This window comes from Chryseobacterium sp. CFS2 (assembly GCF_036543225.1).
Lineage (GTDB): Bacteria > Bacteroidota > Bacteroidia > Flavobacteriales > Weeksellaceae > Chryseobacterium > Chryseobacterium culicis_A.
The window spans coordinates 230,687-346,029 of sequence record NZ_JAZHQU010000003.1 but is presented as its reverse complement, the minus strand read 5'-3'; the positions used below and the strand labels follow the sequence as shown (position 1 = coordinate 346,029).

Below are 115,343 nucleotides of genomic sequence, written 5' to 3'. Positions count from 1 at the left end.
AAAATAATGAAAGCGCCTTCTTCCACATGAAGATTGATGTTGCTTTTTAATTCAATAGGTCCCGTGAGCCACATTCCTCTGGGAACTACCAGTTTTCCGCCTCCTTTTTTACTAAGGTCTTCAATGGCTTTTTTGAAAGCGGCCGTATTTTTTACATTTCCACCTGAGATTCCTCCAAATTGTGTGATGGAAACTGTTTGGGCAGGAAAAGAGGTTTCTGCAACCTGAGGCATTGTAAACTCAATGTTTTTGTAAATATCCAGGTTCTGGGCAAAAGCCTGCCCCGAAAACATCATTGCTGTGGCTAAACCTATAATTGTAAGTGACTTCTTCATGTTATTTTTTTTGAGTTTTAATTATTTTTTTAAATTCCTGATAGACCAAAGAGGCGACTGCTTTTGCTCCTTCAGGCTGAAAGTGGGTATTGTCTTTCTGTCCTTTTGGATAAGCTTCATATGTATTTTCCGGAAGATTCATAAAATAATGATTCGTTGTAAAATCCTGTCCTTTTTTAGTAAAATACTCCATGGATAGCTTGTTTAAATCAATATAAGGAACGTTCATTTCTTTAGCTATATCCATAGGAGCCTGCCAGTATTCACCGTGTACATTTTCAAGTTTTCCGTCTTTCCAGGGGTAATTTCTGGCTACAGGAGTTACAATAACTGGATTTCCTCCTTTCTGTATCGTCTGAGAAACGAATAACCGTAAAAATTCCTTATATCCCTGAATATTCACATAACGTTCAGGATGCTTTTCAGAACTATCGTTATGTCCGAACTGCATGATCACATAATCATTAGGCTGAAGATGCTCATACACATAACGCCATCTTCCTTCCTGGAAAAAAGTTCGTGTGCTTCTTCCGCCATGAGCCCTGTCAATAACCGCCACAGAATCAGTTTTAATAATGGGCTTCAGAGATTGTATACTGTCTTTCACAAAAAATGGCTGAAAGACCTGTCCCCAGCCTGTAATGGGATACCGCACTTTCATATAGTCTTTTCCTGGATCATAATTTCCTGTATAATCAGCCATTGTGGAATCTCCGATGAGGTAAATATGGGTTACTTTTCTATCTGTTTTTATTGCCGTTTTTTGTGCTTTATCCTGTGACTGACAGGCTGACAGAACCAGGGCACTTGCTAAAAATAAAACGGGTTTATATATTCTTTTCTTCATGACTCTTTTTGTTGGATAATCGGAAAGGCATCATTTTTTATTCTCTACTTTATTTCTTAGTAACTCTGAACCAGTCAAAATCCGCATATCCTCCTCTTGGTGCTTTTGCCGTACTGATGCTATAAAGCCCTACTTTTGCTCCAATCCATTTTCCCGGTTTTGCCTGGAAAACTTCACCTGCTTTGATGAAATTTTTACCATTTTCACTGTAACTGAACTGGCATAGACCATTAGGCTCATTTACATTGACTTTCAAATAAACTTCATTACTTTTTAATAGAGTTTCAAATAGTATTTTTTCTTCTCCGCCTTTTTCTGCCTTTCTTAGTTGTACATAATAACCGTCAGGTTTGTTGGTGATGACCAATGACGCATGGTCTAGTCCCATGATCAATAATCCTGCAGTCTTGCCATCCTTAGCTTCTTCGGGAACTAATTTTACCTTTGTTGTGGCAGTAAAATTCGGAGCCGGGAATTTTTGGGTTAACAGATTCGGTACATTCCACATATTTTTTTCACCTTCCGGAACTTTTATAGAGAAGAGTCTTAAAAATTGTTGTCCGGGAAGTTTGGAAGACCATACAATATTTTCATTCGCGCTCCATTGCCACTGTAATCCTAATTTTTCACCGTCAAATTCATCAGTTTCCGGAGGAGTTGAAACAGGGTAGAGTTGTCCAACATCCGGTTTTTTATGGGTTGAAACAGGTTCGCCTATTCCATTTTTATTATAATCTACTCCCATTACAGGCCAATCTTTTTCCCATTTCATAGGCTGTAGATGAACAATTCTTCCGCCGGTATCCACATCCTGAAAATGATAAAACCAGTCTTCACCGGAAGGAGTATTTACCCACGCTCCCTGATGAGGTCCGTTAATGGTTGTTGAGCCCTGTTCCAATACTATTTTTTCTTCATAAGGGCCATAGATATTTTTTGATCTCAGCGCAAGCTGCCAACCTGTTGCTACACCGCCTGCCGGAGCAAAAATATAATAATAGCCGTTTCTTTTATATAGTTTAGGCCCTTCCACGGTAGGATGAGCATCATGACCGTCAAATACATGAATACCTTTATCCAGAACTTTTGTCCCTTCAGGATTCATTCTGTTAAGAGTTAGAATACTTTTTACTCCTGCACGGCTTCCCGCCCAGCCATGAATCAGGTAGGCATTGCCGTCTTCATCCCAGAACGGACAGGAATCTATTAATCCTTTTCCATCCATTACCAAAACCGGTTTTTCCCAGGTTCCTAATGGATCTTTGGTTTTCACCATATAAATTCCAAAATCCGGATCTCCCCAATAAATATAAAATTCTCCTTTATGAAATCTGATACTGGGTGCCCAAACTCCGTCACCTCTTTTCGGGGTTGAGAAATGTTCCTGAGGAAGGATGTCCTGAATGGCATAATTAACCAATTTCCAGTTGATCATATCTTTGGAATGAAGGACAGGAAGTCCCGGAGTTTCATTAAAGCTGGATGCAGTCATATAATAATCGCTGCCCACACGGATCACATCTGGATCGGAGTAGTCTGCATATAAAACAGGATTTCTGTAGTTTTTTCCCTGATCAGCAGTCCATACTTCGGAAACATAGTTTTTCTCCTGTGCCTGAAGGTATGCTGATGCTACTGAACATGCTGTGACGGCAATGATATTTACAATACTTTTTGTCTTCATAGAATCAATTAAACATTAAAGTTATCTTGACTTTTTTTGAGAATTTCTCAATTTTTTACTTTTCAAATTCTAAACTGGCAAGAATAAACGGACCAGTTCCTTTCGGATCATTGGAACGGACTTCTTCATTCACGTAATATTCGTAAGAACCACTTCTGTAAGGTGTTCCGCCCAATCCTGCCACAGCGCAGCATTTATTTAAGCTGACAACGCCGTTTTCATCTACTGTTATCAGGTTTTTGATAATGCCATCGTATCCTTTTTTCGCATATGTTTTATACGATTTGGGTAAATATCCTTTGTTGACGGACTTTATCATGGTGTATACAAACATAGATGAGCCAGTAGCTTCCAGATAATTTCCTTTTTCTCCGCCTTTATCCAATACCTGATACCAAAGTCCTGTTTTGGAATCCTGTACTTTGATGACCGCATCACAATATGATTTTAAATAGGAAAGTAGTTTTGCTCTTCCGGGATGATTCTGAGGCAAATAGTCTAAAACATCTACGATAGCCATTCCGTACCAGCCCATTGCTCTTGACCAGAAATTGGGTGAAAGACCTGTTTCTTTGTTGGCCCATTGCTGTTGACGGCTTTCGTCCCAGGCGTGATAGAGCAGGCCTGTTTTTTTGTCTAAAAGATGCTTCTGAATCAGTTCAAACTGATTGATGATATCACTGTATGCCTTTTCAGCTTCTTCTCCTTTTGAAAAATAATGAGTGTAGTGTGCATAAAATGGTTCACCCATATATAATCCATCCAGCCACATCTGGTTGGGATAAATTTTCTTATGCCAGAATCCACCCTCTGAAGTTCTTGGCTGGCCGTCTATCTGAGAACGCAGGGTTTGTAAAGCTTTTAAATATTTATCTTTTTTTTCCTGCTGGTAAAGGTAGAGAAGAACATTTCCGCAATTCAGCATATCAATATTGTACTTGGAAAGATCGTAAGAAACGATGCTTCCATCTTCTTTCACCATCGTATCACCGAAGGTTGTTATATACCTGTAATATTCTTTGTTTCCGGTTTTTTCGTATAATCTTTCGGCACCTTCCAGAACGATGGCTGTGGGATAGCTCCATTTCGGAGCTTTGTTGTAATCCAGCATCCATGCCTGAGGAAAGCGTTGTATTTCAGAAAGAAGCATTCTTTCCGACCATGGAAGTTTGGCTGAAACTTTTCCGTTTACTTGTGATTGTATTTCAGATGAAGAATTTTGCAACGGTTGTTGTGCGCAGGAAAAAAAGAGTCCTGAACATACTGCTGCCAATGCATAGATTGTTATAGAATTATTAATAAAGTTCATAAGTTTAAACTTTAAAGTTGTTGAGTTTTATCCAGAATATCCAGTTTTTGATCCAGATCCTTGTAGAAAGCATCTTCGGTGATTAAGCCGTTAGCTTCCTGAGACCATGCTCCCATAAAATAATAGGATACATTTTTAGTTTTTTTGAAAACGATGGTATGGGTAGATTTTGTCTTTAGATATTGATCAAAGCTTTCAAGAGGGTAGAAGACTGCCATTCCCAGATTGTCTTCTTTTTTGGCTAAAGTTTGCGGTCCATAAGTCGCAATATAACCCCATTTTTTATTTTTACTGATTCCTTGTTTTAAGGGAATGTTTTTAAAAGCAACGATTCCTGTACATAAACCTGAAAGGCTGTTGCTTAGGGTAAGGTCTACTTTTACGAAACGGTCTTTGGGGAAAATCGTCAGTTTTGACTGTAGATCTACCGGATTTCCCCATGTTTTCCAACCTTTGTAATCGATCGTAGCATAAGACTGGTCTTTTTCATTAACCACTTTTGCGGTAGTCTTTTTTACGATTTTAAAAGTTTCCACATAATCATTCTGTTCATCATATCTTCCGTAAGATCCGATTCCGATGGTGCGGCCGGATTTCAGAATATCCTGTCCCCAGGGAGCATCATGATGATAAGATTCAAAACCGTCCTGGCCAACTTCAGGTAATACGAGTCCTGTTACCTTTTTACCGAAAATATCAGTAGCATTTCTCCAGTCCAGATAGAGTCTGTAGCCAACCTGATTGTTTTCCAGACCAATTCCTTCATATCTGATATACGAGGAGTGATCCGTATGGGCTTCCGGCAGGGTAAGTTCCTGGACATTTTTGAAAGTTCCTCCAATGTATTGATTGCCTTCCCATTTTCCGCCTTCTTTTACAGACAGTTCAGCGTAAGAAAAAGGTGCTTTTGGGTTTTTCTTAATGGTTTCAATCACAGAAGTCTGTGCTGAAAGGTTTGTGCTGATAAAAGCGCCTGCTATGACTATTTTAAATAAACTGAGTTTCATACTTTTTCCTGTTGAGTTACCGATTTCTGTTGATGAGCTTTCATGGTTATTAGTTTTGCCCATCGGTTATTTTGCGGACAATATCATTCATATACACTTCTATATTGTCATAGTTATGATCCAGATCTCTGCCGTTGGCATTGGCAGATTTTGGGTTTAAATGATGTTTAATTTCCCATTCATCCGGGATTCCGTCATTGTCGGAATCTGGGAGAGGATTTGCCTGTTTTAACAGAGGAAATCCACCTGTGTCATTTTGGGAATCAATGATTCCTTTTTTACTTCCTTTTGAACCTTTGTAAGTAAAACTTCCGGTTTCAATGTCTTTTAAAACATGAAGATCTACAGCATCTCTTACCAGGCTTGCTCCGCTGAATTTAATCACTTTCTTGTAAGCTTGCTCCGCAGAATGGGTTTTGATGTTATTTTCAATATCATGAGGCTGATTGATTTTAATAGAATTTCTATCCTTTTCTACTAAGTTGTAGCCTGGCTTCATCTGACTGAAAACACCTTCTGTCCAGTTATCTTTGGTAACTTCCGGATTTCCTTCCATCACATTTCCGTGGATGTAGTATTTTCCCCAGATATTATAGACTTCGGTTTTTGGGTTTTCATTTTTATCGATGGCGGCAATCCGTTGTCTGGTTAACGTTGAAGGGCCCGGTTTGTAATAATTATTAACGAGATTCACGTTCATTCCTTCACCTCCATAGATACTGTTGTGGCCCCAGTTGTAGATCAGATTATTCCTGAAATCAGTAAGGTCTGTCAGTGCAAATTTACTTCCTGCATATTCACCCAGTCTTGGATTTCTGCTGTCGTGATGAGCATAGATATTATGATGGAATGATGCCCGTTTACCTCCGGCAATTCCGCCATAACCATGAGCACCTTTCTGATGGAAGCTGTTTCTGAGGCTTTCCGCAATGATACACCACTGAAGGGTTGTATTTTCGTTGGCATAGATGGAAACGGTTTCGTCTGTAGACCAGCTCATTGAGCAATGATCCACCATCAGATTTTTGATAAATCTGGCTCCCAAAGCATCGCCTTCAAATTTTTTCTGATCTCCCATTCTGAATCTCAGATAACGGATAATAACGTTGTCAGCCGCTACAAATGTTTCGTAGTTGGCAACGGTAATTCCGTCTCCGGGAGCGGTTTGTCCGGCAATGGTGACATCACCTTCTTTTATTTTTAAAGGAGCCTGTAAGTAAATTGTTCCACTGGTTTTAAATACAATATATCTCTGACCTTTTTGATCTAAAGCGTATCTTAAACTTCCTTCAGAGCTATCGTCTCTCAGATGGGTTACGAAATATACTTTTCCGCTACGTCCGCCTGTTGTGAATCTTCCAAAACCTTCAGCACCGGGAAAACTCAATGTTTCCTGCGCATTGATCAGCGGAGAAATACTGCATACAATTCCGGTAACGAATAGTTTGATTAAACTCTTTGCCATGATTTTAAAATTCTCTTTAGGAGTAGGTTAAATTATTGCAGGCTCTTTTTTATATTCCATTGATCATTTCCTTTAAGAATATTCTCCGGAGTGTATTTTTTTCTTTCTTCTTTATTTAATTGATGCGACCACGAAACTCTTTGAGCAATAGTAGCTCCGGCTCCTTTTGAGTTGCTTTCTGCATACAATGTGGTCTTTTCGGCTTCCGTTTTGTTCCAGTTATGCCATCCTTCAGGCTTTATAGTTATGTTAAGCTCACAGTCAATATAAACCGTTCTGGCAAAAGGTCTCCATGGTCTTCCCAGATAGACGGAATGGTCTTTTGCATTTCCAATAATCTTTGAATTGATAAAAACGAACCCAAATTCATTTCCCTGTGGAGTAGAAGCGGCTGTAATATAACTTGCTGTTTCTTTGGAGTAGATCATACAATTTTCAAAAACGGCTGTTCCTGCTCCAAAAATATAATCCGTTGTTCCTTCTATATAACAGTTTTTAAAATAATTTCTTGACGGTTTTGTCTTGTCTTCAAGATCCTGTGCTCCTTTTAAATATAGAGTATCCTGATTTCCCAGGAATCTGCAGTTTTCAAACGCAATCCTGTCGCCGGAGGTTAATACGGCAACGGCTTGTCCTACTTTGCCGGAACTGTTTTCAAATGAAATATTCTTTGCCGTAAAATCATTTGAATAAATAAATATTGTAGACGAACCTGTAGTTCCGATCTCTTTTCCTTCAGGATTCTTTTTGGAGGCATAATCATCGTGAGTAATGATCGTTTTTTCTGGATTTTCACCTTCCAGCAGTATGGCTCCTTTTGTTTCCGGGATGGTAATCTTTTCTTTATAAATTCCGTTTTTAATAAAAACTTTTGTTCTTACTAAAGAACTGTTTTCAATAGCATTAATCGCTTGCTGGATGGTTGTGAAATCACCTTTTCCATCTTTCGAAACCACGATGGTTTTATCCTTTGTTTTGAAAGAAAGAAGGCTAAATAAAGCAATCAAAGCAACAGAAAACAGAGCCGTGTTTTTTAAAAAAATGGAATATTTCATAAAGCAATTTTGGTTTAAAATACAGGCTGTGTCCCCAAAGAGAGCAACCTGTATTTTTGATATGAATGTAAACTTAAACTGTCTAGTATCCGTAATCCTGAGTAAGATTATAATTTGAATTGATTACGTCCAGTGCTATAGGAAGAAGCTCCTTTTTATTAGGCTGGAAATAATAAGCATAACTTTTCACAGGATCTCCGTTGATGTAAGGCTGTGTCATGGCAAGTCTCCAGTTGATTTTCGTATATCCTGAAGGTGTGGCAACACTTTGGTTAGGATTGTAGAAAACATCGGCTTTATTGATTCCATTGACATAAATATCCATATCCAGTACATTTTGCTGAGCCGTTTTTGCCGGCACATAATTAACAACAGTGGAAGCTGGTTTTTTATAAAAAATGTATTCAGGAACGTTGGCATAAGCTCCGGTGCCGTTCATGAAATCTGTAAGCTTTTGTCTGGTTTCATTGATCTTTGTTTCCAGAAGATTCCAGCGGATCAGATCATATTTTCTTAAACCTTCGCCTCCGAATTCCAATAATCTTTCCTGAACAATATATTTGAAAAAGTCGTTTTTAGAAGTTGGAATGGTTCCCACCTGACCAATATTTCCGGCATAAGCTCTTTGTCTGACAGCCATCACGGCATCGATAGCTTCCTGAGAAGGAGCACTGTGAATTTGGTTATCTGCCTCTGCAAACATTAATAAAATATCTGCATATCTCAAAAGCGGCCAGTCGATTCCCAGGTTCTGTGATGTTCCGGTAATACTCGTCCAGGATTTTCTGAATTTCCCGTCATTCCAGTTAATAGAAGTCTGAAGATCTTCCTGTTTGCTTGTACTTACTCTAAAAATAGCAATATTGACATCTCTTCTCAGATCATATTTGCTAAACTCATAGAAATAAGTAGGAATAGCACTGATTCCTCCTGCTGATTTCCAGTCTGAGTCATCATGTCTTAACCCATTATAATATCCGATTTTAGAATCTGTTCGTGAGTTTCCCCCAAATGCTCCGATAGCGAAAATAATTTCATTCGTTGTATCCGGGCTGTTGGTATGCAGTGATCTGAAAAGGCCTTCATAACTAGGATTTAGCTTATGCTGTCCGGAATTGATGATTTCTTTACACTCATCATAAGCGATCTGATAATACTTCTGAGGATTGGTGCCTTGTACCATTAATTGGGGGCTTCTTCTCAGAGAATATCCTGCTCTTGCCAAGGCGATTCTCGCTCTTAATCCTTTTACAGCAGCTTTTGAAAGTCTTTGTGCAGTAGTTCCTCCTTCAGATTTCCATGGAACTAAAGTTGAAGCTTGAGCAAGATCCTCCAGTATCTGATCATAAATGATGTCACGATCTGTTTTAGGTAAATATACCGAAGGAAGATCAGCTGAAGGTTTGTCCTGAAACGGAACATCTCCCCAGTTTTTAATAAGATCAAAGTAGAACATTGCTCTTAATGTCAACGCTTCTCCAAGATAACGGTCCATCAGCTTTTTATCAGCTGCGGATCCTGTTTGATATACAGGAGAAAGTGGAATGTTTTTAATAACCAGATTGGCTCTTTCAATACCCGTGTAAGTATCCAGGAAAGGTCTTAATAATTCTGTATTGGTAGGAATTGCTCCAAAACAGCTGACTCCTCTTCTGTCATTGGCATTGTAATCTCCTGACGTCCTGAAATCGTCTCCTGACTGGGAAAGAATAAGGTTCATTCTCTGTCCATAGGTATTGTCACCCATAGCACTGTTGTAAACTCCTACAAGAGCAGCAAAAGTATCCGGTGCTGAATCAAACTGCTGCTTTTCTGCGGTGTTGGAAAGGTTTTCTACCTCTAAATAGTCGCTGCATGAGTTCAGGGTTAATATAAATGCAAGAGATAGAAAAAGGCTTGAAAATTTATTTTTGTTCATAGCGTTCGTTTTAGAAAGTGATATCTACTCCTGATAAGATAAATCGGCTTCTTGGATAAGCTGAATAATCAACTCCCGGAGTTAATGGATTTCTTCTTGTATTGGCTTCCGGATCAAATCCTGAATAGCCGGTAATTGTAAATAAATTATTCACAGTAGCATACAGTCTCAGGTTTTTCACTCCAATGGCTTCTAAAGATCTTTTTGGAAGACTATATCCGATGGTCAGGTTATTCAGTCTTAGGAAAGAGCCGTCTTCAATGGCATAGGAATGCAGGAAGTAAGCACCTGCAGGCGGAGTCCACATGGTTGTATTGGCATTAAGGGCAGCAAGAGCTGTTGGGTCTGTCACCTTATTTCCGGCGTTATCAAACCATCTCCAGCGGTCCGCTACTTCTGCCAGCATGTTATTATCCTTATACAGATACTGAGTAGTGTATTCTATTTTGTTGGCATTGTATACTTTATTTCCTATTGAGAAATTGAAAAGTAAGCTCATATCCCAGTTCTTATAACGGAATGTTTGCGTAAAACCACCATAGAATTTAGGTTGTGCGCTTCCAAGATCGGTCATGTCTTTATTATCAATCACTCCGTCACCATTGAGATCCTGAAGTTTAAGATCTCCCGGCTGTACAGCTTTTGCCCCGTTAGCCACAGCGGCAGAGCTTGCAATTCCGTTTTTTAAAGTATAGATCTGAGTGGCTGCATCATAATTAAAATCACTCACTTCATATCTTCCGGCCGTAACATATCCCCAATAAGTTCCTACCGGTTTTCCAACCTGTACAAGGAAATCAAACAGGTTATTCTGCCATCCGGAAGGGTAGTAGTAAGAATTGGAACTTGCAGAAGCATTGTTTCCTAAGCTTTTGATCGTATTTCTGTTGGATGAGATATTGGCATCAATCTTCCATGAAAAATTTTCTTTACTGATGATGGTACTTCCCATTGATAATTCTATCCCTTTATTTTCACTGCTTCCTGAGTTCTGATATTGAAACTCATACCCCGAAGTCTGTGGTATTTTGGCCAGTAATAAAAGGTCCTTTGTATGCGTTTTATAGACATCAATAGTACCATAAAGTCTTCCTTTAAATAAACCAAAATCAAGACCTGCATTATAAGAAGTTGCAGTCTCCCATTTCACGTTAGGGTTTGCCATGATATTTCCTGTTGTGGCACCTGGTGTAACGCTGGTTCCAAAAGCATATCCGTAGTCTGAAGAAGAGGTGAAGAAGGTATCATATAAAAAAGCTCCGATTCTGTTATTTCCTGATTTTCCATATCCTAAACGAAGTTTCAGTTCATTGACAAAATTGCTTTGTTTTAAGAAATTTTCTTCTTTGATTTTCCATGCTAAAGAAGCCGCTGGGAAATATCCCCACTGGTTGGGACCTGGCTTGAAAACGCTTGAGCCGTCAGCTCTCATGGATACCGTTGCGATATATTTATTATGATAGATATAATTTACTCTTCCAAAGAAAGATGCCAGACGGTCTACTTCTCTTGCGGTTTTAGGAGCATCCTGAACCATTCCTGACGGAGGTGAAGCCAGCTGTGAATTGGCAAATGCTTCCTGTGCCGAAGAAGATTTCGGGAACCATTTTATATTAATAGACGTTGATTCTCCGTCTGTTCTTACCGTTTCCTGACCCGCTAGCAAATCCAGCTTGTGATTTCCAAAGGTTCTTCTATAATTCAGGGTATTGGTATTGGTAATCCTTCTGGTTTGAGCGTTGCTTAAAAATACGACAGGCTGATCATTATTCTGTCTTGCAAGGTTGGTTACCGGACCGGAAAACTGGTTGACAATCTGATCTCTCTGCACATATCCGATTACACTTCGAAAAGTGAAATCTTTACTGATTTTATAATCAAGCGTTGCATTAAGCAATAAATCATTTCTTCCGCTTTCTTTTACTTCATCATTGGCCAGGAGAATTGGATTGACAAGATTGGTCTGATCTGCGAATAACGGATCAAATTCATCAACATCTACCGCTGAACCTCCTTCAAAAGGCTGATATCTTATAGCATTTCTCAATCTGTTGGTCGTTTGCGAACCGGAAGCAGAAGTTCCCGCGCCATAAATCATTTGGCGGCTGTAACGGGCATTAAGACCAATGCTCAGTTTTTTTGAAATATCATAATCATACCTGAAGTTGGCCATATTTCTTTTAAATCCCGAACCAATCATAATCCCGTCTTCTTCTACATTATTCAGAGTTAAAGAGAATGCCGAATTTTCATTTCCTCCGGATAGAGATACATTATGGGTAAAGTTGAAGGCTTCTCTTCCGAAGAGTTTATCCTGCCAGTTTACATTCTTGACAGATTTATATTTATCCAGCTGGTCAAATGTTCCGTAACGGGTGTTAAAAGTTTCAATATCTTTCAGGTCTCCGTTCTTATAATATTGTTCATACTGATAGAGTACATACTCATAAGGATCCAGAACATTAAGCTTATTCTGAATGCTTCTTACCCCTACAAAACCATTATAATTGATCGTTGTCTTTCCCTTTTTACGGCCTCCTTTTGTTGTGATCAGAACCACACCGTTGGCTCCTCTTGAACCGAATATAGAGGTTGATGAAGCATCTTTTAAAACCTCAATTGATTCTATTTCCTTTGGTGATAAGATCGTCAGGGCATTATCCATCTGTACACCATCTACAATATAGAGTGGGGCATTGCTTTGGGTAATGGAATTTCCACCGCGGATTACAATATCCACATCAGCGCCGGGAGATCCTTCACTCAGGGAAACCTGTACTCCGGCCAGTCTTCCCTGGATAGCTTCAGCAGCATTGGTAGACGGCATATCTTTAAGCGCTTCGCCTTTCACTGAAGAAACAGCGTTGGTAACATCTTTTTTAGAAACCTTTGTATATCCCACTAAAACCACATCATCCAGTTTGGTTTCTTTATCTTTTTTTGTTTCTTTTTCTTGAGCCATTGCAAGGACAGGAAGCAGAAAAACAGTTAAATATAACCACTTTATTGATTGTACTCTTTTATCCATTGTATATCCTTATAGTTTTAATTCTTGCTTGAAAGTTTTTTCAATCTTTCTTGTTTAGGACTGTTAAGTATTCTGCGGACTTTAGTGGTCATGAAGCTTTTAATATTTTTTACGCTTTTGTGCAATCGATTGCGTAATTTTTTATAAAACATTATTCTGGCTCCTAAACTAATATTATTTTTCAATATGCAAAGAAAAAAATGTTATTTTTTTATTAATTTGATGGTGTAAATAAAAATATTCTAATCGGATGTTGTGAGTTTTGATTATCTAACATGTTGTAAATAAGGCTGGTATTTGTTCGTTCTGAATGTCATGGGAGGGGATAGAAATTTTTCGGTTTTTTAATGTTTAAGATTTAGAAAACTTAAAAATAACTTAAAATTCATATGTTTTTGCATCAAAAAAATCCCTGAATTATTATCTTGAAACAAAATTTTGTGATATTTTCTGATTTTTGTCATCTTTTTTCACAGGATTTTGCATCTGTATTTTGTTGTTTTTAATGATATATCATAATGTATATAGTATATTTTGTAAAAGTGTTTAATTTTTATCAATTTGATATCTTAAAAATATCGTTTTATTTTGGCATGATTTTATATTTTTGAAGGTTCCTGGTTCTGTTTTTGGTTAATTTTTTTCGGATGAAAAGTTTTTATTTTAATTAAAACAAGCATTGTTTTTAATTTTATATATTTGAAAATCAATCACTTTAAAAATTAAATTAATTTTTTGTTAACTAATTAAAGAATAATTCTATATTTATCCCACAAGTATTTCTGTCAATTTTAGTGTAATTTTATGCAATCGATTACATTTAATTTAACGGGTTTGAGAAAACCGCAAAAAAGAAAAGTAAAAATAGGAGTATGATACAGTCAGAATTTCGTTACGCCCATCATCCGGAAGATGTTAAAAAGTATACTACAGAAGATCTTAGGAGTGAGTTTCTGATCAATGATTTATTCAATGAGGATAAAATAAAAGTTGTCTATTCTATGTATGACAGGCTTATTGTAGGAGGGGTAATGCCTTCGTCCAAAGCTTTGAAACTGGAACCTACAGACGACCTGAAAGCAGAAAACTTTCTGGACAGAAGAGAGCTGGGAATCATCAACGTAGGTGGTGCCGGAAAAGTAACGGTAGATGGAACGGTATATAACCTTGGGAATAAAGAAGCTTTATACGTTGGAAAAGGAGCTAAAGAAGTATTTTTTGAAAAAGATGGCGAAGAGCAAACCTATTTCTACATCAATTCAGCACCGGCACACCATTCATATCCCACAAAGAAAATCACGAAAGATGAAGCAGAAATTGTGGAATTGGGTGAAGAAAAGTACGCCAACAAACGTACGATAAATAAACTGATTGTTAATTCTGTTGTAGAAACCTGCCAGCTTCAGATGGGTATGACGGAACTACACCCCGGAAGTGTGTGGAATACAATGCCGGCCCATACTCATGCCAGAAGAATGGAAGCGTACTTCTATTTTGACCTCGAAGAAGGGCAGACGGTAAGTCATTTTATGGGACAGCCTCATGAAACCCGTCACCTGTTCATGAAGAACAGGCAGGCAGTATTGTCTCCCGAATGGTCTATTCACTCTGGAGTAGGAACTTCCCATTATACTTTTATCTGGGGTATGGCTGGAGAAAATATGGACTACGGTGATATGGACGGTATTAAAACAAACGAACTAAAGTAATTTTCCCAATGAATTTATTTGATTTATCCGGTAAGGTAGCAGTCGTTACCGGCGGTACTCACGGATTAGGAATGGCAATGGCAGAAGGCCTTGCTGCTGCTGGTGCCGAACTGGCAATCACCAGTACAACGCCATCAAAACTGGAAGAAGCATTGAATTACTACCACGAAAAAGGGTATAAAGCAACAGGCTATATTTTTGATGTGACGGATGAACTGGAAGCTGCCCAAAAAGTAGCGTTAATGGAAGCCACCCATGGAAAAATAGATATCCTTGTCAACAATGCAGGAATTATCAAACGTATTCCGGCTATTGATATGGAAGTGGAAGACTTTAGAAAAGTAATTGATGTAGACCTTACCGGACCTTTTATCATGTCGAAATTAATCGGGAAATATATGATTAAAAGAAAATCCGGGAAAATTATCAATATCTGCTCGATGATGAGTGAGCTGGGACGCGATAATGTAGTGGCGTATGCTTCTGCAAAAGGCGGCCTTAAAATGCTTACTAAAAATCTGGCAACAGAATGGGCAAAACATAATATTCAGGTGAACGGAATCGGTCCCGGATATTTTGCTACTTCCCAGACAGAACCCATCCGTGTGGATGGAAATCCTTTCAATGATTTTATCATCAGCAGAACTCCGGAAGGAAGATGGGGAAATCCGGAAGACCTTGCAGGAACAGCTATTTTCCTTGCTTCTGATGCAAGCAGATTCATCAACGGACAGATTATTTACGTTGACGGAGGAATTCTCGCCACCATTGGAAAACCTGCTAATGAATAACTACAGATTAGACTAGAATGAAACCTTTTATAACAGATCAATTTTTATTACAAAATAAATACGCTGAAGAACTTTACTTCAGATTCGCAGAAAAACAACCTATCATTGATTATCATAATCATCTGATCCCTAAAGATATTGCAGAAGACACTGTTTTTGAAAATATCTCTAAAGTATGGATTGCCGGTGATCATTACAAATGGAGAGCCATGCGTACCATGGGAGTGAATGAAAAATTCATCACGGGAGATTCTACTGACAAAGAGAAATTTGAAGCATGGGCAAAAACGGTTCCTTATACATTGAGAAATCCTCTGTATCACTGGACTCATCTGGAATTAAAGAGATATTTCGGAATTGATGAATTATTAAGTGAAGATAACGCATCAGAGATCTATGAGAATATCACCGCTCAGCTTCAGACACCGGAAAAATCTACCAGAGGTCTTTTGAAAATGATGAATGTGGAATCTCTATGTACCACAGAAGATCCTACAGATATTTTGAATTACCATCAGGATCTGGCGAAAAGCGATTTCAGTATAAAAGTAAGCACGGCGTTCCGTCCGGATAAAGCCATTTTGATTGAAAATCACAATTTTGCAGATTATATCGCAAAACTGGGGGCTTCAGCAGGTATTGAAATCAATTCTTACCAGACTTTATGTGATGCTTTGCTTAAAAGAATTGAGTATTTCCACGAAAACGGATGCAGACTCTGTGACCATGGTTTAAACAATATTTCTTTTGAAGAAGCTTCAGAAGTCGAAGTGAATACTATTTTCAATGATAAATTAGCCGGAAAAGTGATTGCCGAAAAGCAGGTGAACCAATTTAAAACAGCCATTTTATTATTCTTAGGGGAGGCTTATCACCAATACGGATGGGTGCAGCAATTCCATTTGGGAGCTTTGAGAAATAATAATGAAAGAATGCATAGAGTTCTGGGACCTGATACCGGCTGGGATTCCATTGGCGACTTTGTGCAGGCGGAAACGTTGTCCCGATTTTTGAACACTTTAGACGGAAAAGATAAACTTACAAAAACCATTTTATACAATTTAAACCCAGCTGATAACGAAATTTTCGCGACAATGATCGGAAATTTCAATGATGGAAGCATCAAAGGAAAAGTACAGTTTGGTTCAGGATGGTGGTTTCTCGACCAGAAAGATGGGATGATCAAACAAATGAATGCCCTTTCCAATATGGGATTGATTAGCTGCTTTGTAGGAATGCTCACAGATTCCAGAAGTTTCCTTTCTTATCCAAGACATGAATATTTCAGAAGAGTATTGTGTAATCTTTTCGGAGAAGAAATGAAGAATGGCGAACTGCCGGATGACATTGAACTGATTGGGAAAACTATTTCAGATATCTGTTATCATAACGCAAAAAACTATTTTGATTTTTAATTGAATATCATGAGCAAAATAGTCACATTCGGTGAAGTCATTATGAGGCTTTCTCCACCCGGAAACAGAACCATGAAACAAAGTCATGAAATGGAGTTCTTTTTTGGAGGAACAGAGTTGAATGTCGCTGCTTCATTGGCAACAATGGGTTGTGAAGTACAGCATATCAGCTGTGTATCCGATGATTTTGTTGGAGAATCTGCGGTTTCTTTCATTCAGAGTTTTGGTATTGATACCACTTTTATCAACAAAAATGAACATCCTCTGGGCCTGTATTTTCTTGAGGTAGGATCATCAGTTCGTGCCAGCAGAATTGCTTATAACAGGCTGAACGGTTCCTTTGCAAATATTCAACCTGAAAAAATAGACTGGAAAAATGTGCTTGAAGGATGTGGATACTTCCACTGGACAGGAATCAGTCCCGGTATTTCGGAATCAGCCTATGAAGCTTTAAAAGAGGGGTTGAAAATCGCTCAGCAGATGGGGATTGAAGTGACAACCGATCCTGCTTACCGTTCAAATCTCTGGAAATATGGCAAAAAAGGAAATGAAGTACTGAAAGAACTGGTTTCTTATTCCACCATTTTTATCGGAGGAGTAAACGAAATCAATGAAATTTTCGAAACTCAGTTTTCCTCAGACAAAGAAGGTTTTATTGAAGCCTGTAAAGAATTAAAACAACAGATTCCTTCCGTTCAAAGGATTTTTGATAAAGTAAGAATTGGGGTCACAGCCAGCACTCAGCAAACCCAGGGAAGAGCATGGGTAGATGAAACCTATTTTGAAACCAATCTCCTTGAAATCAATCCTGTCGTTGACAGAATCGGGACGGGAGACGCTTTTGCCGCAGGGTTAATCTATGGTTTAAAGAATTTTGATGACGAAAAAGCATTGAATTTTGCAAACGCAGCCTGTGCTTTAAAACATACTATTCCGGGGGATATTAACTATTCAAGTGCAGAAGACATCCTGGAAGTGATGAACGGAAATTCAGGAGGAAGAATAAAAAGATAATTATGGCAAGATTTAATAGAATAGAAGTTGCCTTGATGGCAAAGCAGACAGGGATTGTACCAGTATTTTATCATACAGATCTTGATGTTTGCAAAAAAATTGTGAAAGCTTGTTTTGATGGTGGCGCCCGTGTTTTTGAATTTACCAACAGGGGAGATTTTGCCCATGAAGTTTTTGCTGAGCTGGTAAAATATGTTGCCAAAGAAATTCCTGAACTGATCCTGGGGATTGGTTCTATCCTTGATCCGGCAACGGCTTCATTATACATTCAGAATGGTGCGAATTTTATTGTAGCTCCCATTTTAAATCCTGAAGTCGCAAAAGTTTGCAATCGAAGAAAAATTGCCTGGATGCCCGGCTGTGGTTCTGTTTCTGAAATTTCTTACGCCGAAGAACTGGGTGCTGAAATTGTAAAAATATTCCCGGCAACACAGGTAGGAGGTCCGGAATTCATCAAAGCAGTGAAAGGTCCGCTGCCATGGTCAAACATCATGCCTACAGGAGGAGTAATCCCTGTTAAAGAAAATATTACCGAATGGATTTCTGCAGGAGCCTATTGTGTAGGATTAGGTTCCCAGCTGTTTGTAAAAAATGAGGAAGGAGAATATGACTATGAAAAGATTACAGAAGCAGTTGCCCATTCGATTCAGGTTATTAATGAATTAAGATAACGAGATCCTTTCATTTTGTTTTAAGCCAGCAAGAAAAGTAAAAACTAAGTAAATACTTTCAAGAGGGTAACCATTGAAGCTCAACTTAACTGTTTTCAATTCTTTAATTAAATAATAATGGTTTAAAAAATTAATAGATTCTGTGCTTATATAGCATGGAAAGGATAGTTTTTGTCTTATTCTATTGTTAAAATCAATAAAAATCAATACTATTAACGATTGATATGAAAAAAGAAATATCTCCGAAACCGAGTACCTTCAGATGGACAATCTGCCTGCTCCTTTTTATTGCAACGACCATCAATTATATGGATCGGCAGGTGCTGTCTCTCACCTGGAAAGATTTCATCGCTCCGGAATTTCACTGGAACAATAATGATTACGGAAATATCACTGCATTATTTTCTATTTTCTACGCAATAAGTATGCTTTTTGCCGGGAAATTCGTAGACTGGATGGATACCAAAAAAGGATTTCTCTGGGCGATCGGAATCTGGTCGATAGGAGCGGTACTCCATGCTTTCTGCGGAATTGCTACTTCAGGGGTTCTGACCGGACACTGGTGGGTAGGTTTTGAAGAATCTAAAGAGATTATCGGAAGAGTAGATAATGTTGGGGCTATCATCAGTACCAGTGTCACATTGTTCATTTTTGCCCGTTTCGTTCTGGCTGTTGGGGAAGCTGGGAATTTTCCTGCTGCGATAAAAACGACTGCAGAGTATTTCCCAAAGAAAGACAGAGCGTTAGCAACCAGTATCTTTAATGCCGGAGCAACGGTTGGAGCTTTAGCTGCGCCGGTTACCATTCCTTTTATCGCAAAATCGATGGGCTGGGAATGGGCATTTATCATCATCGGAGCATTAGGTTTTGTATGGATGGGCCTTTGGGTATTCTATTACAAAAAACCTCACGAACATCACAAGGTTAATGAGCATGAGCTTATCTATATTCAGCAGGATCAGGATGATTTGCCTGCAGAAGATGCATCGCTGCCGGAAAAGAAATTCTCTTTCAGGGAATGTTTCAGTCACAGACAAACCTGGGCTTTTGCCTTTGGAAAGTTTATGACAGATGGAATCTGGTGGTTTTTCCTGTTCTGGACACCAGCTTATCTGAGTTCTGTTTATAAAATGGATTCTACCCAAAGTGCCTTACCGCTATTTGTTCTTTATATGATCACTTTATTGTCGATTATTGGAGGATGGCTTCCAAAATATTTTGTAGAGAAAAAAGGGATGAATGCTTATTCCGGAAGGATGAAAGCGATGTTAATCTTCGCATTCTTCCCTCTGCTGGCTTTGTTGGCACAACCATTAGGTTCTGTTTCCTATTGGATTCCGGTTCTGATTATCGGAATTGCGGGAGCAGCACATCAGGCATGGTCTGCCAATATTTTCTCTACGGTGGGCGATATGTTTCCTAAAAAAGCCATCGCAACCATTACCGGAATCGGAGGGATGGCAGGTGGAATCGGCTCATTTTTAATTAATAAATCTTCTGGAGTTCTGTTTGATCATGCTCATAAAGCATGGACTACTGTGGACGGAATTCCTTTATTGGAAAAATATCCTCAATACATTAATGAACGTCTTCCTGAAAATTTTGTTCATGATCTGGAAAAATCCGGAGCTATTATTTCCGATGGAATTGATAAAGGCTACATGATCATTTTCTCAGTATGTGCAGTGGCTTACCTGATTGCCTGGAGTGTCATGAAGACTTTGGTTCCTAAATACAAAGTGATTAAATAGAAACAAAAGCTATCAGATCCAAAGATAGTTTCATTCAAATTAGAAAAAATGGAAAATCAGATAAAACAAAAATTAAATCGTGAATTCAATGGTTCTCACGAAAAGCTTCCGATCAAAATCGTACAGTTTGGAGGAGGAAATTTCATGCGGGGATTTACAGATTATATTATAGATCAATTAAATAAAAAAGCAGGTTTCAACGCTGGAATTGTCAATGTTCAGCCTACACAGGGTGGTTCTGTTCATAAACTGGAAGAGCAGGATAATCTATACACCCTTTTTACAAGAGGAATAAAAAAAGGTGAAATTATTGATGAAAAACAGGTGATTTCTTCCATTCAGAAGTCCATCAATCCTTATACACAATATGACGAATTTTTGGCTTTAGCAAAAGAAGAAGAGTTGGAATTTGTTTTCTCCAATACCACAGAAACAGGAATTACGTATGACGAAACTGAAGATCAGTATTCCGGACCGCACAAAAACTTTCCGGCGAAAGTGACAGTTTTATTATATGAAAGATTTAAATATTTCAAAGGAGCACCAGAAAAAGGATTAAGAATTATCCCTTGTGAACTCATTGAAGATAATGCCTTTGTCTTAAAAGATATCATTATTCAATATGCCAGATTATGGAATTTAAAAGAGGATTTTGTGCAATGGATTGAACAGTGTAATTATTTCCACAATACATTGGTAGACAGGATTGTTCCGGGATATCCTAAAGATGATGCAGAATCTTATGAAGAACAGTTGGATTATGAAGACCAGATGATGGTTGTTTCTGAGGTATTTTTACTTTTTGTCATTCAGGATGCTAAAAATCTGAAAGAAAGAATTCCCTTCGATCAGATCAATGAACAGATTCTGGTAGTGGATGATATTCAGCCTTATCGCCTGAGAAAAGTAAGAATTTTGAATGGCGGCCACACTTTAATGCTGGCTCCGGCACTTTTATCAGGAAAAGAAACGGTAAAAGAATCCATTGACAATCCATTTATCGGGAAGTTTTTACGTGATGCGGTTTTCAATGAAGTCAACCCAACCTTAGGATTGGATGAGAACGAGTTGAAAGATTTTGCTGAAGAAGTGTTTGACAGGTTTAGAAATCCTTTTATTAAGCACTATCTGGCAAGTATCGCCTTGTATTTTGTTTCTAAATTTAAAGTAAGAATTCTTCCGAGCCTGTTAGGGTATGTTGAAATTAATCATAAATTACCGCTTAATTTAACCTTCTCTCTGGCAAGTTTAATAAGATTCTACCAGGGAAGTTTTAATGGGGCAGCCCTTCCGTTGAATGATGAAGAGGCAATTATCAACCGATTCAAAGATATCTGGACAACAAACGATTATGAAAAGGTAGCAACACTGGCACTAAGTGAAAATGCTTTCTGGGATACTGATCTTACCCAAGTTAAAGGTTTGAAAGAGGCGGTGGCAAAAGCATTGTGGGAAATTGATAATCATGATGTGGAAACAGCGTATCAAAACTTTATTCAATCTTACTCTTAAATATTATGCAAAAGAAAGTACTGAAGGTAAATCCTGATGATAATGTAGCAGTTGCGCTGGTTGATCTTGCACAGGGTGAAACGGTTACACTGGATGATCTTACTTATGAGATGATAAAAGATACAAAGGCTAAACATAAGTTCGTTACAGAAGATCTCTCTGCTGGAGATTCCATTATCATGTATGGGGTTTTGGTGGGAAAAGCCAGTCAACCCATCCAAAAAGGAGAGGTGATTACCACGGAAAATGTAAAACATCAGAGCGCAAAAGTAGAAGGCAAAACAGAAACTATTTCCTGGACAGCTCCGGATGTGGAGGAATGGAAGGATAAAACTTTCATGGGCTATCATAGGGAAGACGGGCAGGTAGGAACAGAAAATGTATGGCTGTTTTTTCCTTTGGTTTTTTGTGAAAACAGAAATGTAGAGATTTTAAAAGAGGTTTTTGAGAAAGAACTTTTATTTGAAAAAGTAACAAAACATCAGCTGTTGTTGAGATCTCTTATCAATAATTCAGAGGAAGAAGTTATCGCAGAAGAAGATCAGGACTCCAGGGTTTTTAAAAATATTGACGTTAAATTTATAACCCATCAGGGTGGTTGTGGCGGAATTCGTCAGGATGCAGAAGCATTGGGACGTTTGCTGGCAGGCTACGTTAATAATTCAAATGTGGCTGGAGCAACCGTTTTGAGCCTTGGTTGTCAGAATTTGCAGGTTCAGATTTTTAAAGATGCCCTTGAAAAGATCAGTCCCAACAATAAAAAACCGATTATCGTTTATGAACAGCAAAAATCGGGAACCGTGGATGAAATGCTGAGCGGGATCATTAAGGATTCCTATGAAGCCATTAAAAAAGCCAACGAAATCCAAAGAAAACCGGCATCTATTTCAAAGCTTATATTAGGATTGGAATGTGGTGGCTCAGACGGTTTTTCCGGAATTTCTGCCAATCCGGTTTTAGGCCGTCTGTCAGATTTAATGGCCGGAATTGGTGGTGCTACAATTCTTTCCGAATTCCCGGAATTATGCGGCGTAGAGCAGGAACTGGTAAACCGTTGTGTAAACGAGAAAGATGCAGAACGATTTTTACAATTGATGAAAGATTTTGAAGAATCAGTCGTTGCTGCAGGATCTGGCTTTGATATGAATCCGTCACCGGGGAATATTAAAGATGGGTTGATCACTGATGCCATGAAATCTGCAGGAGCGGCTAAAAAAGGAGGCTCATCTCCCATTAATGACGTCCTTGATTTCACCGAATATATTCAGAAACCCGGATTGAACTTACTATGTACTCCCGGAAACGATGTAGAATGCACCACTGCTTTGGTAGGTTCAGGCTCTAATGTCGTGTTGTTTACAACGGGTCTTGGAACTCCTACTGGAAATCCTGTCGTTCCTGTGGTAAAAATATCCTCCAATACTTCACTTTCCGAGAGAATGCCTGATATCATCGACTTCAATACCGGAGACGTGATTACAGGAGAAAAGACAATTGATGAGAAAGCAGAAGAACTGCTGGAGTTTATTATTAAAATAGCCAGTGGAGAAGTAAAAACAAAAGCTGCCATTTTAAATCAAAACGACTTTATTGCCTGGAGAAGAGGCGTTAGTTTATAAAATGTTTTTTGACTATAAATATTAATTAGGGATGAAAATGCTTTCTACTTTGTAGGAGGCATTTTCTTTTTATAATAATGAAATATCAGAGCGAGGAATATTTAGAGAAGTGAAACTTTCTCACGAGTAAAATGATCAAGTAATAGTAAAAATGTGATTCAATTGAAACAGGCTTTAGCCCGTTTAATAAAACAGAGATACGATCATTGGCTTTAGCCAAAACTTATAAATAGAGTGTAATTTAGATTTGTCCTTCTTCAGAATGACAAACAGGCTTTTGATGACTTCTGTCACGTAGTAATCTCAAGAGAAAAACTATTTTTTCTTTGACGACTTCCTGATATAAAGTTGCGGCGTAAGCACCACCTTTTTCTCAATAGAAACCCCGGAACCGTTTTCTTTTACACTTTCTAAAAATACCTGTCCTGCCATTTTCCCCATCAATACAGGAGTCTGATCTACCGAACTAATCGGAAGCTCCATAAACTGAGTGAATGGTTCATTGGAAAAACCGATAATGGCAACTTCCTCAGGAATTTTTATTTTTCTCTTTTTTAATTCCTGGCAGGCACCTAAAGCAGCAAAGTCACTGGATGAAAATATAGCATCCGGAACAGATTTTTTGCTCCAAAGCTTTTTGATGGCTTCTGTTCCTTCTTCAATAGAACTGCCCGTAAAGATAATATTGTCCTCTTTTACAGGAAGGTGATGATCTGCCAAAGCTTGTTTATAGCCATTAAGACGGTTCTGGTAAATTTCAAGATTAAGATCTCCTGCAAAATGGCAGATATTCTTATATCCCTCTTTGATAAGATGTTTCGTAGCCATGTAACCACCACGATAATCATCAATAGTCACCGTGCTGATTCCTGAGATATCTTTTTTACGGTCAAAGAAAATAACCGGTGTATTCGAAGTATCTATAATGCTTTGGATATGACTGATATCCGTTGTTGTTTTGGAAACAGACATAAAAATACCGTCTACCTGAGCATTCAGCAACGTGTTCAGCTGTCTTTTTTCAATATTCACATCTTCGTGGCTCTGGCAGATAATCACATGATAACCCAGTGGGGAAAGCTCTTCCTCAATTCCTCGGATTACTGACGAGAAAAAGTTGGTATTGATATACGGAACAATGATACCTACATTTTTGGTTTCACCGCTTTTTAAAGCTTTGGCAAGGTTATTTTGCTTGTAATTCATTTCCTTGGCCGTTTTACGAACCAGCTCTTTGGTAGCTTCACTTATTCGCGGGTGGTCATTCAATGCTCTCGAAACAGTTGCCACACTTACGTTGAGCTTATTGGAAATGTCATAAATAGTGGCATTTTTTTTATTCATACCTTTTTTTCTGAGCGTTTTTTAAGATGCCTGAATAAACAGACGTTATTGACGTAAATTTAATCAAATTATAGCTATTTAAAAGTAAAATGACTGTGTTTTACATTATTTATGAAGATATTAATTAAATAATTTGTTTTGAATCCCCTTAAATTGTTGTTTTTATATTAATTACCTTTTTTGGAGGTGCGGAAAAACTTTAAATTTATAAGGTAATAAAGGTATCTTATATCATTTTTTATTATAGCTATCTTGCCGTTTCAAACTACATTTGAGACTTAAAAAAGATTTTAAACAGTAATGATTTATTACAATGTCCTCAATAGAACTTTTACACATAGCTGATTAAAGGGATTACTTTTTCGGAAAAAATTAAAAGGCATATTCTTTTTTTCTATTTTAATTACTTAAATTTTCAATTAATTTTTATTAATTCTAATTAAAACTTCATGAGTTTGGACGGTATGCAATGGCATTTGTCAGCTTTTTATTCTTTCTGTATCGATCAGGTTTTCTTTTAAGAATATAGTTTGTAAACCTCCTCTCTTTATTGTAAATTATTCCTATTTCAACAGTAATGAATAAATCTGTCGCAAGTATTCTGATGATTTGCGGAGCTGTTCTCATCAATGGCCAAACTTCATCAGCCGAAAAAAAAGACTCTACAAATGTGCAATCGATTGCGGAAGTTGTTGTGACTTCTTCCTATGGAACCAAAAAGCTTAAAGAAGAAGTTGTGGGATCCATCGTAACACTTATAGAAAAAGATATTAATGTTTCCCAAGCTTATGAAAGTATAGATAAGATGATTGCAGGGATGGCTCCCGGAGTACAGATTGTAAATAATACAGAACTGGGAAAGCCTGTAAATATAAATATTAGAGGACTAGGCTCTCTGGTTCCGCTTTCAGCAGTTTTCGGAACTTCTACACAGCCACTCATCATATAGATGGTGTCATCATGAGAGAAGACAATCCCTTTGCTCAGACTTACTTTAATGGTGCAGAATCCAATTCCGAGATGAACATTAATCCACTGGCAAGGCTCAATACAGATAATATTGAAAGTATTAATATTCTGAAAGATGCAGCAGCAGTAGCACTTTACGGAGCTGAATCTGCCAATGGAGTGATCCTGATTACCACTAAAAAAGGACATAAAGGAAAACCGACTTATTCATTTACTACCCAATATGGAGTTTCTCAGAGTATTAATAAAATTAAATATCTGAGCGGACAGCAGTATGCTCAGCTTTATAATGATTATTCTAAAAACCTTCCCAAGCCTGTAGCTTATCCATGGAATGGCGTAGATGTCAACTGGTTTGATGTAATGAACAGGAATGGTGATTTTTACAGGACCAATTTTACCACCAGTGGTGGTGGACAATATTTCACTTACCGGGTAGGGTTGGATTATTCAAAAAATAATAATACATGGAAATATACAATTAGATTCTCAGAAATCTTCAATGTTGAAACCATTGGATCTTACCAATGAAGAAATAGCTCAACTGGAAGCATTCCTGGGAACACTCAATACTAAAAATCAAAGGATAACTCCGCCTAAATTACCAGAATAATCATTTACATGTTTTTTCAATGTATGGACTTTTAATTGGATGATCTTGCTTAGGTAGTTTTATTCATGTTCCTGACGATATGGTCTTCTGCAAAGGATATTAATATCTTTTATTTTGACTACCCTGTTAATCATAACAATTAAAAAGTAGAAGTCTTTATGGTCATTCTGCCATCAACAAACAATTTATAAAAATCATTTTGGTTTATTAATTTACTATTTAATAGTTTACTTATTACTGTTTATTTAAAGATCATATTGATTTTCTACCTCTTTTAAAGCACTTTTTTATCATTTCGGTTTAATTATCAAATAAAAACAAAATAAAGGTATATTTATATTCTAAAATTAGTACATTTGTGTACTAAATGTTTTATATGAATTTTGATCTTATAAAATCGGTTATAGAACTTGTTCAGCAATTCATGAAACAAAATGAGGGTAAATCCTTCTATAGTAATGACCTTAAAGGATTTATAAAATGGATTAATGTGTCCTGTAAAGATGGTTTTGAATCTCAAGACCCTGATTGGATAGGAAAAGAATTGGGACGAAGTTCTGATAGTGTTATCACTACTTTATTGATAAGAATGAATAGATATGCAAAATCTTACTCACGCTCTGTAATTAGCCATTCTACCTTTTCAAGTCAGGATGATTTCATATATCTTATAAACCTTAAGGTATTGGGAACCATGTCTAAAATGGAACTGATCAAACGCAATCTTCATGAAAAATCTTCGGGTATACTTATCATTAACCGTTTACTTCATAATGGCTGGGCTGAACAGACTGTTGTTCAAAAAGACAAAAGAAGTAAGATGATTCAAATAACAGAGAAAGGACTTGCTGTATTAGCTGATAGCATGGAAGAGATCCGTATGGCTTCAAAGGTGGTGGCAGGAAACCTTACTCATTCTGAACAGATGTTGCTCATTGCTATACTTTCTAAACTGGATGAATTTCATCATTCTTTTTACCGGATGAATCTCGATGCAAGAGATCTTTTGGATGCTGCGTATAAAAAACTGAATTGAATAAATCGTAAAAAGTGTTGAATAAAACGACTCAATAACAATGAATGCCGATAACATAAGAAAGAGAATTGCGGTAATAGGTTCCGGCTTTTCCGGGCTTTCTGCAGCTGCATATGCTGCAAAGTCAGGACATGAAGTACATGTATTTGAAAAGCATGATCAGCCCGGAGGACGTGCAAGACAATTTAAAACAGAGGAAGGATTTGTTTTTGATATGGGACCCAGCTGGTACTGGATGCCTGATATTATCGAAGGCTTTTTCAATGACTTTGGGTATAAAGCATCTGATTTCTTTACACTGATTTCCTTAGACCCACAGTTTGAAATGGTTTTTGCAAAAGAAAAAGTTTCAATACCTGAAAACAATGATGAAATCCGGGAATTATTTGAAAAAATAGAGCCGGGAGCGGGTAATAGGTATGATCAGTTTATGAAATCAGCTCAGTTTAAATATGAGGTAGGAATGAAAGATTTTGTGACAAAGCCTTGTTATAACTGGTTAGAATTTGCTTCTTTAAAAATAGCAGGCAGCGCAATGAAACTTAATCTTTTGAGTGATTTCAGGAAATATGTTTCTGGCTATTTTTCTGATTCAAAACTCAGATCGCTAATGGAATTTCCGGTTATATTTCTTGGTGCTTCTCCTCAAAATATTCCTGCTCTGTATAGTCTCATGAATTATGGAGGTTATGTTTTGGGAACAAAGTACCCAATGGGAGGGTTTTATCAGCTGGTTCTCGCCATGAAAGAAGTTGCAGAGAAACAAGGGGTAACTTTTCATTTTAGCCGTGAAGTACAGAAAATAAATACAGAAAAAGGAAGAGTAGTTTCAATCACAATGGACGGTGAAAATTATGAATTTGATGCCATAATTGCTTCATCAGATTATCATCATACAGAAACATTACTCCCTAAATCACTCAGAAATTACAAGGAAGAATATTGGAAAACAAGAACCTTTGCGCCCTCGTGCCTTATTTATTATCTTGGAATCAAGGGAAGAATTCCGCATTTAAAACATCATACCCTTTTTTTCGAAAATGAACTTGACAATCATATAGATTGTATTTATAAAAATAAGAAATGGCCTTCAAAACCTCTTTTTTATACGTGTTGTCCTTCAAAAACAGATTCGGATGTTGCTCCGGAAGGCTGTGAGAATCTTTTTCTGTTGCTGCCTCTTGCGCCTGGAATACATGATGAAGAAGCTGTAAGGGAAGAATACCTTATAAAAATGCTTCATAGAATTGAAAAGCACACAGGAGAAAGTGATCTTTTTTCAAGAATTGAGTATAAAAAGAGTTATTGTGTAAGTGATTTTATTTCAGACTATAATGCTTATCAGGGTAATGCTTATGGATTGTCTAACACTTTGTCACAAACAGCTGTCCTGAAACCTAAAATCAAAAATAAACAAATCAAAAACCTTTTTTATACGGGACAGCTAACTGTTCCGGGACCGGGTGTTCCTCCTTCAATAATTTCCGGGAAAATAGTAGCAACTGAAGTCAGTAAACTAAAAATAAAATAATATGAAAAAATTGTTTGATGAATTGTCTTACGAAGTCAGTAAGTACACGACACAAAAATACAGCACCAGTTTTTCATTGGGGATACTGGCACTGAAGCCTTCCATCAGACCTGCTGTTTACGCTGTTTATGGTTATGTACGCCTGGCGGATGAAATTGTAGACAGCTTTCATGGTTATGATAAAGAAAAGCTCTTGAATAGATTAAAAACAGAAACCTATGAGGCGCTGGAAGATGGTATATCACTCAATCCCATTTTACAATCATTTCAGGAAACAGTGCGTCAGTATAATATTGATATACAATTGATCAGTCAGTTTTTGTACAGTATGGAGATGGATCTTCATACCATTGATTATAACTCGGAATTATATAAAGAATATATCTATGGGTCTGCTGAAGTGGTAGGTCTTATGTGTCTGCAGATATTTACTGAAGGTAATAAACAGCAATATGAAAAACTGAAACCCTTCGCTATGAAACTGGGATCTGCTTTTCAGAAAGTTAATTTTTTGAGAGATCTCAAAGATGACTTTCAGATTCTGGGCAGAACCTATTTCCCGTCTATGAATATGTCAGTATTTGATAATACATTAAAAGCCTGTATTGAAAAAGAGATTGAAGAAGAGTTTAAAGAAGCATTACTGGGAATTAAAAAATTACCGAATTCATCTATTTTCGGAGTTTATCTGGCATACAGATACTACTTGTCGCTGTTTGAAAAAATAAAAAAAACAAGTTCTCAAAAAATGCTGCAGCAAAGGATAAGAATTGCAAACTCGCAAAAACTGTTGGTAGCATTCAAGAGTTATATACGCTACAAATCTGCTTATTTCTAATGCTTAAATTGTAGTAGTGATTAATTTTTTTAAGGTTGTGAAACTATTCAAAAAAGAATAAATAATGTACAGATTATACAGAGAGCAACAGCTTAATTGCAATATTGAGGCAGCGTGGAAATTTTTTTCATCTCCTCATAACTTATCTGAAATAACCCCTAAAAGTATGAATTTTGTGGTTCTTTCAGAGATTAATGATGAACCCATATTCGAAGGAATGGAGATTGATTACACAGTTTCTCCCGTATTGGGAATCCCGATGAAGTGGAAAACAGTGATCAATCAGGTAGAAAACTATAAAAGCTTCACTGATTTTCAAAAAGAAGGTCCGTATAAATACTGGAATCATTTTCATGAATTTATTCCCAACGGTTTCGGAGTACTTATGAAAGATACTGTAGATTATGAACTTCCAATGGGAGTTTTAGGTAAAATAGCCCATCAGTTATTTGTAAAAGAAAAGCTCAGAAGCATTTTTGATTTCAGATACAGGGTTCTCAATGATCTTTTTAACAATAAACATAATTAAAATGAATATTCTGATCGTTTTGGGAGTATTTATTTCAATGGAAGGAGCAACATGGCTGATCCATCGGTATATTATGCACGGCTTTCTGTGGTTCCTGCACCGGGATCATCATGATCATAGCAATGATGGCAAGCTTGAAAGGAATGATTGGTTCTTTTTCATTTTTGCAAGCCCGGCTATTGCTTTATTATATCTGGGAGTAAAACAGGAATTCAGTTATTGGTTTTTTATCGGTCTGGGAATAAGTCTTTACGGAATGGCTTATTTCTTTGTTCATGATATTTTTATCCATCAAAGAGCAAAAGTTTTTACCAAAACAAATAATCCGTACTTACTTGCAATAAGACGAGCACATAAACAACATCATAAATATTTGGGGAAAGAAGATGGAGAATGTTTTGGATTTTTATGGGTTCCTGTAAAATATTTTAAAATGTATTTCAATAAAAAATGATGCACTATACTTATTTACTGATTAATTTTTTCACTGTCATTATCTGCTTTTTGGCTTCTTTTGACAGAAGGATAGAATTCAATAAGCTTTTCGGAAAATTTTTGTTGTCATCTACTATTGTAGCCATTCCATTTATTCTCTGGGATATATGGTTTACGGCAAAAGGAGTATGGTGGTTTGATCTTCATTATACCCTTGGGATTAAAATTGCAGAACTTCCCATTGAAGAATGGCTGTTTTTTTACTGTATTCCATTTGCCTGTGTTTTTACTTACTACTGTCTGGAAAAGTTTTTTAAGATGGAGTGGGTGAGTGTTTTTAATAATCTTATTGTTTTTACAGCAGTTATTGTTCTTAGTGTGGCAGGGCTTCTTTATTATGAAAAAATATATACTTTATTAACAGTAGTGGTAACGATCCTCACGCTTTGCTATCTGCATTTTATCGCTAAAAAAGACTGGATAGCCAAGGCTAGTTTTGTATATCTGATTCTGATGCCGGGCTTTTTTGCAGTAAATGGAATCCTGACAGGATCTTTAATTCCTTCGCCGGTTGTTAACTACAATCCTGATGAATTTTTAGGAGTAAGAATGGGAACAATTCCTATTGAGGATGCTGTTTATGGATACAGTCAGTTTTTATTAAATATTTATTTCTTTAAAAAAATAACTAAAAATGAAAAATAGAATAACTTTTATCTTGTTAATGAGCTTCGGATTATTAAATAGTCTGTCCTCTTGTACGTCTATGCCTGAAAATACTCAGCCTGTCAATCAGTTTGATGTCAACAGATATTTAGGAACATGGTATGAAATAGCAAGATTTGATTATCGGTTTGAAAAAGATCTTGATAATGCAATGGCTCAGTACAGTCTTAATGAGGACGGTAGCGTGAATGTAATGAACAGCGGATATAATTTTAAAAAGAACAAATGGGTTTCAGTAAATGGTAAAGCTAAATTTAGAGGAGAAAAAAATATCGCAGCTCTGAAAGTGAGTTTTTTCTGGCCTTTTTATGCCGGATATAATGTAGTTGCCCTTGAGGATTATAAATATGCATTGGTTGCCGGAAAAAATTTAGACTATCTGTGGATTCTTTCCCGCGAAAAAAATATTCCTGAAAATATCAAACAACGTTTCATCAGCAAGGCTCAGGAGATCGGTTACGATACCTCAAAGCTCATATGGGTAAAACAGGATAAAAAAAGCCCGTTTGATAAATAGATGATCAATTAATTTTAAATTAAACTTATGCTTAAAATACAGGCGCAATCAAAAATCCCCACAGACTACGGAATCTTCAATGTATATGCATTTTCGGAAAGTGAAGAAGACTGGTCTCCTCATTTGGTTTGGGTGGCAGAGAATACAAATTTTACGAAAGTCGTAAACGTACGTTTTCATTCAGAATGTATTACAGGAGAAATTTTTCACTCCAGAAAATGTGAATGTGGACAACAGCTGGATACTGCCATGAAATATATCTCTAAAAATGGAGGAGTAATTGTCTATCTGCGTCAGGAAGGAAGAAATATCGGAATCATCAACAAACTGAGGGCTTATGAGCTTCAGGAACAGGGCTGGGATACCGTTGAAGCTAATTTAAAACTGGGGTTTCCTGCTGACGGAAGAAACTTTGATATCGCAGTTGAAATGTTGGGTATCTTACATATAAAAGAGATCAATTTATTAACGAATAATCCCGATAAAATCAAATCTGTAGAGAATAGCGATATTATTCTCAACAGCAGAATTCCTTTGGAAATTGATTCTAATGAAGTGAATGAAAGTTATCTCGTTAAGAAAAAGAACTATTTCGGCCATCTCTTTGAAAAAATATAACAGGCTTAATAGCTGTAAAACAGGGATCTATGTATTGAAGTATTTTTTTTAAGATTTTTTTAACAGAATAATTGTTTTTTAGGCATGGTGATTGTTTATTTATATACCAATTACTAAAATATTATATTATGAACAATTCAGATTACAACAAAGCGGAAAATGCAGTAGACCAAACAAAAAATTCTTTAAAAAATGCAGCTGATGAGGCAAAATGGAAGATCAGCGACTTAGCAGATAAAGCTAAAGATTATATCAATGAAAAAAGAGATAACGATCAGGAAGCAACTCAGGAAGACTGGCTGGATCGAGTAAAATCTAATGTTTCCGATGCTTGGGAAGATATTAAAGATAAGGCTGATGAAGCTTGGGAGAAGACGAAAGATGCCGCTGAAGATGTGAAAGCAGAATGGAAAAAGAAAACCAATTAAAGTTAGTTTAAAAAATGACCAGACCTTTTAAAGTTCTGGTCATTTTTTTATGATCACAAATGGATTTTGGTTTACTAATATTCTATATGGTTGATTTTACATAGATAATGTTCATATCAGAATGAATAGAGAATGTTTTCATCGGTATTCATCCGGTATATTGTTTTTTACAGGGTGTTTTTTCTGAAATTTTGAACGTTTTTCCTAAAATATGATCAACAATCCCAATCCCTGTGCAAGGGATTTTTTTTCATGTAAAATGTGGTATGGAATTCTTAAGGATTATCCTTTAAAAATTACTGCTTTTCGAAATATTGTGAGTATTTTTGAAGCTAAAGTATCCGTAACTAATTATTGATTTTAATTCCTATGATTTTAATTGTTGATGACAACCAAAGTAACCTTTATTCACTTCAAAAATTACTCGAATCTAAAGATTTTCAGGTAGAAACAGCCGGCTCTGGTGAAGAGGCTCTTGGTAAAGCACTGAAGAATGACTATGCCTTAATTATTTTAGATGTTCAGATGCCGGATATGGATGGCTTTGAAGTTGCGGAAACACTTGCAGATTACAGCAAAACTAAAGATGTTCCTATTATATTTTTATCCGCTGTCAATACAGATAAAAAATTTATAACCCAGGGTTACGCTTCGGGGGGTAAAGATTATGTAACCAAGCCGGTAGATCCTGAAATTCTTTTGCTTAAAGTAAAAACATTCTATAATCTTCAGGAGAAAAATCTTGAGATGAAAAAAACACAGCAGAATCTTGAACTTGAAGTGAAAGGAAGACGCGAATCTCAGGTTACCATGAAATCTCAGATCGATCATTTTCATCTGATGCTGGAGTCACTTCCTCAGATTGCATTTACACTTAATGAAGACGGAATCGTTGATTTTGTTAATGGTAAATGGTATCAGTATTCTGAAGAGGAAAAGGTTTTTCCTGAAACGCATCCTGATGATCATGATATCATAGAAGAATTGCAGCGATGTAGAAAAAAAGGAAAAGCTCTCGAATTAGAGATCAGAATTAAAAATATATTTTCAGGTAATTACCGTTATCATTTGCTGAGAATAACTCCGGTATATGATGAAAATCGTATCAAAAACTGGGTGGGAACCTTTACTGATATTGATGATCAGAAAAAAGTGGAAAAGGAAAAAGATGAATTTTTAAGCATTGCAAGCCATGAATTAAAAACTCCTTTAACCAGTATTAAAGCATACGTTCAGCTATTGGAAAGAAAGCTGAAATTAGATAAAGAAAGTCCGGAAGCAGGATTTGTTACAAAAGTTCAGGGCCAGATTGAAAAGTTAAATACCCTTATCACTGATCTCCTGGACGTATCGAAAATTGAAAATGGAAAACTGAAGATTAATAAAAAGCCGGTTAATCTTGAAAGTGTAATCAGTAATGCAGTTGAAACAATATTACAGACTCATGATGAACGGGAGGTTAGAATTGATCGTCACGGAACAAAACCAGATATTTTAATTCCGTTGGATGAGATCCGTATCGAGCAGGTACTGATTAACTTTCTCACGAATGCTATTAAATATTCCCCGAAGAATAACCAGGTGATTGTGACCACTTTTGTAGATGATGAAGCCCAGGAAGTAAGAGTAAATGTGACTGATTTTGGGATTGGAATCCCTGATTTTAAACAGGATGCAGTATTCAAAAAATTCTATCGTGTAGAAGAATCTTCATTGCAGTTCCAGGGAATGGGAATCGGCCTGTTTATCTGCGCTGAAATCATTAAGCAGCATCATGGAAATGTTGGCGTTTCAAGTATTGTAGATGAGGGATCTACATTTTATTTTACCCTACCTTTAAATTAATTTTCATGCCGAAAAAAATTATACGAAATCTTCAATTTGGAATAGGTCTTTCACTTCTGATTTTAATAGCCAGCTCAGTGGCCTCATACTGGAGTATTCAGAATCAGATGAGCCATCGTGAAAGCCTTTCCCAAAGCAGACGTTCTGTAACAGCAGTTAAAGATGTCCTGGTAGCCCTGCTGGATGCGGAAACAGGAAACAGAGGGTATCAGCTTACCGGGAGGGAAGACTTTCTGGAGCCATACAAGCGTGGACTAAGAGAATATTCTAAAGCTTTGGTCCTGGCAGAATCACTTGTAGTAAAGGATAAGAACCAACAGGAAAGACTGACAGGATTAAAAATAGCAGTCGGCCAAGTGATTGATAATCTGGAAAATTTGGTGGAAAACAGACGAAGAGGAATTGTGATGACCCAGCAGCAGATTGTTACAGGTAAAGCTTATATGGACGAGTGCCGTAAAATTGTAAGAGATTTTGTACAATATGAAGAGAATCAGGTTGAAATCAAAAATAAAGATTTAGCACGTTCATCAGAAACAACAGTCTTGTTCATTGTTTTTTCTGCACTGGCAGCAGTGGTGGTAACTGCATTCTTCTATTTTAAAATGCGTGCAGATCTCATCCGGAGAGATGAACTTGAGAAAATGCTGAGAGATAAAGATCAGGAAATGACAAGGCGTGTAAGTGCTATTCAAAAAATAGCAAACAGAGTGGCCAATGGTGATTATAGTGAAAAAGCAGTAGATAATGCAGAGGATGATCTCGGAGACCTTGTGGAATCTCTTAATCACATGACCGAATCCCTTAAAATATCTTTTGATAAAATTAATAAAAGCGACTGGCGTCAGAAAGGACTTGCTTTAATGAATGAATCCCTTGTAGGAAATAAATCGGTAAAGGAAGTTTCTGATAAAGCTTTACATCAGTTGATTGAATATGGAAATTGCATCAATGGTTCATTATATCTTTTTGATGAAGGTGTTCTAAGGCTTAATAAAGCATTTGGGTTAGAAGCCAATATGAAAAGAAGCTTTGATCCCGGAGAGGGAATGGTAGGGCAGGCTTTCATGAATGCTAAAACGCAGGTATACAATAATCTTCATGAAGATGATTTTGTAGTAACTTTTGCCAGCAGTACCATTAAGATCTATGGAATAGTTCTGATACCGGTTTTCGCAGATGGACATGCAATAGGAGTTATTGAATTGGGATCTACCTCTAATTTTGATGAAGACCGAATCAGCTATTTTGAAGATTGTTCTGTGAATATAGGAATTGCTCTGAATTCTGCGAAAGGAAGAGAAAAAGAACAACAGCTCCTGGAAGAAACCCAGGCACAGTCTGAAGAATTACAGGTACAGCACTCTGAACTTGAAAATCTCAATACTGAACTGGAAGCTCAGACCCAAAAACTTCAGGCCTCTGAAGAAGAATTAAAAGTACAGCAGGAAGAATTAATGCAGGCCAATGCGGAACTGGAAGAACGTTCACGATTGCTGGAAGAAAAAAATCATTTAATTGCAGAACGGAATAATGAGATTCAGAAAAAAGTAGAGGAGCTGGCACTCAGCACCAAGTACAAGTCTGAATTTCTGGCCAATATGTCCCATGAATTACGTACCCCTCTTAATTCAATCCTTCTTTTATCAAGGTTAATGGCAGAAAATCCGGAGGAAAACCTTAATGAAGATCAGGTAGAATCTGCTAAAGTTATTCAAAGTTCAGGAACAAGTTTATTGACGTTAATAGATGAAATTCTTGACCTCGCAAAAATAGAATCCGGCAAAATGACCCTGGAATATCAGGAGGTGGTTATTGAAGACATCGTAAAAGATCTGAAAAACCTTTTCAGTCCTGTATTTCAGGAGAAAATGCTTCCATTCAATATTCAGATAGATTCAAACGTCCAGAAAGTGATTGAAAGTGACCGTCTCCGAATTGATCAGGTTTTAAGAAATCTATTGTCTAATGCCTTAAAATTTACAACAAAAGGAAGCATTGATCTTCATATCAAAAAGCATTTGGAAAAGCCTGAATTTATTATATTTTCAGTAAAAGATACAGGTATCGGAATTGCAGAAGATAAACAAAAAATTATCTTTGAAGCTTTTCAGCAGGCTGATGGATCTACAAAAAGGAAATTTGGAGGTACCGGACTCGGACTTTCAATAAGTCGTGAAATTGCAAGGCTTTTAGGAGGTGAATTGGCTCTGAAAAGTGAAGTGAATAAAGGCAGTGAATTCAGTTTTACTATTCCTGTACTTCCAGTAACGGAAATTGCTCATTCCGAAACCGATCAGGATCTGGTAGAGATTATCCGTGAAGATGTTGAAGAAATTCAGAACATTCTTGATGAGGGGGAAGTTGTTCCGTTGAACACGCTGAAAATTCCTGATGATGTAGAGGATGACAGAGAGAATATTCAGGATGGGGATAAGGTTATCCTTATTATTGAAGATGATACTAATTTTGCAAAAGCTTTATTAAAATATGCTCATTTACAAGACTATAAAGGTATTGTGGTGGTAAGAGGAGATTATGCTCTTTCAGCAGCTCAGCAATATCACCCTCATGCCATTTTATTGGATGTTCAGCTTCCTGTAAAAGATGGTTGGGCAGTAATGGATGAATTGAAGTCGGATCCTTATGTGAAGCATATTCCGGTCCACATGATGTCTGCCCTGCATGTGAAAAAAGAAAGTCTTATGAAAGGAGCTGTTGATTTTATCAATAAGCCGGTAGCGATTGATAGAATGACAGATGTGTTCAGGAAAATTGAAGAAGCATTACAAAAAGGGCCTCAAAAAGTTTTGATTGTTGAAGAAAATGCCAAACATGCCAATGCATTATCCTATTTTCTGAGTAATTTTAATATTTCTTTATCCGTGGAACATACTGTTGAAGATAGTGTAAAAGCATTGACTTCAAACCTGGTTGATTGTGTAATTCTGGATGTTGGAAGTGCAAAAGGAAATGATTACCATATCATTGAGTCCATTAAAAGTTATGAAGGACTGGAGAATCTTCCGATCATTATCTTTACTGAACACCATTTATCTAAAGAAGAAGAGCTTAAAATAAAACAGTATGCCGATTCCATTGTCGTAAAAACAGCACATTCTTATCAGAGAGTGTTGGATGAAGTAGGGTTATTCTTACATCTGGTAGAAGAGAAAAATGGTTCAGCTGAAAATAACAGAGGCCGAATGCTGGGTTCTTTAACGGAAGTTTTGAGTGGTAAAAAAATATTGATTACTGATGATGATGTACGCAATATTTTTTCTTTAACCAAAGCCCTGGAAAAGTATAAAGTTGAAGTAATTGTGGCGATGGATGGGAAACACGCTCTGGAACAAATAAACCAGAATCCAGATGTAGATGTGGTTTTGATGGATATGATGATGCCGGAAATGGATGGTTATGAAACCATTAAGGAATTAAGAAAAATGCAGGCATTTAAAAAGCTGCCTATTATAGCCATTACTGCCAAATCTATGATTGGAGAACGTGAAAAATGCATTACAGCAGGAGCTTCAGACTATATCTCAAAACCAGTAGATATTGATCAGTTATTATCACTTCTTCGTGTTTGGTTGTATGAAAGTTAAACAGATAAAATTCTGATGAATAAGAAAATCTTAATCGTGGATGATGATCCACGCAACATATTTGCATTGAAATTAACTCTTAAAGCGCGTGGGTATACAGTTGAATCCTGTACAATGGCTCAGGAGGCTTTAGACATCCTGAAATCTGGTCCCCAGTCTTATATTGTTCTGATGGACATGATGATGCCGGGAATAGATGGCTATGAAGCAGTCAGGATGATAAGAAATACTTCAGAAATCAAACATGTCCCTGTAATTGCGGTCACTGCACAGGCAATGCCTGAAGACCGTCAGAAATGCTTGGAAGCAGGAGCAGATGATTATATTTCAAAACCGATTGATGTAGATCTTTTAATAATGGCAATAGAAAAAATTTCATAGATGCTGGAACCAAGTATCGTAAAAGATGAAGAAATAGAATATCTCATCAGAGATGTTTATGATCTGTATGGCTATGATTTTTCTGGCTACAGCAGAGCTTCTTTTAAAAGAAGAGTTAACCGTATATGCCTCTTGGACAGGTTTACAAGCTTTGCAGAGCTCAGATATACCATTATAAATGATGTTGAATATTTAAAACGCTTTGTAGAGGAAGTTACAGTGAATGTTACGGAAATGTTCAGAGATCCCTCTTTTTTTAAAACCTTACGGGAGAAAATATTACCTCAGTTAGGCACTTATCCGTTAATCAGAATCTGGATTGCAGGCTGCTCAACTGGAGAGGAGGCTTATTCTATTGCTATTCTGCTCAAAGAAGCAGGTCTTTATAATAAGTCTTTGATTTATGGTACTGACCTTAATCCCGCAGTTCTTGAAACAGCAAGAGCAGGTATTTTTCCTTTACAGCAAATGAAACTTTATTCGGAAAACTATATGCTTTCCGGAGGTATAAAAGATTTTTCTGATTATTATACAGCCAATTACGATAGCGTAAGGTTTGATAAAAGCCTGCAGGAAAAATTAATTTTATCAACTCACAATCTTGTATCAGACAGTTCTTTTAATAGCTTTCAACTGATTGTATGCAGAAATGTCCTGATTTATTTTGACAGAGATCTTCAGGAAAGAGTATTCAGGCTTTTTGATAATAGCCTGGAGAATTTGGGCTTTCTTGCGCTGGGAGCAAAAGAGACTCTTCGGTTTTCTACTATTGACAAAAATTATCATCAGATGGAAGACCAGAAGATCTGGAAGAAAATTGACCACCATTAATTTACTGCGATGAACTCACAAACCAATATGAAATTAATTGTTATCGGAGGATCTGCGGGAAGTCTGCAGGTTATTATTGAAATGATTAAAAATCTGGATAATAAAATTCATATTCCCATAATATTGGTGATTCACCGTAAGGCACAATCTGGAGATATTCTTAGGACATTACTGCAGCAGTTTACCAGAATAGCTGTTGTGGAGGTTGAAGATAAAACAGAACTGGAAGAAAATAAAGTATATATTGTTCCTGCTGATTATCATTTATTGTTTGAGAATAATAAAAATATGTCATTAGATAGCTCCGAAAAAATGAATTATTCCCGTCCTTCTATAGATGTGACATTCAGATCTGCAGCAGAGATCTATGGCGAAAATGTGATTGGTATCCTTTTATCAGGGGCTAATGCTGATGGAGTGGAAGGGTTAGGATATATCAAAAAGCATAACGGAAAAGTCTGGATTCAGGATCCAAAAACCGCAGAAGTAGACTATATGCCCAGACATGCTATAGAAGAAATTGATTATGATTTAATTATCACGCCTGATACTTTAGCGAGTTATATAAAACAGTTATAATGTAAGAATATAAATAATATGAGTAAAAAGAAAATTTTAATTTTTGATGATGATACAGCTATTTTAGAAGTAATCACCATTATATTTGAAGAAAACGGATATGAAGTCAGAATTTCCGAAACATCACATGATATTCTTGAGAAAGTAGAAGATTATCAGCCGGATGTTATTTTGATGGATAACTGGATTCCAAAAATTGGAGGTGTAGAAGCTACAAAACTTCTTAAAAGTACAGAAGCATTTAAACACATTCCGGTAATTTATGTTACAGCGAATAATGATATTGTGGCTTTGGCATCAGAAGCCCGTGCCGATGATTATGTTTCAAAACCATTTAACCTGGATGATCTTGAAGCAATGGTAGCAAAACATATACAAGAACCTGCATAACAGATACCCAATAGTTCATCAATAAAATCTCTCAAAACAAAACGTTGAGAGATTTTTTATTTTTTTTCTAGTACTGTAATAATCTGTCTTTTCGTTAACGAACAGGTGTTGATTTGCTGAATTAAAGAAGATAATAAAAGATACAATGATGGATTTTCTATGGTGCTGTCCGAAAATGTTTTGACAAGAATTAATTTTTTTGAAACAATATTCTGAACCACTACATATTCAGTGCTGGCATTGACATCAATATTCAATTCCTTTTTAATAACCAAATTGAAATATTTATCAATTATTTTTTTATCGTTTTTTAAATGTAATGGTTGGCTTTCTATTCGGTCCATAACAATTATTATAATTATTTATTCTCAACAAGTTTTATGCCGTATAAAAGATTTTAAGAATTCAGAATAAGGAAATTATCATTCTGAATTCGTTGCAAAATTGTTCTTATTTTATATGATCAGGGAACAATTATAATCTAAAATTAGGTATATTTGTAAACTATTTTAATTAAAATGGATTACAAGCTTATTAAAGATTCTATTGACTTGCTGCAGGAATTTGAAACAGAAATTCGTACCTCTCCCGGTTTGTATCCGGAAACTATTCAGGGGTTTAAGGATTGGATTTCTAACAAGGAGAATGTTCATCGTGAAGAACATTTCGAAGAACCTTATTGGGAAGGTAAAGAGAACGGAAGAACAGCAGAAAGTGCCATAAGTACATTGCTTGTTCATCTTAACCGATATGCAAAAACCTACTCGAAATCAGCTATCTCAGATTCTGAATTTTCTACGCAGGAAGACTTTATTTATCTGATAAATCTTAAGGCTTTTGGAGAGATGACAAAAATGGCTCTTATCAAAAGAAATATCCATGATAAGCCTGTAGGTATGCTTATTATAGCCAGGCTTTTACGGCAGGGACTTGTGGAACAGACAGATTATGAGTTAGACAAACGCAGTAAATTAATCCGTATTACCGGAAGAGGATTGCAGATCTTAGAAAATCAAATGGAAAAAATCCGGCAAGCTACCAATATCGTTGCAGGAAATCTCACTTATTATGAGAAGATGGATCTTATACGTATTCTTAATAAACTGGATCGTTTTCATTATCCCATTTTTTCAAGGAATATTAATTCTGACCAGCTTATCGATACGGTAAATGATGAGTATGTATTTATGGATTCTTAGTATTTAAATTAAGACATTCATGAAAGGTATCTCTATCTTTAAACGACTTAAATTATACCCATTTTTCAATATCTGCTGACAAATTTTTAAATTAATTTGTTAATATTATAAAATGACCTATTTTTAGTATTTTATTACAAAAATACTATTCAATGCCGAAAAAAATTATAAGAAATCTTCAAATAGGGGTAGTGATTTCTTTGATACTTCTGATTGCTAGTTCCATAGCATCTTACATAAGCATACATAAGCAGATGGAGAATAGGGAAGACTTCTTAAAAAGTAAGGAATCTATAAGCTTAGCAAAAGATATTTTAAACATTCTTCTAGATGCTGAAACGGGAAATCGGGGATATCAGCTTACCGGACGGGAAGATTTTCTTGAACCTTTCAATAAAAGTAGGGAGGAATATCCGCTGCTTGTTTCTGATAAAGATCGACTGAATCTTAGAAATAAAGATCAGATTAATGTCCTCAATGAATTGCTACATACTTCAGAAATGGTGATGAAGGAATATGTTTTATTTATTGAGAATCGGAAAAAGGGAATAGTAATGAGTCCGGAAGAACTTGTACAAAACAAGGAGGCTATGGACAGATGCCGTATGCTCGTTCAGAAATTTGTAAAACATGAGGAAGTTCAACTTGCCATAAAAAATGAAGATTTGAACAAGTCTTCCAATAGCACCGTGTTGTTCATCGTCTTTTCTGCCATTGCTGCTATTGGTGTAACTATTTTTGTTTATATACAACTAAAATCTGACCTTATCCGGCGCGGCAGGTTAGAAAAAGATCTGTTTTATACGAAGGAAATGCTTGAGGAAACAAGCTCAGTTGCCCAGGTGGGAGGATGGGAAGCCAATATGAAGACAGGAAAGCTCTTCTGGTCTCAAAGTACAAGAGAAATTCACAAACTAAAAGATGATCTCCAGCCTACTTTCGAAAGCGCCTTTGAATTTTACAAAGGAAAAAGCAGGGAGAGAATAAAATATCTTTTTAACAAGGCAATACAACAGGGAATTCCTTTTGATGAGGAGCTTCAGCTTCTGCGTAATGATGGGGTTACGATTTGGGTAAGAGTAAAAGGCATTCCCGAATTTGAAGATGATACCTGTAAAAGGGTTTTCGGAATCATTCAGGACATTGATGCCTTCAAAAAAATGTTTCTGGAGGCTACCCGGAAGGAGGCTATAATGAAGTCTTTTGCCACTGATGTGCCTGTTCCTTTGGCGATGTTTGATAAAGATCTTAACTATGTTGCTGTAAGCAGCAGATGGAGAGAGGAATTTAGTATGAATAATGTAGATCTTATCGGTAATAACCTTTTTGCGATATCACCTAATATTCCCAAAGAACGAAAAGATATCTATGACAATGCGCTTTTGGGAAAAACGTACATCAACAGTGACTTTATGCTAAAGGTGGAAGGAAAAGAAGAAATTCAGCATTACGATCTTAAAGTAGGTCCCTGGTATCTTACAAAAGATGAAGTAGGGGGTGTAATTATTTCCATCCAGAATATCACAAATGCTGTGCAGATAAATGAAGAACTGAAAAATGCCAAGGAAGCAGCTGATACAGCCAGCAAAGCAAAATCTGAATTTCTGGCCAATATGAGTCACGAGATCAGAACTCCTTTAAACGGAGTTATTGGTTTTTCAGATCTTCTCCTCACCACACCACTGAATGAAACACAGAAGCAATATTTGAATTACATCAATGAGTCAGGGGAAAACCTGCTTAGCATCATCAATGATATTTTGGATTTTTCAAAAATAGAATCCGGAAAATTGGAGCTTTTAATTGAAAAATGCGATGTTTATGATATGTTGAGCCAGGTTATAAATGTTATTATTTATCAATCTCAGAAAAAAGATATCGAACTTCTTCTCAATATCGAGCCGGGTCTTCCAAAAATACTTTTTATGGATGAAGGAAGGTTAAAACAGATCCTGATCAATCTTCTGGGGAATGCTGTGAAATTCACAGAAAAAGGAGAGATCGAGCTAAAGGTGGAGAAATTGCGCATGGATGATAATACTATTGCTTTGCGCTTCTCGGTAAGAGATACGGGGATCGGTATCCCTGTTGAGAAACAAAAGTATATTTTTGATGCCTTTACTCAGGAAAATAGTTCAATCAGTAAACAATATGGTGGTACAGGTCTGGGCCTTACGATCTCGAACAATATCCTGGGATATATGGGAAGCCATTTGTCGCTGAGCAGCACAAAGGAAATAGGTTCTGTATTTTTCTTTGACATTGAGATTCCTTACGAAATCCCTCAATTGAGAGAGGAAGAGGAAATTAGTATTCAAACGGCCTTAGTGGTTGATGATAATGAAACCAACAGAATCATTCTTGAGCATATGCTTACCTATAAAAATATAAAGTCTACCTTGGCTTCTAATGGAATGGAAGCCTTAGAGATCCTGTTGAAAGGTGAGCGGTTCGATGTGATCCTGATGGATTATCATATGCCTCTTATGTCCGGATTGGAAACAATAGATAAAATAACAGGGTTGTTTAATGAGCGAAAAGAGACTTCCCCGTTTATAGTACTTTCTTCTTCTTCCGAAGAACTTAGCATCCTTAATTCAGTCAGGAAAATAGAAAATGCACATTTACTGTTGAAACCCATCAAATCACATGATCTATACAAAACTTTAAAAAAGGTAGACCAAAGTTTTGCAGTAGAAATTAATAAGGATCAGTCTGAGAAAGTTTCGCATTCATTTGCCTCAGAATTAGAAGTGCTTCTGGTTGATGATAACGTAGTGAATATGGTTCTGAATAATAGAATGATGAAGTCTCTTGCTCCCAATATACTTTTAACGGAAGCGGTCAATGGGCTGCAGGCTTTGGAGGAATGTAAGAAAAAGCAGTTTTCCATTATCATGATGGATGTGCAGATGCCGATAATGAGTGGTATTGATGCAACCCGAAATATCAGATTGCTGCCGGGATACGAACATATCCCTATCATAGGCGTTACAGCAGGAAATGTCCTGGGCGAAAAAGAAAAGTGCCTTGAAGCCGGAATGAATGATTTCCTTCCCAAACCTTTAAGAAAGACAGACCTTGTTGAAGTACTCAAAAAATATATTAGTATTTAGGACTCATGAAAAAAATAGGGCTCGATTTCTTCTGTTAATAATAGAGACAATATATTTTAAATGTATCAGATATAACCTTTATCTATATCAATACTATCCAAGTGGCCCAAAAGCTTCATCCAGAAATGAAAATCAAAGTTTACGAATTTATTTGAAAAATCTGAATTTTCTCGTTCAAAAAAATCCTGCAAAAATCTAATTTTGCAGGATTAATAAGCTTTTAGCGCATTTTGAAGACTTTTCAAATACACCTAGTGGAGAATATCCTTCCTTTTGGATGACAAAAAGTTTATCTAAGGAGTAGGTCGTGGTTTTAAAAAAGGGCTTGAAGGAACATGGAAATTTCTTACCAGCGACATGTGGAAAGGTGAGACATAGGAGCGACTGGGTATAGTGCCCATGAAAGAGCGGATTAATCTGACAATTAGATTAGTTCTTGATTCTTAGGAGTGTGGGGATGTTTTTTGTATAAGATAATAACCTGTTTTTCAGAAGTTTACTAAAACATTGAAAATGTCTGGAAATATGTATTTGAAAAACAGGTTATTAATTTTTTTATGGCTCAAGTCCTGTGCCGCCACATGAACTGTACGGAACGCATGTTAATTTATCATTGATAAAACATAACCTGGTACAATCTGATCCGCCAACGATTGTTTTTAATTCTGCTTTTTTAAGCTTTTTTAAATTTTTCATATTAATATATTTTATTTTCATAACAAATCTCACAAATAATTATTATATACTAGTTGAAATTAACGAATTTTAACTTTCTGGTTGATTGGGTTTCAAAAGTGGGATGCTGTTGCAATGAATAGTTTAAATACTATGTATGATGTGATTTTTTATATGATAAAATAGCAATAACTTTGATGTCATTTAATTTGAAGAAGAACATGCAGGGAAGTGAACCTACTTATCAAATTTATTCTCCAGGATCGGTACTTAGGCTGTTTAGCAATGCATTAAAACTTAATGCAACCGTTAATCTTATTTATCTTAAGGGAAGATACTCTTTGGTGGTGGGAAGCGTATGGAAATTATTACTATAATAATTTGTTTTCAGAATCAGATACAATTTCTATTAGAGTCCGGGTTTCTGCATTACTGAGAAGTAAGATTGAAAACAATAAGATCTATACCTCAAAGTACTTATAGTCTTACATTTAAAAATTGGATACAGTCCTTCTATGGAAGCCTAATTTAGTTATAACACTCGTAGAAACGTTTTTTTCAATCAGTCAAAGTAATATTTTTATCCAAACGGCTTAATTTTTGCAATTTTTTTAACCGAATGAATGTTAATCATATGATGTAGTTAATGAATTAAAAAGATAGAGAATGGAAATATCTCTATTGTCAAAGTTCGGAATATAGTTTTTTTGAACCTCATCTTACAGTTTACCTGAATACCTGAAAACTGTTTTGAGGCTGTGTTGATAATCTAAAAGATATTGACTCAATTAACTGATTATAGAATACTATTATTTAACATCAAAAAATTACTGTTATGAACGTTAAACGCACATTTGGAACAATACTGACTGTTTTAGGAATCGCAGGTTTAATTTATACAGGATATGAATTGATTAATAAAAGCTCGGCTTATACAACATTAGGTGTAATCGGGGTTCTCGGACTGATATTCTTTTTTTCTGGGATAGGTCTTGTCAAAAATACCAAAGACGAAGCATAATTATTTTGTTATAAAGAAGATGAAAAGTAGCAGGTCAAAAAAATATTTTTGACAGGAATATTTGTGCAATTTTTTAAAAAATGCAGACATGGATTTAAAAATATTATCAATCGTTTGGGGTGTAGTAGATCTGGATAGGGCAATTGCCTTTTGGAGTGAGGCATTAGATTATAAAATGAAATATGAACCCGAAGCAGACTTTGCCATTCTAGTACCGAAAGACGGTGATGGAATCCAGTTATCCATTAAAAGTAACAAGCTCTGAAGAACCCAAGAGACACCATATAGATCTGATAACCGATAACCAGAATAAGGAGGTGGAACGGCTTCTTGGTATTGGTGCTTCAAAGGTAAAAGGATGGAATTATGAACAGGATGCAGACTATGTTGTTCTTCTGGATCCTGAAGGTAATTCATTTTGTATTGTACAACGGAATCTAGCTGGAGGGTTTTAGTTTAATGTACTATCTTAGAAATCACTTATAGCTTTTATTTATAAGTAATTATTACAATGCCTTATTATATTAATCCCTATTTTTACAGTAGACTTTTAATTAAGTATATCTACATAGCAATCTTAAATCATTAAAATGATAAAGGAATTTTCATTCAAAAAATTTGGCAATTTAGAATTTAGCAAATCCTCCGCTCAAAACGATTCCCTCAGTAAAATTAACGAACATATCAAAGTCCTGTTTATTCCACAAAAAGCTATTATCCAAGTGGATTTCGAGGAGATTGAAATGAAAACAGACACCTTACTATTTATTAATCCCCATGTGATTTTAAAGCCCTGTGAAACTATTAGGGGGCAATTGATGCATTTTAACAAGGATTTTTATTGTGTGGAAATTCATGATCATGAAGTTGCATGCGATGGTATCCTGTATAACAATGTGTTTGAAATTCCATTCATAAATTTAAATAAAGAACAGTCTGCTGAGATCCAAAAGATCATCAGTGATATTCAGTTCGAATTGAAAAATGAAGATTCTGGCACAGAAGAAATGCTGAGGACATTGTTAAAACTGATCATTCTTAAATCTACGCGCATTTGGAAGCAGCATCATCACCTGGCGGACAATATACAGCAGGCCGATGTCCAATTTCTACGGAAATTCAGCAAATTGGTAGAACAGCATTTCAAGACTCTCCATACTGTAGCTGATTATGCTGATTTGCTTTGTATTACGCCAAAAAATCTAAGTAAAAAAATAAGTATGGTTAGTAAAGACACACCAAATGAAATTATAAAAAACCGTATTATACTTGAAAGTAAACGTCTTTTAGCACATACTACAATGAGTGTTAAAGAGATTGCCTACACATTGAATTACGAGGACGACGCCTATTTTGTCCGCTTTTTTACCAAACACACGGGAATGTCCCCAACCAGCTTTAGAAAGCAGTTTTAGAGCAGATATCTTTCTCATATCCAATACAAGCACAACCCCAATCGGTTGTGCTTTTTCATATTTACACCTTTATTATCCTAAAATATACTGTTCATAATGCTACTAATATCGGTTTGGGCAAAAAGTGCAATTCAAAGCGAAAACCATCCATTGATGTGCCTTCGAAATTACCCCAACTTTGCAACAACAAAAGAAAACAATAACAACAACAATTAAATAGTAAAGACATGAACAAGTTTACAGTAAAAGATGGAACAGAAATTTATTTCAAAGACTTAGGTGAAGGACAACCGATATTTTTTCACCATGGATGGCCATTGTCATCCGATGACTGGGATGCTCAGATGATGTTCTTTCTGGAAAAAGGATTTAGAGTTATTTCCCATGACAGAAGAGGGCACGGAAGATCGACTCAAACCTATAAGGGTAATGACATGGACACGTATGCAGCGGATGTTGCAGAATTGGTAGAGTACCTGGATCTAAAAGGTGTTATCCATGTAGGTCATTCAACTGGTGGTGGCGAAGCGATAAGATATGCTGCCCAATATGGGAAAAATCGCGTATCCAAAGTGGTTTTAATAAGTGCAATTACACCTTATATGATTGCAGATGTCAATAATCCTGACGGGGTACCGCTTGCAGTTTTTGACGATATCCGCTATAATACACTTCATAACAGACAGCAATTCTATCAGGATCTTACAGTGCCTTTCTACGGTTACAATAGAGAAGATGCTGTCATTAAAAAAGGAATACAGGGCAATTGGTGGAGACAGGGGATGATGGGTGGTATCAAGGCACAATATGACTGTATCAAAGTCTTTTCTGAAACCGATTTTACAGAAGACCTAAAAAGTATAGAAATACCTGTTTTGGTACTCCACGGTGATGATGATCAAATCGTGCCTTATCAAACGACGGCAGTAAAGGCTGCAGAACTTTTTAAAAATAGCCAACTGATCATTTATCCGGGTTATTCTCACGGTATGCCTACCATCAATGCTGACGTAATCAACCAGGACATTCTATCATTTATAAAAGAATAAAAATAACTGGGCAAAAAGTGCAATTCAAAGCGAAGAGTGTCCATTGTAAGGCCTGATGAATAAGAGCAACTTTGTACTATTAAAAAGAATAAACAATAATAATAAATATTTAAAAATTATGAAAAATTTAATTTTAGCAGTCGTATTATTTACAACATTAATTTCAAATACAGTTTTATCACAAACTAAAAGAACACCTGCATCCTTTGGGAGAGAAGAATATATTGAAGTAGAGAAAAATGTGAAACTTCACGTGACCGACCTTGGTGAGGGAGAGCCTATTGTTTTGATTCATGGGTGGCCATTGAGTGACGCCATGTATGAATATCAATATGCCGATTTTATTCAAAAAGGATATCGTGTGATTGGTATCACTTTAAGAGGATTCGGGTTATCTGATAAACCGGGAGGCAAATATAATTATGATGTATTCGCAGATGATATCAAGGTTGTTTTGGACAAATTGGATGTTAAAAATGCTACAATCGGTGGATTTTCAATGGGTGGGGCTACAGTGATTCACTATGTGGCCAAATACAATGCGGCCCACGTTTCAAAAATGGCTTTATTTGGGGCAGCAGCACCGATCTGGACAAAACGCGCAGACTTTAATTATGGTTTATGGACCAAGGAAGATGTCAATGGACTGATCAATCTAAACAACACCAACCGTCCGGAACTATTCGCCACATTTGGTAAGATATTTCCAGCCAATGAGACCAGCGTTTCCCAAGGCCATGGTGCATGGTTAGGAGGTATCCAGGCTCAGGCATCGCCTTATGCAATGGCTGAGGGATTGAAAACTCTGAGAGATAGCGATTTGCATAACGATTTGAAAAAAATAACAATTCCTACTTTGATCTTGCACGGTAAGTTGGATAAAATCTGCTCTTACGATCTTGCGGAACAAATGAATATTTTGCTTAAAAACTCAACTTTAGTTCCTTTCGAAAAAAGCGGTCATGCGCTCTTTATCGAAGAATTGGAAAAATTTAATACCGAATTATTGAACTTCGTTAAAAAATAGATAATCATAGTATGAGGTTAGTCTAAAAAGCTAACCTCCTTTTATTTATATTAAATCAATTGAAATGCAGAGATTTATATTATTTTTTATAACCCTAACATTGTTTTCCTGTAGTACAACAAAACACATTGTAGCAGTAAAACATAACGGTTTACCAGAAGCAATAGGGCCATATAGTCATTCTACGAGTTATGGTAATTTGATTTTTGTTTCGGGGCAAATTGGCTTGGATCAAAAAACCAACACGTTAAAAAATGGAATTGAAGAACAAATGGTTCAGATCATGGAAAATCTAAAGATTATTTTAGAAAATAATCAATCCGATTTTCAGCATATTACCAAAACAACGATCTTTTTGGCAGATATAAAACAGTTTGAAACCGTCAATAAAATCTATAGCCAATATTTTCATACGAGTTTTCCATCTAGGAGTACAATTGAAGTAAGGTCTTTGCCACGGAATGCAGCTGTTGAGATTGAATGTATTGCTGTTAAAAGGTGACGAAAAATTACTGTCAAATGGGTGTTTCAAGCGTGAGAATGGATGAAAAGCTGTATTTATCCATCCATTGATCTATCAGTTGCAACTTTAACCGTAAAGAGTATATAAATTTTGTCTCAAAAAAACTGCAAATTCAGTTCACTAATCGCCTTTTTAATTGCTTAATTTTTCTATCAATATGGGATTAGTGTCATGGTTTTATGTTATTATCCATCCTAATTATTTTGCGCAGGGAAAATTTTTAATCATCGCAGATCAGTCAATTAAAAGATTGTCTAAACTCCAAAGGCGATATAGTTGTTTTTGACTTAAAAAGCTTACTGAACGATTGTGGATGCTCAAACCCCAACTCATAGGCAATTTCGCTTACGGAAAGGTTTGAGGTTGATAGCTTTTCTTTGGCTTTTTCTATAAGTTTTTCATGGATATGCTGTTGAGTGCTCTGTTTGGTTAAAATTTTTAATAAGCCGGTTAAATAGCTGGGGGAGACATTTAGCTTTTCAGCTACAAAGTGTACACTTGGTAATCCTTTGGTAATGAGATTTTCGTCGTTAAAATAATTGTTCAGAAGTTCTTCCAGGGCATCAAGAATTTTGTGATTTGAAATTTTTCGGGTGATAAACTGTCTTTGATAAAAACGTTCAGCATAATTTAATAAAGTTTCAATTTGTGAAATAATGATGTTTTGGCTGAATCTATCTATATTTGAATGATATTCCCGTTCAATATTTTCTGTGATCTGCTGAATGATTATTTCCTCCTTTTCCGATACAAATAAAGCTTCATTCACTGAATAGTCAAAAAAATCATAGGCCTTAATGTTTTTAGCTAAAGAAGTATTCCAAAGAAAATCCGGATGAATCAGCAAAATCCATCCCGCATGCTTTTCCCTTTTATTTTTGTCAGGATCTATAGTCACGCTAAAAACTTGCCCGGGAGCCATAAAAAACATCATTCCTTCGTCAAAATCATATTGTTGTTGGCCATATTTAATCTTAGAACCGGAAGTTCGCTTGATTGAAATTGAATAAAAATCAAGAATCCAGCTCAATTCATTCTGATCTACCTGATGATTGATCATGCCGTAATCAATCAGACTGACCAATGGATGTTGAGGTTTCGGAAGCCCTCTGAACTTATGGAATTCGCTTATGGTTTTTATTCTGACAGGCTGTTTCATGATACAACGAAGTTACTTATTTTACTGGAATAATTTATCTGCTCTGAAACAGCCTCTGGTTCCGCTCAGATTGAATATGACCGAAGTCAGAGGCTTTCTATTTTCAGAATGAATAAAAGTTAACTATTTTTATAAATTTCAGCGAAATCTTTCGCAAAATCCTGAACTTTAATTTTACCTAAAACTGGTCTGTTTCTATAATAATCTTCGTACAGGACATTTCCTCGCCTTGCCATATTCATCTCAACAAAACCTTTTGCAGTCTCAGGATTCATCCCGGCTTTCACTAAATTATTTAGTAGATCGTCATCAGAAATAACAATCCATTGTAAATCCGGTTTGCCTATGGCTTCGCCTAATGTCTGTGCTATTTTATTAGGAGAAATCTCTTCACTGGCAATGTAGCGGATTTCCCTTCCCATAAAAGGTTTCTCTACTTCCTCCACAATTACGGCTGCTATATCGAAAGGTGAAACCCATGGCTCTTTTTCATCTCCGCCATAGTTTTGGATGATGGCATTATCGGAATGTATAGTGGGAATAAATGCCAACATATTGTAATAAAACCCGACAGGACGCATAAATTTGATAGAAACATTTTCCGGCAGCGTATTTAGGATTTTCTCAACTTCATAATGGAAGGCGAGGATTCCATTTCCTTTGTCCATATGGGCTCCAATACTGCTAAGATGGACTATATTTTTAACATTTGATTTTTCAATGGCCTCTTTATAATTTTTAGCAATTTGAATATTAGTCTCAATAAAATCAATCTCATGATTAAAAAAAGCCTTACTATTGATGGCTTCCATTGCATAAATAACATCTGCTCCTTCGAAAGTCTCAGCAAGGAAATCTACATCTTCCAATGTTCCTATTGCTGCTTTTGCTCCTAAAGATTCGATTTCTGCTTGTCTTGCAAAACTGCTGCTGATAACCGTTACATCATGACCCTTACCGAGTAATTCTTCGGTTAATGGTCTACTGATATTTCCTAACGATCCTGTTACAATAATTTTCATTTTATTTAAATTTTTTATTGAAACAAATTTCAGTATTGCAAAAAAATCCTCTGTAGCCAAATCAACTTTTTGCGTAGCCAAAAATAGTTTGAAAGAGTAGAAAGAATGGTTTAACTGAAATACGAAATGGATACTGCGCCGTATGTCCTCTGAAAAGTTAGCTAATGCCAAAAGAACACTTGTTTGCCAGCAATAAATGCTTCTTATTTTAAAAGTGCCGATGTAATAATGACTATATGCAGAATCATAGTAAAAAAGCAGTTACTAGTCTTTAGAAAATATGGACAATGAGATTGTACTATTTGCAAATCCTCAATGAAATGAATACTGTTATAAACGGATAATTTATATACGACAGCTTTATAATAGAAATAACAGGAATTTATATACGCCCTTAACACTTCTAAGTGTTGAGGATTTTACTATTTAAGTCAAATCAATAAACCGTGTAGTGATTTTACTACATGAACTTCCGTTTTCCACTACAAAGAAACTTTTATGGCTGCTATAAATTTGCAGTATACAAAAGATAACAATTAAATAAAAATAACAATAAAATATTACTGCCATGACAAAACAAATTGTAATCACAGCCTTAACTTTTGGAGCAATCATATTAGGAACTAATAATGTTCAAGCCCAAAATACTACAGCAACCACAACGGTAAACATTACCCTGAACGATGTCATCTCTATCGACGCGGGAAGTACTGCCATTGGTAATACGGTTGATTTTAACTATGCTACTGCATCAGACTATAACTCTGATCAAACAATTACTAAAGCCAACTCCCTAAAAGTTACTTCAACGAAGAACTTTAATGTGAAAGTAAAAGCAGGAGGCGCTAATTTTATGAATGGAACCAACTTAATCCCTGTAAATGTTCTGACGATCAAAGCAGCTACAGCTGCTGGAACCATGGGTGGAACAAAAAGCGCAGTAGTTTTATCTGCAACGGATCAGACTTTAGTATCCAATGCTCCTCTTGGAAGTGCATTAACATTGAACCTGGACTACACTATTCCAGCGGCAAAATCCTCATCTTCTGATATTTTAGGTAAACCAGCCGGAACTTATACTCAAACAGTAACTTATACTGCAACAGCTTTATAGGTTATTTTTTCATATTAATATTTTGTGATTTGGTGTTTCGAAGGCTTCCTCAGGAGGCCTTTGATTTTATATGTATTGATAATGATAGAGAAAATTCATAATCCTGGAATAAGTATCTTTCAGCTGTTGGAGTTATTAACTTTGTTAGGACCACATGAAGCTTCAACCACATGAAAACCTGATAAATACACCGAAGAAACGCAAAAGTTCGATTTCCTAATTTCCTAATTACTTAATTTTATAAAATGACTGGGGAAATTATAAATTTTGAATTCGAAATAAAATATTTTAAATATATTATAGAACCTTTAAAACACAACATCGTAAAGAAGAATAGTTCTAATATGTGTGGATTCCGCATAAGGTAAAATTTTATAGATAATACCGCCTTTTTCTGTGTTCAGCCGATAAAATTATAAAATAACTTAAATGCTATAATTAGATTTGAATTATGTAATTTGTATAATCATTTCGTATGATGATTCTTTGAAACAAGATAAAAATCCATATCGGGTACTCATAAAAAAGTACTGTACAAGTACGTTCAAATCGTTTGGGAGCGGTTGGTTCATATACCTCCCTCTCCCTTATCTATTATTTAATAAATTATCTTTAAAATAGAATTAAAATTATTCTGTCATAGTTAGGATAACATAAGACAATTGCAGATAATTTATTTATTATTTTCCCAACAGCAGTAAATCCATCGTTTTTTTGATCCATAAATTTTTGACTTATGGAAACAATTACAAAACAAGATCTTGACTTGCTGCGAGCTCAGATAGTCCAAGATATAGAAGTTTTAATAAGCACTAAGAATAATCAAAATGAACTAGACGAGGATTTTGATTGGATACGTAGTAAGAAAATTAGAAAGTTGATGGACATTTCTCCTGCAACGCTTCAGAATTTTAGAATTTCCGGGAAAATAAGACACAAAAAGATCTTGGGCTCATATTATTACAATAAGCAGGATCTGCTAAATCTTTTTAAAGATGAATAGCAATATCAGGGAATATTGGTTGCATTATATGTCGAATGTTACTAAGGATCCTCGTTTAAATGTATGGCATATATCCCTTATTTATGCGATTGTCCACTTGCCCATAAGCAGGATGAAAGAGAAATAATACGGGTCAGTCGTAGCAAATTAATGAAACTATCTCATATTGCAACTTTTCCAACATATCACAAATATTTTCAACAATTGCAAGACCTCGGCTATATTACCTATGAACCCTCATACCATCCTGGATTTCGCAGTATCGTCAAAATAACGAAATTTAAAGTTGGCTGATAATATAAACCTCAATACACGTATTGAGGTTTATTGTTTATTATTATTAAATAGCAAGTTTATTTTATCTATAATAGATTGAACCTTGACTATATTAACTTGATAATTACTGTCTTTGTTTAAAGCATCTATATTAACTATTGAGTAGAGTCCAGACTCTAATTCTTCTACCATTTTCTTCAACTCTTCCCTTTGATCACTACTTTTACCATTTCTTAGCCTAAATTCCAGTTCTTTCATTTCTCTACCTATAACTTCCTGTTCGGTGATAGCATAGTCTTCAGTCTGCTTTACAGAATAGTGACCTAACATTTCTTTAACAACATGAATTGGAACGGCATTATTGAGAGTGACAGTACTTGCAAATGTTCTACGGGCTTTATGAGTGTTGAGATTTGTTGTTATTTCACAAATTTCGGCGATTTCCTTCAGGTATTCATTCATTTTTTGATTTGATCTAACGGGAAGCACACTTTTCCGTTGTATACAAATAGGATCATTTTTATATTTTGCCATAATTTCGACGGCCTTAGGTAACAGTGGAATATCAGTTTGAGATTTTGATTTCTGTCTGCTGCTCATAATCCATAAACCTCCATCATTACCATCCTTAATATCTTCCCATTTAAGCTGTTAAACATCAATATATGCCAATCCAGTATAACATTGAAAGATAAATATATCTCTAACAACATCCAGTCTTTCTGAATCAAAGCTAAACTCCTCTAGTTTTTTAAGTTCCAATCTAGTCAATGGCTGTTTTCTTAACTTCGTTTTTTTTCCAACAAAAAGTTTGAAAGGATCTTTAGAGATTAGATCTTTAGCAACAGCCCTAAGAATTATTTTTTTGAAATTACTGATATATTTAATTGCCGTATTATTTGAGCAATTTCGGGCAGTTCTCAGATACATGTAGTAGTTCTGAGCAAATTCATAGTTTAATGCAGTAAATTCAATGTCTTCTCGCTGGAACTTCTCTTTTATAAAATCCCTGACATGAGATCTTGCTGTGACATAACGAGTATGAGTTCCTTTGGAATACTCTTTCTTTCTAACTAGCGCCTTTATTTCCTCGTTATGTTCAAAGAACTCTTCAAGAACTTTGTTACGCTTTATTGAGCGACCATTTACAAAATTAATGAGGTCTACTGAAGAAACAGGAATCCCTTTGTTAAATAGTTCTGTTTTAAAACTATTGACTTTGGTTGTCAATGATTCAAGGAAAGTGTTTAAAGTTTTTGCGTCTTCCTTTGTTCCGATGGCTTTACCTTCTTTCTGATCCCATCTGTTGATAGCCCATTGCCTTCTTGTTGAAGCTTCTTTTGGTATACCGTCTACCGTAATCCTGACATACACTGTACGAATTGTTTTGTTTTTTGCACTCTTTAAGAAATAAAAGAGACCATAACTTTGCTCTAACATAATTCAACATTTTAAGGTTTATAAAAGTCAAACTAAAGATTCTTTGAGTCAAGTCGTTAAAGGCTTTTATATGTTGATAATCAATTATTTAATTAATGCCTGTTATGATTTTTTTTAATCTGAAAATTGCCACGATTTTGCCACAAACTTTACGAGTTTATTTGAAAAATCTGAATTTTCTCGTTCAAAAAAAATCCTGCAAAAATCTAATTTTGCAGGATTAATCAGCTTTTAGCGCATTTTGAAGACTTTTTCAAATACACTCAGTGGAGAATACGGGATTCGAACCCGTGACCTTTTGACTGCCAGTCAAACGCGCTAGCCAACTGCGCCAATCCCCCGTCTTTTATTTTAAAGCGGTACAAAAGTAAGTATTTAATTGATATTTGCAAATATTTTGTTGATTTTATTAGGTGAAAATTAAAAGATAATAAGAACAGTTTTTGGTTTACTAATAGATTTTAAAATATAAATCTGCTTTTAAGCAAAAGAATTCCAACAGAATACCCTAGATTTGAAAAAAATAAAACATGGAATTTTCTCCTTTTAATCCGGTAATTAAGCTTTGTTTGCAAGGAATGAGCTTTGAAGAGAAAGAAATGCCTGAAGAAGCGACTCGACTATTTTTACAAGCCTGGGAAGAAGCTTCGGATGACCATGAAAAGTTTCTGGCATCTCATTATGTATCACGTCATCAGAAAAGGGTGGAAGATAAATTAAAGTGGCTTGAAATTTCCTTAGCGTTTGCCTTAAAAATTAATGATGATACCGTTAAAAGTGCCTTGCCTTCTCTTTATCTTAATATTTCCCAATGCTATCAGAACTTAGGCGATCATGAAAATTCAAAAAAGAATGGTGAGTTGTCGGAACTGTTTAAAAACCATCCGTCTGACAAAGGTCCTTTTTACCACGGAACAAAAGCTGATTTACAGTTTGGAGATCTTTTGACCGCTGGCGGAAACTCAAATTATAAGTCAGAATTTAAAATGAATCATATTTACTTCACCGCTTTCACTCAAGGAGCAGGTCTTGCTGCAGCACTGGCAAAAGGGGATGGAGCAGAAAGGGTTTATATTGTAGAGCCAACAGGAAATTTCGAAAATGATCCCAACGTAACAGATAAGAAGTTTCCAGGAAATCCGACCCGCTCTTATCGTTCCGAAATGCCTTTGAAAATCATAGGAGAGATCACAGACTGGAACAGACCCAAGCCTGAAGATCTTCAGAAGTTTCGGGAAAAATTAGAAAATAGTAACGGAGACATTATCAATTAATCTTTGTTTATCCGGTTAATTGGGAAAATGTTTCATTATGACTGTACTCATAAAACTCAGGATGAATATTTCATACATTTGGGAAAAGTTTTTCATTCATCCTATAGTTTTAGCCTCCGAATAGGGGGCGTTTCTGTTGGGTCATTTTAACTAAATGAGGTGACGGCGGATCGTTTGATATTGCCTAGAGAAAAGTTCCGGTGCGGCCTTCATTTCCAATAAAGATAAGATTCTATTGAAATTTCCTTTTAAATAAAAACCTCTATTGAGCTCCAGTGATTTTTTGCCATAGTATACAGTACAGACTGGGGTTGAATATTTTCCAACGATTTTCATATCTATTCCTGTAATGTCAGTCCAGAGAAACTGATGCTGTTTCAAACCACCTGTAAAGCGGATTTCCGTATTTGAAATGATTAATTTTAGCCGGGTATACATCAGCATACTCACAGCAATCAGCAAAAGTAATGGCACCAAAAAAATAATCTCTTGTGGAAGATCTTTCTGCATGAGAAGACCGAATCCAGTCAAAACTAAGAGAGGACCGAAAAAATAACAGATTATTTTTAACCATTGTGGTGAGGAAAAAATTTCTTCAGTCAGTATCTGTTTCATAGTATAATAGTACGGTTTTTAAGTGATGTATTTCATTTTCATTCAAAAAAAACTGGATTGGTTATTTACAGCTTAACATAAGAATTATTAAAGTCTTTGATTGAATATAGAAGTTAATACTCTTAAGTTAAATGGAAATCATTAATTCTTAAATAAAAAACAGCCACAATTCAATTGTGGCTGCCTCTTTTGAAATCAAATATCGACTATTATAAAGATCTGGAGCGGGCAATATTAATAAGGTACACAAGGTGTGCGTACATGCTTCGCTTTACAGACTCTATTTTTATATCTCCGGTCGTTTGGTTAATGGTGGTCACCAAATCGGTATTACATTGACCGGCAAAGTTTCCGCTTCCTAAATAGTTGACTGTATTAGTACTTGGATAAGAAATTCTGGGATAATCAGGAGCAGTCTGGTTAGCAACGGGAGCCGAGCCTGCAAATCCCTTATTATCAACATATCGGGCTGTCCATGTACCTAAAAACTGTCCGTTGCTGGTATTAATTCCTTGTCCTACAATAATTTGAGTATCTACAGGATTGCTGAACCCGGCGCAAGAGGTGTAATGATTGATTGAAACAGTGCAGGAAGAAGCATTGTCAACAGGCTGGAAACATTTTCCTTCATAAATAGTCAGCCTTTGCTCAGTAGCTGACATTGAAGTGTTTAATAATGCTTTCGGTGCAAAAATTTCTTCCGGAGAAATAAGCGTTAAAACTCCTTGTGCATCCGCTGCTACAATTTTTTTTTCAGCATTTGAAAGTCCTCTTACTCTTACCAGACCATTGACATCCAATGTATGAGAAGGAGTAGCTGTATTAATCCCAACCTGTGCTGTTAAACTCCCACCGATAGCAAGTGTTGCCAAAAAGAATGTTTTTGTTTTCATGTTATTATTTGAAAAGGTTAAATTTTTCACTAATATAGGAAATAACTTTAAAATAGGGAGAAAAAACCTTTGAAATCTGATATAAAGTAATTGTAAACGAATATTGAATTTAATAATACCAAGTTTTACGTATATTTTTAAAATAACTCAAAATTTACACAGCTTGTATTTGTTTGAAAAATATTTGTATTTTAGCCAAAATATGTTGTTTTTTAATAAACATATTGGGTGCTAATTAAAATTCAGATAATTTGAATGAAAAAATTAGTAGATTTGCACGGAACAAAAAATAATACATATTAAGCAATATTCTCTGTGACTGGATTTTTAAGAGGAAAGTACATGAGAATAACAGGATTTTAGGTTATAAAACTACTGAAACTATGAAGAAACTTTTTTTACTTTTATTAACGGCGTTTTTATTTATCGGTTGCAGCTCTGATGATGATACTATTTATGATTATGTAGGAACATGGTCTGGTTCTTATGAAGGAAGCGATAAGGGAGTTTGGAACTTTGTGGTAGACGAGAGTGGTAAAGTAGTAGGAACAATGCATTCCGATGTGAATAATGAAAATTACAGCATTACCGGAAATTTAAGTGAGACAGGAGATCTGAACGCCAGAGTAGGGCTTCCATCACAAGGAGATTTCAAAGGAACGTTAACGACAGAGAAAAAAGGAAACGGAAACTGGTCCAACTCACTTCCAACGCCTGCGATATCAGGAAGCTGGAAAGGAGAAAAGAAATAAAAACAAGAAAGTCTGCAGAATCTACTGCAGACTTTTTTATTTAAACAAATCCCATATGGGTAATCTCGTCTTTCTCATTCTTCAATGCTACAAAATAAAGTAGAAAATCATCTTCGGAGAAATATTTTTTAAAAGACTTTTCCTCCTGTTGGTTCCAGCTTATTATTTCTTCATGAGTTTCTATGCTGTAACTTTCAGAATCTAATTGTAAGGTTAAGATGACTCCTTCATCTGTGGTACAACCTTTATTCTTATATAAAACATGGTTTTGACTTCTGATACAATCTGAAACAGTATGGATTGTACCCAGCTGAAATGCTCTCAATAGCTTCCTTCCTTCTTCAGTCTTTAAACCGTTTTCAACCGTTCTTTTTCCTCTTTCGGAAATAATATCCAAATCCTTGATGGCCGTCATCACCTTTGCAAACTTCTGGTAGAGCAGGGGATCACCCGATTCTTTAATATACACCTCAAGACTCTTCCGGATGATCTTCCCGATTTTTGAACAGTGCCCGAATTCGGAACTGTTCTGTCTTACTTTCTCATATGACGGATTTTTTTTAAACGCAGCTTTATTGAACCCGCTTTTCTTCCGAACTACATTTTTGCCGTTCAGAGTATAAAATACCAGATCGCCCACTGCTCCTGTAATCTTAATTACACTTTCATATGTCGCCATATCTTCAAAATAGAAATCAAATATACCAATAAATAATGGAAAACAAAATTTTAACATATATTTATCATATAGTTGTAGTATAGTTATATTATAATTAAAATATAAAATGTATATTTGTCATGAATTAGTTAATTAAGTATAAATCAGATGAATATGGGATTGGGATTATTTGAACAAAGAATAAGGATAAAGCAGCTGTCTGTTTTACTGATGGCATCTGCTTTTGTAGTTTCCTGCGGATCTTCGAAAAGTGCTTCTGCCAGTAAGAAATCAAATACAAAGAACGTAGCGAAAGCTGAAAATCTCAGAAAGCTGGATTCAAAATTTAATGGGAATGTCTCCAGATCAATCAATGATATTCTGAAAGATGCAGAAAAATACATCGGGACACCCTATAAATTCGGAGGAAATACTTCTTCAGGTTTTGACTGTTCCGGATTTACAGTAAAAGTATTCGAAGAAAATGACTTCAGTCTTCCCAGACGATCTTCTGATCAGGCTGATGCAGGAAAGAATATTGATATCAAAGATGTGAAGCCCGGAGATCTTTTATTTTTCGCAACCGCAGGGGGAAGCAGAGTATCCCACGTAGGAATAGTTCATGATATTGGTCCTGACGGAGAAGTGAAATTTATTCATGCTTCTACTTCAAAAGGTGTAATCATTTCTTCCCTGAACGAAAAATACTGGAATAAGGCCTACCTTCATGCCCAAAGGGTTCTGTAAAAATAGTAAAATGATAGAGAACCCTACATTTGCCTTCATTAAAACAGATAAGAAGCTGATTAAGATTTTCTTAAAAGATATCAGTATGATCAAAGGGCTCGGAAATTATGTGGAAGTTCATACTATCGACAACAAGAGATATATTTACTACAAAACACTTAAAGATCTGATTGAAAGCCTGCCGGACGAATTTATGCGGGTTCATAATTCATATATTATCAATCTGATGAATATTGAATCTTTCGAAGACAATCACTTAATTTGTGGCGACTTAAAAATTACTGTAGCCAAAAGCTATAAAGAATGTCTGCAAACCGCTCTCGGTAAAATGATGCTTTAAAAACTCGTCTGCATCAGAAAATGATCCAACGACATCAGATTTTTGATCTCATGTATAAATAAATTTTCATTCCTCTTTTCATGTTTTAGTTTTACTGAAAAATTAAAACAATGAACAAAGACACTGCATTAGATTACATTCAAAACAATACGATTATCGGAATAAAAGCTGGAAATCAAAGACCTGAATTCCTGGAAATATGGATGGTTGTGGTACAGAACAGAATATTTGCAAGATCCTGGGGACTCGCCAGAAGAAGCTGGTATAATACCTTTTTAGAAAATTCAGCAGGTGAAATCCTATGTGGCGAAACAACATATGCGATAAAAGCTCTCGTTCCGGAAGATATCAGCGATCTTACTGAAGAAATTAATCAGGCGTATCTGACAAAATATAACAGTGATCATAATAGTCCATATTCACAAGGAATTATTCAGGAAAAACATGTTGCGAAAACGATAGAGTTTATTATTTTGGATTAAAAATTCAATAGGAACGGGCTTTAGCCCGTTTATCGAAAAATAAAAACTTCAACCGGCTTTAGCCAAAACTTATAATTAACCACCCCGTCAAAAATTCTTTGAATTTTTGCCACCCCTCCGGAGGAAAGGAATTTCTGGAATCCCAATAAAGTCTCTGTCATTGCAATAGTATTGCATCATTAAACTCAGGAAATTTGCCCAAAACTATTATCATATGGCAGATTTCATCAGATTCTTTATTCCTTTATATTTCATCGTATTCTTTACCATTTCCTTTGTCGGAATCAGTTATAAAGTAGCAAAACAGATCGGTAAAAACCCAAATATCCTTCCCAAAGACGATTCTGTCTACGGACTTGTAGGATTCTATTTTAAGATGACTTTGTGTGTCCTTTTTATTTATACAATGCTTTTACTCTTTTTACCAGAAAAGATTTTTAATGCTTTTAAAATTACCATGCTGGAATATATTCCATTGCAATATACTGGAGTGGTGATCATGATTTCAGCACTGATTTGGGTTATAATAGCTCAGCTGCAAATGAAAAATTCATGGCGGATCGGGGTTGATAGCACAACAAAAACAGAACTTATTACTCATGGATTATTCAGGTTCTCAAGAAATCCCATATTTCTGGGGATGACCATCAGTCTTGCAGGATTTTTTCTTGTTTTTCCAACGGTAATTACTTTTTCTTTTCTTTTGATTGCAAGTATTTTGATGCAGATTCAAATCCGGATTGAAGAAGACTATCTGTTAAAACAGCATGGACCAATATATGTTGCATATAAAAATAGGGTTGCAAGGATGTTTGGCCTTCATTAAAAGCATCATCTTAAAAACCATTTTGCTGAACTTTTTTGTATCTTTGGCAGGTATAATTTTTCAAACTAATTTAAATAAGAAACATGTCGTTACAACAAACTATTGAAAATATTTGGGATAATAGAGAACTATTACAAAATGAAGACAGCCAGAAGGCGATCAGAGAGGTTATTTCTTTAGTTGATAAAGGTGAACTTCGTACTGCTGAACCTACTGAAAACGGATGGCAGGTAAATGAATGGGTGAAAAAAGCTGTCGTAATGTATTTCCCGATCCAAAAAATGGAAACGATTGAAGTAGGCCCGTTTGAATTTCATGATAAAATGCCTTTGAAGAGAGGTTATGCTGAAAAAGGGGTGAGAGTTGTACCACATGCAGTAGCGAGAGAAGGAGCTTATATTGCTCCGGGAGTTATTTTAATGCCATCTTATGTAAATATTGGAGCTTATGTAGATTCCGGAACAATGGTAGATACTTGGGCGACCGTAGGAAGCTGTGCGCAGATCGGTAAAAACGTTCACCTGAGTGGTGGTGTTGGTATCGGTGGAGTATTGGAGCCTTTACAAGCTGCTCCGGTAATCATTGAAGATGATTGCTTTATCGGTTCAAGATGTATCGTTGTAGAAGGAGTTCACGTAGAAAAAGAAGCCGTGCTAGGTGCAAACGTAGTATTGACCGCTTCTACAAAAATTATCGATGTTACAGGAGATACTCCTATCGAAATCAAAGGAAGAGTTCCTGCCCGTTCAGTAGTCATTCCTGGAAGCTATACAAAACAGTATCCGGCTGGAGAATATCAGGTTCCATGTGCACTGATCATTGGTCAGAGAAAGGAATCTACAGATAAGAAAACGTCTCTGAATGATGCATTGAGAGATAATAATGTAGCTGTTTAAGATTAATACTTTAAGCTAATATCACAATCTTGAAAGAAAAATTTCTTAAAATATTATTAAACCCTAAATATATATTTGGGGTTTATCTTATTATATCCGTTGTTACCGCTATTTCCAAATATCTGAGAGGAGATTATGCGATCAATAATTATCTGATTTTTAAAAACGTATTCTTTAATACCATTCATCAGAAAAATCTGTTTATCCATTATCCGGATCTCTATTTTGACCTGAATCATTATGGCGTATTTTTCAGTGCATTGATTGCTCCTTTTGCCATGATGCCGGATTGGCTGGGAATTTCACTTTGGAATATTGCCAACACCTTTATCTTTATCTACGGAATTTATAAACTGCCGTTTTCAGACAGCAAGAAAGCTATTTTCGGATTGCTTTGCCTTCAGGAATATATTACAGCAGCTTTAAGTTTGCAGTTCAATGTAGCACTGACAGGACTTTTGCTGTTATCTGCAGTATACATTTACGAAAGAAAAGAAGTGAAATCGGTAACTGCCATTTTAATCGGAATATTTGTAAAAATCTACGGAATAGTAGGATTAACGCAGTTTTTCTTTATTAAAAATAAGACTAAATTTATTCTTTCAGGAGTAGGCATTGCCATCCTATTTTTCGTACTTCCAATGGCCTATTCAAGTCCGCAGTTTGTGATTCAGTGTTACTCAGACTGGTTTCAGTCTATCGTAGAAAAAAATAATGAAAACCAGGTGCTGGGAAATATGCAGGATATCTCATTAATGGGCTTCGTAAGAAGAATTTTGGGGGATGCCTCCATTTCCAATCTTGTATTTTTAGCAGGTGGATTACCGCTTTTTGTGTTGCCTTATATCAGAATTAAGCAATACAAACACTATGCTTTCCAACTGATGATTCTGGCTTCAACATTACTGTTTCTGGTCCTGTTCAGCTCCAGTTCAGAATCTCCAACATACATTATTGCTGTGGTAGGAGTACTGATATGGTTTTTTCTTCAGAAAGAAAGAACACCGCTTATTATTGGATTGCTTGTTTTTGTCATTATTTTCACTTGTTTCTCCACTTCGGATCTATTCCCGAAATTTGTAAAAGAAAATTATATCATCAAATATTCATTAAAAGCAGTACCTTGTATTATGATCTGGTTGAGAGTAACTTATGAACTCCTGACTAAAGATTTTGAGAAAAATTATAGCTTGAATTAATAAATATGAAGAAAATTTCAATTGTAATTCCCGCCTATAACGAAGAAGGTAACGTTGCCATGATCCATCAGAAAATTAAAGAAGTTTTTGATGGTTTGAATAACTATGACTTTGAAATCATATTTGTGAATGATGGCAGCAGAGACAATACGCAACAAAAATTAGAAGAACTTTCCCGTCAGTATGATGAAGTGAAATTCATTGAGTTTTCCCGTAATTTTGGACATCAGCCCGCTGTAAAAGCAGGGATGGATAATGCCCACGGAAATGCAGTCATTTCTATGGATGGAGACCTTCAGCATCCGCCGGAGCTTATCCCGGAGATGATTAAGAAATGGGAAGAAGGTAATGACGTCGTTTTTACCTTTAGAACGTATCCCAAAGAGATTTCTTTTTTTAAAAGAAAAACATCAGACTTATTTTACAAGCTTTTATCAAGCCTGTCAGATGTTAATTTAACGAAAGGTGGTGGCTCAGATTTCAGATTACTGGATGCGAGGGCAGTGGAGGTGATGAGAAACTTTAATGAAGATGATTTATTCCTCAGAGGATTAACGAGTTGGATGGGTTTCAAACAAACAGGAATTGATTTTACCGCAGCAGAAAGACTCTCAGGAAAAAGCAGTTACAATCTTAAGAAAATGTTCACTTTTGCCTTCACGGGAATCACAGCTTTCAGTGTAAAACCCTTGTATCTTGCGGCTTATCTGGGCTTTTTATTTTCAGCACTTTCAGTAATCGGATACGGTACCTATGTGATTCATTCTTTCATTGCAAAGACGGAGATCTCTGGTTGGGCATCATTAATTATGACCATTGTTTTCTTCGGAGGGCTTCAGTTAATCATCCTCGGAATCATGGGAATTTATTTAGGTAAAATATTTAAACAGGTGAAAGACAGACCTAATTATATTATTAAAAACAAAAATTTTTAAAATGGTTTTATTGAGTTTTGATATTGAAGAATTTGATATGCCATTAGAATATAAGGGTGAAATTCCCTTTGAAAAGCAGATTTCAATTTCACAAACAGGATTAGAGAGAATTCTTGATATCCTTAAAAAACATAATGCCAAAGCTACTTTCTTTTCTACAGTAGTTTTTGCAGAAAACAGCAAACCTCTTATTGAAAGGTTATTAAACGAAGGTCATGAACTGGCTTCTCATACATGGTTTCATTCAGAATTTGAAGACAAACACCTGAAGGAATCAAGGGAAAAGCTGGAAGAACTATTTTCCACAAAGGTAACAGGGTTGAGAATGCCAAGAATGATGCCTGTAGACGACAAAGAAGTGGAAAAAGCAGGCTATTCATACAATTCATCTATTAATCCCACATTTTTGCCGGGAAGATATAATAATTTAAAAGTATCCAGAACTTATTTTAAAGAAGGAAATGTAACCCAGGTTCCGGCTTCGGTTTCTCCTAATTTCAGGGTTCCTTTGTTTTGGTTGAGCTTTCACAATTTTCCCTTATTTTTCTACAAAAAACTGGCTTCGGACTGCTTAAAAAAAGATCAATATCTGAACATCTATTTCCATCCGTGGGAATTTGCAGAGATCAAAGACGAAGCATTTAAACTGCCTGGTTTTACCGTAAAGAACTCCGGAAAAGATATGGTGGAAAGATTTGATGCGTTTGTAAGCTGGCTGAAAGAAAAAGGCCATACATTCGGTACATTCCAGGAATTTCAAAAACAGATACAACGATGAAGATTGCCTTTGATGCAAAACGGTTTTTTCATAATACCTCCGGTCTTGGAAATTACTCGAGAGATCTTGTAAGAATTCTTTCCGAATATGAACCGGAAAACGAATATCTGTTACTGAACAAAAACAAATCGGAGCGTGGAAAGGATATCCTGGAGCACCCGAATGTTCATTTTATTGAAACTTCAAAAGGAAACTTTTCCCGTCAGCTTAAAATGGGTAAAGATGCCCAGAAGCAAAACGCTGATATTTTTCATGGATTATCTGGTGAACTTCCCTTAAAATGGGACTCAAAACCTATTAAAAAGGTCGTTACCATTCATGATTTGATCTTTGTAAGATATCCACAGTATTATTCTTTTTTTGACAGGAGAATCCACTTCTGGAAGTTTAAAAAAGCAGCTGAAATGGCAGATAAAATTATTGCTATTTCAGAACAGACCAAAAGAGATATCATTCAATATTTAAAAGTTCCTGAAACTAAGATTGAAGTCATTTATCAGGGATGTCATCAGGCTTTTAAAGAACAGCAGTCTCCGGAACTGATGCAGGAGGTAAAAGAGAAGTTCAGGCTTCCGGAAAGGTTTATACTCAACGTAGGAACTATCGAAGACCGAAAAAATCTTTTGAACATTGTAAAAGCAGTCAATGGTACAGAAATTCCATTGGTTGTGGTAGGAAGGAAGACCAAATATTTCCAGAAAATAGAAAGATTTCTGAAAAAGAACAAAATGGAAAAGCAGGTGCTATTCCTTGAAGGTGTTTCCATGGATGAGCTGGCTTGTCTTTATAAACTGGCAGATATTTTTGTTTATCCAAGTTTCTTTGAAGGCTTTGGAATCCCTGTCATAGAAGCACTTTTCTCCAAAACAGTTGTGGTTACCAGCAATACAAGCTGCCTGCCAGAAGCGGGAGGAAAAGACTCTGTTTACATCAATCCGGATAATGATCTTGACATCCGGGCCAAAATCAAATTTCTCTGGGAAAATGAATCCGAGAGAAAACGACGTGAGGAAAAGGGTTTCGAGTTTGTTCAGAAGTTTAATGACGAACCTATTGCAAAGCAGCTGATGAATTTTTATCAAAAATTAATCTGAAAAAACTTTGCATTTTAAAAATAAATCCTACATTTGCATCATAATTCAAACAATGAAACCAATATTTTTAGCATTACATCATTATCATCATCATCTCTGTTAGGCGGAATTGATTGATATAAGTATGTGCTAAAATCAAAAATAATTAAAACCGTCTGAGTAAATAGGCGGTTTTTTTGTTTCCAGGATTCTCCTCAGAAATTTCATTAGATCAGTTTTATTTGCTCAGACCTCAAAAAAGGCAAAATGAGTAAATTAAAAATTGCAATCCAAAAAAGCGGCCGGCTTTACGAAGAATCCCTTCAGCTTCTCAAAGACTGTGGAATCTATGTCAATAACGGCAAAGACCAGCTCAAAGTTTCAGTAGATAACTTTCCGATGGAAATCATGTACCTTCGGAACTCAGATATCCCACAATACCTGGAAGACGGAGTGGTGGATATTGCCATTGTTGGAGAAAATCTTCTGATTGAAAAAAGTAAAAATATCAAAACAATTCAGAAACTTGGGTTTTCAAAATGCCGTGTTTCACTGGCTGTTCCCAAAGAAGTAGAGACCGACGAAATCTCTTATTTTCAGGGTAAAAAAATTGCAACCTCTTACCCTAACACCCTCAAAAGTTTTTTAGAAAAAGAAGGAATTATATCAGATATTCACGTGATTTCAGGATCTGTTGAAATAGCTCCTAATATTGGTCTTGCAGATGGGATATGTGATATTGTGAGTTCTGGAAGTACCTTATTCAAAAACGGATTGCGCGAGACTGTCACTTTGCTGAAATCAGAGGCTGTTTTAGCTCAAACTCCTCAATTATCATCTGAAAAAGAAGCTATTCTTGAGAAATTTGTGTTCAGAATCAAGGCAGTTTTAAAAGCAAAAAATTCAAAATACATTCTGATGAATGTTCCCAACGAAAAAATTCAAAAAGTATCTGAAGTTCTTCCCGTGTTGAAAAGCCCTACAGTTATTCCTCTTGCAGAAGAAGGCTGGAGCAGTATTCATTCTGTTATTGATGAAGTGCGTTTCTGGGAAGTGATTGATGAACTGAAAGACAATGGAGCTCAGGATATTTTAATCATCCCGATTGATAAAATGGTTATTTAATATAAAATATTGACTATTAATATGGTTAGTATTGGTTAACGCAAAGGCACAATGAAAATGAAATTAATACTGTTTTAAGGCGCAAGGATTTTATCTCCGATAAAATGCTGCTTTAAAAAAAAAGATATAATTCAAACACTTGCTGAAAATCTTCGATTTTCTTGCGCCTTAAAAAAGTAAAAGATTAGAAAAAACTTTGCGTCTTTGCGTTTATCAAAAAAAATAGCAATTAAGATAGCTGAATAATATAGCTTCAGCTATGATCTTAATGAAACTTAACAACTTAAAAGAATCTTAATGGTTCAAAAAAAACTTTCAAAATAATACAATGAAAATATACAGATATCCCACAAAAAATACCTGGAAAGAGCTAGTAAAACGTCCTGTTCTTGAGCAGAAAGAGATTTCAGGTCTGATTACAGAAATATTCACGGAAGTTGAAAAAAACGGAGATAAAGCTTTAATAGAATTCAACAGGAAATTTGATAAAGCCGAAACGGTGAGTATTAAAGTATCTGATGTAGAAATTCAAGAGGCAGAAAAGCAGATTGATGATGAATTGAAACAGGCAATTCAGCAGGCAAAAGAAAATATTTCTACATTTCATGCTTCTCAAAAGCATGAAATTCAAAAAATAGAGACGACAAAAGGAGTGGTTTGCTGGCGTGAAAACCGTGCTGTAGAGAGAGTTGGGATTTATATTCCCGGAGGAACGGCTCCTTTATTTTCCACAGTACTGATGCTTGCTGTTCCTGCAAATCTGGCAGGTTGTAAAGAAATTGTATTGTGTACTCCGCCGGATAAGAATGGGAATATCAATCCTGCGATTCTGTATGCTGCTAAACTTTGTGGAGTTTCGGAAATCTTTAAAATTGGTGGAGCACAAGCTGTTGCCGCTATGGCTTTAGGGACAAAAAGTATTCCTGGAGTGAATAAGATTTTTGGCCCCGGAAATCAGTTTGTAGTAGCAGCCAAAGAATATGCACAACGTTACGGAGTTGCCATTGATATGCCTGCCGGACCAAGTGAAGTTCTTGTCATAGCAGATGAGCAGGCTGTTCCTGAATTTTGTGCTGCAGATCTTCTTTCACAGGCAGAGCACGGCAGTGACAGTCAGGTTGTTTTTATTACCACAGACCTTAAAGTGTTTGACGAAACTATAGAGGCTGTTGAGCAGCAGCTCAGAGACTTACCCAGAAATGAGTTTGCTGGTCAGGCTTTGGAGAACAGCTCTTTTATTTTAGTGAACTCCCTGGATGAAGCCCTGGAGTTTAGTAACCTTTATGCTCCTGAACACCTTATTCTGGCGATCAAGGATTTTGAAAAATATATTCCTGAGATTCAGAATGCAGGCTCGGTTTTCCTCGGAAACTATTCCTGTGAGAGCGCAGGAGATTATGCCAGCGGAACCAATCACACGCTTCCTACCAATGCTTATGCAAAGAATTACAGTGGAGTATCGCTGGACAGTTTTGTAAAGAAAATAACATTTCAGCATCTTTCAAAGGAAGGTCTTCAGAATTTAGGAAAAACGATAGAGCTCATGGCAGAAGCAGAAGGTCTGTTTGCTCACAAAAATGCAGTATCCATCAGATTGAAATAATAAACATTGGAAAACGCAAAGACGCAAAATAATATTGTAGAATATATTTTTTAGGACGCAAAGATTTTATCTCCGATAAAATTGATTAATGTATATAAAAACGCAAAACAAAGCCCATACCCTTGCTGAAAATTTTCGATTTTCTTGCGCCTTAAAAAAGTGTTACAGAATTAAAAAACTTTGCGCCCTTGCGTTTATCAAAAAACTTGAACCATTAAGAAAATGAAGCTTTTAAGTAATGTTAAGATTCCAATACATTTGAATTTAGCTTACTGCTTAATGAAGATCTGAAGATATTTTCTTCATTATTCTTAATAACTCAATTCATCTTAATGGTTTAAAAACGATTTTTATATTGAATCATTTTTTAAGAAAATCAATACAATGAAAAATAACAGTATCAATACTTTAGTAAGAAAAAATATATTAGAACTACAGCCTTATGTAAGTTTCAGGGATCACAATGAATTTAATGCTCCGGTAATGCTGGATGCCAATGAAAGTCCTTTCGGGGAATGCAACCGTTACCCTGATTCTACCCAGAAAACGCTTAGAAAAAGGCTTGCGGAACTTAAAAATGTTTCTCCCTCACAGATTGCCATAGGAAACGGAAGTGATGAACTGATAGACCTTATCATTAAAATCTTCTGTGAGCCTAAAAAAGATGCCATTCTGATGATGAATCCGTCATTTGCCATGTATGGTTTCTATGCGGCAATCAATGAAAATAAGGTTTTGAAACTGGATTTGGATGACAATTTTGAAATTTTTAAAAATGATTTTTTAAAAATTGCTGCAGATCCCTCCCTGAAAGTTTTCTTTTTATGCTCACCTAACAACCCTACAGGAAACAGTATTGACGATATTGAGTTTTATCTTCAGAACTTCAATGGAATTGTTGTTGTTGATGAAGCTTATATTGAATTTTCGGGTAAAAAATCAAGTTTGGAGCTATTGGACCAATATTCTAACTTAATTGTACTGCAAACTTTTTCCAAAGCTTGGGGATTTGCCGGGGCAAGAGTAGGTGTGGCATATGCATCATCAGAGATTATCGGCTTTATCAACACGGTAAAAGCACCTTATAATGTGAATGTTTTAAGCCAGGAACTGATTGTAAAAACATTGGATGAAGAAAACAGGCTTCAGGAAAATGTAAGCCGAATTCTGGAAGAAAGGGCATGGCTGCAGCAGCAGTTTGAAGGAATTGACTGTATTTCAAAAGTATTTTCAACAGATGCCAATTTCTTTCTGATTAAAATGGAAAACGTTGATTCTGTATATGCAAGAATGCTCGAGGAAGAAATTTTAACCAGCAGAAGAGATCCTGCCATTCCCGGATGCATCAGAATCAATGTAGGAAACCGTGAAGAGAATGAAAAATTAATTAACCTTTTAAAAGGAATATAATATAGCTTGTTAAAATATAAACCATTAAGAGAAACGAAGATAATAAGCAAAGCTAAATTAATAGCTTCAGCTATGTTCTTACTACTTCTTAATCACTTAAAAAAAGCTTAATGGTTAAAAACAATTTGATAAAAACATATGAAAAAAGTACTCTTTATAGACCGTGACGGAACCCTTATTATTGAACCGCCAACTGATTTTCAGGTTGATTCTCTTGAAAAACTTGAGTTTTATCCCGGAGTCTTCCAAAATCTATCAAAAATTGTCAATGAACTGGATTATGAACTGGTTATGGTGACGAATCAGGATGGTTTGGGGACTGAAAGTTTTCCTGAAGAAGATTTCATTAAACCCCACGCAAAAATGCTCCAGGCGTTTGAAAATGAAGGGATCGTTTTTAGTGAAATTTTAATTGATAAAAGTTTTGAATCCGAGAATCTTCCCACCAGAAAACCAGGAATCGGAATGCTGGGAAAATACATCTATGGCAATTATGATCTGGAAAATTCCTATGTAATTGGTGATCGAAATACCGACATTCAACTCGCTAAAAACCTTAAGTCTAAAGCTATTTATCTTAATCAAAACTTAAATAGCGAAGCTGAGCTTTCTGCAACAAGCTGGTCAGAGATTTATCAGTTTTTAAAATCCGGAATGAGGAAAGCTAAAGTCTCCCGCAAAACCAATGAAACAGCTATAGAAATTGAAGTGAATCTTGATGGAAACGGGCGGTCAGATATTTCAACCGGACTTCATTTTTTTGATCACATGCTGGATCAGATTGCAAGACACGGAAATATGGATCTTACGATTAAAGTAAAAGGAGATCTTGCTGTAGATGAGCACCACACCATTGAAGATACTGGAATTGTGCTGGGTGAAGCCATTTTAAAAGCTTTAGGAAAGAAAAAAGGGATTGAAAGATATGGTTTCCTGCTTCCAATGGATGATTGTCTTTCTCAGGTGGCTATTGACTTTGGCGGCAGACCGTGGTTAGTGTGGGATGCTCCGTTTAAAAGAGAAAAGATAGGGGATATGCCTACCGAAATGTTTTATCACTTTTTTAAGTCCTTTACGGATGCCTCAAAATCCAATCTGAATATCAAAGCAGAAGGAGATAATGAACACCACAAAATTGAATCCATCTTTAAAGCATTTGCAAAAGCCGTTAAAATGGCGGTAAACCAAACAGATACTAACTTCAGCCTGCCTTCCACAAAAGGAAGTTTATAAATATGATTGCCATAATAAAATACAACGGAGGAAATGTAAACTCTGTTCAGAATGCCCTCAACAGGCTGAATGTTGATTCTGTGATTACGGATGATCCTGAACAGATCTTAAAAGCAGATAAAGTTATCTTTCCGGGCGTAGGAGAAGCCTCATCCACCATGAAACTGCTGAAAGAAAAAGAACTCGATCTATTGATTCCAGCTCTAAAACAGCCTGTATTAGGAATATGCCTGGGGATGCAGCTGATGTGTAAAGGAAATGAAGAGGGCGATACTGAAGGAATGGGAATTTTTGATATTAAGGTCAGAAAATTTCCATCCAGAGATATTGTTCCGCATATGGGCTGGAATACGGTTTCAGGACAGACCTCACCACTGTTTGCTGGAATTGAAAAGAGTAGTGACGTATATTTTGTTCACAGTTATTATTGTGAGCTTTCAGACTTTACAACGTCTGTTTGTGATTATATACTGCCTTTCAGTGCTTCCTTGCAGAAAGATAATTTTTATGCAGTACAGTTTCACCCTGAAAAATCAGGAATCGTGGGAAGTCAGATCGTTAAAAACTTTATAAATTTATAATGATGAAAATAATTCCGGCTATTGATATTATCGACGGGAAATGTGTCCGTTTGTCAAAAGGAGATTACAATACAAAGAAAATATATAATGAAGATCCAGTGGAAGTGGCTAAAGAATTTGAAAGCTTTGGTATTCAGTTTCTTCATTTGGTAGATCTTGATGGAGCGAAATCAAAACATATTGTCAATCAAAAAGTTCTTGAAAACATTGCAGCATCTACTTCGTTACACATTGACTTTGGTGGCGGATTAAAAACTCAGGAAGATATTGAAACAGCCTTTAATTCAGGTGCGAAGCAGATTACTTTAGGAAGTATTGCGGTTCAGAATCCTGAGTTCTGTTTTGAAATGATCAGCAAATATGGCCCTGAGAAAATTATTTTGGGAGCAGACTGTGAAAACCGGAAAATAAAAACTTCCGGCTGGCTTGAGGAAAGTGATAATGACATCATAGACTTTATCCTTCAGTATCAGGAAAAAGGAATACAAAATACGATTTGTACGGATATTTCGAAAGACGGAATGCTGGAAGGCCCATCAACAGGACTGTATATTGAAATTTTATATAAAACGTCGGTTCAGCTGGTAGCAAGCGGAGGGATTTCAGGGATTGCTGATGTCTATAAAATGAAAGATATAGGATGCTCAGGCACAATCATCGGAAAGGCAATTTATGAGGGAAAAATAAGCTTACAACAACTTCAAAATTTTATTGAAAATGCTTAAGAAAAGAATTATTCCATGTTTGGATATTAAAGATGGGGCTACGGTAAAAGGAATCAACTTTGAAGATCTTAAAAATGCAGGAGATCCTGTAGAGCTTGCTAAAAAATATGAGAAAGAAGGAGCTGATGAACTTGTTTTTCTGGATATTACCGCCACTATTGAGAACAGAAAGACGTTTATAGAACTGGTAAAAGATATTGCAAAAGAACTCAGTATTCCCTTTACTGTAGGAGGAGGAATTTCTTCGGTAGAAGATGTGAGAAAGCTTTTGGAAGCAGGGGCAGATAAAATCAGTATCAATTCTTCAGCGGTGAAAAATCCCACTCTTATTTCCGATTTGGCCAAAGAATTTGGAAGTCAGTGCATTGTGGTAGCGATTGACACAAGGCAAGTTGGAGATCTGGATCTAGTTCATATTAAAGGTGGAAGAGAAGCAACTGAACTTCTTACCGTAGAATGGGCGAAACAAGCAGAGTCTCTGGGCGCAGGAGAAATTCTGCTGACTTCCATGGATGGTGATGGCACAAAAAACGGTTTTGATCTCCGTATTACAAAGCTGGTTTCAGAAAATATAAGTATTCCGGTCATTGCTTCCGGAGGTGCTGGTAAGATAGACGACTTTGTTAAAGTATTTAATGAAACAAAAGCTACAGGAGGATTGGCTGCCAGTATTTTCCATTTTAATGAAATAGGCGTTCAGGATTTAAAACAACAATTAAAAACTCAAAAAATAGAAGTACGATGAATATAGATTTTAATAAAGATAATGGGCTTGTTCCCGTGGTGATTCAGGATAACAGAACACTACAGGTACTGATGTTGGGTTATATGAATGAAGAAGCTTTTGAAAAAACAGAAAAGGAGGGAATCGTTACTTTTTTCAGTCGTTCCAAAAACAGACTCTGGACAAAAGGTGAAGAATCGGGTAATTTTTTAACGGTAAAAAGCATTGATATAGACTGCGATCAGGATACGCTATTAATTAAAGTTGTTCCTAAAAATGTGGTGTGCCACACAGGAAGTTTCAGCTGTTTCGGAGAAAAGAATGCCAAGGGGTTTTTATATGAACTGGAAGAGAAAATAGCTCAGAGAATAGATAACAAAACAGAGGATTCTTATACGTATTCGCTCTACCAAAGAGGAATTAATAAAATGGCCCAAAAAGTAGGAGAGGAAGCTGTAGAATTGGTGATAGAAGCAAAAGACAATAACGAAGAACTTTTTAAAAATGAAGCTGCAGACCTGCTGTACCACTTTTTGATATTATTAAAAGCAAAAGGATTTACGCTGGAAGAAATTGAAAAAATTCTTAAAAACAGGAATAAATAACACCTTTGAAAGAATTCAAAGGTGTTCTTGTTTAAAAGGTATGCTTACTTCAAAGAAAGATATTAAAAATAAACAATTGTTATTATGTTGGTTTTTTTTTAGTATTGGTTGATATTGTGTAAATATGATAAATTAGTACGGTATTAAAAACTAATTGTGAAAAATAAAGAAATATATATGAGAAATCAGTATCATATTGCCTGTTGTTTTTTTTCTGTTTTAAACTGTGAATACTTTATATTTAATGATGTCAGCTAAAAACAAACATTAAAATGCCTATGAGAATAAGAGTTATATACTTTCTATTAATGCTTTTTGTTACTATATCTTGTAGCAATCAGAATGTCAAGTTATTTTACTATAATGGTTTAGATTATAATCAAAATTATACATTGGGATCATCACTGCATATTTTCTTTGAGAAAGACAATGATATGAATAGTGTTTTAATACAGAACAAAGAACTGAAAAATAATTTATTAATAATTAAAGAAAAAATTGTTTCAACTCATCATATAATAGTCCCTGATGATGGAAATTATACATTCGCATTTATCAGTAAGAAAGATACATTATTTGCTGATAACAGATTGGAATTCTGGAGATATGGAAATTTAGGTGTTTATTTTAAAATAAAAGATGATGTCAAGAAAAGTGTGCTGGAACATTACAAATTAAATCCCAATCAATTCTAATAAGTTTTTGTTTTATGAACCAGATTTACATTATATGATTAATGAATTACAGGAAGCTAAAACGCTAATCTTCTACAAATAAAAACAGCAGGAAAATTACTCCTGCTGTTTCTTATTATGAATCTATTGATCTCTTATCTTTCAATCATAATATTTTTCACTAGTGTCTCTTCACCCACTTTCAAAACTCCAATATACACTCCGTTCTGAAGCCCTGAAACATTAATTTTCCTTTCATTATTCACTTTCAGCATGGATCTTCCCATAGTATTGCTGATTTCAAAACTGAAATTCAACTCTTTAGACTCTGGTAAATCAATATTGAGAATATTATTGGCTGGGTTAGGATATATTTTTACGGCTTCCAGTGTGTTTTTAGAAGCAGGCTTGCTCATGTTAGTAGAAGCGGTTGCAAAATGCTGTAATGCTCCCACAGTTGCTTTTCCAATCTTGTATACATAGACAGGATCCATATTGGTGAAAGTATCTTTAGAGCTGTGAGGGTAGCTGCTTCTTATCCTTTCAAAAAAACCGGTAATCACTTCACCTTTCTGTTCAAAAGGGATATAGTCAGTATCTGCAGCAGGATCTACGGCAGTCAGAAGAGGAGAGTAGAGTGCTGTACAGTTTCTCAGCTGCTGGGTAACCGCTGCGGACGCTGCATTATTGCTGGAAACTCCTCCCTGATCTTCATCACAATATACGGTTGTGTTGTTATTTCCTTTCACACCTCCAACCTGATCCAGATTGAAGACCAGTTTGATATCCAATTTACGGACACCTCCCTGATACACTACATTATTTACATAATGGCTGCTTCCTTTTAATCCCTGTTCCTCCCCGGAAAAATGGATGAATTTTATAGAGTATTCAGTGGGAACATTTCTAAGTATTCTCGCTGCTTCAAGAATAATGGAAGTTCCGCTGCCGTTATCATTCACGCCCGGACCATAAATGGTGTCGAAATGCCCGCAAATAATGACAAATTTGTTAGGATAAAGGGTTCCTGTTTTGGTAATGATTAAATTTTTGGAACTGGTGCTTCCGAAAGTAAAAGGGCTTTCTTCTATCTGACTTGCCGTATAGCCGTAAGAAAGATATTTATTCTTAATCCAGTTCAGGGTATTGGTATTGGCTACTGAACCAGTAGTTTTCACTCCCAGATTACTAAACTCTTGAAGATTTGCAGTGATATTGGTTTGAGTAATCATATCCGCTCTGTCTTTGTAAGCCTGAATAAAAGTTTGAGCTCCAATGGACTGCATCATAAAGGCAGCACATAAAAGTGTTGTGATTTTTTTCATATTAAAATATTATTTTGGTAACACGAATGTAGTAAATAAATCACAAGAATGTGTTTAATATTTTAAAACAAATGTAAATTTATTATGAATATCATACCAATATACTGCGGGGCTTTGTAAATGTTATAATTCTTTTAATGCTATGAAAAATAAAACCTTTGAACTGCTTCAAAGGTTTTTATATCAATATGGTTTTGTGATAATGCAAATTATTTTTCAATCATAACTTTTCTTACGACCTTTTGGTCTCCAACTTTTAAAATTCCAATATATGCTCCGTTTTCAAGCCTGGAAACATTGATTTTTGTTTCATTGGTTCTCTTGAATAGAGAACGCCCTTGGAAATCCGTAATCTCAAAAGTAAAATTTTTAATTCTGGAATCAGGAAGCTCAATATTGAGGATGTCTTTTGCTGGGTTAGGATAGATTTTTACCGTTTCCAAAGTGTTTTTTACATCAGTTTCATGACTTCCCAATGTACCGGTAGCAACCGCAAAATGCTGTAGCGCTCCAACAGATGCTTTTCCTATCTTGTAAATATATACAGGATCGGTATTGGCAAAAGTATCATTAACTGTATGTGGATAGGTACTTCTGATTCTTTCAAAGAAACCTGTGATCACCTCACCTTTCTGTTCAAAAGGGATATAATCTGTATCTGCAGCCGGATCTACAGCGGTTAAAAGAGGAGAGTAAAGTGCTGTACAGTTTCTCAGCTCCTGGGTTACAGCAGCGGAAGCCGCATTATTTGAAGAAAGTCCACCCTGATCTTCATCACAGTAAACCGTATTATTATTGTTTCCCATTACACCACCTACCTGATCCAGATTAAAGATCAGTTTAATATCCAGAACACGGGTTCCACTCTGATAAGCTACATTGTTTACATAATGTTTGCTTCCCAAAAGTCCCTGTTCTTCCCCGGAAAAATGGATGAATTTTATAGAATATTCTGTAGGGACATCTTTCAGAATCCTCGCTGCTTCAAGGATAATAGATGTTCCGCTCCCGTTATCATTGATTCCCAGGCCGGTAATACTATCGAAGTGCCCACAGATGATTACATATTTATTAGGATATACTGTCCCGGTTTTGGTAATTACCAGATTTTTAGAATTATAACTGCCTGCTGTAAAAGGATCTTCTACAATTTGACTGGCTGTATATCCATAGGAAATGTATTTATTTTTAAGCCAGGTCAGCGCATTGGCATTAGCAGATGAGCCTGTAGTTTTTACTCCTAAATTGGCAAATTCCTGAAGATAGGTTGTAATATTGGTCTGGTTCACCATATTCGCTCTGTCCTGATAAGCTTGAATAAAACTTTGGGCTCCAATATTTTGAATGATAACAGAGGCAAATAAAAAAGTAGCGATTTTCTTCATTTTATAGTAGTAATATCGGATATCCCTTGAATACAAACTTAATTCAGAATATCCAGCCTGACATTATTTATTAATGATTATTTTTTTGGTTGTATTTCCTTTATCAGTTTTAATCGTAAAGGTATAGAGTCCGTTTACTAACGCCGAGGTATTTATTTTTTCCTGATTTTCAAGACTTAAAACAGTGTTTCCCGCCATATCATTTACTTCAACTTTGAATTCTTTTACTTTTTGCTGAAATTCCACTGTTACAAGATCTTTCGCCGGATTGGGATAAATTCTGATGGTTTCACCGGATTTTTGTAAAGAAGTATCGTTTGTACTTAACAGGTTACTGGCTGTAGAGGCAACAGCAAAATGTTGTAAAGCTCCCACAGCTGCTTTTCCTACATTGAAAATATATACAGGATCCAGATTGGCAAAAGTGTCATTTACCGTATGTTCGTTTTCACTTCTCAGGTATTCATAGAAACCGGTAATGGTATATCCTTTGGCTTCAAAAGGCATATAATCGGAGCTGTAGGCGTAAGAAAGATGAGTCTGAAGAGGAGAATAAAGAGTCGTACAGTTCATCAGTTCCTGTGTTACAGCGTTAGAGGCTATATTATTGGATGATACACCGCCTGTATCTCTTTCGCAGGTAATGGTATTGTTATTATTTCCAAGAAGTCCACCCACCTGGTCAATATTTAAAACCAGTTTTATATCCAGAACCTGGCTGCCATTCTGATAAGCTACATTATTTACATAATGGCTGCTTCCCACAAGGCCTTGTTCTTCACCGGAAAAATGAATAAACTTGATGGAGTATTCTGTCGGAATATTTTTCAATATTCTTGCTGCTTCCAGAATAATGGAAGTTCCGCTGCCATTGTCACTTACTCCGGGGCCTACAATGGTATCATAATGTCCGCAGATGATAACATATTTGTTGGGGTATACCGTTCCTGTCTTGGTAATGATTAAATTTTTTGAAGTGCTGCTCCCATAGGTGAAAGTATCTTCAGACATATTACTTGCAGTATATCCATAGGACAGGTATTTGTTTTTAAGCCAGTCCAATGCATTGGTGTTTGCTGTTGTACCCGTTTTTTTTACCCCAAACCCTGCAAATTCCTGAAGGTTGGTCGTAATATTGGCTTGGGTAACCATATCTGCCCGGTCTTTATACGCTTGAATAAAACTCTGTGCACCCATATTCTGCAGGGCAATGGAAGTGAGCAATAAAGCTGCAACTTTTTTCATTTTGATACTTTCTTTAGAGATTGCTAATATAATAATAAATCATCATTTATTATTAATAATCATAAGTATCAATGTTTATTTGCTTAATTTTTTGATAAAAATATGTCTTTTTATGTAATTTATCATTATGTTATATTAAAATTCATTTAATGAATGAGATATATTTATATTTTTCGTTTGTTTTGCGTGTTTTGATTTAAATATTTTACACGCTGAGAATTTCTATCCACCAAGTAGGGCTGTTGATATGGTAATTACCCTGAAATGTATATGCTGCCAGCTGGATTTTGAACAGCAATCAAAAAAATGAAAAGTATCTAACAAAAAAATCCCGGGAAATCCCGGGACTATATTGATAACAAAATCTATTCTACATTATTTTACTTGATCTACAACAGCTTTGAAAGCTTCAGGGTGATTCATTGCTAAATCTGCTAAAACTTTTCTGTTAAGTTCGATGTTGTTCTTTTTAAGAGCTCCCATAAATTGAGAGTAAGACATTCCGTGCTCTCTAGTTCCCGCGTTGATACGAGTGATCCAAAGTGCTCTGAAATTTCTCTTTTTCTCTTTTCTACCACGGTAAGCATATTGCATTGCTTTTTCTACCGCGTTTTTAGCTACCGTCCAAACGTTCTTTCTTCTTCCGAAGAAACCTTTAGCTTGCTTAAAAATTTTCTTTCTGCGAGCTCTTGAAGCTACGGCATTTACTGATCTTGGCATAATTTAAATTGTTTTTTTGAAAAGGGCGGCAACGGATGTTACTCTTATTTGCACCGTTTCAGGGTTAAATTGTTGAATTTGTTTTGAATTCTTATAAACCGAATATAGATTTATAAAAACTACTTAATTGCTAATTGACGTTGAACGCTTTTCTCGTCCACTTTAGCTACGTAAGAAGTAGTAGTAAGATTTCTCTTCTGCTTAGTTTCTTTCTTAGTTAAGATGTGGCTTTTGTAAGCATTTTTTCTTTTGATCTTACCAGAACCGGTAAGAGCAAAACGCTTTTTAGCACCTGATTTCGTTTTTAATTTTGGCATTGTTTTGCTTTTTTATTGTTTTTGTTATCAATATCTGTTTTGGTTACCCCTAAGGACATTAGGAATAATAGTCTGCAAAATTAAGAAAAAAAAGTGAGACATGAAAGGATTTTTTAATATGCTTAAACAGGATGAACAATGATCTGTAAATTGAAAAGACAGACCTGCATGGAAACAGGTCTGCCTTTTATAAGTAAGCGCTTTAAAATAAGCCTGATCTGTTAAGATTTGAAGAATGCCAAAAGGTCTCTGTTGATCGTTTCTGCTTCTGTTGTCGGCATACCATGAGGGAAACCTGGATAAGAGATGAGTTGCCCGTTTTTAAGCAGGGTAGCAGTCACTTTACCAGTGGTTTCAAAAGGAACAATCTGATCATCTTCACCATGCATTACCAATACCGGTACATCCACGTTTTTAAGATCTTCTGTAAAATCTGTTTCAGAGAAAGCCTTTACACAATCATAATGAGCTTTAATAGAACCACTCATTCCTTGTCTCCACCAGTTTCTCTGGATCCCTTCAGATACTTTAGCACCTTCTCTGTTGTAGCCGTAAAAAGGGAAGGTAATATCAATGAAGAATTGTTGTCTGTGTTTCGCTGTATTATTTCGGATATCATCAAAAACAGAAATAGGAACTCCATTCGGATTGTTCTCATTTTGTACCATAATAGGAGTTACAGCACTTACCAGAACAGCTTTTGCCACTCTTCCGTTACCATGTTTCGCTACATATCGGATCACTTCGCCACCTCCTGTAGAATGTCCTACATGGATGACATCTTTTAAATCCAATGCTGAAACAATTTCCGCAACATCAGAAGCGTAAGTGTCCATATCGTGTCCGTAAGGAGTCTGTTCTGATCTTCCGTGTCCTCTTCTGTCATGAGCAATTACTCTGTAGCCTTGTTCTAAAAAGAAGAACATTTGGGCATCCCAGTCGTCACTTGATAATGGCCATCCGTGGTGAAAGAAAATTGGTTGGCCTTTTCCCCAGTCTTTGTAATAAATTTCTGTTCCGTCTTTTAATGTAAGTGTGCTCATTGTTTCTCTTTTAATGATTAATAATTAGTGAATTTGTCTTTTTTGTATTCACAAATGTAGATAGAAAATCTTTATTATATATTGATCTAAGATAATATTTGATTAATAATTTTTAAATAATAATAAGATATAAATAACATTAATTAAAAGACAAATGAACTGGAAATCTTTATCTTATGACGAGCTACTCGTAAAAAAGCTCAGCATTACTTTTAAACAGTCTCTGAATGATGACGTATATGATGAAATATAGCTGATAACAGGGATTGCAGTATTGTTCAATTCTCTCTACTATTGATGGATGATTTTTTAAATTTCTTTCTTAGAGAATCTCCACTTAATGTATTCACACTTAAAGTTTTAATTTAAAATATGCTTTCATCTGCAGATTTACATATAGAACGAGCCTTGTTTCTTGCTGTTTTGATTTTATTTTTCGGAGCAGGATTTTTAGTTACGCTCATTACTTTTATAATTAACTCATTGCTAAAGAAAAATAAAAAAGCGCGGTATTATTTTTTTGTATTTCTGATTTCGGGAATCATCGGAGTGGCTTTGGCAATGTTCTATTGTTATATGATATTTTTATGACAGGTTGAATACAATATTCCCTAACTATAAATAATTTAAAAAACCACCAGTATCAGGGATATTTTTATGGAACCTCTTTTATTACCTTCGTTCGGGAATTCATTAAAAATAATATTGTGAAAAATTGATGAATTATCAGCAATAGAGAACAATAGTTAATGATAATGACTGACAGACATTTCTCTTAGATAGATATTGATTTTATGACTTTTATAGCTTTCTTTTTCACCCATAATTAAATGATAAATTCTTATTTCGAACTAAGATTACAATCACAAAGCGTGGGTAAAAACAATAACAAAATGGAGTGAAGGAGAAGCTGTAAAAGGAATGAATGTCTCAAAATGAAGTATTCCTGAAGCGGAAAAATGGGAAAGACGGAAAACAAATAGTAATTTTAAAGAATGGCACACCGGATTTATTTATATAATTACGATCAGAAAACGAATCAATCATTTAATACTCATCTGGGAGAGTGGAACTATGAAATACCGCTATTGCTGTATCCTCTCATTGCGGAAAATAGTAAAGTGGAGGGTGTTGAGTTTATTTCTGACAAAGAACAGGGAATCGTCCAGCTGCGTTATTTTTTTAATTTACTGGCAGACACCTATCAGCTGCATTACAAAAAAGCCTACTACGAACCAGTCAACACTATGTTTGAGTTCCTGGAAGCGCTGCCCTACGATTCTTTCGTATTGAATGCTACAGATGTTTTCAATATGAACGAAGAAAAGCACAAAGTTCAGGCAAAAGAATGGTTAGTCGAGATTCAGCAGAAAAGAAAGTTATACAAGAAGGCTGTTGAAACCCAAAATCTCTCTTTGCTGGATTCTTTATTTTCACATACCGGTTACTCCTCATTTCTTGAGATTTTACAAACCGACTGGATTAATTACGGACTGGGATATTTTGAAGAACTTGCCTATAAAAAGGTAGCATCTTCAATATTTGAAAAGGACGGGAAATTTGGATTGAAGGATGCAAAGGGCGTTGTTTTGGCGCCACCTGTTTATGACGAGATTTTTGAGGCGGACTATCATCATAATATATCAGTGATTCAAAAAGAGGGATTGTTCGGTTACCTGCAAAGTGATGGGAAAGAACTGATTCCTCCCGTTTATGAAGAGGCCTTTGATGTGTTTGACTTTGCTCTGGAGCCATTTGGTGAAGTAAAAGTTAACGGAAAGTCGGGTATTTTAAAAATTTACTCAAATACCTGGTTGGTTCCTGCTGATTATGATGCCGTTGAAAGGCTAGCGTATGGATTTTTAGGCGTAGAAATCGCCGGACGATTTGGTGTTTACAGCGATGAAAACGGACTGATTATTCCTGTGGAAAGCGAAAATACCTATGAATATGATTATTTTCCGGAGCTGTTTTTTAGCAGACAGAAAGGAACCGGTAAGCGTAGATATTATACAAAAGAAGGGAATTATCTGGGCGATTTTGTAGAAGGCAGCCTTTTAAAAACCAGCACCTGTTTCTGGGTAAAACCCAATAAATTCAATAAAAAAGGAAAGCTGATAGATGAAAATGGTAATACTATAATAGACGAAGCAGATCAGTTGATTGTAATAGATAATTTTGATACACTGGCAGTTCGTAAAGATAAAAGCTGGAAGCTCTATGACACTTCAAAACATCAGTTCTTATTAGAAAATGAAAGGATTACTAAAGTGAAAGCAATATCCAATGTCGGATATAAAAGCAATGTCTTTACTCTGGAAACTCAAAATGGATCAGGACTTTTCGATGCAGAACATGATATCTGGCTCATTGCTCCTCAATTTGAAATTAAGCAGATTCATTATTTGGAAAATGGATTTTTATCGGTTCAAAAAAATAACGGTTATCAATTGTATGATTTCGAAAAGGGTTTATCAGCTGAAAAGTATGAATATATCTCTAATCCTTTGAATTATAGAACAGAAGAAGGTCTTTTGTTTTTGTATAAAGGAGAAAGCATGTTGAGAATGAATGAAGATAAATCTATTCAGCAGGTAGAAACTTCCGGGTATGGGACGATTTATTTGGATAGATATTCCTTTAGAGGAAAAGATCTGGAACACTTTATCTCCTTTTATAATCGATGGAAAAATCAGGCAGGTAGCAATTCTGAACAATTTCTGGAGACAGAAGTCATTAAAAAACTGGCTTTTGATGCAAAGGAAAATCAAAATTATCAGGAAGCATTGCGTCTGTTTCAGCTATCTGCTCAAAAAAATAATGTGGATAGTTGGGTAGAATTGGGCATTTTACATACAGATCCTGACATTGAAATGCTGTTTGATCCGCAAAAAGGCATTATGTATTATGAAAAAGCTGCCCAGTACAACCATCCTGTGGCATGGAACAATATCGGAACCTTATATCACAATGGAATAGGATATTCTTTTAATATCAAAAAAGCCATTCAGGCATATGAAAAAGGCGCTGAACTAGGGGATGGAATGGCTCTTACCAATTTAGGTGATTTGTATTATTTTGGAGAACATGTATTACAGGATTATGATAAAGCTTTGGCTTTTTATCAGAAGGCAGAGAAAAAGTATTACTACAATTACGATAAAATTTCAGAAATCTATTATCAGTTAAGAGATTATAAAAATCTTTTAGAGTATTTAAAGAAGGACTATGATCAATCTTATTCAGGCATCTATTATGGGATTATCTATGAACACGGGATGGGAGTAAAAATTGATTTGAAGAAAGCGGTTAAATACTACGAACAGGCCAATGCTTATAATGCCTACGAATATGCTACCCAACGTTTGCTTTATTACTATGGTAACGATTCCACCTTTAAAAATGAAAAGAAATTCCAGAAATGGAAATCTTTTGCTGAAGAAAATGGCTTTGAAACCAATTAACCGTATTTACCTATATTTGCGTTCTTTAGAATATGACAACTTAATAAAGATAAGGGTTTGATGCACAGGTTATTATTGATATTTGCTTTACTTTTTCCGTTTTTTGTTCAGGCACAGGATGTTTTAAGCAAGTTAGAAAGGGAATACGGCCATGCCTCAAACAATACGGCTGAACAGCTTAATCTGGCTCCCAAATATGCGACTGCCTTATTTTTTCATAACCTCAAACCTAAGTCTTACCAGATTTTAGCCACCAACATTTCCCTTGCTGCAAAGCAGGCAGATGGAAAATATGCTACCATTTTATACGCGGTACAAGCCATGAACTATCGGCTGGATAATAAAACAGCAGAGTCTTCAAAAAGTCTTGACATGGCAAAGGCATATAGTTTAAAAACGAATAATAATGAGGCTAAAGGCTATTTTAACTACGCTAAAGGCTGGATTCTGATCCGCAATAATAAAACAACTGATGCCGTTGCTGCTTATTTAAAAGCGATCGAATATTATGAAAATGCTCCTACAACCTCTACATTATATGGTAGATTTGGTAATGTAGCGAAAGAATTGTCCACTATTTATTCCAACCTCAATGAGTATCAGCTGGAAGAGAAATACAGCAAACAGTTTTTGTTGTTAGCATCGAAACAAAATGATCCCAACCTTATCTTCGATGCCTATATGAGAATGGGCTATGTGTATGAACAAAAATATACACAAAACCCGTCCAATACGGAGCTGAGAGATAAAACAGAACAATATTATTTGCAGGCTATCACGACTTTCAATAAAAATAAAGACAGGATGCTTAACAGGAGTAGTCTTTCTTATGCAGCGATCAATTTAGCCAATCTGTATACTGGTTTTGACAGTGATAAGGCAATGCATTATGCCCAGTTAGCTAATAAAGTGAGCCTGGAAACTGGCGATGCTATTCATATTGCTTCTTCATTCGGGATTCTGGCAGAGCTGGCCATACAGAATAAAAATTATGATTTAGCGAAGTCTTATTTTCTAAAAGCCTCTATGGAAATTGGGAAAAGTCCGGTGCGTGATCATAATATTGAACTATCTATTCTTGAATCATTATCCAGAATTAGTGAAGAGCAGGGGAATTACCAGGAAGCACTCACTTATTATAAAAGTTATGTGGATAAATACAAAAGTGTTTATGACCAGGAAAAACTGGATATTACCAAAAGATTAGAATCCCAGTTTGATAAAGAACGTCAGGAACAGAAATATATCAAGTTACAGCTGGAAAGCGACAAAAAAGCACAGGAAATTAAGTTGATCAACATTCTTCGTGCACAGCGCGAGCAGGTATATAACAACTTAAAACTGGTGGAAGAAAACCAACGTGAACGACTGAAGTTTTCAGAACTTGAATCCGAGAAAAAGGAACAGCAGCTTCGGTTGGCAAAACTGGAAACCCAACAGAAGAACAACGATATTAATACCTTTAAAAAGTTACTGGCATTCAAAGAGAAGATCAATACTTATTACATCTTCTTTATCATCTTCTTTATTATTTTGATCCTCTTATTGCTGTACGCTTATCAACAACGTGCAAAGTCCATTAAGAGAAGAGATGAACTGCATGCTTTAGCTATGGAACAAGAGAAGCAAAACTCAAAAATATCTACGCTTACCGCATTGCTTGAAGGACAGGAACAGGAGCGTGGCCGTCTTGCCCGTGATCTTCATGACGGATTAGGAGGTCTGCTTTCAGGGACGAAACATCAACTGTCTTATTTAAATCCTCATCAGTCCGAAAATATAGAGGAGGGAATTTCAAAATCAATTGATCAGATTGATGGCGCTGTGGAAGAGCTTAGAAGGGTTGCGCATAATTTAATGCCCGATTTATTAATGAAATATGGTTTGGAAGTTGCAATTAAGGAATTTGCCTCCCGTATATCCAATAATGCATTAGACATTCACACTGAGTTTATCAATTACAGTAATTCCATTTCGAAGGAAAAGCAATTGATTATTTACAGGATCATTCAGGAATTGGTCAACAATGCTATAAAACATGCCAATACATCTGAAATTATTATTCAGATCAGCGAAGAAGAAAATCTATTAAACCTTACTGTAGAAGACAATGGTAAAGGTTTTGATCCCGCAGGATTAAATGCCAGAAAAACAGCTGGTTTTCATAATATAGAACTAAGAGTCCAATTTCTAAAAGGAACCATGAATATCACTTCTGAATTGAATATTGGTACCAGCATAGAACTTCAAATCCCTATTTATTAAACATGATAAAAGTAGCCATAACAGATGATCATCCACTTCTATTAGAAGGGTTGAAGAATATTTTAGGAAATAGTGATACGATAGATGTAGTAGATTGCTTCAGAAACGTTTCTGAGATGAATGCAGGTCTTGCAAAACAAGAGGTCGACATTTTATTGCTGGACATCAATCTGGTAGATACCAACAGCATTGAACTGATTAAACCCTTAAAGAAAAAGTACGGCAACCTCCAGATTATTATCCTGAGTGTTCATAATGAACTGCCCGTAATCAACAGTACCCTGGCTGAAGGAGCGTTGGGATATATTCAAAAGAATGCCTCAGTTTCCGAAATCCTGGAAGGAATTACTGCTGTATATGCCGGGAACAGGTTTTTATGCTCTCAAACCAGGTCTGTTTTGGAGAAAAAATCAACGGATGGATTAAACCATGTTCCGAAATTAACGCGAAGAGAAAAAGAAATTCTGGCTGAAGCCTCAAAGGGCCTAACAACCAATCAAATGGCGGAAAAGCTTTTCATCAGTCCGCATACTGTAGAAAGCCACAGAAAGAATCTTATTGAAAAATTTCAGACTTCTAATCTGAGTTCGGCCATAAAATTAGCCATAGAATACGGCTTAATTATCGAATAAATATTCAACCAGCAAAAAGGTCTGCTTACATCGCAAAGCAGACCTTTTTTATATAAATTTAAAATTGGTGTAATCATTAATCTTTGAATTTGAGTGCAGCCTGGAACAGGTTTTTCTTTCCTATTAAATCATACTCATCATTATATTCGGGCTGATACATTAATAGGAAAACCCTGCCGTCAAAATCCTTCAGATTGATAGGCTGATCCACCATAATATCATAAAACCTTGTAATAGTACGGGTAGCTGTCCATTGTTTTGCGCTGCCTTTAGGATTTTTATCAAATCTATGGTCTTTTGCATCTGTAAAATACCAGTAAGAAGGCGCAGAATCCATTAAAAACATTTCTTTGTCCTTGTTATACAATTCCTCCGCCATGCCTGTATTCTGAAACCACGGAACCTCAGTGTTCAAAAGTCCCAGAGCTCCGGCATAAATATCTTTATTTGTGGTAGCTCCCACTAAAAAACCTTCCAGATTGTTAGAGGTAATCTCGAATAGGAAAGGGGACTTTTTCAGTTCATAAACATCATTGACAGGCTGAATTACTTTTCCGTCCTGTTTAATCACAACTTTTAACGATTGTGCGAAAGTCATAAAACTTAATAAACTAAAAAGGAGGGTCAAACTTAATTTTTTCATTGTATCTCTTTAAATAATTGCAGCAAAGATATTAGACTTTATTCCCATACGCACTGGCTGATTTCAGGGGTTTTTGATCTTATTCCAAACTTCAGTTACATTCTTGTTCTTCAAAGAATATTTTCTAAAACAGATCAGCTTTCAACTGTATTTTTATATAAGCCGTTTTTTGCTTTTTACCATTGGCTGAAGCGGAATTAAGAGGATAGACTTAAAAAACTGTATAGAATCTAGCTTGGTGAATAATTGAAAGGGTACATCCAGAACATTATCAACGCCTTTTATTTTTTTGAAATCAGCCAGTGTTATTTTTTTTGCTTAATTTCAGTTATTGTTTTATCTGTGTCCGATGTTTTATTCTGTTGATTACATCCTGCAAGAACTAGCACGGATGATATAAAGATTGGAAAGATTTTCATTTTATATTTTTCCGCAAATGTATCTGTATTAAGGTCTGTAGCCAACAAAACCTTCTGATATAGGGAATAAATGGCTGAAAACAGGGATATATTGAACGGCAGATTTTGGTGAATTTTACAAAAATGATAACCCAGATAGTATTAATTATTTTAAAAAAAGATGAAAAACGTAATAACCAACTTTTCAATGGTGATGATGTTGTTAGTTTCCTGTTCACCTTCAACAGAAAAAAAAGTGAACAAGGCAGATTCTGCAAATGCAAAAATACATCAGATTTCTACAGTTGATCCGGCAAAGAATAAAGTCGTTGAATCAGAGATTCCCAATGATTTTTCAACATTAGTTCCTATTGATATATTGAATAGCAAGAGTACAGAGGTGTATAAAAAATTTGGTATAGAGTTCTCGGGGAACTGTTACTCATGTGATTTGGCAAGCCTGTCCATCACAAAGAAGAAAATAATATGGACCAATGTTTGTGAAGAAAAGGATACCTTTCAAATTAATGATTTCTCATTCTCCAGGGACGGAAATAAAGCCATTTTTAAAACCTCAGAAAGAACTTATATTTTAACCCAAATAGATCAAGCACCTGTTTACGAACTGTCTGTAGAAGGGCAGAAACTGGATTTAAAAAACAAAAGAATATCCAAATATTTTACCACCCAAAAAGCTTTACCGCTTTTTACAGAGCATGATTGTGGTGATTTTGAAGGATAACAAAACTCTGTAAATTTCTTTCTTAAAAATGATTGTTGATCCAGCCAGTAGAGTAGTCTGAATCAACAATCATTAAATATTTTCCCCTAAAAATAAGAACACAAAAAAACCTCAAAGTAATTTGAGGTTTTATATGTAAAATAATGATTTAATTATTTTGCTGGTTTTTTAGGACTCATCATCATAATCATCCTTTTTCCTTCAAGTTTAGGAAGCTGGTCTACTTTACCAACGTGCTCTAATTCCTGAGCAAGTTTTAAAAGCAAAATTTCTCCCTGATCCTTAAAGATAATTGAACGTCCTTTAAAAAATACGTAGGTTTTTAATTTAGAACCTTCTTCAAGGAATTTTTCAGCATGCTTCTTCTTGAATTCGTAATCGTGGTCATCAGTCTGAGGTCCGAAACGGATCTCTTTTACTACCACTTTTACCTGTTTAGCTTTAAGTTCCTTTTGTTTTTTCTTTTGCTCGTATAAGAATTTTTTATATTCTAATACTCTTGCAATAAATGGTTCTGCCTTGTCAGAAATCACTACTAAATCCAATTCTTGTTCCGCAGCAATCTGTCTTGCTTTGTCAATTGGATAGATTCCTGGCTCTACGTTATCGCCCACTAAACGAAGCTCTCTCACACGAATTTTATCGTTGATCAAGTGTAAGTCCTCTTGTACCGGACGTCTCTGTGGGCCCCTGTTGTTAAATCTTTGTGCTATTGTATTATAATTTTATTGGTTAATTACTTAATTTAATTGATTCAAATATTTAAAAATTGAAGGATTCTGTTAATTTTTAAATCCTTCAATCTTTTAATTTTAAATTTATATGGCTGCTTCTTTTTTGAAGTAAGCAACGAAATCCTCCAGCTTCATCACTCCAAGATCTCCTTCTCCACGTCTTCTTACAGAAATCGTGCCTTCATTTTCTTCATTTTCTCCTACTACAAGCATGAAAGGAATTTTATTCAATTCAGCATCACGGATCTTTTTACCTGTCTTCTCGTTTCTGTCATCAATCTGACCGCTAATATCGTGATTTTCCAAAAATTGTGAAACTTTTTTTGAATAATCTACATATTTTTCACTGATCGGTAGAATAATAAACTGATCCGGGCTCAGCCATAATGGGAAATCTCCTGCTGTATTTTCTAACAAAATAGCAATGAAACGTTCCATAGAACCGAAAGGAGCTCTGTGAATCATTACCGGTCTATGCTTTTCATTATCGTTTCCAATATAGTGAAGATCAAATCTTTCCGGTAGGTTATAATCCACCTGGATAGTTCCCAGCTGCCATTTTCTTCCTAAAGCATCTTTCACCATGAAGTCAAGTTTAGGACCATAGAATGCCGCTTCTCCGTATTCTACTACTGTTTTTAAACCTTTCTTCTGAGCTGCATTGATGATTGCACTTTCTGCTTTCTCCCAGTTTTCATCAGAACCGATATATTTTTGTTTGTTTTCAGGATCTCTCAAGGATACCTGAGTTACAAAATCTTCAAAACCTAAAGATTTGAAAACATAAAGGGTAAGGTCAATTACCTTTTCAAATTCTTCAGAAAGCTGATCCGGAGTACAGAAAAGGTGAGCATCATCCTGAGTAAATCCACGAACTCTGGTTAATCCGTGAAGCTCTCCACTTTGCTCATATCTGTAAACAGTACCGAATTCTGCATATCTCTTAGGCAAATCTCTGTAGCTCCATTGTGAAGTTTTGTAAATTTCACAGTGGTGAGGACAGTTCATTGGTTTCAGCAAGAATTCTTCTCCTTCATTAGGAGTTTTAATCGGCTGGAAGCTGTCTTCCCCATACTTATCCCAGTGTCCTGAAGTGACATATAATTCTTTCGCTCCGATGTGTGGAGACATTACAAATTCATAACCTCCTTTTTTCTGAGCATCAGAAAGGAAATTTTCCAGTTTTCTTCTTAAAGCAGTACCTTTTGGCAACCAAAGTGGTAACCCTGCACCTACTTTTTCAGAGAATGCGAAAATTCCAAGCTCTTTACCTAATTTTCTGTGGTCTCTTCTTTTAGCTTCTTCCAATCTTTCAAGATATTCAGTAAGATCTTTCTGTTTAGGGAAAGAAATACCATATACTCTTGTCAATTGAGGGTTCTTTTCATTACCTCTCCAGTAAGCTCCTGCTGCATTTAATATCTTAACCGCTTTTACGATTCCTGTATTTGGAATGTGACCACCACGGCATAAGTCTGTAAAGTTATCATGCGTTACAAAAGTGATTTCTCCATCATTAAGATTTGAGATCAATTCAACTTTGTAAGGGTTATCGGCATAGGTTTTTAAAGCATCTTCTTTTGAAACCGGATATAAAGAGAATGTAGAACCTTTCTTTGCATTTTCAAGGATCTTTTTCTCAATCTTTTCAAAATCTTTTTCAGATAAGCTTTCATCCCCGAAATCCACATCATAGTAGAATCCGCTTTCAATGGCAGGACCGATCGTCAACTTAGCATTAGGATAAAACTCAAGGATTGCCTGTGCCAAAAGGTGGGCAGAAGAGTGCCAGAAAGCCTTCTTTCCAAGATCATCATTCCAGGTCAAAAGCTGTACCGTAGAATCCGTGGTTATAGGTGTGGTTATTTCTACTTGTTGGTCATTAACGATTGCGGAAATGGTATTTCTAGCCAATCCCTCGCTTATAGATTTTGCCACATCTAGAGCAGTAACTGCTCCTTCGAATTCTTTGACACTATTGTCTGGAAGTGTAATTTTTATCATTGTTTACTAAGAAATTTTAAGAGGCAAAAATACGGAATTTTTAGATAAAATACTATATTAGCATATATTTAGAATGAGAATTAATATTAAAAATGAAAAAGATGAGGGTGGTTTTTGTCTCATTGAATTCCATATTCACTTTATCCCAGAAAAATACTTCAGAATTTTCGGGTATTTATTTTCTTAGTAGTAAAGCTCATTTTCTTTTCGAAAGTATTTAAAAACAAACCAATTACAATTCAATATGAATACTATAAATGTAGATTTGCACTGCGACTTATTATGTTATTTACTTGAGCCGGACTCATTAATTGATGATAAAGAACTTGGTTGTTCACTTCCTTATTTAAAAGAAGGAAATGTGAAGTTTCAGGTGATGGCTATATACTCAGCAACAGGTGAAAATAGTACTGTTTACGGTGCAAAACAGAGCGAAATATTTTCAAATCTTCTGCAAAATGAAAATTTTTTCTTGTTTGAAGGGGAGAACTATAAAAATACCGATAATACAGACAAAGTAGGGGTTATTGCTTCTATTGAAAACGCATCTGGCTTTTGTAGTGAAGATGAAACCTTAGAATCTGGCTTTAAAAATCTGGAAGCGATCATTGAAAAAACACAGCGAATTCTTTATCTGGGAATAACCCATCATACTGAAAACCGCTTTGGAGGAGGAAACAATTCTGATGTTGGACTGAAAGAGGACGGAAAAGTTCTGCTTGATTACTTTTCAGAAAAAAATATTGCCATTGATCTTGCCCATACCAGTGATCAGCTTGCCTATGGAATTCTTAATTATATAGATCAAAAAAATTATAAGATCCCTATTATGGCAAGCCATTCTAACTACAGATCTATACATGACAAAAAAAGAAACCTTCCTGATGAACTGGCAAAAGAAGTTATTAAAAGAAAAGGATTAATAGGACTCAATTTTATCCGTAACTGTATTGATGAGAAGAATCCTGGGGTACTATATGAACATATTCAGCATGGCCTTGATTTAGGTGGAGAAGATTTTATTGCCTATGGTGCTGATTTTTTCTTTTGCAAAAACCATCCGGACAAATCCCGTCATCCTTTCTTTTTTGAAGGATATGATGATGCATCCGCTTTCAATTCCATCAACAGAGAAATTGAAAAGCGCTTTTCTTCCGAATTGGTAAAAAAGATCAGCCATAAAAATGCTTTGAATTTTATAGAGAATATGTATAAATAAACTATTCTTGTTTGATTACATCAAAGCATAATTAACAGGTCGCTCCTCGGGAGCTTTATTTTCACGGGGCTTCATGATGTCTATTAACAGAAGATCCCGATGGGATCAACCAGCTCCAATAGGAGCTAACTGTTAATAGAAAGTATTTGGTTTTAAAATTAGAGCTCCGGAGGAGTGACCTGTTAATACCTAATGATAAGATAAAAAATGTTTTTTATACGTTTTATTTTAGATTAAATAAAGCATTTTAAAATATTATAATATAGTATATTACGTGTTTTTATTTAATGTTTTCTTTTGTACTTTACTTTCTGCTTGATAATCTCAATCACGTCAACATTTTGTACTTTAGATTTAATCCATCCATGGATATCAATATAGAATAACGAACGACGGTAATATTCATTATTGGAAAACTCTTCCAGCTTTTTATCAAAGCTTTCAAATGCTTTCTGTCTTTGATCCGGCACCTGATTATTAAGGTTCTTAAAAAACTGAATGCTTTCAAAATGGAACACTTCCGGTTTTTTCATTTTCTTGGCAAACTTTAAAGTAGAAGCAATAAATTCATCATAGTCTTCATCATTTCCCGACTCATATTTGGCCATTAAAATCAGAATCCGGGTATGAAATAATAGATCTTCCTGTACATTTCCCTTAGATTCTATAACCCTCATGGAATATTCAATCGATTTGTCAAACATTTTACTGCCGAAGAACATAGCGGCCATTTTCAGATAGAGAATCATGAAATGGTGCTCATCAATCCTTTCTCTGAGTTTTTCCATTTTTAATTCTACCTCAGGAATAAGCTTTGTTCCGGTAAAAAATTCCCCTTTTACAAAGTGAATATTCATCAGCGTATTATAATGGGTAAGGAAAATAAGAGATTGAAGGTTTTCATTCTGTACAAAATTCTCTGCATGTACCATTGTATTAAAATTCTCAAAATGTTCTTCCAGAATATCAATATTTCCATACAGGAAAAGAATCTTCAGCAGATAAGTATTTCCTTTAATATACCAGACAGGATGACTGTAGATCATCTCTGGCTTTTTATGAAAAAGATCTACCCATTGATAGGCATATTTCAGTGTGTATTTGTAATCCTGTAAAAGTTGGTTTTTCCAGACATGGGCTTTGTAATACCATAGTTTTTCTGTGAAATTCAGTTTCTCAGGGTTTATATTTTTAATCTGGGCATTAAAAACATCCATCACTTCCTGCCGGTCTGCATCATTTTTTACATAACCGTGAGTCAGCATTTCACTGTATAATTTCAGCGAAAGATTAGATAGTTTTGTAGTATAGCGGTTTTGTTTACTAATCTCCTGAGACTGTTTGATTAATTCTTCGGCACGGCCTTCAATACTTCGTGTAATAAATTGTGATTCAATTACTTTTTCAAGGTCAATAATTTCAGAAGCAATACTTTTTTCATCCAGTTCCAGTGCGGATTGTTTGGTTTTGTCTAATATTTTTAAAGCCTGTTTGTAAAGTCCTTTCTGATAAAGGATATTGGCAAAATCTAATTGCTCCCGAAGCTGGATTCTGTAGTTCTGATGACTCGGGTTCATGCGGAGACTCACCAGGATTTGTTTATAAAGATGGGCTTTAAGGTTGGAAAGCTGCTGTTTTGTGGAAATTTTCTTCTCAATAATCACACTTTCATCGTATTCCTTCATTTTATCCATCTCAGAAAATAATAAAAGAAATTTGGCATCTACATTAATTCCGAGACGGTTTACGTAGAGCTTAAACTGTCTTTTTTCAGAGGTGGTCAATGACTTTACCAATACAAACAAAAAATCTTTCTGCAATTCTGCCATTGTATATTTTTAGAAATTAAATTATTGATTAACAAATAAATACGGCTATTTTTTCAGCTATTGAATATTGTAATTTTCAGAAAAAGTGAAAATGAAAAAATATTGCAAGCTGTAGTTTTGAGCCAAAATTAAGTAAAAAACTTCACTTATGAATTCCGAAAAAATTGAAATTTTTGATACGACACTGAGAGATGGGGAGCAGGTTCCGGGGTGCAAACTGAATACGGAACAAAAGCTGATTATTGCTGAAAGGCTTGATGAATTGGGAATTGATATCATTGAAGCAGGATTTCCAATTTCCAGTCCTGGAGATTTTGAATCTGTTTCAGAAATTTCAAAACTGGTAAGAAATGCTAAGGTTTGCGGACTGACGAGAGCGAATAAAAAGGATATTGATACAGCGGCAGAGGCACTGAAGTTTGCAAAGCGACCAAGAATACATACCGGGATCGGTACTTCTGATTCTCACATTAAATACAAATTCAACTCAACAAGAGAGGATATTATTGAAAGAGCTGCCGAAGCGGTAAGATATGCCAAAACGTATGTGGAAGATGTAGAATTTTATGCGGAAGATGCCGGAAGAACAGACAATGAATATCTGGCGCAGGTTTGCGAGGCCGTTATCAAAGCAGGAGCAACCGTCTTAAATATTCCTGATACAACAGGGTATTGTCTGCCTGAAGAATATGGTCAGAAAATAAAATACCTGAGAGAAAATGTAAAAGGGATTGAAAAAGCAGTACTTTCTTGTCACTGTCATAATGACCTTGGGCTGGCTACTGCCAATTCCATTGCAGGAGCGATTAACGGAGCCCGCCAGATTGAATGTACGATCAATGGACTGGGAGAAAGAGCAGGTAATACGGCTTTGGAAGAAGTGGTTATGATTTTAAAGCAGCATAAAGATTTGCATCTTCATACCGATGTGAATTCCAGAATGCTGAATGAAATGAGTACAATGGTGTCTGATCTGATGGGAATGTCTGTACAGCCAAACAAAGCTATTGTAGGAGCCAATGCCTTTGCCCACAGCTCAGGAATTCATCAGGATGGTGTAATTAAAAACAGAGAAACTTATGAAATCATTGATCCTGCAGAAGTAGGAGTAAATGCTTCTTCAATTATTCTTACTGCCAGAAGCGGCCGTTCAGCCTTGGCTTACCGTTTCAAACATATCGGATATGAGGTTACCAAAAATGAATTGGATTATCTGTATCAGGAGTTTTTAAAAATTGCAGATCTTAAAAAGGAAATAGGAAATGATGATCTGAGCATGATGATGGATTCTTTCAGCAGAAAAATAGGATAGGTTTGATTTAAATCAAGATAAAAGTAAAATGAACAACAGTAAAAAGACACTTTTTGATAAAGTATGGGACGCTCACGTGGTAGAAACCATTCCGGACGGGCCTCAGATCATTTATATAGACAAACATCTTATTCATGAGGTAACCAGCCCTCAGGCTTTTGCAGAACTTGAATCCAGAAATCTGGAAATTTTCAGACCGGAACAGATTGTAGCCACTGCGGATCACAATGTACCTACATTGCATCAGGAACAGCCTATTAAAGATGAACTTTCAAGAAATCAGGTAGAGCAGCTTACAGAAAACTGTAATAAAAACAATATTGAACTTTTCGGATTGGGACATCAATACCAGGGAATTGTTCATATCATCGCTCCGGAATTAGGGATTACCCAGCCGGGAATGAGTATTGTCTGCGGAGACAGCCATACCTCTACCCATGGAGCATTTGGATCTATTGCTTTTGGAATCGGAACAAGTCAGGTTGCTCAGGTATTTGCAAGCCAGTGTTTGTTGCTTAACAAGCCAAAATCCATGAGAATAACCGTTAATGGTACACTGAATGAAAATGTTCAGCCTAAAGATGTTATTCTTTATATCATTTCAAAAATAGGAACCGATGGCGGAACAGGATATTTCTGTGAATATGCAGGGAATGTGTTCGAAGAAATGTCGATGGAAGGAAGAATGACTGTTTGCAATATGAGTATTGAAATGGGTGCCAGAGGCGGAATGATTGCGCCTGATGAAACTACTTTTGAATATGTAAAAGGGAGAAAATTTGCTCCCAAAGGAGAAGACTGGAATGAAAAAGTAGCCTATTGGAGCACTCTGAAAACAGATGAAGGAGCTGCATTTGATGAGGAACTTAGCTTTGATGCTTCAGATATCTATCCAATGATTACTTATGGAACCAACCCGGGAATGGGAATTTCAATCCGTGAAGTGATTCCGGCTCCTCAAAACGAATCGGAAGAGAAAGCTTTGAAATATATGGGGCTGGAAGCCGGACAGGCTGTGAACAGCATCAAGGTTAATTATGTTTTCATAGGAAGCTGTACCAATGCGAGAATAGAGGATTTCCGTTCTGCGGCTCAATATATCAAAGGAAAAAGCAAATCTGAGGCTGTAAAAGCTCTGATTGTTCCCGGATCTCAGCAGGTTGTTAAACAGATTTATGAAGAAGGATTGGATAAAATATTCAATGAGGCAGGGTTTCAGATTCGTCAGCCGGGATGTTCAGCATGTCTGGCGATGAATGATGATAAAATTCCGGAAGGGGAATATTGTGTTTCCACTTCCAACAGAAACTTTGAAGGCAGGCAGGGACAAGGTGCGAGAACGATTCTTGCCAGTCCGCTTACTGCAGCAAAAGCAGCCATAGAAGGTAAAATTTCAGCTTTTGAAAGTGTAAACTAAAAGTAATTTTAAATTATGTTTAAGCCACAAAGACACAAAAGGTTGTAATGCGAATTTCTTATATGGGTTCTTTTTATCCTTTCTTAAGTAAACTGAAGTGAAAAAACTTTTGTGGTTCAAAGTCTAACAATGTAGAATACATGCAAAAATTAGTTGTTTTAAAATCCCGCGCAGTTCCGTTGCCGGCAGAAAATATAGATACAGACCAGATTATTCCGGCTAGATTCCTAAAAAGTATAGACAGAAAAGGTTTCGGAGAAAATCTGTTCAGAGACTGGAGGTTCAATATTCATACAGGAGAACCAAATCCTGATTTTGTTTTGAATAATCCTAAATTCAGTGGAGAAATTTTGGTGGCAGGAAACAATTTCGGATGTGGAAGCAGTCGTGAACATGCAGCATGGTCATTAACTGATTATGGTTTCAAAGTAATTATTTCCAGCTATTTTGCGGATATTTTTAAAGGGAATGCCTTAAATAATGGCCTTCTTCCTGTAAAGGTTTCCGAAGAATTTTTAAAAGAAATCCTGGAAGGAATCAATGAAAATCCAGACAATGAAATTGCCATTGATGTGGAATTGCAGTCTGTAAGCTTTAAAGATACCACTGAAACTTTCGAAATTGATTCTTACAAAAAAATATGCCTGTTAAACGGCTATGACGATATTGATTTTCTAATCAGCAGAAAACAAACCATCACAGAATTTGAATTAAAAACACAAAAAGCAAATGAGTAACAATTATTTTAAAATCGCAGTTCTTCCCGGAGATGGGATTGGCCCGGAAATTATCAGTGAAAGCATTAAAATATTAGATGTTATTGCGGAAGCTTTTCAATGTAAATTCCATTTTGACTATGGATTGATCGGGGCAGAAGCTATTTTTAAGACAGGAAATCCTTTACCTGAGGAGACGTTGAAAATATGTAAGGAATCTGATGCAGTACTTTTCGGAGCTATCGGGGATCCTGTTTTTGATAACAATCCGGAAGCAAAAGTGAGACCGGAACAAGGATTATTGAAACTACGTAAAGAATTGGGGTTGTTTGCTAATATCCGTCCTTTGAAAACGTATGCATCATTAATTGATAAAAGTCCGCTTAAAAGAGAAATTATCGAAGGAGCTGATATCCAGATTTTCAGAGAACTGGTAAGTGGAATTTATTTTGGTGAAAAATTTACAGACCCGGAAGGAGCGTATGCTTATGATGTCTGCAAATACAGCCGTGAAGATATTATTCCTATCACTCATATGGCATTTCAGGAAGCTCAGAAAAGAAAGAAAAAGCTTACCCTTATTGATAAAGCTAATGTTCTGGATACTTCAAGATTGTGGAGAAAAACATGTCAGGAAATTGCCCCTGAATATCCGGATGTACAGCTTGATTATATGTTTGTAGATAATGCAGCCATGCAGCTGATTCTTAATCCTAAACATTTTGATGTTATTTTGACCGAAAATATGTTTGGCGATATTATTTCTGATGAAGCCAGTGTGATTGGCGGTTCTATCGGACTGCTGCCATCTGCTTCAGTAGGAGAGAAGAATGCTTTATTTGAGCCTATCCATGGATCTTACCCGCAGGCCAAAGGGAAAGGAATAGCGAATCCTATTGCTTCTATTTTAAGTGTAGCCATGATGCTGGACCATCTGAATTTACAGGCAGCAGCAGATAAGTTGAGACAATCTGTAGAACATGCTATTGAAAACAAGTATGTTACCATTGATCTTAATACCAAACAATATTATTCAACGAGTGAAGTGGGAAGTTTTATTGCAGACCATATCAGATATTCCGAGAAATCATATTACAATTTTGAAAATATCAAGATCGGAAAATCTACCATTGTATAAAAACAAAAAGTTCAGTTAGATAGTTAGAAAGAAAAGTTCCGCCTCATATGAGACGGAACTTTTCAATTTTTTAAACCTGTAAGGGATATTATTCTTATTTTTTGGTATTATCCGTTTTTCCTGATTTATTTTTTGAAGACTTTTGAACATCTTCTTTATCAATATCAGGCGGATTGGTCTTTTTTGATGCCGCAGGAATATTGGGGAAATCCTGGTTTTGCTTTTGGGTTTCTGCGGTATTGGCAGATTCATTCTTTTTGGTGTTTCCTTTTGTATTCATGACTTTGAATTTTAAATTTCAACAATATGATGGTATCATTCAAAGGGTTTGCCAAACGGAAATATTTTACCTTAAAGTCCTAAAATACCAATTTTTCCTGTTTTATCTTCTATTTCATAATTTAAAGCCTTAGCTAAAACAAAGATATTATTAAGATTTTCTATCAGCTGTTTACGGCCTTCACTTCTCAGCTGATTCTGATCAATTGATTTTTCGGCTGTTTCTTTAGCTTTCTGGGTAACATTTTTAATATCTTTTTCTGAAATTCTGTTAATAAAAGAATCATCCAAAGACTGAATTTCAACGCTTGGCGTAATTCTTATGTCGGCATCAGGAAGCTCGGTGATAATCAATTTTTTATTGATAGAATCTACTTCGATCTTCATTTTGTTAAGGTCATAAGAAACCTGTGCATTGGTCTTTGTATAAGTTATAATGCTGTTGCTGGAGACTTCCTTCCCGAATACTTCATAGCCCATCTTGGTTTTCTGCATGCTGGAAGTATTCTGCTCCATCACCACCATTTTATTCATCTTGGAAATCTGATTGGTCAGGATATAATAATCAGACTTTTCAGTTTTATTTCCAAGGTTCAGGCAGGACTTCAGTCCAAAAAACAGAAGAAACATGGCACCGGCACCGGCTGCAAAGGATAATATTGTTCTATAATTTCTCAAAATCTATTTAAAAATTTCTTTGATGACAGACGAATCATTCTTTTTAAGAATTTCAACTAAATCCCTCTCGATATATCCTGTAGTAGGCATTTCTATAATTCTTCCCACTTCTTTTCCATATCTTTTCAGGATAATGGTAGGAACTTTTTGAAGATTGTAAAGACTTTCATCTCCGGTTGGAGATTCTTTCTTACGGTTTACTGCTATGATATTCAATTTATTTTCCGGATAGCTTACGGCTTCCAATATTTTCATCAGTCTTGGAAAATCTCTGTGGCTGTCTTCACACCAGGTTCCCATGAATACAATAATATCATAAGTCCCGATTTTCTCTTTTTTTAATTCACTGACGGCTTTTTGGTCAAGAACATACTCATCATGTTCTTTTACATACCAATCTGCATAAGGAGCTTTTAAAAACTGCTCTTTCAGTTGGTTTCCTAAAAGCATTTTGCCATCTTTCTGAGTTTCAACTTCACGGTTTACTACTACTTTTTGAGCATTAACCTGTTGTGCAGCTAAAAATAAACTTGAAAAGGCAATAATATTGGTAATAAATTTTTTCATATGTTATTTTTCAATAATTGATTTTAAATCAGCAGGAGAGTAGTATTTGTTTTTTAATACTTTATGATCTGCCTGTCTGTAAACATTGAATTTTTCTCCGGACTTTTCATAAAAAGATTCTACTTCTTTCTCTTTGTAAAATTCAACAGTTTCCTTTGCCTGTTCTTCATTGTCACATGCTTTCGACATATTGGAGCGCTGAACTTCGTTGAATAGCTCTACAAATTTGTTGCCAAGTCCGAATTCCAGTACAGCTCCACTCAAAACATACTGAAGATCACACAATGCATCTGCAATTTCTACAATATTATTATCTGCAATGGCTTGTTTCAGTTCGTTCAATTCTTCCTGTAAAAGCTCCACTCTAAGATTGCATCTTTCCGGAGAAGGAATTTGTGGGGTATCTAAAATAGGGGCTTTGAAAGTAGTATGGAATTCTGCTACTTGGTTCAGACTATCAATTTTATCCATGAATTTTTTTATTTTCCACAAAGATAGAAAAGGATTTGTAAAATGTGAAATGTACACGAGTAAAATATGAGACTCAAAAGCGCAGGCTGTCTATTGTTTTTATTTTATTCCTGCGAATTAAAGTTAATAGGCATTCTAAACCATGATTTTACTGGTGTTCCATTCTTTTTTGCTGGACTCCATTTCCCTTTTATTTTTTTCAGAGCAAATTTTACATCCTCAAGAAGAATTTTATTGTTTTCTACTTTGGGCTCAAGATCTACATTGGTGATGTCTCCATTTTCATCTATTGAAAAGGATATAAGAAATGTTCCTTTTGGGTTGTAAGTTTCCCAATCCAAATAATTATTTAAGCTTTCAAGAACATCTTTTCTAAATGCTTTCATCCCTCCGGGCATGGCAGCAGACTGATATGATTTAACAATATCGTAATCGGGTTTGTAATTTTCAAAAAAATCTTTGGGTTGAAACATAAAATCGAAATAAGCGGCAACTTTCTGTCCATTTTGTTCTGCAGGCTGCCAGTTTTTTAAGCTTCCTAAAGATTTGACAACAAGAGTAAAAGCGCATTTGTTCTTTTCTATAATAGGATCATCGCTCTTTTTCTTTACTAAAGCAGGCTTACCATTCTCATCAATCTTTAGGCTTACAAAATACATCTCATTTTGATCACATGGTTTTGAGCCGCTTTTCAGGAAATAGTTCTGCATGTCTGAAAATAATTGGATGGAACCTCCTTGGTATGGAAACTGGCCGTCCGGATATTGAGCTAATGTTTTTTGTGAAAATGCTGAGCCAAAGTATAGGGTAAAAAGAAACAGTGTTATTTTTTTCATTTTTAGATGTGCTTCACGGGTTAAATTAGTTTGTTCGCTAAATTAAGAAAAAGTCTACAACTTTCAGGCTGTAGACTTTTATTGTATGGGTAGAAATGATTTCAGTTATTCATATTTCCAAACGCCGGATATATTTAATATCATCAATCCCGGCTGTTTCTCTCCAAAGCTGAATACACAGATGTATTTTGAATGACAGGAAGTACAGTCTGTGCCAAAATATAATGTTGGTTGGTCATTGACGGTCAATTCTCCAAAGTGAAGCATTCTCTGAGAGGTTTTGTTTACTATTCCGTGTTTTAATAATTCTTCTCTTGAAAGTACTTTATTTTCATTATATACTTGAAAGATAGGAAATCCTGATTCATAGGGAACGATTTCAACTGTATTTTTGTGGCGGCAATGGCCGCAGCTGAAAGTTATTATGGCTGATGGAAGAGCTTCATCATTGATAAAGCTGCTTTTTTCAACAGCAGCTTTTTCGGTAATGTTTATTTTTTCTGATATTGAATACATCTGGGTAGATTTATGGCTGAATAACTGTGCCTACTAAGTTAGGATATTTTCCGCTAGGGCTTTTCTTAATGGTAACTTTGATATAACCTTCTTCTGCCAGCTTATTCCATGTTTTCTGGTATCCTGTATTGATATCAACAGGGATTTTCCACATGGTTTGTTTTCCTTTTCCTGCCTGGCCGAACCAAGGAATGATGTCTGCGGTCTGGGTTTTAAACTGCATGGAGTTATTCAAAACATCAATTTCATAATAGAAATCGTATTTGTCTTCAGGCTGATTTAACGCTCTTTGAGTAAATGTATAGGTATATCCATTGATAATTGGGCTTGTGAAACTTCCTCCTAATGTAGGAACCCCGGTACCGTTGTAGCTGCCTACAGCGCCGCTGTATCTGTCAAACTTTTGCCCAACCTGTAAAGCAACATCATCCACGATATTATACCCTCCGTTTGCAGGCGGCCAGCTGCCATTTAAATTATTTGCTTTAAAAAGAGATTCCAGTTCACTCCATTTGCCTCTTTTGTAAAGATCATATGCCTGATTTCTGATTGCCTGACTTACCGAATTATTGGGGTCATATGTTACCGCCAGTTCATCAGCGTTTTTGTAGAAGACAGAAGTAACGTCAGGATTGATATCTATTACGTCATCATTGTCCGAACTACAGGCAACCGAGAAAGAAGTGATTGCTAAAAAAAAAATGTACTTAAATAAATGTTTCATATAAAAAATTTTAAATTATTTTAAAATTATTGAGGTATTAGAGGGAGTACCTTTTTGAAACATTATTTTTACAGAAATCTTAAATGGAAATACTGATATGGTAGTATTACTATTTTTCCAGTCAATAACAGAATTTTTGAGTGCCGGAATTTAATTTAATAATATACTTTTCTGGCTATAAATTGCTGGAAATACCAATTTATATCAAAATAGAGTCAAAAGAAGCAACTGCATCAGACGTCAAAAAACGGCTTGTAGCTCCCTTAAATACAATCTGGGTAAACGGCACAATGAAATATTGCTATGTGATAAATTTAAATTAAAAAACTTAAATATTAGTTATTTTGTTTTAAATAAAACATTATTGTAAAATTTAATTAAATAATAAACGTATTTGAATTTATATTTTCATTTTATCAAATAAAAAAAGCTACCCGAATGAGCAGCTTTCTGATTGAAATATATTTTTGTTACTTTTTAATGAATTGTTTTGCAAATCCTCCGACCTGGATTACATAGGTTCCATTGGTTAGTTTATTGACATTTACTGTTCCACTTTCAAGATTTCCTGCGCTGACAAGTCTTCCGGACATGTCATAGATTTTATATTCTTCATTGCTTGTATTGGTAAGAGTAAGAATATCCTTTACGGGATTAGGATACATTTTGATTTCTGTAGATGATGAATTTGCATCTGTTGATTTGTCGTCAGAAGTTTTTACAGAAATATTGGCATTATTGATATCAAAGAAAATATGATTGTTTCCTTTGATCATTATTCTACCAGAATTGGTTAAAGTATCAGGGATTGTAATGGCTTCTGACCCGTCATTAGGGGTTGCTGTCAATAATGTTGTCCACGTAATTCCATTATCTGTTGACCATAGAATATCTACATTGGCTGTATTCACTCCATTGGCTGTAGTTCCTGCTACATCCCATGTTACTGTTTGCGAGCTCCCTTTTACGTAGGAAACTGCTGTGTTTTGCGAGGTTATGGCAAATGGCCCTGCTGCTGAATTAACAGTGATCTTAGTGTCATCCGAATTATTTCCACCACCTCCGGCTTTGTTATCGCGAACAGTGAGTCTGAAATTTAAAGTTCTGGCAACAGCGGGAAGAGCTTCAACATCTATTTCCGTTCCTGTTGTCTTAAGAGCACCTGCTAAAATAGAAGACATTATTGGAAAATATCTTACAGGAGAACTTGAAGGAGTCCATGATCTGAATATAGGGCCTGCAATTTTTGTTTCTTTTGCTGCAGAATTAGCTCCTGTTTCAGAAGAAGTTCCTTTATCCATTTGTTCCCAGATATAGGTGAGCGGATCTCCGTCTGCATCAGTTCCGGATCCGGTAAGCATAAAAGGCGTGCTTTTAGGAATAATATAATCAAGCCCTGCATTTGCTGTAGGAATTGAGTTTCCTGTATTGGTATTTACAGAACAGGTTTTTGTTTTGATATTATCGGTAATCTGTTCAATACTTAAAGCGTGAAAAAACGGATCTGAATTTTTCTGAACATCATAATTAGTGACCCCAGCGTATCCCATGATGGTAGATCCTGAACCTGGTTCTACGGGTTTTAATCCAGATTGTGGTTCGTATGACCATGTGTGGTTTCCTCCGAACTGATGTCCCATTTCATGAGCTACAAAATCAATGTCAAAAGTATCTCCTGAAGGATTGCCGTTTGCCGGAGAGGTGTATCCACTTCCTTTGTAGCTGCTGGGATAGGTTATCCCCTGATCCTGATAAGTGGACATATCATTATCACAAATACATCCGATACAACCTGCATTGCCACCGCCTCCATCTCTTCCGAAAAGGTGACCAATATCAAAATTATTATTTCCGATAGAAGTGTTTAAATTCTTCATGAGCTCCAAATTCCAATTCTTCATTTGTGAAGATGGAGAGTAGGGATCTGTGGATGCATTTGTATAAATGATATCGTCATTATTGGCAATAAGAACCATTCTTGCTGAAAAATCGTTTTCAAAAATACCATTTACGCGGGTCATTGTATTGTTCATAGCTGCTAAAGCCTGAGCTTTTGTTCCCCCAAAATAAGAGGTATATTCTCCTGTGCAAGAAAGAGCAAGCCTGAAAGTTCTTAATATGGCATCATCTGCATTTTTATTTGATACGGCCTTGAGATTTCCTTTTTGAGCTCCCTCTAAAACTTTACATTCAAGTTTATTCAGATTGTCTTTACTATCTGACTTTCTATAAATGATATAAGTTGAAAGATCTTTGGTATAAGGTTGAATAAAAACAGAGGACTTGTCACCATATACTTCCATAGAAGAAAGTCCCAGCGAAGAAATGCTGAAATAAACCTTTGATGCAGGATCTTCCACACCTACACCTATATAAGATTTGATATCTGGATATTTAGCAGCCAGCTCAGGTTCAAAATTAGAATTTTCTGCTACCTTGAAATTTTCCATTTTCCCAGCTGAATTGGGAAAAGAGATAATTGTTTCAGATTTTTGTGTTGATCTTTTTGGGGCTTTAGCCAATGCATTTTTTAATCCGCTTATATTCAGATGATAAAGCTGGGGATTTTCAAAACGTGACATGCTTTCTAAAATCGGTAAAGATACTTTTGAGGAACGCGAGGTCCATAAACGATCTGTCTGTGCGAATGTAATACCCGACAATGCGAGCATCGCTATCATCAATAATTGTTTTTTCACGCAAATGTATTTTTATCAAAAATAGTAAAAAAAATGCCTAAAAATATATTATATCTGTATACTTTTTGTCAGTATTCCCTTAAACAGAAGGGGGTGTTAAAAATATTTTATAAAATTCAATAAAAAAGAAAAACTGTTCTATACAGAACAGTTTTTCACATCGTTTAATTTTAAAAGTCTATTAGTTGCTAATTTTTAATGAATCTCTTAGCTGATTCTCCGATTTGAATCATATAAGCCCCTTTGATAAGGTTGCTGACATTCACGGATCCTCTTTGAAGTTTTCCTGAGTCAATTAGTTTTCCACCCATATCGAAGATTCTGTAGTCTTCTGAAGTTGTATTTGAAATATAAAGGATATCTCTTACAGGGTTTGGATACAATTTCACATCTGTAATCAGGTCTTTTGTATTCTGAAGATCTCCTTTTCCTGAAGAAACAATATTAAGAGTATAGTCTTCAACCTGTCCATAAGTGAATGCTTCACATGAAGAAGTAGGGATTGAGCTATACTTCATCATGACTCTCATTCTTGTAGATCCAACTGTAGCAGTAGCCGGGATGGTAATAGATCCTGTAACCGGGCTGGTTGTAGAACCTGCTTTTGTCCAAGCTAATTCTCCGCTGTCTGTAAAGTCTCCATCGCCGTTGTAATCAATATAAACAGCATATGCTTCGCTATACTTTGTAGAAGTCCAAACCGGAGTAATGGAAATCGTATAAGCACTTCCTCTTGTAACATTTGTAGAAACTGAAGTGAAGTTTTCATACCCTGCAGTTCCTGTAGATGTATTGTTAATTGATCCAAATGTTACGTTTCCAATTCTTTCATCAGCAGTGTTGGAAGCCGAAGAAGAACAATAGGTAACGGTTCCACCGGAAAGAGTAGTAACACTTACAGTATTGCTGGAAACAGAAGCATTTCCTGCAGCATCTTTTGCTTTAACAGAGAAAGAATAAGTTGTTGACGGAGTAAGCCCTGTTACAGTATAGGTAGCAGAAGCTGTAGAACCGATTAAGGAAGCACCTTGGTATACATCATATCCGGTTACCGCTACATTGTCTGTAGCACCTGACCATGAAAGATTGGTTGTAGTAGCAGTAGTTCCTGAAGCAGCAAGGGTAGGAGCTGTAGGAGCAACCGTGTCAGGAGTTCCGGAACCTGCATTTACAGAGATGTTGGCATTGTTGACATCAAAGAAAATGTGATTTGATCCTTTTACCATAATTCTTCCTGTAGTTGTAGTAGAATTAGGAATTGTCACAGCTTGTGAACCATCATTTGGAGTTCCTGCTAACAGGGTAGTCCAGGTATTTCCGCTGTCTGTTGACCAAAGGATATCTACATTGGCTGCATTCACTCCGTTTGCTGTAGTTCCTGCTACGTTCCATGTAATAGTTTGAGAACTTCCTCCAGCGTAAGTCGTTGCTGAATTTTGTGAAGTGATATTGAATGGTCCTGCAGTTCCATTAACTGTGATTACCGCATCGTCAGAATTGTTTCCTGAACCTCCTGCTTTATTGTCACGAACAGTAAATCTGAAATTTAATGTTCTGGCAACAGAAGAAAGAGCTTCTACGGTAATTTCAGAACCTGCAGTAGTGGTTGCACCTGTTAAAACAGAAGCCATTCTTGGGAAATATCTTACAGGTGCAGTGGTAGGAGTCCATGATCTGAAGTTAGGGCCTGAAGTTTTTGTAGCACTGGCCGCTGAGCTTGCTCCTGTCTGAGAAGAAGAAGCATTGTCCATTTGTTCCCAGATGTAGGTTAAAGAATCTCCGTCGGCATCCGTTCCTGTTCCTGTAAGAACGAATGGAGTTCCTTTTGGAATGGTATAATCTAAGCCTGCGCTGGCTGTAGGAATTGAATTTCCTGTATTGGTGTTAACAGAGCAGGTTTTAGCTTTAATATTATTAGTGATCTGCTGAATGCTTACCGCATGGAAAAAGGCATCAGAATGAGGTTGGATATCCTGGCTGGTAATTCCGGCATATCCCATAATTGTTGATCCAGATCCCGGTTCCATATTTACGCCTGTTCCTTCATTGCTCATAGAGAAAGTATGGTTTCCACCAAACTGATGTCCCATTTCGTGAGCCACATAGTCGATATCAAAATTATCTCCTGAAGGAATAGCATCTGCCGGAGAAGTATAACCGCTTCCTTTAGATCCGTTTGTACAGATACAGCCAATACATCCTGCATTTCCACCACCTCCGGAAGCTCCGAACAAGTGTCCGATGTCATAATTGGCTTCACCAATTACCGAAGTTAAAGTGCTTTGTAGCTGAGAATTCCAGCTGCTCATTCCTGAAGCTGCAGAATAAGGGTCTGTAGAAGCATTGGTGTAGATAACAGCGTCATTGTTGGCGATTAAAACCATTCTTGCTGCGAAATCTTTTTCAAAAACACCATTTACACGGGTCATTGTGGTATTCATTGCAGCTAAAGCCTGAGCTTTTGTACCTCCAAAATAAGTGGTGTATTCTCCGGTACAAGATAATGCCAGTCTGAATGTTCTTAGTTTAGCATCGTCAGCGTTAGGTCTTGCCGCAAGAGCAGAGTTGGAAACTCCTTTTTGAGCAGCGTCAACGACTGTACATTCAAACTTATTAAGATCATCTTTTTTGTCGGACTTTCTGTACACTACATAAGAAGAAAGATCTTTAGTGTAAGGTTCGATGAATACTGCAGATTTATCTCCGTAAATTTCCATAGATGACAGTCCTAGTGGAGAAACACTGAAATAGACTGTGGAATTAGGATCATCCAGACCTTGTCCTACATAGGATTTGATATCCGGATATTTTGCTGCCAATTCAGGGGCAAAATTGGAATTCTCCCTCACTTTGAAACTTTCCATTCTGCCTTCAGAATTCGGAAAAGAAATAATGAGTTCTGATTTTTCGCCTGCAGCCAGTCTTTTGGGAGCTTTTGCCAGCATGTTTTTCAATCCGTTGATATCCAGATTGTATACCTTAGGATTGCTGATGCTGGTTTTGTTTTCAAAGATCTCTGATGAAGTTTTTCTGGAACCTTCAGACCAAAGACGGTCAGTCTGTGCGAAAGAAATACCCGAAATAAGGAGCATTCCAATCAGCGTTAATTGTTTTTTCATATTAAATATTAAATTTGATTGTGGAATATCAAAGCTAATGAAAAATATATTATCAAAAACAAAATTTTTTAAGAGAAATTTGGAATATCGCCTTAAAATGTTATGCAATACATTAAGTATAATTGAAAAAGCTTATTAATAAAAGAAAAGTAAAAGTGAAGAAATGAAATTTAATTTCAAAAAAATAAAATAGAGGTATTTTTTTAGTAATTTATTAAAATGAGACAATAAAAATTACTAATTATTTAATTATATATAAATAATATTAGTAAGTTGAATTTTGGCAACTGTTGTTAAATGCTCTGCATCCTGACTATAAAAAAGCTGTTTCATATTGAAACAGCTTTGTATATTTATATAATCCTTACTTACATTTTATCATCAGCAGTAGGACCGTAAAGTCCAGGGACTTTGTTCCCGGTAGATCTTAAATAAACCACCAGTTCACCTCTGTGATGGTACAAATGATTATAAAGAAAGCCTCTTACCACCTGGATTCTTGGAGATGGCGGGAAAAGTACATTTCCGTTCATTTCCATTTTCCACTCATTAAAATAAGTATTTTCATCCGAGTTTTCCAGAACTTTCTGTGCGTAGGCAACATTTTCTTCAAATTTCGCGAGGATATTTTCCGCTTTGGAAATATCTCCTTTATCATACTTGTACGCTCCCATATCAAAAGTATCCTGATTGAAAGTGGATTCGTACCAATTGTATACTTCGGCAATGTGTGAAGCCAGCTGACCGGTTGTCCAGTTTTTTTCTGAGGGTTTCCAGTCTAATGCGCTGTCAGGGATTGCCTGTAAAATTTTTCTGGTGTTTTCAGCTTCGTGCAGAAACTCACCTAAAAGTGCCTGTTTAATCATTTGTATTGGGATTTAAAGATTTATTTTGTAATATCTCTTCCAATAACCAGTCTCTGGATTTCAGAAGTACCTTCACCGATTGTACAAAGCTTAGAGTCTCTATAGAACTTTTCAGCTGGGAAATCTTTTGTATAACCGTATCCTCCGAAGATCTGAACAGCATTGTTCGAGATTCTTACACAAGCCTCAGAAGCATATAGTTTTGCCATAGCTCCTTCTTTTGTCATTTTTTGTTTTGCATTTTTAAGAGTAGAAGCTCTTTGGATAAGAAGTTCAGCAGCATCAATTTCTGTAGCCATATCTGCTAGCATAAAGTTGATTGCCTGGAAATCTGCAATAGGTTTTCCAAACTGATGTCTTTCTTTTGCATATTTTAAAGCCGCTTTGTAAGCTCCTCTTGCAGTACCTAAGCTTAGGGCTGCGATAGAAATTCTACCACCATCCAATACTTTCATTGCCTGCTTGAAACCTTCACCTACCTCTCCTAAACGGTGAGAATCCGGTACACGTACATTATCAAAAATTAATTCTGCTGTTTCAGAAGCACGCATTCCTAATTTATTCTCTTTTTTTCCGGAAGTAAATCCAGGCATTCCTTTTTCTAAAACAAAGGCTGTAGAGTTGTTCTTAGCACCTATTTCTCCTGTTCTTGTCATCACTACGGCAATGTCTCCAGAAATAGCATGAGTAATAAAGTTTTTAGCTCCGTTGATAATCCACTCATCACCATCTCTTACAGCGGTAGTAGACATTCCTCCTGAATCAGAACCTGTATTGTGTTCTGTAAGTCCCCAGGCTCCGATTACTTTTCCGGATGCCAGCTGAGGAAGCCATCTGTGTCTTTGTTCTTCATTTCCAAATTCATAAATATGGTTGGTGCAAAGTGAGTTGTGTGCTGCTACAGAAAGACCAATAGATGGGTCAACCTGAGAAATTTCATCCAGAATAGTAACATACTCATGATAACCTAAGCCAGAACCCCCATATTGTTCAGGTACTACAATTCCCATAAAACCCATCTCACCCAATTGGTGGAATAAGTCTTTTGGAAATGTTTGGCTTTCATCCCATTCCATAATGTTCGGTCTAATGTTCTTTTCTGCAAATTCTCTAGCCGTTTCCGCTATCATTTTGATGTTGTCAATAGTCTCTGTATTCATATAATAATAGTTAGTTCCCAAAGATAACCAAATTGATGGAATGCTAAAGAAAAATTATTTTATTGACAACAGTAAGCGCTAATACATTTAATTTTCAAATTTTTATATTTTGAAAATTAATACTTTCTTAATAAAATATACAGTCTTTTACGTTTTTTATTTCACTATTTTAGGTTCCAATTTTTAAGGTATGAAAAAAATTCTACTTCCTATTATTTTGATTTCCTCTTATATTTCTGCTCAGGCTCCTGCGGGATATTATAATGGAACAGCTGGGCTTACGGGGTATGCCCTGAAATCAAAACTCCACGATATTATTTCAGAAAAAATGGTCAACTGGCATTATAACGATCTTAAAGTGTTATATGGGCAGACTGATCTTGATAAATATTATGATCACGATGCATCGAATACTCAATATCTGCTGGATATCTATTCCGAAATTCCTTTGGGACCGGATGCTTATGAATATACAGTGGATCAGATGGTAGCAGGAGTGGGTATGGAAGGTCAGGGATACAACAGGGAACATATGATGCCGCAAAGTACCTTCAGTACAAGTTCCTCAATCAGTGATTATCCTATGTATTCGGATCTTAACTTTATTATTCCTGTTGACGGATTTATCAACCAACGAAGGAGCAATTATCCTTATGGAATAGGAAACAACACGAATCATTATATCTTCAGCAATACTTCAAGGATCTCCAATGCGGCCATTCCGAATTATCCTTATATAGGAAGAGTTTATGAACCTATTAATGAATTCAAAGGTGATATCGCCAGGAGTTTGTTATATTTTGCGGTACGATATGAAGGGAAGTTAGGCTCATTCAATACGGCTTATACCACATCAGTGAATCTTACTCCTGCTACAGACCAATGTCCGCTGGATGGAACTGAAGAAAGAGCGGTTGATCTTGCTTATATTGCCATGCTGAAACAGTGGAGTACGGCAGATCCGGTTTCACAAAGGGAAATCGACAGAAATAATGCCATCTATACAATACAAAAAAACAGAAACCCATTTATCGATCATCCTGAGTGGATTGATATGATCTGGTCTGAAACGCCTGATAGTATTGCCCCTACAGCTCCGGGAACGCTGGTTTCAACACAGCAGAATGCTTATTTTGTTAATTTAAACTGGACTGCTGCACCTGATGCTGATGTTTTAGGATACAGGATTTATATGAACGGATCCACAACACCTGTTGCTGTTACAAAGGGAACTTCTATAAGCATTGACCATCTGAATCCTTCAACAACTTATACGTTTACAGTGAAAGCTTTTGATAAAGCCTATCTGGAATCCCCGTTCAGTAATACAATTACCACTTCAACGATTGCTTCTGATTCGTATGCTCCGGATCTTATGATTACAAAATATATTTCGGGAACGAATACGGAATTCATTAAGAATAATGCACTGGAAATTGTTAATAAAACGGGACATGAAGTTAATTTAAATAATTACAGAATCAATATTCAGTTTAAAAACAATACTTCCGGAGCGATCTATAATGGAGATACTTATGAGTTAGAGGGCAAAGTAGGAAACAATGAAACGTTTGTGATTTTGAATCCAAAAGGTACTTTGTCATGTTTTACCAGTAATCAGGCGAAATTTGTAACGGCTTCTGATCCTTTGATGTTTGCAGGAGAAAATTATGTAGAGCTTGCTTATAATAAGACCGTAACTGTGGATGCTATCGGGGTAAAATATACCCTCAATAATAACGGAAATGTATCTTTGTACAGAAAGAGTAGCGTCAATCAGCCCACTGATACATTTAGTATAGGTGAATGGGATTCTTATCCGTCCAATTACTGCCAGAACCTGGGCGAAACATTGTCTACTGCAAAATTGATTGCTGAAAACAATGAGTTTACGATTTATCCGAACCCTGTTTCTGATCATCTGTATGTAAATGGAGAAAAGGAAAAAGTAAAAATGGCTCAGATCATAGATCTTTCCGGAAAAGTGATCTATTCGGAGAAAGATCCGTTCAGAAATAAGACAAATATTTCGGTGCAGGGGATTCCTGCGGGTGTCTATTTTTTAAAACTTGATGAAAAAGCCCATCAGTTTATTAAAAGATAATACTATTAAAAGAGGAACAAAAAGTACTCTTACCAGATCTGAGATTGCTTCGCTTTGCTCGCAATGACTGTTTTAGCCCTGATAGAAGCGGTTACCCCGGAGCATAGGTGGAAGAGTTGGAGGGTTAAGTGGCTGGGATAGCTTGGTGCGAGGAGTATGAGTGGATAGCAGGAATAGCTTCTTGCCTAAAAAAAGGTAAAAAAGTAGAGTTAAACTTAATGTAATAATAAAATTTTCAACT

106 protein-coding genes, 1 tRNA gene and 1 pseudogene (1 of these 108 cut by a window edge) are annotated in these 115,343 nt (G+C 35.9%); 67 read left to right on the top strand and 41 right to left on the bottom strand.

Annotation, left to right across the window (positions count from 1 at the left end):
• The 9 genes from ODR02_RS08440 to ODR02_RS08400 all read right to left on the bottom strand — a co-directional run.
• Positions 1–335, bottom strand: the start of a protein-coding gene (locus ODR02_RS08440; protein ID WP_309512120.1) for a glycoside hydrolase family 28 protein. 1,333 nt of this gene lie to the left of the window's left edge; only the first 335 of its 1,668 coding nucleotides appear in the window; its start codon is at positions 333–335; its stop codon lies off the left edge, out of view.
• A gap of 1 nt (position 336) precedes the next feature.
• Positions 337–1,182, bottom strand: a complete 846-nt coding sequence (locus ODR02_RS08435; protein ID WP_309512119.1) for a rhamnogalacturonan acetylesterase — start codon at positions 1,180–1,182, stop codon at positions 337–339.
• A gap of 49 nt (positions 1,183–1,231) precedes the next feature.
• A complete protein-coding gene (locus ODR02_RS08430; RefSeq protein WP_309512118.1) occupies positions 1,232–2,866 on the bottom strand; it encodes a glycoside hydrolase family 43 protein in 1,635 nt (544 codons plus the stop codon).
• A 55-nt stretch (positions 2,867–2,921) separates the two neighbouring features.
• Complete coding sequence (locus ODR02_RS08425) at positions 2,922–4,175, bottom strand: glycoside hydrolase family 88/105 protein (RefSeq protein WP_209784587.1); 1,254 nt, start codon at positions 4,173–4,175, stop codon at positions 2,922–2,924.
• An 11-nt stretch (positions 4,176–4,186) separates the two neighbouring features.
• Positions 4,187–5,182, bottom strand: a complete 996-nt coding sequence (locus tag ODR02_RS08420; RefSeq protein WP_309512117.1) for a DUF4861 family protein — start codon at positions 5,180–5,182, stop codon at positions 4,187–4,189.
• Between the two features lie 49 nt (positions 5,183–5,231).
• Positions 5,232–6,647, bottom strand: a complete 1,416-nt coding sequence (locus tag ODR02_RS08415) for a pectate lyase family protein (RefSeq protein ID WP_309512116.1) — start codon at positions 6,645–6,647, stop codon at positions 5,232–5,234.
• A 32-nt stretch (positions 6,648–6,679) separates the two neighbouring features.
• Entirely contained in the window at positions 6,680–7,702 is a 1,023-nt protein-coding gene (locus ODR02_RS08410) for a pectinesterase family protein (RefSeq protein WP_309512115.1), read from the bottom strand.
• A gap of 82 nt (positions 7,703–7,784) precedes the next feature.
• The gene (locus ODR02_RS08405) at positions 7,785–9,620 is read right to left on the bottom strand and encodes a RagB/SusD family nutrient uptake outer membrane protein (RefSeq protein WP_309512114.1); all 1,836 of its coding nucleotides are present in this window, start codon (positions 9,618–9,620) and stop codon (positions 7,785–7,787) included.
• A gap of 10 nt (positions 9,621–9,630) precedes the next feature.
• Positions 9,631–12,648 (bottom strand): SusC/RagA family TonB-linked outer membrane protein, encoded by a 3,018-nt coding sequence (locus ODR02_RS08400; RefSeq protein ID WP_309512113.1) that lies wholly within the window; start codon positions 12,646–12,648, stop codon positions 9,631–9,633.
• Between the two features lie 872 nt (positions 12,649–13,520).
• On the opposite strand from ODR02_RS08400, the gene kduI reads away from it, so the two are divergent.
• From kduI to ODR02_RS08360, 8 genes are all read left to right on the top strand, one after another.
• Entirely contained in the window at positions 13,521–14,357 is an 837-nt protein-coding gene (kduI, locus tag ODR02_RS08395; protein WP_209784582.1) for a 5-dehydro-4-deoxy-D-glucuronate isomerase, read from the top strand.
• Positions 14,358–14,365: 8 nt separating this feature from the next.
• Positions 14,366–15,148 (top strand): gluconate 5-dehydrogenase, encoded by a 783-nt coding sequence (locus ODR02_RS08390; protein WP_047430171.1) that lies wholly within the window; start codon positions 14,366–14,368, stop codon positions 15,146–15,148.
• Between the two features lie 17 nt (positions 15,149–15,165).
• A complete protein-coding gene (gene uxaC, locus ODR02_RS08385) occupies positions 15,166–16,563 on the top strand; it encodes a glucuronate isomerase (RefSeq protein ID WP_209784581.1) in 1,398 nt (465 codons plus the stop codon).
• A 9-nt stretch (positions 16,564–16,572) separates the two neighbouring features.
• Positions 16,573–17,577, top strand: coding sequence for a sugar kinase (locus ODR02_RS08380; protein ID WP_209784580.1), 1,005 nt, complete (start codon positions 16,573–16,575; stop codon positions 17,575–17,577).
• Between the two features lie 2 nt (positions 17,578–17,579).
• Positions 17,580–18,248, top strand: a complete 669-nt coding sequence (locus ODR02_RS08375; protein WP_209784579.1) for a bifunctional 4-hydroxy-2-oxoglutarate aldolase/2-dehydro-3-deoxy-phosphogluconate aldolase — start codon at positions 17,580–17,582, stop codon at positions 18,246–18,248.
• Between the two features lie 224 nt (positions 18,249–18,472).
• Entirely contained in the window at positions 18,473–19,999 is a 1,527-nt protein-coding gene (locus tag ODR02_RS08370; protein WP_209784578.1) for an MFS transporter, read from the top strand.
• 48 nt (positions 20,000–20,047) lie between these two features.
• Positions 20,048–21,511 carry a tagaturonate reductase gene (locus tag ODR02_RS08365; protein WP_309512112.1) on the top strand — a complete coding sequence of 488 codons (1,464 nt, stop codon included), beginning with the start codon at positions 20,048–20,050 and terminating at the stop codon, positions 21,509–21,511.
• A gap of 5 nt (positions 21,512–21,516) precedes the next feature.
• Positions 21,517–23,130: a UxaA family hydrolase gene (locus tag ODR02_RS08360; protein ID WP_209784576.1), complete on the top strand. Its 1,614-nt coding sequence runs from the start codon at positions 21,517–21,519 to the stop codon at positions 23,128–23,130.
• 315 nt (positions 23,131–23,445) lie between these two features.
• On the opposite strand, the gene ODR02_RS08355 is transcribed toward ODR02_RS08360, so the two are convergent.
• Positions 23,446–24,474 carry a LacI family DNA-binding transcriptional regulator gene (locus ODR02_RS08355; RefSeq protein ID WP_209784575.1) on the bottom strand — a complete coding sequence of 343 codons (1,029 nt, stop codon included), beginning with the start codon at positions 24,472–24,474 and terminating at the stop codon, positions 23,446–23,448.
• A 577-nt stretch (positions 24,475–25,051) separates the two neighbouring features.
• On the opposite strand from ODR02_RS08355, the gene ODR02_RS08350 reads away from it, so the two are divergent.
• The 17 genes from ODR02_RS08350 to ODR02_RS08270 all read left to right on the top strand — a co-directional run bounded on the left by ODR02_RS08350 (position 25,052) and on the right by ODR02_RS08270 (position 40,348).
• Positions 25,052–25,423, top strand: coding sequence for a hypothetical protein (locus ODR02_RS08350; protein ID WP_209784574.1), 372 nt, complete (start codon positions 25,052–25,054; stop codon positions 25,421–25,423).
• A gap of 11 nt (positions 25,424–25,434) precedes the next feature.
• Entirely contained in the window at positions 25,435–25,974 is a 540-nt protein-coding gene (locus ODR02_RS08345; RefSeq protein ID WP_209784573.1) for a TonB-dependent receptor plug domain-containing protein, read from the top strand.
• A gap of 458 nt (positions 25,975–26,432) precedes the next feature.
• Positions 26,433–27,092 carry a MarR family winged helix-turn-helix transcriptional regulator gene (locus ODR02_RS08340; RefSeq protein WP_309512111.1) on the top strand — a complete coding sequence of 220 codons (660 nt, stop codon included), beginning with the start codon at positions 26,433–26,435 and terminating at the stop codon, positions 27,090–27,092.
• A 40-nt stretch (positions 27,093–27,132) separates the two neighbouring features.
• Complete coding sequence (locus ODR02_RS08335; RefSeq protein WP_309512110.1) at positions 27,133–28,623, top strand: phytoene desaturase family protein; 1,491 nt, start codon at positions 27,133–27,135, stop codon at positions 28,621–28,623.
• Between the two features lies 1 nt (position 28,624).
• On the top strand, positions 28,625–29,461 hold the full coding sequence (locus ODR02_RS08330) for a phytoene/squalene synthase family protein (RefSeq protein ID WP_209784570.1): 837 nt from the start codon (positions 28,625–28,627) through the stop codon (positions 29,459–29,461).
• Positions 29,462–29,522: 61 nt separating this feature from the next.
• Entirely contained in the window at positions 29,523–29,990 is a 468-nt protein-coding gene (locus ODR02_RS08325; RefSeq protein WP_309512342.1) for an SRPBCC family protein, read from the top strand.
• A gap of 1 nt (position 29,991) precedes the next feature.
• On the top strand, positions 29,992–30,444 hold the full coding sequence (locus ODR02_RS08320) for a sterol desaturase family protein (protein WP_105682789.1): 453 nt from the start codon (positions 29,992–29,994) through the stop codon (positions 30,442–30,444).
• A complete protein-coding gene (locus ODR02_RS08315) occupies positions 30,441–31,130 on the top strand; it encodes a lycopene cyclase domain-containing protein (protein ID WP_309512109.1) in 690 nt (229 codons plus the stop codon). The genes ODR02_RS08320 and ODR02_RS08315 overlap by 4 nt, the downstream gene beginning before the upstream one ends.
• Positions 31,120–31,668, top strand: coding sequence for a lipocalin family protein (locus ODR02_RS08310; RefSeq protein ID WP_209784567.1), 549 nt, complete (start codon positions 31,120–31,122; stop codon positions 31,666–31,668). The genes ODR02_RS08315 and ODR02_RS08310 overlap by 11 nt, the downstream gene beginning before the upstream one ends.
• Before the next feature lie 27 nt (positions 31,669–31,695).
• Positions 31,696–32,286 carry a GTP cyclohydrolase II gene (gene ribA / locus ODR02_RS08305; RefSeq protein ID WP_309512108.1) on the top strand — a complete coding sequence of 197 codons (591 nt, stop codon included), beginning with the start codon at positions 31,696–31,698 and terminating at the stop codon, positions 32,284–32,286.
• 128 nt (positions 32,287–32,414) lie between these two features.
• A complete protein-coding gene (locus tag ODR02_RS08300) occupies positions 32,415–32,714 on the top strand; it encodes a hypothetical protein (RefSeq protein WP_105682448.1) in 300 nt (99 codons plus the stop codon).
• A gap of 369 nt (positions 32,715–33,083) precedes the next feature.
• On the top strand, positions 33,084–34,559 hold the full coding sequence (locus tag ODR02_RS08295) for a hybrid sensor histidine kinase/response regulator (protein WP_209784564.1): 1,476 nt from the start codon (positions 33,084–33,086) through the stop codon (positions 34,557–34,559).
• 5 nt (positions 34,560–34,564) lie between these two features.
• Positions 34,565–38,167 (top strand): response regulator, encoded by a 3,603-nt coding sequence (locus tag ODR02_RS08290; protein WP_309512107.1) that lies wholly within the window; start codon positions 34,565–34,567, stop codon positions 38,165–38,167.
• Positions 38,168–38,182: 15 nt separating this feature from the next.
• Positions 38,183–38,548 (top strand): response regulator, encoded by a 366-nt coding sequence (locus ODR02_RS08285; RefSeq protein WP_309512106.1) that lies wholly within the window; start codon positions 38,183–38,185, stop codon positions 38,546–38,548.
• On the top strand, positions 38,549–39,379 hold the full coding sequence (locus ODR02_RS08280; RefSeq protein ID WP_209784561.1) for a CheR family methyltransferase: 831 nt from the start codon (positions 38,549–38,551) through the stop codon (positions 39,377–39,379).
• A gap of 27 nt (positions 39,380–39,406) precedes the next feature.
• A complete protein-coding gene (locus tag ODR02_RS08275; RefSeq protein WP_245169710.1) occupies positions 39,407–39,958 on the top strand; it encodes a chemotaxis protein CheB in 552 nt (183 codons plus the stop codon).
• A gap of 18 nt (positions 39,959–39,976) precedes the next feature.
• Positions 39,977–40,348 carry a response regulator gene (locus ODR02_RS08270; RefSeq protein WP_209784559.1) on the top strand — a complete coding sequence of 124 codons (372 nt, stop codon included), beginning with the start codon at positions 39,977–39,979 and terminating at the stop codon, positions 40,346–40,348.
• Between the two features lie 56 nt (positions 40,349–40,404).
• Here ODR02_RS08270 and ODR02_RS08265 read toward each other — a convergent pair whose 3' ends face one another.
• Complete coding sequence (locus ODR02_RS08265; RefSeq protein ID WP_209784558.1) at positions 40,405–40,692, bottom strand: hypothetical protein; 288 nt, start codon at positions 40,690–40,692, stop codon at positions 40,405–40,407.
• Between the two features lie 174 nt (positions 40,693–40,866).
• Here ODR02_RS08265 and ODR02_RS08260 point away from each other — a divergent pair, with 174 nt between their 5' ends.
• Together ODR02_RS08260 and ODR02_RS08255 are read left to right on the top strand one after the other, a co-directional pair.
• On the top strand, positions 40,867–41,547 hold the full coding sequence (locus ODR02_RS08260) for a MarR family winged helix-turn-helix transcriptional regulator (protein WP_309512105.1): 681 nt from the start codon (positions 40,867–40,869) through the stop codon (positions 41,545–41,547).
• A gap of 152 nt (positions 41,548–41,699) precedes the next feature.
• The gene (locus ODR02_RS08255; RefSeq protein WP_309512104.1) at positions 41,700–44,663 is read left to right on the top strand and encodes a response regulator; all 2,964 of its coding nucleotides are present in this window, start codon (positions 41,700–41,702) and stop codon (positions 44,661–44,663) included.
• 555 nt (positions 44,664–45,218) lie between these two features.
• On the opposite strand, the gene ODR02_RS08250 is transcribed toward ODR02_RS08255, so the two are convergent.
• On the bottom strand, positions 45,219–45,359 hold the full coding sequence (locus ODR02_RS08250; protein ID WP_309512103.1) for a bacteriocin-like protein: 141 nt from the start codon (positions 45,357–45,359) through the stop codon (positions 45,219–45,221).
• Between the two features lie 173 nt (positions 45,360–45,532).
• Here ODR02_RS08250 and ODR02_RS08245 point away from each other — a divergent pair, with 173 nt between their 5' ends.
• The 8 genes from ODR02_RS08245 to ODR02_RS08210 all read left to right on the top strand — a co-directional run bounded on the left by ODR02_RS08245 (position 45,533) and on the right by ODR02_RS08210 (position 50,352).
• The gene (locus ODR02_RS08245) at positions 45,533–45,715 is read left to right on the top strand and encodes a hypothetical protein (protein ID WP_331835295.1); all 183 of its coding nucleotides are present in this window, start codon (positions 45,533–45,535) and stop codon (positions 45,713–45,715) included.
• A gap of 458 nt (positions 45,716–46,173) precedes the next feature.
• Complete coding sequence (locus ODR02_RS08240) at positions 46,174–46,359, top strand: hypothetical protein (RefSeq protein ID WP_047433500.1); 186 nt, start codon at positions 46,174–46,176, stop codon at positions 46,357–46,359.
• 88 nt (positions 46,360–46,447) lie between these two features.
• Positions 46,448–46,624, top strand: a complete 177-nt coding sequence (locus ODR02_RS08235; RefSeq protein WP_209784554.1) for a VOC family protein — start codon at positions 46,448–46,450, stop codon at positions 46,622–46,624.
• Positions 46,587–46,814, top strand: coding sequence for a VOC family protein (locus ODR02_RS08230; protein ID WP_209784553.1), 228 nt, complete (start codon positions 46,587–46,589; stop codon positions 46,812–46,814). The genes ODR02_RS08235 and ODR02_RS08230 overlap by 38 nt, the downstream gene beginning before the upstream one ends.
• Before the next feature lie 135 nt (positions 46,815–46,949).
• On the top strand, positions 46,950–47,774 hold the full coding sequence (locus ODR02_RS08225; RefSeq protein ID WP_309512102.1) for a helix-turn-helix domain-containing protein: 825 nt from the start codon (positions 46,950–46,952) through the stop codon (positions 47,772–47,774).
• A 227-nt stretch (positions 47,775–48,001) separates the two neighbouring features.
• Positions 48,002–48,823 carry an alpha/beta fold hydrolase gene (locus ODR02_RS08220; RefSeq protein ID WP_309512101.1) on the top strand — a complete coding sequence of 274 codons (822 nt, stop codon included), beginning with the start codon at positions 48,002–48,004 and terminating at the stop codon, positions 48,821–48,823.
• Between the two features lie 118 nt (positions 48,824–48,941).
• Positions 48,942–49,850: an alpha/beta fold hydrolase gene (locus tag ODR02_RS08215; protein ID WP_309512100.1), complete on the top strand. Its 909-nt coding sequence runs from the start codon at positions 48,942–48,944 to the stop codon at positions 49,848–49,850.
• Positions 49,851–49,914: 64 nt separating this feature from the next.
• On the top strand, positions 49,915–50,352 hold the full coding sequence (locus ODR02_RS08210) for a Rid family detoxifying hydrolase (RefSeq protein ID WP_209784549.1): 438 nt from the start codon (positions 49,915–49,917) through the stop codon (positions 50,350–50,352).
• A gap of 259 nt (positions 50,353–50,611) precedes the next feature.
• Here ODR02_RS08210 and ODR02_RS08205 read toward each other — a convergent pair whose 3' ends face one another.
• Together ODR02_RS08205 and ODR02_RS08200 are read right to left on the bottom strand one after the other, a co-directional pair.
• Positions 50,612–51,532, bottom strand: coding sequence for a helix-turn-helix domain-containing protein (locus ODR02_RS08205; protein ID WP_209784548.1), 921 nt, complete (start codon positions 51,530–51,532; stop codon positions 50,612–50,614).
• A 119-nt stretch (positions 51,533–51,651) separates the two neighbouring features.
• A complete protein-coding gene (locus ODR02_RS08200; RefSeq protein ID WP_209784547.1) occupies positions 51,652–52,554 on the bottom strand; it encodes an NmrA family NAD(P)-binding protein in 903 nt (300 codons plus the stop codon).
• A gap of 568 nt (positions 52,555–53,122) precedes the next feature.
• Between ODR02_RS08200 and ODR02_RS08195 the strand changes: the two genes are divergently transcribed.
• Positions 53,123–53,668 (top strand): peptidoglycan-binding protein LysM, encoded by a 546-nt coding sequence (locus ODR02_RS08195; RefSeq protein WP_209784546.1) that lies wholly within the window; start codon positions 53,123–53,125, stop codon positions 53,666–53,668.
• Between the two features lie 736 nt (positions 53,669–54,404).
• The gene (locus tag ODR02_RS08190; protein WP_209784545.1) at positions 54,405–54,671 is read left to right on the top strand and encodes a DNA-binding protein; all 267 of its coding nucleotides are present in this window, start codon (positions 54,405–54,407) and stop codon (positions 54,669–54,671) included.
• A gap of 324 nt (positions 54,672–54,995) precedes the next feature.
• Here ODR02_RS08190 and ODR02_RS08185 read toward each other — a convergent pair.
• The 3 genes and pseudogenes from ODR02_RS08185 to ODR02_RS08175 form a co-directional block, all read right to left on the bottom strand.
• Positions 54,996–55,586, bottom strand: a pseudogene (locus tag ODR02_RS08185) (site-specific integrase); the annotation flags it as partial.
• A gap of 12 nt (positions 55,587–55,598) precedes the next feature.
• A complete protein-coding gene (locus ODR02_RS08180) occupies positions 55,599–56,387 on the bottom strand; it encodes a site-specific integrase (RefSeq protein ID WP_309512099.1) in 789 nt (262 codons plus the stop codon).
• A 267-nt stretch (positions 56,388–56,654) separates the two neighbouring features.
• A tRNA-Ala gene (locus ODR02_RS08175) sits at positions 56,655–56,728 on the bottom strand.
• A gap of 519 nt (positions 56,729–57,247) precedes the next feature.
• Here ODR02_RS08175 and arr point away from each other — a divergent pair.
• Positions 57,248–57,661: an NAD(+)--rifampin ADP-ribosyltransferase gene (gene arr / locus ODR02_RS23580; protein WP_408915353.1), complete on the top strand. Its 414-nt coding sequence runs from the start codon at positions 57,248–57,250 to the stop codon at positions 57,659–57,661.
• Positions 57,662–57,811: 150 nt separating this feature from the next.
• Here arr and ODR02_RS08165 read toward each other — a convergent pair whose 3' ends face one another.
• Positions 57,812–58,276, bottom strand: a complete 465-nt coding sequence (locus tag ODR02_RS08165) for a hypothetical protein (protein WP_309512097.1) — start codon at positions 58,274–58,276, stop codon at positions 57,812–57,814.
• A 209-nt stretch (positions 58,277–58,485) separates the two neighbouring features.
• Positions 58,486–59,169: a hypothetical protein gene (locus ODR02_RS08160; protein ID WP_309512096.1), complete on the bottom strand. Its 684-nt coding sequence runs from the start codon at positions 59,167–59,169 to the stop codon at positions 58,486–58,488.
• A 383-nt stretch (positions 59,170–59,552) separates the two neighbouring features.
• On the opposite strand from ODR02_RS08160, the gene ODR02_RS08155 reads away from it, so the two are divergent.
• Complete coding sequence (locus tag ODR02_RS08155; protein WP_105682437.1) at positions 59,553–59,921, top strand: hypothetical protein; 369 nt, start codon at positions 59,553–59,555, stop codon at positions 59,919–59,921.
• A gap of 40 nt (positions 59,922–59,961) precedes the next feature.
• Here the strand turns inward: ODR02_RS08155 and ODR02_RS08150 are convergent, their stop codons facing one another.
• Positions 59,962–60,600, bottom strand: a complete 639-nt coding sequence (locus ODR02_RS08150) for a hypothetical protein (RefSeq protein WP_309512095.1) — start codon at positions 60,598–60,600, stop codon at positions 59,962–59,964.
• 153 nt (positions 60,601–60,753) lie between these two features.
• On the opposite strand from ODR02_RS08150, the gene ODR02_RS08145 reads away from it, so the two are divergent.
• The 18 genes from ODR02_RS08145 (at position 60,754) to ODR02_RS08060 (ending at position 76,556) form a co-directional block, all read left to right on the top strand.
• The gene (locus ODR02_RS08145; RefSeq protein ID WP_209784539.1) at positions 60,754–61,326 is read left to right on the top strand and encodes a C40 family peptidase; all 573 of its coding nucleotides are present in this window, start codon (positions 60,754–60,756) and stop codon (positions 61,324–61,326) included.
• Between the two features lie 10 nt (positions 61,327–61,336).
• Complete coding sequence (locus ODR02_RS08140) at positions 61,337–61,666, top strand: LytR/AlgR family response regulator transcription factor (RefSeq protein WP_209784538.1); 330 nt, start codon at positions 61,337–61,339, stop codon at positions 61,664–61,666.
• Between the two features lie 110 nt (positions 61,667–61,776).
• Positions 61,777–62,148: a DUF2255 family protein gene (locus ODR02_RS08135; protein WP_309512094.1), complete on the top strand. Its 372-nt coding sequence runs from the start codon at positions 61,777–61,779 to the stop codon at positions 62,146–62,148.
• A gap of 214 nt (positions 62,149–62,362) precedes the next feature.
• Positions 62,363–62,974, top strand: a complete 612-nt coding sequence (locus ODR02_RS08130; RefSeq protein ID WP_309512093.1) for a methyltransferase family protein — start codon at positions 62,363–62,365, stop codon at positions 62,972–62,974.
• 83 nt (positions 62,975–63,057) lie between these two features.
• Positions 63,058–63,870 carry a 2,3,4,5-tetrahydropyridine-2,6-dicarboxylate N-succinyltransferase gene (locus ODR02_RS08125; protein ID WP_209784536.1) on the top strand — a complete coding sequence of 271 codons (813 nt, stop codon included), beginning with the start codon at positions 63,058–63,060 and terminating at the stop codon, positions 63,868–63,870.
• Between the two features lie 29 nt (positions 63,871–63,899).
• On the top strand, positions 63,900–65,069 hold the full coding sequence (locus tag ODR02_RS08120) for a glycosyltransferase family 87 protein (protein ID WP_309512092.1): 1,170 nt from the start codon (positions 63,900–63,902) through the stop codon (positions 65,067–65,069).
• Between the two features lie 5 nt (positions 65,070–65,074).
• Positions 65,075–66,004, top strand: a complete 930-nt coding sequence (locus ODR02_RS08115; RefSeq protein WP_309512091.1) for a glycosyltransferase family 2 protein — start codon at positions 65,075–65,077, stop codon at positions 66,002–66,004.
• 1 nt (position 66,005) lies between these two features.
• The gene (locus ODR02_RS08110) at positions 66,006–66,782 is read left to right on the top strand and encodes a polysaccharide deacetylase family protein (protein WP_309512090.1); all 777 of its coding nucleotides are present in this window, start codon (positions 66,006–66,008) and stop codon (positions 66,780–66,782) included.
• A complete protein-coding gene (locus ODR02_RS08105; protein ID WP_309512089.1) occupies positions 66,779–67,876 on the top strand; it encodes a glycosyltransferase family 4 protein in 1,098 nt (365 codons plus the stop codon). Before ODR02_RS08110 ends, ODR02_RS08105 begins: the two co-directional genes overlap by 4 nt.
• A 246-nt stretch (positions 67,877–68,122) precedes the next feature.
• Positions 68,123–68,980, top strand: coding sequence for an ATP phosphoribosyltransferase (gene hisG, locus ODR02_RS08100; protein WP_309512088.1), 858 nt, complete (start codon positions 68,123–68,125; stop codon positions 68,978–68,980).
• Positions 68,981–69,308: 328 nt separating this feature from the next.
• The gene (gene hisD / locus ODR02_RS08095; RefSeq protein ID WP_309512087.1) at positions 69,309–70,583 is read left to right on the top strand and encodes a histidinol dehydrogenase; all 1,275 of its coding nucleotides are present in this window, start codon (positions 69,309–69,311) and stop codon (positions 70,581–70,583) included.
• A 384-nt stretch (positions 70,584–70,967) separates the two neighbouring features.
• Positions 70,968–71,993 carry a histidinol-phosphate transaminase gene (hisC, locus tag ODR02_RS08090; protein ID WP_309512086.1) on the top strand — a complete coding sequence of 342 codons (1,026 nt, stop codon included), beginning with the start codon at positions 70,968–70,970 and terminating at the stop codon, positions 71,991–71,993.
• 138 nt (positions 71,994–72,131) lie between these two features.
• Entirely contained in the window at positions 72,132–73,226 is a 1,095-nt protein-coding gene (gene hisB, locus ODR02_RS08085; RefSeq protein ID WP_309512085.1) for a bifunctional histidinol-phosphatase/imidazoleglycerol-phosphate dehydratase HisB, read from the top strand.
• Positions 73,227–73,228: 2 nt separating this feature from the next.
• On the top strand, positions 73,229–73,807 hold the full coding sequence (gene hisH / locus ODR02_RS08080; protein WP_309512084.1) for an imidazole glycerol phosphate synthase subunit HisH: 579 nt from the start codon (positions 73,229–73,231) through the stop codon (positions 73,805–73,807).
• Positions 73,808–73,809: 2 nt separating this feature from the next.
• The gene (hisA, locus tag ODR02_RS08075; protein WP_309512341.1) at positions 73,810–74,532 is read left to right on the top strand and encodes a 1-(5-phosphoribosyl)-5-[(5-phosphoribosylamino)methylideneamino]imidazole-4-carboxamide isomerase; all 723 of its coding nucleotides are present in this window, start codon (positions 73,810–73,812) and stop codon (positions 74,530–74,532) included.
• Positions 74,525–75,277 carry an imidazole glycerol phosphate synthase subunit HisF gene (gene hisF / locus ODR02_RS08070; RefSeq protein WP_309512083.1) on the top strand — a complete coding sequence of 251 codons (753 nt, stop codon included), beginning with the start codon at positions 74,525–74,527 and terminating at the stop codon, positions 75,275–75,277. Before hisA ends, hisF begins: the two co-directional genes overlap by 8 nt.
• Positions 75,274–75,861 carry a bifunctional phosphoribosyl-AMP cyclohydrolase/phosphoribosyl-ATP diphosphatase HisIE gene (gene hisIE, locus ODR02_RS08065; protein ID WP_309512082.1) on the top strand — a complete coding sequence of 196 codons (588 nt, stop codon included), beginning with the start codon at positions 75,274–75,276 and terminating at the stop codon, positions 75,859–75,861. The genes hisF and hisIE overlap by 4 nt, the downstream gene beginning before the upstream one ends.
• Positions 75,862–76,139: 278 nt before the next feature.
• The gene (locus ODR02_RS08060; RefSeq protein ID WP_309512081.1) at positions 76,140–76,556 is read left to right on the top strand and encodes a hypothetical protein; all 417 of its coding nucleotides are present in this window, start codon (positions 76,140–76,142) and stop codon (positions 76,554–76,556) included.
• A 134-nt stretch (positions 76,557–76,690) separates the two neighbouring features.
• Here the strand turns inward: ODR02_RS08060 and ODR02_RS08055 are convergent, their stop codons facing one another.
• From ODR02_RS08055 to ODR02_RS08030, 6 genes are all read right to left on the bottom strand, one after another.
• Positions 76,691–77,860 (bottom strand): M28 family peptidase, encoded by a 1,170-nt coding sequence (locus ODR02_RS08055; RefSeq protein ID WP_309512080.1) that lies wholly within the window; start codon positions 77,858–77,860, stop codon positions 76,691–76,693.
• Between the two features lie 209 nt (positions 77,861–78,069).
• On the bottom strand, positions 78,070–79,245 hold the full coding sequence (locus ODR02_RS08050; RefSeq protein WP_309512079.1) for a M28 family peptidase: 1,176 nt from the start codon (positions 79,243–79,245) through the stop codon (positions 78,070–78,072).
• A gap of 63 nt (positions 79,246–79,308) precedes the next feature.
• Entirely contained in the window at positions 79,309–80,490 is a 1,182-nt protein-coding gene (locus ODR02_RS08045) for a M28 family peptidase (protein ID WP_309512078.1), read from the bottom strand.
• Positions 80,491–80,865: 375 nt separating this feature from the next.
• Positions 80,866–81,210 carry a 50S ribosomal protein L20 gene (gene rplT / locus ODR02_RS08040; RefSeq protein WP_034694451.1) on the bottom strand — a complete coding sequence of 115 codons (345 nt, stop codon included), beginning with the start codon at positions 81,208–81,210 and terminating at the stop codon, positions 80,866–80,868.
• Between the two features lie 119 nt (positions 81,211–81,329).
• Complete coding sequence (gene rpmI / locus ODR02_RS08035) at positions 81,330–81,527, bottom strand: 50S ribosomal protein L35 (protein ID WP_002979658.1); 198 nt, start codon at positions 81,525–81,527, stop codon at positions 81,330–81,332.
• A gap of 221 nt (positions 81,528–81,748) precedes the next feature.
• Positions 81,749–82,570 (bottom strand): alpha/beta fold hydrolase, encoded by an 822-nt coding sequence (locus ODR02_RS08030; protein WP_309512077.1) that lies wholly within the window; start codon positions 82,568–82,570, stop codon positions 81,749–81,751.
• Between the two features lie 995 nt (positions 82,571–83,565).
• Here ODR02_RS08030 and ODR02_RS08025 point away from each other — a divergent pair.
• The 3 genes from ODR02_RS08025 to ODR02_RS08015 are packed head-to-tail and all read left to right on the top strand — an operon-like array spanning position 83,566 to position 88,931.
• Positions 83,566–86,034, top strand: a complete 2,469-nt coding sequence (locus ODR02_RS08025; RefSeq protein ID WP_309512076.1) for a tetratricopeptide repeat protein — start codon at positions 83,566–83,568, stop codon at positions 86,032–86,034.
• Between the two features lie 60 nt (positions 86,035–86,094).
• Positions 86,095–88,299, top strand: coding sequence for an ATP-binding protein (locus ODR02_RS08020; protein WP_309512075.1), 2,205 nt, complete (start codon positions 86,095–86,097; stop codon positions 88,297–88,299).
• Between the two features lie 2 nt (positions 88,300–88,301).
• Positions 88,302–88,931: a response regulator transcription factor gene (locus ODR02_RS08015; protein ID WP_309512074.1), complete on the top strand. Its 630-nt coding sequence runs from the start codon at positions 88,302–88,304 to the stop codon at positions 88,929–88,931.
• A 76-nt stretch (positions 88,932–89,007) separates the two neighbouring features.
• Here the strand turns inward: ODR02_RS08015 and ODR02_RS08010 are convergent, their stop codons facing one another.
• Complete coding sequence (locus ODR02_RS08010) at positions 89,008–89,574, bottom strand: hypothetical protein (protein ID WP_309512073.1); 567 nt, start codon at positions 89,572–89,574, stop codon at positions 89,008–89,010.
• Between the two features lie 579 nt (positions 89,575–90,153).
• Here ODR02_RS08010 and ODR02_RS08005 point away from each other — a divergent pair.
• Positions 90,154–90,714 (top strand): hypothetical protein, encoded by a 561-nt coding sequence (locus tag ODR02_RS08005; protein ID WP_309512072.1) that lies wholly within the window; start codon positions 90,154–90,156, stop codon positions 90,712–90,714.
• 152 nt (positions 90,715–90,866) lie between these two features.
• Here the strand turns inward: ODR02_RS08005 and infC are convergent, their stop codons facing one another.
• Together infC and thrS are read right to left on the bottom strand one after the other, a co-directional pair.
• Entirely contained in the window at positions 90,867–91,367 is a 501-nt protein-coding gene (gene infC, locus ODR02_RS08000) for a translation initiation factor IF-3 (protein WP_027372223.1), read from the bottom strand.
• Positions 91,368–91,532: 165 nt separating this feature from the next.
• Positions 91,533–93,452 (bottom strand): threonine--tRNA ligase, encoded by a 1,920-nt coding sequence (thrS, locus tag ODR02_RS07995; RefSeq protein ID WP_309512071.1) that lies wholly within the window; start codon positions 93,450–93,452, stop codon positions 91,533–91,535.
• Positions 93,453–93,696: 244 nt separating this feature from the next.
• On the opposite strand from thrS, the gene ODR02_RS07990 reads away from it, so the two are divergent.
• Positions 93,697–94,671: a dipeptidase gene (locus tag ODR02_RS07990; protein WP_309512070.1), complete on the top strand. Its 975-nt coding sequence runs from the start codon at positions 93,697–93,699 to the stop codon at positions 94,669–94,671.
• 284 nt (positions 94,672–94,955) lie between these two features.
• On the opposite strand, the gene ODR02_RS07985 is transcribed toward ODR02_RS07990, so the two are convergent.
• Positions 94,956–96,500, bottom strand: coding sequence for a hypothetical protein (locus ODR02_RS07985; RefSeq protein ID WP_309512069.1), 1,545 nt, complete (start codon positions 96,498–96,500; stop codon positions 94,956–94,958).
• Positions 96,501–96,648: 148 nt separating this feature from the next.
• Here ODR02_RS07985 and ODR02_RS07980 point away from each other — a divergent pair, with 148 nt between their 5' ends.
• The 4 genes from ODR02_RS07980 (at position 96,649) to leuB (ending at position 101,083) form a co-directional block, all read left to right on the top strand.
• Positions 96,649–97,812: a 2-isopropylmalate synthase gene (locus ODR02_RS07980; protein ID WP_209784511.1), complete on the top strand. Its 1,164-nt coding sequence runs from the start codon at positions 96,649–96,651 to the stop codon at positions 97,810–97,812.
• A gap of 28 nt (positions 97,813–97,840) precedes the next feature.
• Complete coding sequence (leuC, locus tag ODR02_RS07975; RefSeq protein WP_209784510.1) at positions 97,841–99,229, top strand: 3-isopropylmalate dehydratase large subunit; 1,389 nt, start codon at positions 97,841–97,843, stop codon at positions 99,227–99,229.
• 140 nt (positions 99,230–99,369) lie between these two features.
• A complete protein-coding gene (gene leuD, locus ODR02_RS07970) occupies positions 99,370–99,966 on the top strand; it encodes a 3-isopropylmalate dehydratase small subunit (protein ID WP_209784509.1) in 597 nt (198 codons plus the stop codon).
• On the top strand, positions 99,959–101,083 hold the full coding sequence (leuB, locus tag ODR02_RS07965) for a 3-isopropylmalate dehydrogenase (RefSeq protein WP_209784508.1): 1,125 nt from the start codon (positions 99,959–99,961) through the stop codon (positions 101,081–101,083). The genes leuD and leuB overlap by 8 nt, the downstream gene beginning before the upstream one ends.
• 94 nt (positions 101,084–101,177) lie before the next feature.
• Here the strand turns inward: leuB and ODR02_RS07960 are convergent, their stop codons facing one another.
• The 11 genes from ODR02_RS07960 to ODR02_RS07910 all read right to left on the bottom strand — a co-directional run bounded on the left by ODR02_RS07960 (position 101,178) and on the right by ODR02_RS07910 (position 112,998).
• On the bottom strand, positions 101,178–101,363 hold the full coding sequence (locus ODR02_RS07960) for a hypothetical protein (RefSeq protein ID WP_209784507.1): 186 nt from the start codon (positions 101,361–101,363) through the stop codon (positions 101,178–101,180).
• Between the two features lie 71 nt (positions 101,364–101,434).
• Complete coding sequence (locus tag ODR02_RS07955) at positions 101,435–102,040, bottom strand: DUF4230 domain-containing protein (RefSeq protein ID WP_209784506.1); 606 nt, start codon at positions 102,038–102,040, stop codon at positions 101,435–101,437.
• Positions 102,041–102,043: 3 nt separating this feature from the next.
• Positions 102,044–102,607: a TlpA family protein disulfide reductase gene (locus tag ODR02_RS07950; protein WP_209784505.1), complete on the bottom strand. Its 564-nt coding sequence runs from the start codon at positions 102,605–102,607 to the stop codon at positions 102,044–102,046.
• A gap of 3 nt (positions 102,608–102,610) precedes the next feature.
• The gene (locus ODR02_RS07945) at positions 102,611–103,078 is read right to left on the bottom strand and encodes a nucleoside triphosphate pyrophosphohydrolase family protein (RefSeq protein WP_034694493.1); all 468 of its coding nucleotides are present in this window, start codon (positions 103,076–103,078) and stop codon (positions 102,611–102,613) included.
• 104 nt (positions 103,079–103,182) lie between these two features.
• A complete protein-coding gene (locus tag ODR02_RS07940) occupies positions 103,183–103,914 on the bottom strand; it encodes an energy transducer TonB (protein ID WP_079241613.1) in 732 nt (243 codons plus the stop codon).
• A 105-nt stretch (positions 103,915–104,019) separates the two neighbouring features.
• The gene (locus tag ODR02_RS07935; RefSeq protein WP_309512068.1) at positions 104,020–104,430 is read right to left on the bottom strand and encodes a hypothetical protein; all 411 of its coding nucleotides are present in this window, start codon (positions 104,428–104,430) and stop codon (positions 104,020–104,022) included.
• A gap of 10 nt (positions 104,431–104,440) precedes the next feature.
• Positions 104,441–105,154 (bottom strand): glycohydrolase toxin TNT-related protein, encoded by a 714-nt coding sequence (locus tag ODR02_RS07930; RefSeq protein ID WP_209784503.1) that lies wholly within the window; start codon positions 105,152–105,154, stop codon positions 104,441–104,443.
• A 470-nt stretch (positions 105,155–105,624) separates the two neighbouring features.
• Entirely contained in the window at positions 105,625–107,853 is a 2,229-nt protein-coding gene (locus ODR02_RS07925) for a zinc-dependent metalloprotease (RefSeq protein WP_309512067.1), read from the bottom strand.
• A 188-nt stretch (positions 107,854–108,041) separates the two neighbouring features.
• On the bottom strand, positions 108,042–110,972 hold the full coding sequence (locus tag ODR02_RS07920; RefSeq protein ID WP_309512066.1) for a reprolysin-like metallopeptidase: 2,931 nt from the start codon (positions 110,970–110,972) through the stop codon (positions 108,042–108,044).
• A gap of 368 nt (positions 110,973–111,340) precedes the next feature.
• Positions 111,341–111,838 (bottom strand): DinB family protein, encoded by a 498-nt coding sequence (locus ODR02_RS07915; RefSeq protein ID WP_309512065.1) that lies wholly within the window; start codon positions 111,836–111,838, stop codon positions 111,341–111,343.
• 20 nt (positions 111,839–111,858) lie between these two features.
• The gene (locus tag ODR02_RS07910; protein ID WP_209784499.1) at positions 111,859–112,998 is read right to left on the bottom strand and encodes an acyl-CoA dehydrogenase family protein; all 1,140 of its coding nucleotides are present in this window, start codon (positions 112,996–112,998) and stop codon (positions 111,859–111,861) included.
• Between the two features lie 190 nt (positions 112,999–113,188).
• On the opposite strand from ODR02_RS07910, the gene ODR02_RS07905 reads away from it, so the two are divergent.
• A complete protein-coding gene (locus tag ODR02_RS07905; protein ID WP_309512064.1) occupies positions 113,189–115,102 on the top strand; it encodes an endonuclease in 1,914 nt (637 codons plus the stop codon).
• Positions 115,103–115,343 lie beyond the last annotated feature (241 nt).

Excerpts from the sequence above, each read along its gene's own strand:
- ODR02_RS08435 (WP_309512119.1), bottom strand. The coding sequence starts at position 1,182 with ATGAAGAAAAGAATATATAAACCCGTTTTATTTTTAGCAAGTGCCCTG.
- ODR02_RS08430 (WP_309512118.1), bottom strand. The coding sequence starts at position 2,866 with ATGAAGACAAAAAGTATTGTAAATATCATTGCCGTCACAGCATGTTCA.
- ODR02_RS08425 (WP_209784587.1), bottom strand. The coding sequence starts at position 4,175 with ATGAACTTTATTAATAATTCTATAACAATCTATGCATTGGCAGCAGTA.
- ODR02_RS08420 (WP_309512117.1), bottom strand. The coding sequence starts at position 5,182 with ATGAAACTCAGTTTATTTAAAATAGTCATAGCAGGCGCTTTTATCAGC.
- ODR02_RS08415 (WP_309512116.1), bottom strand. The coding sequence starts at position 6,647 with ATGGCAAAGAGTTTAATCAAACTATTCGTTACCGGAATTGTATGCAGT.
- ODR02_RS08410 (WP_309512115.1), bottom strand. The coding sequence starts at position 7,702 with ATGAAATATTCCATTTTTTTAAAAAACACGGCTCTGTTTTCTGTTGCT.
- ODR02_RS08405 (WP_309512114.1), bottom strand. The coding sequence starts at position 9,620 with ATGAACAAAAATAAATTTTCAAGCCTTTTTCTATCTCTTGCATTTATA.
- ODR02_RS08400 (WP_309512113.1), bottom strand. The coding sequence starts at position 12,648 with ATGGATAAAAGAGTACAATCAATAAAGTGGTTATATTTAACTGTTTTT.
- kduI (WP_209784582.1), top strand. The coding sequence starts at position 13,521 with ATGATACAGTCAGAATTTCGTTACGCCCATCATCCGGAAGATGTTAAA.
- ODR02_RS08390 (WP_047430171.1), top strand. The coding sequence starts at position 14,366 with ATGAATTTATTTGATTTATCCGGTAAGGTAGCAGTCGTTACCGGCGGT.
- uxaC (WP_209784581.1), top strand. The coding sequence starts at position 15,166 with ATGAAACCTTTTATAACAGATCAATTTTTATTACAAAATAAATACGCT.
- ODR02_RS08380 (WP_209784580.1), top strand. The coding sequence starts at position 16,573 with ATGAGCAAAATAGTCACATTCGGTGAAGTCATTATGAGGCTTTCTCCA.
- ODR02_RS08375 (WP_209784579.1), top strand. The coding sequence starts at position 17,580 with ATGGCAAGATTTAATAGAATAGAAGTTGCCTTGATGGCAAAGCAGACA.
- ODR02_RS08370 (WP_209784578.1), top strand. The coding sequence starts at position 18,473 with ATGAAAAAAGAAATATCTCCGAAACCGAGTACCTTCAGATGGACAATC.
- ODR02_RS08365 (WP_309512112.1), top strand. The coding sequence starts at position 20,048 with ATGGAAAATCAGATAAAACAAAAATTAAATCGTGAATTCAATGGTTCT.
- ODR02_RS08360 (WP_209784576.1), top strand. The coding sequence starts at position 21,517 with ATGCAAAAGAAAGTACTGAAGGTAAATCCTGATGATAATGTAGCAGTT.
- ODR02_RS08355 (WP_209784575.1), bottom strand. The coding sequence starts at position 24,474 with ATGAATAAAAAAAATGCCACTATTTATGACATTTCCAATAAGCTCAAC.
- ODR02_RS08350 (WP_209784574.1), top strand. The coding sequence starts at position 25,052 with ATGAATAAATCTGTCGCAAGTATTCTGATGATTTGCGGAGCTGTTCTC.
- ODR02_RS08345 (WP_209784573.1), top strand. The coding sequence starts at position 25,435 with ATGAGAGAAGACAATCCCTTTGCTCAGACTTACTTTAATGGTGCAGAA.
- ODR02_RS08340 (WP_309512111.1), top strand. The coding sequence starts at position 26,433 with ATGAATTTTGATCTTATAAAATCGGTTATAGAACTTGTTCAGCAATTC.
- ODR02_RS08335 (WP_309512110.1), top strand. The coding sequence starts at position 27,133 with ATGAATGCCGATAACATAAGAAAGAGAATTGCGGTAATAGGTTCCGGC.
- ODR02_RS08330 (WP_209784570.1), top strand. The coding sequence starts at position 28,625 with ATGAAAAAATTGTTTGATGAATTGTCTTACGAAGTCAGTAAGTACACG.
- ODR02_RS08320 (WP_105682789.1), top strand. The coding sequence starts at position 29,992 with ATGAATATTCTGATCGTTTTGGGAGTATTTATTTCAATGGAAGGAGCA.
- ODR02_RS08315 (WP_309512109.1), top strand. The coding sequence starts at position 30,441 with ATGATGCACTATACTTATTTACTGATTAATTTTTTCACTGTCATTATC.
- ODR02_RS08310 (WP_209784567.1), top strand. The coding sequence starts at position 31,120 with ATGAAAAATAGAATAACTTTTATCTTGTTAATGAGCTTCGGATTATTA.
- ribA (WP_309512108.1), top strand. The coding sequence starts at position 31,696 with ATGCTTAAAATACAGGCGCAATCAAAAATCCCCACAGACTACGGAATC.
- ODR02_RS08300 (WP_105682448.1), top strand. The coding sequence starts at position 32,415 with ATGAACAATTCAGATTACAACAAAGCGGAAAATGCAGTAGACCAAACA.
- ODR02_RS08295 (WP_209784564.1), top strand. The coding sequence starts at position 33,084 with ATGATTTTAATTGTTGATGACAACCAAAGTAACCTTTATTCACTTCAA.
- ODR02_RS08290 (WP_309512107.1), top strand. The coding sequence starts at position 34,565 with ATGCCGAAAAAAATTATACGAAATCTTCAATTTGGAATAGGTCTTTCA.
- ODR02_RS08285 (WP_309512106.1), top strand. The coding sequence starts at position 38,183 with ATGAATAAGAAAATCTTAATCGTGGATGATGATCCACGCAACATATTT.
- ODR02_RS08280 (WP_209784561.1), top strand. The coding sequence starts at position 38,549 with ATGCTGGAACCAAGTATCGTAAAAGATGAAGAAATAGAATATCTCATC.
- ODR02_RS08275 (WP_245169710.1), top strand. The coding sequence starts at position 39,407 with ATGAAATTAATTGTTATCGGAGGATCTGCGGGAAGTCTGCAGGTTATT.
- ODR02_RS08270 (WP_209784559.1), top strand. The coding sequence starts at position 39,977 with ATGAGTAAAAAGAAAATTTTAATTTTTGATGATGATACAGCTATTTTA.
- ODR02_RS08265 (WP_209784558.1), bottom strand. The coding sequence starts at position 40,692 with ATGGACCGAATAGAAAGCCAACCATTACATTTAAAAAACGATAAAAAA.
- ODR02_RS08260 (WP_309512105.1), top strand. The coding sequence starts at position 40,867 with ATGGATTACAAGCTTATTAAAGATTCTATTGACTTGCTGCAGGAATTT.
- ODR02_RS08255 (WP_309512104.1), top strand. The coding sequence starts at position 41,700 with ATGCCGAAAAAAATTATAAGAAATCTTCAAATAGGGGTAGTGATTTCT.
- ODR02_RS08250 (WP_309512103.1), bottom strand. The coding sequence starts at position 45,359 with ATGAAAAATTTAAAAAAGCTTAAAAAAGCAGAATTAAAAACAATCGTT.
- ODR02_RS08240 (WP_047433500.1), top strand. The coding sequence starts at position 46,174 with ATGAACGTTAAACGCACATTTGGAACAATACTGACTGTTTTAGGAATC.
- ODR02_RS08235 (WP_209784554.1), top strand. The coding sequence starts at position 46,448 with ATGGATTTAAAAATATTATCAATCGTTTGGGGTGTAGTAGATCTGGAT.
- ODR02_RS08230 (WP_209784553.1), top strand. The coding sequence starts at position 46,587 with ATGGAATCCAGTTATCCATTAAAAGTAACAAGCTCTGAAGAACCCAAG.
- ODR02_RS08225 (WP_309512102.1), top strand. The coding sequence starts at position 46,950 with ATGATAAAGGAATTTTCATTCAAAAAATTTGGCAATTTAGAATTTAGC.
- ODR02_RS08220 (WP_309512101.1), top strand. The coding sequence starts at position 48,002 with ATGAACAAGTTTACAGTAAAAGATGGAACAGAAATTTATTTCAAAGAC.
- ODR02_RS08215 (WP_309512100.1), top strand. The coding sequence starts at position 48,942 with ATGAAAAATTTAATTTTAGCAGTCGTATTATTTACAACATTAATTTCA.
- ODR02_RS08210 (WP_209784549.1), top strand. The coding sequence starts at position 49,915 with ATGCAGAGATTTATATTATTTTTTATAACCCTAACATTGTTTTCCTGT.
- ODR02_RS08205 (WP_209784548.1), bottom strand. The coding sequence starts at position 51,532 with ATGAAACAGCCTGTCAGAATAAAAACCATAAGCGAATTCCATAAGTTC.
- ODR02_RS08200 (WP_209784547.1), bottom strand. The coding sequence starts at position 52,554 with ATGAAAATTATTGTAACAGGATCGTTAGGAAATATCAGTAGACCATTA.
- ODR02_RS08195 (WP_209784546.1), top strand. The coding sequence starts at position 53,123 with ATGACAAAACAAATTGTAATCACAGCCTTAACTTTTGGAGCAATCATA.
- ODR02_RS08190 (WP_209784545.1), top strand. The coding sequence starts at position 54,405 with ATGGAAACAATTACAAAACAAGATCTTGACTTGCTGCGAGCTCAGATA.
- ODR02_RS08180 (WP_309512099.1), bottom strand. The coding sequence starts at position 56,387 with ATGTTAGAGCAAAGTTATGGTCTCTTTTATTTCTTAAAGAGTGCAAAA.
- ODR02_RS08165 (WP_309512097.1), bottom strand. The coding sequence starts at position 58,276 with ATGAAACAGATACTGACTGAAGAAATTTTTTCCTCACCACAATGGTTA.
- ODR02_RS08160 (WP_309512096.1), bottom strand. The coding sequence starts at position 59,169 with ATGAAAACAAAAACATTCTTTTTGGCAACACTTGCTATCGGTGGGAGT.
- ODR02_RS08155 (WP_105682437.1), top strand. The coding sequence starts at position 59,553 with ATGAAGAAACTTTTTTTACTTTTATTAACGGCGTTTTTATTTATCGGT.
- ODR02_RS08150 (WP_309512095.1), bottom strand. The coding sequence starts at position 60,600 with ATGGCGACATATGAAAGTGTAATTAAGATTACAGGAGCAGTGGGCGAT.
- ODR02_RS08145 (WP_209784539.1), top strand. The coding sequence starts at position 60,754 with ATGGGATTGGGATTATTTGAACAAAGAATAAGGATAAAGCAGCTGTCT.
- ODR02_RS08140 (WP_209784538.1), top strand. The coding sequence starts at position 61,337 with ATGATAGAGAACCCTACATTTGCCTTCATTAAAACAGATAAGAAGCTG.
- ODR02_RS08135 (WP_309512094.1), top strand. The coding sequence starts at position 61,777 with ATGAACAAAGACACTGCATTAGATTACATTCAAAACAATACGATTATC.
- ODR02_RS08130 (WP_309512093.1), top strand. The coding sequence starts at position 62,363 with ATGGCAGATTTCATCAGATTCTTTATTCCTTTATATTTCATCGTATTC.
- ODR02_RS08125 (WP_209784536.1), top strand. The coding sequence starts at position 63,058 with ATGTCGTTACAACAAACTATTGAAAATATTTGGGATAATAGAGAACTA.
- ODR02_RS08115 (WP_309512091.1), top strand. The coding sequence starts at position 65,075 with ATGAAGAAAATTTCAATTGTAATTCCCGCCTATAACGAAGAAGGTAAC.
- ODR02_RS08110 (WP_309512090.1), top strand. The coding sequence starts at position 66,006 with ATGGTTTTATTGAGTTTTGATATTGAAGAATTTGATATGCCATTAGAA.
- ODR02_RS08105 (WP_309512089.1), top strand. The coding sequence starts at position 66,779 with ATGAAGATTGCCTTTGATGCAAAACGGTTTTTTCATAATACCTCCGGT.
- hisG (WP_309512088.1), top strand. The coding sequence starts at position 68,123 with ATGAGTAAATTAAAAATTGCAATCCAAAAAAGCGGCCGGCTTTACGAA.
- hisD (WP_309512087.1), top strand. The coding sequence starts at position 69,309 with ATGAAAATATACAGATATCCCACAAAAAATACCTGGAAAGAGCTAGTA.
- hisC (WP_309512086.1), top strand. The coding sequence starts at position 70,968 with ATGAAAAATAACAGTATCAATACTTTAGTAAGAAAAAATATATTAGAA.
- hisB (WP_309512085.1), top strand. The coding sequence starts at position 72,132 with ATGAAAAAAGTACTCTTTATAGACCGTGACGGAACCCTTATTATTGAA.
- hisH (WP_309512084.1), top strand. The coding sequence starts at position 73,229 with ATGATTGCCATAATAAAATACAACGGAGGAAATGTAAACTCTGTTCAG.
- hisA (WP_309512341.1), top strand. The coding sequence starts at position 73,810 with ATGAAAATAATTCCGGCTATTGATATTATCGACGGGAAATGTGTCCGT.
- hisF (WP_309512083.1), top strand. The coding sequence starts at position 74,525 with ATGCTTAAGAAAAGAATTATTCCATGTTTGGATATTAAAGATGGGGCT.
- hisIE (WP_309512082.1), top strand. The coding sequence starts at position 75,274 with ATGAATATAGATTTTAATAAAGATAATGGGCTTGTTCCCGTGGTGATT.
- ODR02_RS08060 (WP_309512081.1), top strand. The coding sequence starts at position 76,140 with ATGAGAATAAGAGTTATATACTTTCTATTAATGCTTTTTGTTACTATA.
- ODR02_RS08055 (WP_309512080.1), bottom strand. The coding sequence starts at position 77,860 with ATGAAAAAAATCACAACACTTTTATGTGCTGCCTTTATGATGCAGTCC.
- ODR02_RS08050 (WP_309512079.1), bottom strand. The coding sequence starts at position 79,245 with ATGAAGAAAATCGCTACTTTTTTATTTGCCTCTGTTATCATTCAAAAT.
- ODR02_RS08045 (WP_309512078.1), bottom strand. The coding sequence starts at position 80,490 with ATGAAAAAAGTTGCAGCTTTATTGCTCACTTCCATTGCCCTGCAGAAT.
- rplT (WP_034694451.1), bottom strand. The coding sequence starts at position 81,210 with ATGCCAAGATCAGTAAATGCCGTAGCTTCAAGAGCTCGCAGAAAGAAA.
- rpmI (WP_002979658.1), bottom strand. The coding sequence starts at position 81,527 with ATGCCAAAATTAAAAACGAAATCAGGTGCTAAAAAGCGTTTTGCTCTT.
- ODR02_RS08030 (WP_309512077.1), bottom strand. The coding sequence starts at position 82,570 with ATGAGCACACTTACATTAAAAGACGGAACAGAAATTTATTACAAAGAC.
- ODR02_RS08025 (WP_309512076.1), top strand. The coding sequence starts at position 83,566 with ATGGCACACCGGATTTATTTATATAATTACGATCAGAAAACGAATCAA.
- ODR02_RS08020 (WP_309512075.1), top strand. The coding sequence starts at position 86,095 with ATGCACAGGTTATTATTGATATTTGCTTTACTTTTTCCGTTTTTTGTT.
- ODR02_RS08015 (WP_309512074.1), top strand. The coding sequence starts at position 88,302 with ATGATAAAAGTAGCCATAACAGATGATCATCCACTTCTATTAGAAGGG.
- ODR02_RS08010 (WP_309512073.1), bottom strand. The coding sequence starts at position 89,574 with ATGAAAAAATTAAGTTTGACCCTCCTTTTTAGTTTATTAAGTTTTATG.
- ODR02_RS08005 (WP_309512072.1), top strand. The coding sequence starts at position 90,154 with ATGAAAAACGTAATAACCAACTTTTCAATGGTGATGATGTTGTTAGTT.
- thrS (WP_309512071.1), bottom strand. The coding sequence starts at position 93,452 with ATGATAAAAATTACACTTCCAGACAATAGTGTCAAAGAATTCGAAGGA.
- ODR02_RS07990 (WP_309512070.1), top strand. The coding sequence starts at position 93,697 with ATGAATACTATAAATGTAGATTTGCACTGCGACTTATTATGTTATTTA.
- ODR02_RS07985 (WP_309512069.1), bottom strand. The coding sequence starts at position 96,500 with ATGGCAGAATTGCAGAAAGATTTTTTGTTTGTATTGGTAAAGTCATTG.
- ODR02_RS07980 (WP_209784511.1), top strand. The coding sequence starts at position 96,649 with ATGAATTCCGAAAAAATTGAAATTTTTGATACGACACTGAGAGATGGG.
- leuC (WP_209784510.1), top strand. The coding sequence starts at position 97,841 with ATGAACAACAGTAAAAAGACACTTTTTGATAAAGTATGGGACGCTCAC.
- leuD (WP_209784509.1), top strand. The coding sequence starts at position 99,370 with ATGCAAAAATTAGTTGTTTTAAAATCCCGCGCAGTTCCGTTGCCGGCA.
- leuB (WP_209784508.1), top strand. The coding sequence starts at position 99,959 with ATGAGTAACAATTATTTTAAAATCGCAGTTCTTCCCGGAGATGGGATT.
- ODR02_RS07960 (WP_209784507.1), bottom strand. The coding sequence starts at position 101,363 with ATGAATACAAAAGGAAACACCAAAAAGAATGAATCTGCCAATACCGCA.
- ODR02_RS07950 (WP_209784505.1), bottom strand. The coding sequence starts at position 102,607 with ATGAAAAAATTTATTACCAATATTATTGCCTTTTCAAGTTTATTTTTA.
- ODR02_RS07945 (WP_034694493.1), bottom strand. The coding sequence starts at position 103,078 with ATGGATAAAATTGATAGTCTGAACCAAGTAGCAGAATTCCATACTACT.
- ODR02_RS07940 (WP_079241613.1), bottom strand. The coding sequence starts at position 103,914 with ATGAAAAAAATAACACTGTTTCTTTTTACCCTATACTTTGGCTCAGCA.
- ODR02_RS07935 (WP_309512068.1), bottom strand. The coding sequence starts at position 104,430 with ATGTATTCAATATCAGAAAAAATAAACATTACCGAAAAAGCTGCTGTT.
- ODR02_RS07930 (WP_209784503.1), bottom strand. The coding sequence starts at position 105,154 with ATGAAACATTTATTTAAGTACATTTTTTTTTTAGCAATCACTTCTTTC.
- ODR02_RS07920 (WP_309512066.1), bottom strand. The coding sequence starts at position 110,972 with ATGAAAAAACAATTAACGCTGATTGGAATGCTCCTTATTTCGGGTATT.
- ODR02_RS07915 (WP_309512065.1), bottom strand. The coding sequence starts at position 111,838 with ATGATTAAACAGGCACTTTTAGGTGAGTTTCTGCACGAAGCTGAAAAC.
- ODR02_RS07910 (WP_209784499.1), bottom strand. The coding sequence starts at position 112,998 with ATGAATACAGAGACTATTGACAACATCAAAATGATAGCGGAAACGGCT.
- ODR02_RS07905 (WP_309512064.1), top strand. The coding sequence starts at position 113,189 with ATGAAAAAAATTCTACTTCCTATTATTTTGATTTCCTCTTATATTTCT.